At 36.6% G+C, this 115,343-nt stretch carries 100 protein-coding genes and 1 other annotated feature (1 of these 101 running past the window's edge); of the genes, 73 read left to right on the forward strand and 27 right to left on the reverse strand.

Annotated elements, in window-relative coordinates; all coding sequences use genetic code 11:
* Positions 1–102: 102 nt before the first annotated feature.
* The 13 genes from AC3IS5_RS02955 (at position 103) to AC3IS5_RS03015 (ending at position 14,547) form a co-directional block, all read left to right on the forward strand.
* The gene (locus AC3IS5_RS02955) at positions 103–1,113 is read left to right on the forward strand and encodes a proline racemase family protein (RefSeq protein ID WP_489426495.1); all 1,011 of its coding nucleotides are present in this window, start codon (positions 103–105) and stop codon (positions 1,111–1,113) included.
* A gap of 37 nt (positions 1,114–1,150) precedes the next feature.
* Positions 1,151–2,410, forward strand: a complete 1,260-nt coding sequence (locus AC3IS5_RS02960) for a dicarboxylate/amino acid:cation symporter (RefSeq protein WP_489426496.1) — start codon at positions 1,151–1,153, stop codon at positions 2,408–2,410.
* Positions 2,411–2,462: 52 nt separating this feature from the next.
* A complete protein-coding gene (locus tag AC3IS5_RS02965; RefSeq protein ID WP_489426497.1) occupies positions 2,463–3,434 on the forward strand; it encodes an ornithine cyclodeaminase family protein in 972 nt (323 codons plus the stop codon).
* Positions 3,435–3,807: 373 nt separating this feature from the next.
* Positions 3,808–4,728 (forward strand): S66 peptidase family protein, encoded by a 921-nt coding sequence (locus tag AC3IS5_RS02970; RefSeq protein WP_489426498.1) that lies wholly within the window; start codon positions 3,808–3,810, stop codon positions 4,726–4,728.
* 289 nt (positions 4,729–5,017) lie between these two features.
* Positions 5,018–5,842, forward strand: a complete 825-nt coding sequence (locus AC3IS5_RS02975) for a M55 family metallopeptidase (protein ID WP_489426499.1) — start codon at positions 5,018–5,020, stop codon at positions 5,840–5,842.
* A 19-nt stretch (positions 5,843–5,861) separates the two neighbouring features.
* A complete protein-coding gene (locus tag AC3IS5_RS02980; protein WP_489426500.1) occupies positions 5,862–6,800 on the forward strand; it encodes an ABC transporter permease in 939 nt (312 codons plus the stop codon).
* Positions 6,797–7,732, forward strand: coding sequence for an ABC transporter permease (locus AC3IS5_RS02985; RefSeq protein WP_489426501.1), 936 nt, complete (start codon positions 6,797–6,799; stop codon positions 7,730–7,732). Before AC3IS5_RS02980 ends, AC3IS5_RS02985 begins: the two co-directional genes overlap by 4 nt.
* Positions 7,733–7,803: 71 nt before the next feature.
* Positions 7,804–8,796 (forward strand): ABC transporter ATP-binding protein, encoded by a 993-nt coding sequence (locus tag AC3IS5_RS02990; protein ID WP_489427806.1) that lies wholly within the window; start codon positions 7,804–7,806, stop codon positions 8,794–8,796.
* A gap of 61 nt (positions 8,797–8,857) precedes the next feature.
* Positions 8,858–10,483 (forward strand): peptide ABC transporter substrate-binding protein, encoded by a 1,626-nt coding sequence (locus AC3IS5_RS02995; RefSeq protein ID WP_489426502.1) that lies wholly within the window; start codon positions 8,858–8,860, stop codon positions 10,481–10,483.
* Between the two features lie 101 nt (positions 10,484–10,584).
* On the forward strand, positions 10,585–11,508 hold the full coding sequence (locus AC3IS5_RS03000; RefSeq protein WP_489426503.1) for a S66 peptidase family protein: 924 nt from the start codon (positions 10,585–10,587) through the stop codon (positions 11,506–11,508).
* An 18-nt stretch (positions 11,509–11,526) separates the two neighbouring features.
* Positions 11,527–12,633, forward strand: a complete 1,107-nt coding sequence (locus tag AC3IS5_RS03005) for a dipeptide epimerase (RefSeq protein WP_489426504.1) — start codon at positions 11,527–11,529, stop codon at positions 12,631–12,633.
* Positions 12,617–13,546 carry a C40 family peptidase gene (locus AC3IS5_RS03010; protein ID WP_489426505.1) on the forward strand — a complete coding sequence of 310 codons (930 nt, stop codon included), beginning with the start codon at positions 12,617–12,619 and terminating at the stop codon, positions 13,544–13,546. The genes AC3IS5_RS03005 and AC3IS5_RS03010 overlap by 17 nt, the downstream gene beginning before the upstream one ends.
* Positions 13,543–14,547, forward strand: a complete 1,005-nt coding sequence (locus AC3IS5_RS03015) for an ABC transporter ATP-binding protein (protein ID WP_489426506.1) — start codon at positions 13,543–13,545, stop codon at positions 14,545–14,547. The genes AC3IS5_RS03010 and AC3IS5_RS03015 overlap by 4 nt, the downstream gene beginning before the upstream one ends.
* Positions 14,548–14,643: 96 nt before the next feature.
* Here AC3IS5_RS03015 and AC3IS5_RS03020 read toward each other — a convergent pair whose 3' ends face one another.
* A complete protein-coding gene (locus tag AC3IS5_RS03020; RefSeq protein WP_489427807.1) occupies positions 14,644–15,333 on the reverse strand; it encodes a B3/B4 domain-containing protein in 690 nt (229 codons plus the stop codon).
* 62 nt (positions 15,334–15,395) lie between these two features.
* Between AC3IS5_RS03020 and queG the strand changes: the two genes are divergently transcribed.
* The 3 genes from queG to AC3IS5_RS03035 all read left to right on the forward strand — a co-directional run bounded on the left by queG (position 15,396) and on the right by AC3IS5_RS03035 (position 17,534).
* Positions 15,396–16,532: a tRNA epoxyqueuosine(34) reductase QueG gene (queG, locus tag AC3IS5_RS03025; RefSeq protein ID WP_489426507.1), complete on the forward strand. Its 1,137-nt coding sequence runs from the start codon at positions 15,396–15,398 to the stop codon at positions 16,530–16,532.
* Between the two features lie 14 nt (positions 16,533–16,546).
* Positions 16,547–17,020 (forward strand): tRNA (uridine(34)/cytosine(34)/5-carboxymethylaminomethyluridine(34)-2'-O)-methyltransferase TrmL, encoded by a 474-nt coding sequence (trmL, locus tag AC3IS5_RS03030; protein WP_038189061.1) that lies wholly within the window; start codon positions 16,547–16,549, stop codon positions 17,018–17,020.
* 337 nt (positions 17,021–17,357) lie between these two features.
* Positions 17,358–17,534, forward strand: a complete 177-nt coding sequence (locus AC3IS5_RS03035; RefSeq protein WP_489426508.1) for a hypothetical protein — start codon at positions 17,358–17,360, stop codon at positions 17,532–17,534.
* 47 nt (positions 17,535–17,581) lie between these two features.
* On the opposite strand, the gene AC3IS5_RS03040 is transcribed toward AC3IS5_RS03035, so the two are convergent.
* Positions 17,582–18,880: an NCS2 family permease gene (locus AC3IS5_RS03040; protein WP_489426509.1), complete on the reverse strand. Its 1,299-nt coding sequence runs from the start codon at positions 18,878–18,880 to the stop codon at positions 17,582–17,584.
* A 240-nt stretch (positions 18,881–19,120) separates the two neighbouring features.
* On the opposite strand from AC3IS5_RS03040, the gene AC3IS5_RS03045 reads away from it, so the two are divergent.
* Positions 19,121–19,909: an aldo/keto reductase gene (locus AC3IS5_RS03045; protein WP_489427808.1), complete on the forward strand. Its 789-nt coding sequence runs from the start codon at positions 19,121–19,123 to the stop codon at positions 19,907–19,909.
* A 472-nt stretch (positions 19,910–20,381) separates the two neighbouring features.
* Here AC3IS5_RS03045 and AC3IS5_RS03050 read toward each other — a convergent pair whose 3' ends face one another.
* The 3 genes from AC3IS5_RS03050 to AC3IS5_RS03060 form a co-directional block, all read right to left on the reverse strand.
* Entirely contained in the window at positions 20,382–21,227 is an 846-nt protein-coding gene (locus AC3IS5_RS03050; protein WP_038189057.1) for an RluA family pseudouridine synthase, read from the reverse strand.
* Positions 21,228–21,290: 63 nt separating this feature from the next.
* Positions 21,291–21,764, reverse strand: a complete 474-nt coding sequence (locus AC3IS5_RS03055; RefSeq protein ID WP_489426510.1) for a thioredoxin family protein — start codon at positions 21,762–21,764, stop codon at positions 21,291–21,293.
* Complete coding sequence (locus AC3IS5_RS03060) at positions 21,765–22,190, reverse strand: disulfide oxidoreductase (protein WP_489426511.1); 426 nt, start codon at positions 22,188–22,190, stop codon at positions 21,765–21,767.
* 799 nt (positions 22,191–22,989) lie between these two features.
* Here AC3IS5_RS03060 and AC3IS5_RS03065 point away from each other — a divergent pair.
* Together AC3IS5_RS03065 and AC3IS5_RS03070 are read left to right on the forward strand one after the other, a co-directional pair.
* Positions 22,990–24,105 carry a GAF domain-containing sensor histidine kinase gene (locus AC3IS5_RS03065; protein WP_489426512.1) on the forward strand — a complete coding sequence of 372 codons (1,116 nt, stop codon included), beginning with the start codon at positions 22,990–22,992 and terminating at the stop codon, positions 24,103–24,105.
* 11 nt (positions 24,106–24,116) lie between these two features.
* Entirely contained in the window at positions 24,117–24,767 is a 651-nt protein-coding gene (locus AC3IS5_RS03070; protein WP_193737463.1) for a response regulator transcription factor, read from the forward strand.
* A 50-nt stretch (positions 24,768–24,817) separates the two neighbouring features.
* Here AC3IS5_RS03070 and rsgA read toward each other — a convergent pair whose 3' ends face one another.
* The 3 genes from rsgA to AC3IS5_RS03085 form a co-directional block, all read right to left on the reverse strand.
* Complete coding sequence (rsgA, locus tag AC3IS5_RS03075; RefSeq protein WP_489426513.1) at positions 24,818–25,900, reverse strand: ribosome small subunit-dependent GTPase A; 1,083 nt, start codon at positions 25,898–25,900, stop codon at positions 24,818–24,820.
* Positions 25,901–26,580: 680 nt separating this feature from the next.
* Positions 26,581–27,477 (reverse strand): cation diffusion facilitator family transporter, encoded by an 897-nt coding sequence (locus tag AC3IS5_RS03080; protein ID WP_489426514.1) that lies wholly within the window; start codon positions 27,475–27,477, stop codon positions 26,581–26,583.
* An 87-nt stretch (positions 27,478–27,564) separates the two neighbouring features.
* The gene (locus AC3IS5_RS03085; protein WP_489426515.1) at positions 27,565–28,914 is read right to left on the reverse strand and encodes a hemolysin family protein; all 1,350 of its coding nucleotides are present in this window, start codon (positions 28,912–28,914) and stop codon (positions 27,565–27,567) included.
* A gap of 595 nt (positions 28,915–29,509) precedes the next feature.
* On the opposite strand from AC3IS5_RS03085, the gene AC3IS5_RS03090 reads away from it, so the two are divergent.
* The 5 genes from AC3IS5_RS03090 (at position 29,510) to AC3IS5_RS03110 (ending at position 39,430) form a co-directional block, all read left to right on the forward strand.
* Positions 29,510–31,249, forward strand: a complete 1,740-nt coding sequence (locus tag AC3IS5_RS03090; RefSeq protein ID WP_489426516.1) for an ABC transporter ATP-binding protein — start codon at positions 29,510–29,512, stop codon at positions 31,247–31,249.
* Positions 31,249–32,997, forward strand: a complete 1,749-nt coding sequence (locus tag AC3IS5_RS03095) for an ABC transporter ATP-binding protein (RefSeq protein ID WP_489426517.1) — start codon at positions 31,249–31,251, stop codon at positions 32,995–32,997. Before AC3IS5_RS03090 ends, AC3IS5_RS03095 begins: the two co-directional genes overlap by 1 nt.
* A 425-nt stretch (positions 32,998–33,422) precedes the next feature.
* Complete coding sequence (locus tag AC3IS5_RS03100; protein WP_489427809.1) at positions 33,423–34,625, forward strand: MFS transporter; 1,203 nt, start codon at positions 33,423–33,425, stop codon at positions 34,623–34,625.
* 213 nt (positions 34,626–34,838) lie between these two features.
* Positions 34,839–38,648 carry a DEAD/DEAH box helicase gene (locus tag AC3IS5_RS03105; RefSeq protein WP_489426518.1) on the forward strand — a complete coding sequence of 1,270 codons (3,810 nt, stop codon included), beginning with the start codon at positions 34,839–34,841 and terminating at the stop codon, positions 38,646–38,648.
* A gap of 20 nt (positions 38,649–38,668) precedes the next feature.
* Positions 38,669–39,430 carry a hypothetical protein gene (locus AC3IS5_RS03110; protein ID WP_489426519.1) on the forward strand — a complete coding sequence of 254 codons (762 nt, stop codon included), beginning with the start codon at positions 38,669–38,671 and terminating at the stop codon, positions 39,428–39,430.
* A gap of 638 nt (positions 39,431–40,068) precedes the next feature.
* Here AC3IS5_RS03110 and AC3IS5_RS03115 read toward each other — a convergent pair.
* Positions 40,069–40,272 (reverse strand): YheE family protein, encoded by a 204-nt coding sequence (locus tag AC3IS5_RS03115; RefSeq protein WP_038189043.1) that lies wholly within the window; start codon positions 40,270–40,272, stop codon positions 40,069–40,071.
* A gap of 70 nt (positions 40,273–40,342) precedes the next feature.
* On the opposite strand from AC3IS5_RS03115, the gene AC3IS5_RS03120 reads away from it, so the two are divergent.
* The 5 genes from AC3IS5_RS03120 (at position 40,343) to AC3IS5_RS03140 (ending at position 50,183) form a co-directional block, all read left to right on the forward strand.
* Positions 40,343–40,732, forward strand: coding sequence for a ferritin family protein (locus AC3IS5_RS03120; RefSeq protein WP_489426520.1), 390 nt, complete (start codon positions 40,343–40,345; stop codon positions 40,730–40,732).
* A gap of 96 nt (positions 40,733–40,828) precedes the next feature.
* On the forward strand, positions 40,829–41,971 hold the full coding sequence (locus tag AC3IS5_RS03125) for a DUF445 domain-containing protein (RefSeq protein ID WP_489427810.1): 1,143 nt from the start codon (positions 40,829–40,831) through the stop codon (positions 41,969–41,971).
* Positions 41,972–41,992: 21 nt separating this feature from the next.
* Entirely contained in the window at positions 41,993–42,337 is a 345-nt protein-coding gene (locus tag AC3IS5_RS03130) for a YlbF family regulator (protein ID WP_489426521.1), read from the forward strand.
* Positions 42,338–42,991: 654 nt separating this feature from the next.
* Positions 42,992–45,547 carry a bifunctional metallophosphatase/5'-nucleotidase gene (locus AC3IS5_RS03135; protein WP_489426522.1) on the forward strand — a complete coding sequence of 852 codons (2,556 nt, stop codon included), beginning with the start codon at positions 42,992–42,994 and terminating at the stop codon, positions 45,545–45,547.
* A 100-nt stretch (positions 45,548–45,647) separates the two neighbouring features.
* Positions 45,648–50,183, forward strand: a complete 4,536-nt coding sequence (locus AC3IS5_RS03140) for an endonuclease (protein WP_489426523.1) — start codon at positions 45,648–45,650, stop codon at positions 50,181–50,183.
* 397 nt (positions 50,184–50,580) lie between these two features.
* On the opposite strand, the gene AC3IS5_RS03145 is transcribed toward AC3IS5_RS03140, so the two are convergent.
* Entirely contained in the window at positions 50,581–50,871 is a 291-nt protein-coding gene (locus AC3IS5_RS03145) for a protoglobin domain-containing protein (RefSeq protein WP_489427811.1), read from the reverse strand.
* Between the two features lie 259 nt (positions 50,872–51,130).
* On the opposite strand from AC3IS5_RS03145, the gene AC3IS5_RS03150 reads away from it, so the two are divergent.
* Positions 51,131–52,645: a coproporphyrinogen III oxidase gene (locus AC3IS5_RS03150; RefSeq protein ID WP_489426524.1), complete on the forward strand. Its 1,515-nt coding sequence runs from the start codon at positions 51,131–51,133 to the stop codon at positions 52,643–52,645.
* A 42-nt stretch (positions 52,646–52,687) separates the two neighbouring features.
* Here the strand turns inward: AC3IS5_RS03150 and AC3IS5_RS03155 are convergent, their stop codons facing one another.
* Complete coding sequence (locus tag AC3IS5_RS03155; RefSeq protein ID WP_489426525.1) at positions 52,688–53,767, reverse strand: CdaR family transcriptional regulator; 1,080 nt, start codon at positions 53,765–53,767, stop codon at positions 52,688–52,690.
* A 126-nt stretch (positions 53,768–53,893) separates the two neighbouring features.
* On the opposite strand from AC3IS5_RS03155, the gene AC3IS5_RS03160 reads away from it, so the two are divergent.
* From AC3IS5_RS03160 to AC3IS5_RS03175, 4 genes are all read left to right on the forward strand, one after another.
* Positions 53,894–55,027 (forward strand): glycerate kinase, encoded by a 1,134-nt coding sequence (locus tag AC3IS5_RS03160; RefSeq protein WP_489426526.1) that lies wholly within the window; start codon positions 53,894–53,896, stop codon positions 55,025–55,027.
* A gap of 282 nt (positions 55,028–55,309) precedes the next feature.
* Positions 55,310–56,137, forward strand: coding sequence for a DUF2785 domain-containing protein (locus AC3IS5_RS03165; protein ID WP_489426527.1), 828 nt, complete (start codon positions 55,310–55,312; stop codon positions 56,135–56,137).
* A gap of 216 nt (positions 56,138–56,353) precedes the next feature.
* Positions 56,354–56,962: a hypothetical protein gene (locus AC3IS5_RS03170; protein ID WP_489426528.1), complete on the forward strand. Its 609-nt coding sequence runs from the start codon at positions 56,354–56,356 to the stop codon at positions 56,960–56,962.
* 167 nt (positions 56,963–57,129) lie between these two features.
* Positions 57,130–57,918, forward strand: coding sequence for an HAD family hydrolase (locus tag AC3IS5_RS03175; RefSeq protein WP_489426529.1), 789 nt, complete (start codon positions 57,130–57,132; stop codon positions 57,916–57,918).
* Positions 57,919–59,130: 1,212 nt separating this feature from the next.
* Here AC3IS5_RS03175 and serA read toward each other — a convergent pair.
* Both serA and AC3IS5_RS03185 read right to left on the reverse strand, forming a co-directional pair.
* On the reverse strand, positions 59,131–60,717 hold the full coding sequence (gene serA, locus AC3IS5_RS03180; protein ID WP_489426530.1) for a phosphoglycerate dehydrogenase: 1,587 nt from the start codon (positions 60,715–60,717) through the stop codon (positions 59,131–59,133).
* Between the two features lie 2 nt (positions 60,718–60,719).
* A complete protein-coding gene (locus tag AC3IS5_RS03185) occupies positions 60,720–61,877 on the reverse strand; it encodes a pyridoxal-phosphate-dependent aminotransferase family protein (protein ID WP_489426531.1) in 1,158 nt (385 codons plus the stop codon).
* Positions 61,878–61,957: 80 nt separating this feature from the next.
* Positions 61,958–62,191, reverse strand: a binding site (T-box leader).
* A 700-nt stretch (positions 62,192–62,891) separates the two neighbouring features.
* On the opposite strand from AC3IS5_RS03185, the gene AC3IS5_RS03190 reads away from it, so the two are divergent.
* Both AC3IS5_RS03190 and AC3IS5_RS03195 read left to right on the forward strand, forming a co-directional pair.
* Complete coding sequence (locus AC3IS5_RS03190) at positions 62,892–64,583, forward strand: FAD-binding dehydrogenase (RefSeq protein ID WP_489426532.1); 1,692 nt, start codon at positions 62,892–62,894, stop codon at positions 64,581–64,583.
* Between the two features lie 35 nt (positions 64,584–64,618).
* On the forward strand, positions 64,619–65,401 hold the full coding sequence (locus tag AC3IS5_RS03195; RefSeq protein WP_489426533.1) for an enoyl-CoA hydratase: 783 nt from the start codon (positions 64,619–64,621) through the stop codon (positions 65,399–65,401).
* A 43-nt stretch (positions 65,402–65,444) separates the two neighbouring features.
* Here the strand turns inward: AC3IS5_RS03195 and AC3IS5_RS03200 are convergent, their stop codons facing one another.
* On the reverse strand, positions 65,445–65,630 hold the full coding sequence (locus tag AC3IS5_RS03200) for a YhzD family protein (RefSeq protein WP_427734855.1): 186 nt from the start codon (positions 65,628–65,630) through the stop codon (positions 65,445–65,447).
* A 179-nt stretch (positions 65,631–65,809) separates the two neighbouring features.
* Here AC3IS5_RS03200 and AC3IS5_RS03205 point away from each other — a divergent pair, with 179 nt between their 5' ends.
* From AC3IS5_RS03205 to yhaM, 3 genes are read left to right on the forward strand one after another with little or no spacing between them, the layout of a single operon-like run.
* On the forward strand, positions 65,810–67,030 hold the full coding sequence (locus AC3IS5_RS03205) for a metallophosphoesterase family protein (protein ID WP_489426534.1): 1,221 nt from the start codon (positions 65,810–65,812) through the stop codon (positions 67,028–67,030).
* Positions 67,031–67,058: 28 nt separating this feature from the next.
* The gene (locus AC3IS5_RS03210) at positions 67,059–69,953 is read left to right on the forward strand and encodes an ATP-binding protein (RefSeq protein WP_489426535.1); all 2,895 of its coding nucleotides are present in this window, start codon (positions 67,059–67,061) and stop codon (positions 69,951–69,953) included.
* Positions 69,950–70,888 carry a 3'-5' exoribonuclease YhaM gene (gene yhaM / locus AC3IS5_RS03215; RefSeq protein ID WP_489426536.1) on the forward strand — a complete coding sequence of 313 codons (939 nt, stop codon included), beginning with the start codon at positions 69,950–69,952 and terminating at the stop codon, positions 70,886–70,888. The genes AC3IS5_RS03210 and yhaM overlap by 4 nt, the downstream gene beginning before the upstream one ends.
* A gap of 66 nt (positions 70,889–70,954) precedes the next feature.
* Here yhaM and AC3IS5_RS03220 read toward each other — a convergent pair whose 3' ends face one another.
* A complete protein-coding gene (locus tag AC3IS5_RS03220; RefSeq protein ID WP_489426537.1) occupies positions 70,955–71,299 on the reverse strand; it encodes a hypothetical protein in 345 nt (114 codons plus the stop codon).
* Positions 71,300–71,430: 131 nt separating this feature from the next.
* Positions 71,431–72,303 carry a peptidylprolyl isomerase gene (locus AC3IS5_RS03225; RefSeq protein ID WP_489426538.1) on the reverse strand — a complete coding sequence of 291 codons (873 nt, stop codon included), beginning with the start codon at positions 72,301–72,303 and terminating at the stop codon, positions 71,431–71,433.
* 153 nt (positions 72,304–72,456) lie between these two features.
* Here AC3IS5_RS03225 and AC3IS5_RS03230 point away from each other — a divergent pair, with 153 nt between their 5' ends.
* Positions 72,457–72,555, forward strand: coding sequence for a YjcZ family sporulation protein (locus AC3IS5_RS03230; protein ID WP_390393769.1), 99 nt, complete (start codon positions 72,457–72,459; stop codon positions 72,553–72,555).
* A gap of 147 nt (positions 72,556–72,702) precedes the next feature.
* Here AC3IS5_RS03230 and AC3IS5_RS03235 read toward each other — a convergent pair whose 3' ends face one another.
* From AC3IS5_RS03235 to AC3IS5_RS03260, 6 genes are all read right to left on the reverse strand, one after another.
* Entirely contained in the window at positions 72,703–72,885 is a 183-nt protein-coding gene (locus AC3IS5_RS03235; protein WP_370588357.1) for a hypothetical protein, read from the reverse strand.
* A gap of 70 nt (positions 72,886–72,955) precedes the next feature.
* Positions 72,956–73,501 (reverse strand): DUF3267 domain-containing protein, encoded by a 546-nt coding sequence (locus AC3IS5_RS03240; RefSeq protein ID WP_489426539.1) that lies wholly within the window; start codon positions 73,499–73,501, stop codon positions 72,956–72,958.
* 161 nt (positions 73,502–73,662) lie between these two features.
* On the reverse strand, positions 73,663–74,181 hold the full coding sequence (locus tag AC3IS5_RS03245; RefSeq protein WP_051448815.1) for an HTH-type transcriptional regulator Hpr: 519 nt from the start codon (positions 74,179–74,181) through the stop codon (positions 73,663–73,665).
* A gap of 142 nt (positions 74,182–74,323) precedes the next feature.
* Entirely contained in the window at positions 74,324–74,689 is a 366-nt protein-coding gene (locus tag AC3IS5_RS03250) for a YtxH domain-containing protein (RefSeq protein WP_489426540.1), read from the reverse strand.
* A 184-nt stretch (positions 74,690–74,873) separates the two neighbouring features.
* Positions 74,874–75,401 (reverse strand): tryptophan transporter, encoded by a 528-nt coding sequence (locus tag AC3IS5_RS03255; RefSeq protein ID WP_489426541.1) that lies wholly within the window; start codon positions 75,399–75,401, stop codon positions 74,874–74,876.
* 150 nt (positions 75,402–75,551) lie between these two features.
* A complete protein-coding gene (locus AC3IS5_RS03260; protein ID WP_489426542.1) occupies positions 75,552–75,977 on the reverse strand; it encodes an HIT family protein in 426 nt (141 codons plus the stop codon).
* Between the two features lie 104 nt (positions 75,978–76,081).
* Here AC3IS5_RS03260 and AC3IS5_RS03265 point away from each other — a divergent pair, with 104 nt between their 5' ends.
* Together AC3IS5_RS03265 and AC3IS5_RS03270 are read left to right on the forward strand one after the other, a co-directional pair.
* Positions 76,082–76,822: an ABC transporter ATP-binding protein gene (locus AC3IS5_RS03265; RefSeq protein WP_489426543.1), complete on the forward strand. Its 741-nt coding sequence runs from the start codon at positions 76,082–76,084 to the stop codon at positions 76,820–76,822.
* Positions 76,815–77,996 (forward strand): ABC transporter permease, encoded by a 1,182-nt coding sequence (locus AC3IS5_RS03270; protein WP_489426544.1) that lies wholly within the window; start codon positions 76,815–76,817, stop codon positions 77,994–77,996. The genes AC3IS5_RS03265 and AC3IS5_RS03270 overlap by 8 nt, the downstream gene beginning before the upstream one ends.
* Before the next feature lie 40 nt (positions 77,997–78,036).
* On the opposite strand, the gene AC3IS5_RS03275 is transcribed toward AC3IS5_RS03270, so the two are convergent.
* Positions 78,037–79,206 carry a M20 family metallopeptidase gene (locus AC3IS5_RS03275; protein ID WP_489426545.1) on the reverse strand — a complete coding sequence of 390 codons (1,170 nt, stop codon included), beginning with the start codon at positions 79,204–79,206 and terminating at the stop codon, positions 78,037–78,039.
* Between the two features lie 84 nt (positions 79,207–79,290).
* Positions 79,291–79,809, reverse strand: coding sequence for an antibiotic biosynthesis monooxygenase family protein (locus tag AC3IS5_RS03280; protein WP_489426546.1), 519 nt, complete (start codon positions 79,807–79,809; stop codon positions 79,291–79,293).
* 374 nt (positions 79,810–80,183) lie between these two features.
* Between AC3IS5_RS03280 and hemE the strand changes: the two genes are divergently transcribed.
* The 9 genes from hemE to AC3IS5_RS03325 all read left to right on the forward strand — a co-directional run bounded on the left by hemE (position 80,184) and on the right by AC3IS5_RS03325 (position 90,724).
* On the forward strand, positions 80,184–81,233 hold the full coding sequence (gene hemE, locus AC3IS5_RS03285; RefSeq protein WP_489426547.1) for a uroporphyrinogen decarboxylase: 1,050 nt from the start codon (positions 80,184–80,186) through the stop codon (positions 81,231–81,233).
* 34 nt (positions 81,234–81,267) lie between these two features.
* Positions 81,268–82,200: a ferrochelatase gene (hemH, locus tag AC3IS5_RS03290; RefSeq protein ID WP_489426548.1), complete on the forward strand. Its 933-nt coding sequence runs from the start codon at positions 81,268–81,270 to the stop codon at positions 82,198–82,200.
* 9 nt (positions 82,201–82,209) lie between these two features.
* A complete protein-coding gene (gene hemY / locus AC3IS5_RS03295; protein WP_489426549.1) occupies positions 82,210–83,631 on the forward strand; it encodes a protoporphyrinogen oxidase in 1,422 nt (473 codons plus the stop codon).
* A 310-nt stretch (positions 83,632–83,941) separates the two neighbouring features.
* The gene (locus AC3IS5_RS03300) at positions 83,942–84,901 is read left to right on the forward strand and encodes a YncE family protein (RefSeq protein ID WP_489426550.1); all 960 of its coding nucleotides are present in this window, start codon (positions 83,942–83,944) and stop codon (positions 84,899–84,901) included.
* Complete coding sequence (locus AC3IS5_RS03305; RefSeq protein WP_489426551.1) at positions 84,898–85,581, forward strand: response regulator transcription factor; 684 nt, start codon at positions 84,898–84,900, stop codon at positions 85,579–85,581. Before AC3IS5_RS03300 ends, AC3IS5_RS03305 begins: the two co-directional genes overlap by 4 nt.
* Positions 85,578–86,972: a sensor histidine kinase gene (locus AC3IS5_RS03310; protein WP_489426552.1), complete on the forward strand. Its 1,395-nt coding sequence runs from the start codon at positions 85,578–85,580 to the stop codon at positions 86,970–86,972. Before AC3IS5_RS03305 ends, AC3IS5_RS03310 begins: the two co-directional genes overlap by 4 nt.
* Positions 86,972–87,484 (forward strand): FixH family protein, encoded by a 513-nt coding sequence (locus AC3IS5_RS03315; RefSeq protein ID WP_489426553.1) that lies wholly within the window; start codon positions 86,972–86,974, stop codon positions 87,482–87,484. Before AC3IS5_RS03310 ends, AC3IS5_RS03315 begins: the two co-directional genes overlap by 1 nt.
* A 126-nt stretch (positions 87,485–87,610) precedes the next feature.
* Positions 87,611–88,180 carry a TetR/AcrR family transcriptional regulator gene (locus AC3IS5_RS03320; protein WP_489426554.1) on the forward strand — a complete coding sequence of 190 codons (570 nt, stop codon included), beginning with the start codon at positions 87,611–87,613 and terminating at the stop codon, positions 88,178–88,180.
* Positions 88,181–88,249: 69 nt separating this feature from the next.
* On the forward strand, positions 88,250–90,724 hold the full coding sequence (locus AC3IS5_RS03325) for a YhgE/Pip family protein (protein ID WP_489426555.1): 2,475 nt from the start codon (positions 88,250–88,252) through the stop codon (positions 90,722–90,724).
* A 207-nt stretch (positions 90,725–90,931) separates the two neighbouring features.
* Here AC3IS5_RS03325 and yhfH read toward each other — a convergent pair whose 3' ends face one another.
* The gene (gene yhfH, locus AC3IS5_RS03330; protein ID WP_076034471.1) at positions 90,932–91,057 is read right to left on the reverse strand and encodes a protein YhfH; all 126 of its coding nucleotides are present in this window, start codon (positions 91,055–91,057) and stop codon (positions 90,932–90,934) included.
* Between the two features lie 139 nt (positions 91,058–91,196).
* Between yhfH and lplA the strand changes: the two genes are divergently transcribed.
* The 6 genes from lplA (at position 91,197) to AC3IS5_RS03360 (ending at position 98,494) form a co-directional block, all read left to right on the forward strand.
* Positions 91,197–92,189 (forward strand): lipoate--protein ligase, encoded by a 993-nt coding sequence (gene lplA, locus AC3IS5_RS03335; protein WP_489426556.1) that lies wholly within the window; start codon positions 91,197–91,199, stop codon positions 92,187–92,189.
* 55 nt (positions 92,190–92,244) lie between these two features.
* Complete coding sequence (locus AC3IS5_RS03340) at positions 92,245–92,949, forward strand: response regulator transcription factor (RefSeq protein ID WP_053418730.1); 705 nt, start codon at positions 92,245–92,247, stop codon at positions 92,947–92,949.
* 2 nt (positions 92,950–92,951) lie between these two features.
* Positions 92,952–93,947, forward strand: coding sequence for a sensor histidine kinase (locus tag AC3IS5_RS03345; protein ID WP_489426557.1), 996 nt, complete (start codon positions 92,952–92,954; stop codon positions 93,945–93,947).
* Positions 93,948–93,973: 26 nt separating this feature from the next.
* Positions 93,974–94,747: an ABC transporter ATP-binding protein gene (locus AC3IS5_RS03350; protein ID WP_489426558.1), complete on the forward strand. Its 774-nt coding sequence runs from the start codon at positions 93,974–93,976 to the stop codon at positions 94,745–94,747.
* The gene (locus tag AC3IS5_RS03355) at positions 94,719–96,650 is read left to right on the forward strand and encodes an ABC transporter permease (protein ID WP_489426559.1); all 1,932 of its coding nucleotides are present in this window, start codon (positions 94,719–94,721) and stop codon (positions 96,648–96,650) included. Before AC3IS5_RS03350 ends, AC3IS5_RS03355 begins: the two co-directional genes overlap by 29 nt.
* A gap of 284 nt (positions 96,651–96,934) precedes the next feature.
* Positions 96,935–98,494 (forward strand): fatty acid--CoA ligase family protein, encoded by a 1,560-nt coding sequence (locus AC3IS5_RS03360; RefSeq protein ID WP_489426560.1) that lies wholly within the window; start codon positions 96,935–96,937, stop codon positions 98,492–98,494.
* A gap of 34 nt (positions 98,495–98,528) precedes the next feature.
* Here AC3IS5_RS03360 and AC3IS5_RS03365 read toward each other — a convergent pair whose 3' ends face one another.
* Positions 98,529–99,878 carry an amino acid permease gene (locus tag AC3IS5_RS03365; protein ID WP_489426561.1) on the reverse strand — a complete coding sequence of 450 codons (1,350 nt, stop codon included), beginning with the start codon at positions 99,876–99,878 and terminating at the stop codon, positions 98,529–98,531.
* A 215-nt stretch (positions 99,879–100,093) separates the two neighbouring features.
* On the opposite strand from AC3IS5_RS03365, the gene AC3IS5_RS03370 reads away from it, so the two are divergent.
* From AC3IS5_RS03370 to AC3IS5_RS03380, 3 genes are all read left to right on the forward strand, one after another.
* Positions 100,094–102,070 (forward strand): S9 family peptidase, encoded by a 1,977-nt coding sequence (locus tag AC3IS5_RS03370; RefSeq protein WP_489426562.1) that lies wholly within the window; start codon positions 100,094–100,096, stop codon positions 102,068–102,070.
* A 282-nt stretch (positions 102,071–102,352) separates the two neighbouring features.
* Positions 102,353–102,994 carry a DedA family protein gene (locus AC3IS5_RS03375; RefSeq protein ID WP_489427812.1) on the forward strand — a complete coding sequence of 214 codons (642 nt, stop codon included), beginning with the start codon at positions 102,353–102,355 and terminating at the stop codon, positions 102,992–102,994.
* Positions 102,995–103,152: 158 nt separating this feature from the next.
* Complete coding sequence (locus AC3IS5_RS03380) at positions 103,153–103,620, forward strand: S-ribosylhomocysteine lyase (RefSeq protein ID WP_489426563.1); 468 nt, start codon at positions 103,153–103,155, stop codon at positions 103,618–103,620.
* 39 nt (positions 103,621–103,659) lie between these two features.
* On the opposite strand, the gene AC3IS5_RS03385 is transcribed toward AC3IS5_RS03380, so the two are convergent.
* Positions 103,660–104,436 carry an enoyl-CoA hydratase-related protein gene (locus tag AC3IS5_RS03385; RefSeq protein WP_489426564.1) on the reverse strand — a complete coding sequence of 259 codons (777 nt, stop codon included), beginning with the start codon at positions 104,434–104,436 and terminating at the stop codon, positions 103,660–103,662.
* A gap of 268 nt (positions 104,437–104,704) precedes the next feature.
* Between AC3IS5_RS03385 and AC3IS5_RS03390 the strand changes: the two genes are divergently transcribed.
* The 13 genes from AC3IS5_RS03390 to hisF all read left to right on the forward strand — a co-directional run.
* Complete coding sequence (locus AC3IS5_RS03390) at positions 104,705–105,937, forward strand: EAL and HDOD domain-containing protein (protein ID WP_489426565.1); 1,233 nt, start codon at positions 104,705–104,707, stop codon at positions 105,935–105,937.
* A gap of 237 nt (positions 105,938–106,174) precedes the next feature.
* The gene (gene cccB, locus AC3IS5_RS03395) at positions 106,175–106,513 is read left to right on the forward strand and encodes a cytochrome c551 (RefSeq protein WP_489426566.1); all 339 of its coding nucleotides are present in this window, start codon (positions 106,175–106,177) and stop codon (positions 106,511–106,513) included.
* Positions 106,514–106,746: 233 nt separating this feature from the next.
* On the forward strand, positions 106,747–107,673 hold the full coding sequence (gene hprK, locus AC3IS5_RS03400; RefSeq protein ID WP_489426567.1) for an HPr(Ser) kinase/phosphatase: 927 nt from the start codon (positions 106,747–106,749) through the stop codon (positions 107,671–107,673).
* 35 nt (positions 107,674–107,708) lie between these two features.
* Complete coding sequence (gene lgt / locus AC3IS5_RS03405) at positions 107,709–108,518, forward strand: prolipoprotein diacylglyceryl transferase (protein ID WP_489426568.1); 810 nt, start codon at positions 107,709–107,711, stop codon at positions 108,516–108,518.
* A gap of 232 nt (positions 108,519–108,750) precedes the next feature.
* Complete coding sequence (gene ppaX / locus AC3IS5_RS03410) at positions 108,751–109,416, forward strand: pyrophosphatase PpaX (RefSeq protein WP_489426569.1); 666 nt, start codon at positions 108,751–108,753, stop codon at positions 109,414–109,416.
* On the forward strand, positions 109,403–109,927 hold the full coding sequence (locus AC3IS5_RS03415; protein WP_489426570.1) for an acyltransferase: 525 nt from the start codon (positions 109,403–109,405) through the stop codon (positions 109,925–109,927). The genes ppaX and AC3IS5_RS03415 overlap by 14 nt, the downstream gene beginning before the upstream one ends.
* 121 nt (positions 109,928–110,048) lie before the next feature.
* Complete coding sequence (locus AC3IS5_RS03420; RefSeq protein ID WP_489426571.1) at positions 110,049–111,218, forward strand: ATP phosphoribosyltransferase regulatory subunit; 1,170 nt, start codon at positions 110,049–110,051, stop codon at positions 111,216–111,218.
* Positions 111,211–111,834, forward strand: coding sequence for an ATP phosphoribosyltransferase (hisG, locus tag AC3IS5_RS03425; RefSeq protein WP_489426572.1), 624 nt, complete (start codon positions 111,211–111,213; stop codon positions 111,832–111,834). The genes AC3IS5_RS03420 and hisG overlap by 8 nt, the downstream gene beginning before the upstream one ends.
* Before the next feature lie 15 nt (positions 111,835–111,849).
* Positions 111,850–113,145 carry a histidinol dehydrogenase gene (gene hisD / locus AC3IS5_RS03430; protein ID WP_489426573.1) on the forward strand — a complete coding sequence of 432 codons (1,296 nt, stop codon included), beginning with the start codon at positions 111,850–111,852 and terminating at the stop codon, positions 113,143–113,145.
* Entirely contained in the window at positions 113,084–113,734 is a 651-nt protein-coding gene (hisB, locus tag AC3IS5_RS03435; RefSeq protein WP_489426574.1) for an imidazoleglycerol-phosphate dehydratase HisB, read from the forward strand. Before hisD ends, hisB begins: the two co-directional genes overlap by 62 nt.
* Positions 113,731–114,381, forward strand: a complete 651-nt coding sequence (gene hisH, locus AC3IS5_RS03440) for an imidazole glycerol phosphate synthase subunit HisH (RefSeq protein ID WP_489426575.1) — start codon at positions 113,731–113,733, stop codon at positions 114,379–114,381. Before hisB ends, hisH begins: the two co-directional genes overlap by 4 nt.
* Positions 114,381–115,118: a 1-(5-phosphoribosyl)-5-[(5-phosphoribosylamino)methylideneamino]imidazole-4-carboxamide isomerase gene (gene hisA, locus AC3IS5_RS03445; RefSeq protein WP_489426576.1), complete on the forward strand. Its 738-nt coding sequence runs from the start codon at positions 114,381–114,383 to the stop codon at positions 115,116–115,118. The genes hisH and hisA overlap by 1 nt, the downstream gene beginning before the upstream one ends.
* Positions 115,118–115,343 carry the beginning of an imidazole glycerol phosphate synthase subunit HisF gene (gene hisF, locus AC3IS5_RS03450; RefSeq protein ID WP_489426577.1) on the forward strand. 533 nt of this gene lie beyond the right edge of the window, so 226 of the gene's 759 nt are visible here — the first part of the coding sequence; it begins with the start codon at positions 115,118–115,120; the stop codon falls past the right edge of the window. Before hisA ends, hisF begins: the two co-directional genes overlap by 1 nt.

The following is a 115,343-nucleotide window of genomic DNA, read 5'->3' on the forward strand; positions in this document are numbered from 1 at the left end:
ACTTTCACTTAAATTATAAAACATATGTTAATAAATAACTAGAGACTCTTTTTATAAGTAATTTTGAAACAGTATATTAAAAATTGGATTGGAGAGATTTAAATGATTATTAAAAAAGTATATACAACAGTTGATGTACATGTTGCAGGCGAACCATTACGAATTATTACGGACGGGCTACCCGAGATAAAAGGAGATACTCAATTGGAAAGACGTGCTTACTGCATGGAACATCTTGATTACATAAGAGAAGTGCTGATGCTTGAACCAAGAGGGCATCACGGTATGTATGGATGTATTATTACGCCTCCTGCAAGCCCTCATGCAGATTTTGGAGTTCTGTTTATGCACAATGAAGGTTGGAGCACGATGTGTGGACATGGAATTGTTGGTGTGATCACGATGGGGATAGAAACAGGTCGTTTCACCGTGACAGAAGAAAATCAGAAATTTATTATCGATAGTCCTGCAGGTGAAATAGTAGCTTATGCAAAATGCAATGGCTCTATTGTGGAAGCGGTTTCTTTTGAAAATGTCCCGTCATTTGTATTGGAAAAAGATATGCCTGTAAGTATTGATGGTTATGAATTCAATGTTGATATCTCATTTGGAGGTGCTTTCTACGCAGTTGTTAAAAGCAAAGAGATGAGCTTGAAAGTAAATACTAAAGATTTACCAGCAATTCAAAAATGGGGAACAAAAATCAAACGATATATAGAAGATAAAATAGATGTAGTTCATCCACTTGAAAGTGGTCTTCGTGGCATTTATGGTGTTATTTTCTCAGATGATCCAGTAGGAGAGAATGCAGATTTGCGCAATGTGACAATATTTGCAGATGAACAAATCGACCGCTCACCTTGTGGTACAGGGACGTGCGCAAGATTAGCGAGCCTTTATGCACATGGTGAATTGGAAGACCAGGGAAGCTTTGTTCATGAAAGCATCACAGATGGCCAATTCATTGGAGAGATTTTATCGATTAGCAATGTAGCGGGGTATGAAGCGGTCATTCCAAAAGTTACAGGAGAAGCTTATTTGACAGGTTTCCACCAATTTTTAGTTGATCCACGCGACACTTTACCAAGAGGATTTTTACTGGAAGAGATCTGATATTTTCGAGCTTTAAAGAAAGAAGGGGTGGTGTAAGTTGTTAAAGTGGTGGAAAAAGAAAAATCTTTTTATTCAAGTCGCAATCGGGGCAGTAATTGGAATAATTATTGGATTGGTATTTGGACAGCAAGCAGGTTATCTTAAACCAATTGGTGATATATTTATCAGATTCCTTCAAATGCTAATTGTACCGTTAACTTTCTTTGTTCTAATTGATGGTATTACAAATTTACCAGGAATGAAATCATTAAAATCAATTGGGGGTATGACTTTTTTATACTATTCACTAACAACTATACTTGCAGCCTCAATTGGTATAGGAGTCGCCCTTATAATGAATCCTGGTAAGAACGCACAAGGATTATTAACTGGTGGTAAAGAAATTGCACCACAAGAGTTCAGCTTCATTGATAATATAGTTGAATGGGTGCCTAACAATATTATTGCGGGGATGGCTGAAACGAATATGCTACAAATAATAATTGTAGCGGTCATCATAGGAGTCGCATTACTCAGCTTGGGTGAAAAAGTAAGCGGTATGAAAAAGTTGATTAATGAAGGTGCAATATTGATGTTGAAAATAACGGATATCATTATGATGCTTGCTCCAATTGGAATTCTTGCATTACTTGCGAATTTAGTCGGAACAACAGACACAAAAATATTGTATGAATCATTGCACTATGTTTTAACGGCACTTATCGGTTTGGCAATTTTGTTGTTTATTGTGTATCCGACAATGATTAAGATATTCACTAAATTTAAGCCTTTAGGTTTTTTTAAGACAATAAGCCCAGCACTCCTTGTAGCTGCAGCAACATCTTCTAGCAATTCCACTTTACCAGCGTCCATGAGGGTGTCTAAACAACTTGGAATTTCAGATAAAATATACGGTTTTACATTGCCTTTAGGTGCAACAATTAATATGGATGGGTTGGCAGTCACTTTTGGTGTGACAGGAGTTTTTGCGGCTAATCTATATAATATACCAATTACGTTTTCTTTAATTATGCAATTTGTTTTTTTAGGATTGGCTTTATCGATGGGGACTGCAGGAGCAAGGGGAGCAGATATTGTCATGATGGCAATATTAATGTCCACATTAGGATTACCACTTGAAATAGTAGCAATTTATGCTGCTGTATCACCACTTATTGATACTGGAAACACAGTGAATAATATCGCTGGTGATTTAACGGGAACCGCAATTGTGCACACACGTTTTGGCGATGAAATAGAATCTCTTGAAGAAGCTAAGGATGTTCCCTTGGCAGAATCAAAAATGGTGGTCCAATAATCTCGTAGAGTAACTTGTATTTGTTGGGGATTTTAGTACTGGAGGAAAAGATATGTTGATTTTAAGTGCACGTGAACAAAAGAATTTGATGGATATGAATGAGGTAATGGACTGTGTTGCGCAAGCATTAAATGAATTTTCCGCATCGAGAACAGAGACACCAATTCGGTTGTCACTTCCTTTTGGCCAATCAAATACAGGACTTGTCATGCCTTCCGTTGCAAAAGAGTTGCAAACAATGGGTGTGAAATATGTAACGGTAGTTCCCGATAATAAGAAAACTGGCAAAACTATTCAGGGAGTCGTTTTATTGTCTGATATTGAAACTGGTGAACCGTTAGCTTTGCTTGAAGGCTCTTTTTTAACTCTTATTCGAACAGGTGCATTATCAGGTGTTGCGACAAAGTACTTTGCACGTGAAAATGCGAAAGTACTAGGTGTTATTGGAACTGGTGAACAGGCAAAAGGTCTTTGTGAAGCAGTTATGGCTGCAAGATCTATTGAAGAAATCCATTTATTTAATCGTAGTGATGCAAAAGCTAAAGAGTTCGCTCAGTTCTTAGAAGAAAACTTTAATGTGAAAACAGTTCTTTATGATAATCCAAATGAAGTAGTGCGTAAAGCAGATATTCTAGTGACTGCAACGAGCTCGACAATTCCGGTCTTCACCGAAGCATTGAAACCAGGTACGCACGTAAACGCGGTGGGCTCATTCCGTCCAACGATGCAGGAATTACCGTCAAGTGCAATTGCTTCAGCACATAAAGTTATTGTAGAAGCAAAAGACGCAGCTCTGGAAGAAACAGGCGATTTGCATGTGCCGATTCAAGAAGGAGTGTTCTCTGAAACTGGTATTCATGCAGAACTTGGAAAAGTGGTAAGTGGGGAGCGGCCAGGTAGAGAAAATGATGAGGAAATTACCGTTTTTAAATCTGTGGGTCTTGCGATTGCAGATATAGTTGTCGCGAAATATTTGTATGATAAGGCCATTGCGAATAAAGCAGGGGTGCATGTGGAATTATAAGCAAGTTGACTAAATAACTAGGCATATTGGTGTCGTAATTACCGACTTTGAGAAGGTTTCTGTAACATTTAAAGAAGCTGAAGGAGACAAATAGATGTTTAGAAAAGAGAGGGGCTGAAAGAGTGCTCCTCTCTTTTTTTTATTTTCTACATATAGATCCCTTAACAATTTACTAGATGGTAGAGGTTCTGATATTAACAGTTCACAATGTAATAAAAGTTTCATATTGTAACCTATTTTAATGTGTTTTTACAGCAGACTAATAATACAGCGGGAATAAGTAAATCATGAACGCTTCTTTATTCGCTTTTCATATATAGAGTTTGTTAAAGTAGAGATAAGGAACAGAATATATTATTAGGGGTTTTAAGAAATGAAAATACGTCCAAAGAGATTGCAGGTTGGAGATACGGTTGGGATTATCGCACCTGCTAGTCCACCAAATTTAGAGAAGTTAACAAAGTCATTCGCTTTTCTAGAAGAGCTTGGCTTGAAATATGTTATTGGAAAGTCTGTACAACTGAAGAATGGTTATTTAGCAGGAACTGATGAGGAGCGTTTATCAGATTTACATGAAATGATTGAAGATCCTAATATTGCTGCTATTTTCTGTGCTAGTGGTGGGTATGGTGCTGCGCGTATTGCAGAACGCATTGATTATCAATTACTAGAGGAGAATCCTAAAATCTTCTGGGGTTTTTCAGATATTACGTATTTACATACCGCTTTTGGTTTATATTCTGATATTGTGACTTTCCACGGTCCAACTTTATCAAGTATCGGGCGAGAAGATGTAGCAGAACGTTCTAAGCATATGTTTAAGCAGTTGTTTGAACCTGCTGAGATTCACTATGAAGAAGGTATCTCTCCGCTTACAGCAGTGTCTGGTGGAGCTGCAAGAGGAGAACTAGTAGGTGGAAATCTAACGCTAATTGTCAGCAGTATTGGTACTAAGTATGAAATCGATACTAAAGGAAAGATATTGCTTATTGAAGATATTGGTTTAGAGCCAGCACAAATTGATGGCTTACTCAATCAGTTAAAACTAACACGTAAGCTAGATGAAGTAGCAGGTGTTATTATCGGAGAGTTTACAAACGCAGAGCCTAGAGAATATGTAGATTCACTCACAATAGATGAAGTGTTTGCTCATTATTTTAGTAATTTAGGTAAACCCGTAGTGAAGGGATTCAAAATTGGACATTGTGAACCAAATGTAGCAATTCCATTAGGTGTGGACGCAATTTTAGATGCAGATCGTAAGCATTTAGCTATTTTACCTGGTGTTCAGTGATACCATACAATTAGATAAATTCAATGCTTTTAGCCATAATTCTTCCATCGTTATCTTATAATACAATAACTTCTTGTTAATAAATTTTGTTTTAAACAAAAAAACATTTACTATGTAACTCATCTCTCTTAGAGGTGAGTTTTTTATTTTTTTCTATTAGTATATCCAGGTAATGATGGAATGAAAAAGTAAATATACTAATTTATAAATAATTGATATTAAAATAAAATTCTGTTAATGTATTTTTATAATATTATCAGAATATTATAAAAAGTATAGGGGTGATAGAGTGAAGTATTTTTTATCAGTAGACATGGAAGGGATTACGGGTTTACCAGATTACACGTTTGTATCGCAATCAGAAAATAATTATGAGCACTCTAGAAAAATTATGACAGATGAGGCCAATGCGATAATAGGTGCTGCTTTTAAAAGTGGAGCGAAAGAAGTGCTAGTAAACGATAGCCATTCCAAAATGAATAATTTGTTAGTTGAGGAATTACATGAAGATGCAGATTTGATCACGGGGGATTTAAAGCCGCTCTCAATGGTTCAAAACGTAGATGAAACTTTTGATGGTGTAATGTTTGCAGGATATCATGCGAGAGCAGGGCAACCTGGAGTAATGAGCCATTCAATGACATTTAGCATAAGAACAATTTTCATTGATGATGTGGAAATTGGTGAAATTGGCTTTAATTCATATGTGGCTGGTTATTTTGGGGTGCCAGTTATTTTCCTAGCTGGTGATGATTGTGCTTGTCGTGAGATTGAGGCACTTATTCCTGGTGTTGTAACTGCAGCAGTAAAAGAATCAATTTCGAGATCGGCTGTGAAGACATTACATCCTAAAAAAGCACAAGCGTTGTTAGCTGAAAAAACGGCTGAAGCGATTGCGAAAAAAGATTCAATTAAGCCACTTATACCACCAGCTACACCAACGTTACGTATTGAATTCACAAATTATGGGCAAGCCGAGTGGGCTGCATTAATGCCAGGGACGAGAATTATTGAAGGCACAACAATGGTGGAATTTAAGGCAAAAGATATTCTAGAAGCATATAGAGCAATGCTTGTAATGGCAGAGTTGGCATACCAAACACGATATTGCTGACAAGGAGGAGGAGGGTTGAATGATTCAATATATTATTAAGCGCTTCTTCATGATGGTTTTAACAGTGTTGCTTATTGCGACATTGACCTTTTTTTTAATGCATGCAATACCAGGATCACCATTTGATGATGATCGTACTTCAAATCCTACAATTCAAGAAAATCTAGAAAAATACTATAAGCTTGATCAGCCATTGCCAGTGCAATATATGAACTATTTAAAGGCGATTGTTACGTTCGATTTTGGTCCTTCTATTAAGAAACCAAATGACTCTGTTAATAGCTTATTGGCCAGGGGATTCCCTATTTCATTTGAGCTAGGGATCATAACGATACTAGTTGCGGTTTTATCAGGGGTAACGTTAGGCACTATAGCAGCACTCCGGCATAACGGAATAATTGATTATTTTGCGATGACTTTTGCGGTTATAGGTATTTCCATTCCTAACTTTATTTTAGCAACTTTACTTATTCAAATTTTTGCAGGTGAGCTGAAGTGGTTACCCGCGGCAACTTGGCAAAGCCCGCTTCATATGATTTTGCCTACTTTAGCATTAGCAACAGGACCTATGGCGATTATAGCAAGGCTTACTCGCTCTAGCATGTTAGAGGTACTGACACAGGATTATATAAAGATGGCTAGAGCAAAAGGTTTGAAACCATCTAGAATAATAATCCGGCATGCACTACGAAATGCCATGATGCCGATCGTGACAATTATGGGGACGATGCTAGCTGGAATTTTAACGGGTACCTTCGTTATTGAACGCATTTTTGCAATTCCAGGTATGGGAAAATACTTCGTTGAAAGTATTAATAATCGTGACTATCCCGTAATCATGGGCTCAACTGTTTTTTATAGTGCATTTTTAGTATTTATGCTATTCCTAGTCGATATCGTATATGGCATATTAGATCCGCGTATTAAATTGCACAAAAAAGAAGGTGAATCATCATGACCAATATAAAAGACGTTGAAATAAAAGACGAGTGGTTTAAGCCTAAAGCGAAGAATTTGGAGAAGGCTGAATTGGTTGTAAGGCCGTCATTATCGTATTGGGCAGATGCTTGGCGTAAGTTAAAAAAGAATAAGCTAGCAATGTTAGGGATGTTTTTTTTAATATTCCTTGCCATTATGGCTATATTTGTTCCGATATTTTCTCCGTATTTAGTTACAGCAACTGATTACCCTAATCAAAATAAAGCGCCTTCTATGACGCATTGGTTTGGAACGGATGATGCAGGGCGAGATGTGTTTACAAGAACATGGTACGGAGCACGAATTTCTTTGTTTGTAGGTTTGATGGCAGCACTTATAGATTTTTTTATAGGTATTATTTATGGCGGTATTAGTGGGTATAAGGGTGGTAAAGTGGATTTAATCATGATGCGTATCATTGAAGTTTTATATGGTCTTCCACATTTACTTGTAGTTATTTTGTTAATGGTCGTAATGGGATCTAGCTTAACAACAATCATTGTTGCCTTAACAATTACAGGATGGGTAGGAATGGCACGTATTGTACGTGGCCAAGTGTTGCAATTAAAAAATTATGAATTCGTAACAGCTTCTAAGTCTTTTGGGGCTAAGACTTCACGCATCATACGAAAAAATTTGTTACCAAATACTATGGGCCCAATTATTGTACAGATGACACTGACAGTGCCGAGTGCAATTTTTGCAGAAGCCTTTCTAAGTTTTTTAGGCTTAGGTATTAGTGCGCCATTTGCCAGCTGGGGTGTAATGGCAAACGATGCATTGCCTGTTATTTTATCGGGACATTGGTGGAGATTGTTTTTCCCAGCATTATTTATATCATTAACGATGTTTGCATTTAATGTTCTTGGTGATGGGCTACAAGATGCACTTGATCCAAAGCTAAGGGGGTGAGTGGGATGGTACGTGAACAAGCGCTACACAATAATTCTACGGGGCAGCCAACATTCGAGGGAAAAGAGAGAATGGAAGAAAAAATCTTACAAGTGGAAGATTTACAAGTGACTTTTACTACATTTGGCGGCGTAGTTCAAGCTGTAAGGGGCGTCACATTTGATTTGCATAAAGGTGAGACACTTGCCATTGTAGGAGAATCTGGTTGTGGTAAAAGCGTTACATCAAATGCGATTATGGGATTAATCCCACAACCTCCCGGGAAAATTACAAATGGCAAGGTAATCTTTAAAGGAAAAGATTTAACTTCTTTTAAAAAATCTGATCTTCGTAAAATACAAGGGCTAGATGTGTCGATGATTTTTCAGGATCCAATGACTGCATTAAATCCAACGATGACAATTGGAGAACAATTGACTGAGGGACTACGTACGCATCATAAGATAAGTAAGGCGGAAGCTAAAACCAAGGCTATTGAAATGCTGCTACTTGTAGGAATATCAAATCCTAGTGAACGATTAAATCAGTACCCCCATCAGTTTTCTGGTGGTATGAGGCAGAGAATTGTTATCGCAATCGCATTAATATGTGAACCTACCTTATTAATAGCGGATGAACCAACAACAGCTTTAGATGTAACCATTCAAGCACAAATTTTGGAACTGTTTGAAGAGATTCAAAAGAAAACAGGCGTCTCCATTATCTTAATAACACATGATTTGGGTGTGGTTGCGAAAATAGCTGATCGGATTGCAGTTATGTACGCAGGCAAGATTATTGAAATAGGTACGAAGCGAGAAATTTTTTATGTACCTACACACCCTTATACAAAAGGATTATTAAATTCAGTTCCTAGACTAGATTTAGTAGAGGAAGAATTAGAGCCTATTGAAGGAACACCTCCTGATCTATTTGCACCACCAGAAGGCTGTGCTTTTACAGCGAGATGTCCATATGCGATGGAAGTATGTAATCATGTATATCCAGTTGCAACATCGCTATCTGAGAAGCATAAGGTAGATTGTTGGTTACAAGATGAACGTGCTAAAGGCATATTTAACTAATAATGGTGAGAGGCACATTGTGCTTAATATATTTCACAAAAGAGTTAAAGGGGGATTATTGATGAAAAAGTGGTTAACAGTTTTATTCGTAGCAGTATTCGCAATTGTTTTATCCGCTTGTACGGCAAACAAAGATGCAGGCAAAGAACCGTCATCCGCTGATAGTGGAGGAGATGCCAAGGGAAAAGTACTTTACTTAAATAACGGTAGTGAACCAACTTCTTTCGATCCATCTGTCGGTTTTAATGCAGTATCTTGGAATGCATTAAATAACTTGATGGAAGGTTTAGTTCGCTTTAATGACAAAGATCAACCTGTAGAAGCAACAGCTGAAAAGATTGCTGTTTCTGATGATGGATTAACTTATACTTTTACAATTCGAGATGGAGCTAAATGGTCAAATGGCGATGCAGTAACGGCGGGAGATTTTGTTTTTGGATGGCTACATATGCTTGATCCAGAAACAGCTTCGCCAGCAGCATTCTTAGCTTATTCAATCGATGGCGCTGAAGCTTATAACACTGGAGAAGGTAAAGCGGAGGAAGTAGCTATCAAAGCGACTGATGATAAGACATTTGAAGTGAAGCTGAATGCACCAACTGATGCGTTCTTGAGCATAATTACTAATCCAAGCTTCTTCCCGGTGAATGAGAAAGTTGCTAAGGAAAATCCAAAATGGTTTACAGAAGCAGATTCATTTGTCGGTAATGGACCATTCAATTTATCAGAATGGGAGCATGATGTAAAATTCGTATTCAAAAAGAATGATCAGTATTGGGATAAAGATACTGTAAAGCTTGATAAAGTTGATTGGGCAATGGTGAATGATCCGAATACTGAATATCAAATGTACAAATCAGATGAGCTAGATGTATCGAGTGTTCCTGCTGAGCTAGCTGAACAGTTAAAGAACGATAAAGAGTTACATGTAGAAGACCAAGCAGGCATATACTTCTATCGATTTAATGTAGAGAAAAAGCCATTTACAAACAAAAAAATTCGCCAAGCTTTTGCTAAAGCAGTAGACCAAGAAAATATCGTGCAATATGTAACGAAAAATGGTGAGAAAGCAGCGCATGGTTTCGTAACATATGGCTTCACTGGTCCAGACGGTAAAGAATTCCGAGAATCAGTTGGAGATTTGGTTTCTTTAGATAAAGAAGAGGCAAAGAAATTATTAAAAGAAGGTATGAAAGAAGAAGGCTGGACTAAGCTTCCTAAAGTGACATTAACTTATTCAACAAGCCCTGAACACCAAAATATTGCAGTAGCGTTACAAAGTCAATTTAAAGAAGCGCTAGATGTAGATGCAAAACTTCAAAACGTAGAAGCTAGTGTATTCTTAGCTGAACAAAAAGAATTGAAGCATCAAACATCTCGTTCATCATTCTTATATGATTATGCAGATCCAATCAATGCACTTGAAAGTTTTATCACAGGTTCTCCTATGAACCGTACAGCATGGTCAAACAAAAAGTTTGATAGCTTAATTAAATCTGCTAAACAAGAAACAGATGCAGCAAAACGATGGGAAACTCTACAAGATGCAGAGCGTGTGTTAATAGACGAAGCACCTATTGTACCACTATATTTCTATAACCAAGTGTCATTAGAGAAATCTAATGTATCTGGTATTGTTCGTCACCCAGTTGGTTATACGGAACTGAAATGGGCAGACAAAAATTAAAAAAGTAGCGGTGCCTATTATAGGCACTGCACTTTCTTTAATAAATGAAAGAATGTATATGTTACGTTCCTTGATTTATTTTAGAAAGGGAGGAAATGATGATGAAAAATAGACCTATGAGACTTCAAAAAGGTGACACGATTGGGATTATAGCTCCATCAAGTCCGCCAAACCTGGAAAATCTACAACACTCACTCGCATTTCTTGAAGGGCTGGGGTTGCAATATAAATTTGGTGCATCTGTAGAGAATATTTATGGTTATTTAGCAGGGACAGATGAAGAACGGCTAAATGATCTACATACTATGTTCGCAGACCCTACAATTGCTGGCATCATTTGTGCTGGTGGTGGTTACGGCTCAGCACGTTTTACAGATAAAATTGATTTTCAGCTCCTTGCTAATAATCCTAAAATCTTCTGGGGCTATTCTGATATTACATTTCTACATATAGCGATAGGAAAGTACTCTAATTTCATTACCTTTCATGGTCCAATGTTAGCTTCTGATATTGGTAGACCTACATTCCGAGAAAAATCAGGTCAGATGTTTAAACAACTTTTTCAACCAATGGAGTTACAGTATACAGAGGATTACTCACCATTAGAAACAATGGTTGCAGGAGTGGCAAAAGGAGAAATTACAGGTGGTAATTTAAGTCTTTTATCAAACGGACTAGGAACAGAATTTGATGTCGATACGAGAGGGAAAATTCTATTAATCGAGGATGTAGATGAAGAGCCTTATAGAATCGATTGTATGCTAAATCAATTGCGACAAGCTGGTAAATTACAAGATGCAGCAGGCTTTATTGTAGGTGATTTTAGTAATACTGAGCCGAAAAAGAGAAAAGTATCATTGTCGCTGGAAGAAGTGTTAACTCACTATTTAGGTGCTTTAAATGTACCAGTAGTGAAGGGCTTTAAAATTGGGCATTGTGAGCCTCATTTTGCCATACCTTTAGGTGCAGAAGCTATTTTAAATGCGAATGATAAAATCTTGACCATTTTACCAGGGGTCCAATAAGTGAAGGGGTGACACGCCATGATTATCCAATCTATTGAGGCATTTCAAGTTGCGGTACCGTTAAAAAAACCATTTAAAACTGCGTTAAGAACAGTAACAGTCGCAGAATCCATTTATGTACGTGTAACAGTAGAAGATGGGCGAGTAGGTTGGGGTGAGGCACCACCAACATTTGTCATCACAGGTGAAACTTTAGGTAGTATTCAATATGCAATAGAAAAAGTATTTACACCCTTATTAAACGGGCAAGATCTCCGATTTTATGAGCAGGTTTTTCAAAAGCTGCACACTGCTTTGGTGGGGAATACAAGTGCCAAAGCGGCAATAGATATGGCATTGTATGATTTAATTTCACAACGAGCAGATCAGCCCCTTTATCAGTTCTTGGGTGGACATAGTAAGGAAATAGAAACGGATTATACAGTAAGTGTAAATGCTCCTGAGGAAATGTCGGCTGATGCAGCAAATTATATTACTAATGGATTTCATGTATTGAAAATAAAAGTGGGTATTGGTGAAATTACTGAAGATATCGCTAGGATAAAAGCAATTCGGGATGAAATTGGCTATACAACGAAACTTCGACTAGATGCCAATCAAGGTTGGAATGCAAAGGAAGCTGTATACGCCATATCTAAAATGGAAGACTTAGGTCTAGCTATAGAATTTATTGAACAACCCGTATTAGCACATGATGTCCATGGTTTAAAATTTGTAACAGATCATACATTAACGCCAATAATGGCTGATGAAAGTGTCTTTTCAGTTCATGATGCAAAAACCATTTTAGAAATGCGAGCAGCGGATTTGATTAATATTAAATTGATGAAAGCAGGAGGAATTTATCAAGCCTTGAAAATCAATGCACTAGCCGAAAGCTATGGGGTGCAATGTATGACAGGGAGTATGATAGAAACCAAAATTGGTATTACCGCTGCAGCACATTTTGCGGCTAGTCAACCAAATATACAATATTATGATTTCGATGCTCCTCTAATGTTGAAATTTGAAACAATCAAGGGCGGCGTAACATATAAAGAAAGAAAAATTACCTTCTCAGGACGTAGTGGATTGGGCATTGAAGATGTTTATAAAGGGGGAGAACTAGATGACAGCATTACATAATATTTGGCATTGCTCTGTTGCAGTAGCATCTATTTGGACGGAGCCAGAATCAGCTCGAGATATTGATCAACCAGCTATTAAAAATCCCGTACAGCTTGTCAAATGGTTAGAAGCTCTCCCTTATAAAGAACGTTTAGATTTATGTGATAGTAATAGAGTTCAAACACAGCTATTGTTTGGAGAACCTGTAATTGTAGAAGAAATTCAAGGAGAATGGGCGAAAGTCATTGCCATCTTACAACCTACTCATAAGGATGAAAGAGGCTATCCGGGTTGGGTACCTTTAGTACAATTATCTAAACAACAACTTTCAGATTCAATGGAAAGTATCATTGTGAATGTGGACAAAACACAATTATGGTCTGAAGATGGTACACCACAAATTGTCTTAACTTTTAATACAATTTTGCCTGTATTAGGCGACGAAGCACAGTATTATATCGTTGATACACCTATAGGGAGAGGGAAAGTATTAAAATCAAGTGCAGCAAAATATACAGGAGATATTGTACAGTCGATGGATAAGGCTGTGCAGTTTGGTCTGAACTATCTAGATTTGCCGTACATTTGGAGTGGCATGTCTTCGTATGGTTATGACTGCTCCGGCTTTACTTATAATATGGCAAAGGCCTGCGGTCTACGAATTCCGAGGGATGCAGGTGACCAAGCTATATATGGTGTGGCTATATCAAAGGAAAATACAGAGGAATGGCAAGTTGGAGATTTATTATTCTTTGCAAATGAAAAGGGTACGAAGCCTGTGAGGCATGTAGGTTTTTACTACGGTGAAGGGCAAATGCTTCATTCCCCACAAACTGGTAAATCAGTTGAGCTAATAAGACTTGCAGGTACAATATTCGAAGAAGAGATTTGTGCTGTTAGGCGCTATGGACCGGGAGTGAAAACGACATGACAGAAAAAGTGGTTTTATCGGTACAAAATTTGAAAAAACATTTTGATTTAGGCAAAGGTACCACATTAAAAGCAGTAAATGGCATAAGTTTTGACGTGATGGAAGGAGAGACGTTTGGATTAGTAGGCGAGTCTGGTTGTGGCAAATCTACAGCAGGAAGAACAATTTTAGGGCTGTATAATCGTACAGATGGCAAAGTCTTATTCGAAGATCAAGATGTCCATTCAATGACAGAGAAGGAGCGTAACAACTTCTTGAAAAAGATGCAAATGATTTTCCAAGATCCATATGCATCATTAAATCCGCGTTCTACTGTCTTTGAAATAATTGCAGAACCTATAGAAATTCATCATTTAAATAAATCAAAAGAAGAACTAAAAGAGAGAGTATATGAGTTACTAGAGGATGTTGGTCTGAATCGTGATCATGCCAATCGTTATCCTCATGAATTCTCAGGTGGTCAACGTCAAAGGATAGGAATTGCCAGGGCATTAGCACTTGAACCGAAGTTTATAATTGCCGATGAACCGATTTCAGCTTTGGATGTTTCTGTCCAAGCTTCAGTAGTAAAACTATTGCAGAAGCTCCAAAAGGAAAAAGGTTTAACGTATTTATTTATTGCACACGATTTATCGATGGTAAAATATATTTCAAAACGAATTGGCGTTATGTATTTAGGGCAAATGGTAGAATTGACAACAAGTAAACAATTGTACAATGAGCCCCTACATCCATACACACAAGCTTTATTATCAGCTATTCCTATCCCTGATCCGGATATAGAAGAGAAAAGGGAACGTATTATTCTTGAAGGGGAATTACCAAGTCCTATCAATCCACCAACAGGATGTGTTTTCCATACCCGCTGTCCAATGGCAAAAGCAGTTTGTGGACAACTACAACCAAAATGGTTAGAAAAAAGTGAAGGGCATTATGTTGCTTGCCATTTATATGATGAAGAAGTACTTGCCATGGAGCAATTTGAAACTGTTGCCCACTAAATAACATATAAAAAACGCGCTCTCCAAGAAGGAAGAGCGCGTTTTTTTCGTAACGGCAGATCGGGTGATGCTAATAGTACCCACTGTAGAACCTCCTTAAATTTCAAATGATTGTTGATCTTTGAATAATAGACCAGTCGTGAAGTAGCCACCATGCACTTGTGAGAACATTTTGCCTGCAGCCGCTAACAATGCATTACTATTTTCTATAGACAAAGATGGACGTAAATAGAATACTTGAAGTGCTTCAATCGTATTCTCCGTTACAGCTGTCCTTTTCGAATCAACAAAGGGGCTACCAAAAGGTCCTTTTGCATCTGAAGTGACGATAATATTATTTAGCGAATTGGAGCGGCCGTTTAATCCTTCATAGCCCGTTTCCTCATTACCAAGTGATACGGTCACATTCCCATCTAAATTTTCAACATCATATATTCCAACTGGCATTTCGTATTGTAATGAGAAGAAATTATTTAAATCTACTGCTGAGTGAAATGGCGTTATGTAGTTTTGCTTGGCAATACGACGCATCAAACTTTCAGCTGAGTGACGATATCGGTTTGGGTCAGCACCAAGTGATTTCCAAAGCTTACGCCATTCAGAAATGCCCTCTCTCTCAGTAACAGGAGTGTCCTGTAATTCTAGAAATAAGTTCTCTTGATATAACTGTGTACGTCCTTTAATCATTTGAGGAGATTCAGACACGACAATTTTGGTATAATGGATAATGCCGATTTTAAAGTCTGGTACTTTGTTTAATAAAGTAGAATCTAATGCAACTTTTATCATGAACATCACCTATTTCTTGTATTTTCACAAGTTTAACATATAGAAAGGAGTAGAACCAAGTGATTGTCAACGACTTGCAAGAAGAGCTGATTGAGTACGCAAAAACCATTGGCATAGATAAAATTGGTTTTACATCCGCTGCACCATTTATTGAGTTAAAGAACGTATTGCGTCGCCAGCAGGAACTCAATTTTCAATCGGGCTTTGAAGAATCTGATATTGAAAAACGTACTGAACCAACCCTTTTACTAGAAGAGGCACAGAGTATTATTGCTATCGCAATTGCTTATCCATCACGAATGGAAAATGCACCTAAAGGAAAGCGGGGGGAGCGCAGAGGTATTTTCTGCCGAGCATCATGGGGAATGGACTATCATACAGTGCTTCGCGAAAAATTATCGTTACTTGAAGCATTTCTACAGGAAAAAGTACCTCAAGCTAAAATGCGTTCAATGGTTGATACTGGAGAGTTATCTGACAGGGCTGTAGCCGAACGAGCTGGCATTGGATGGAGTGCGAAAAACTGCTCAATCATAACTCCGGAATTTGGATCTTACGTGTATTTAGGAGAAATGATTACGAATATCCCATTCGCGCCAGATGAACCAATGGCTGACCAATGTGGGGATTGTACGCTTTGTATAGATGTATGTCCTACTGGTGCTATTGTACAAGCAGGTCAATTGAACTCAAACCGCTGTGTAGCATTTTTAACGCAAACAAAAGGGTTTTTACCCGACGAGTTTCGTGCGAAAATCGGTAATCGAATTTATGGCTGCGATACTTGCCAAACTGTTTGTCCAAAAAATAAAGGCAAACTAAATTGGCTTCACGATGCCTTTAAGCCAGATCCTGAAATTGCGAAACCTCTGCTTGAACCGTTATTAACGATTTCAAATAAGGAATTTAAAGCGAAATTCGGCTATATTTCTGGTTCTTGGAGAGGGAAGAAGCCAATTCAGCGTAATGCGATTATTGCTCTCGCTCATTTCAAAGAAGAATCTGCCATGCCAAAATTGATTGAAGTTTTACAGAAGGACGAACGTCCAGTAATTCGTGGAACAGCTGCTTGGGCTATTGGTAAAATGGGTGTAATAGAAGCAAAAGAAATTTTACAAGTAGCACTACAAAAAGAACAGGATCCTGAGGTTATAATAGAAATAGAAAAAGGATTAGCTTTTTTAGCACAAAAATAAAGGAAGTGTCAAAGTTGTCTTTGCATATCGTTTTATATCAACCTGAAATCCCAGCCAACACTGGTAATATCGCCAGAACTTGCGCAGGTACAAATACAAGCTTACATTTAATTCGTCCATTAGGGTTTTCAACGGACGACAAAATGTTAAAAAGAGCTGGATTAGATTATTGGCATAGCGTAAATATTACGTATTATGATTCAGCAGATGAATTTTTTGAAAAGAATGATGGTGGGTCATTTTATTATATTGAAACATATGGTGATAAAGCCTATTCAGATTTTAATTTTAGTAACCAAGATGAAGAGATTTTCTTTATTTTTGGAAAGGAAACAACAGGAATTCCAATGGAGTTAATAGAAGGAAACCAAGATCGTTGCTTGCGTATTCCACAAAGTGATAATATACGCTCATTAAATCTTTCAAATACTGCAGCTATTTTAATCTATGAAGCAATGCGCCAACAAAATTTCCCTGGCTTAAAATAAAAAAAAGACAGCCTGTAAGTAGGTTGTCCTTTTTTATACGATGGATTACTTTTCAGAAGTGCCTTGTTTGTCTTCATATCCACCAGTGAAGATTGCAGTTAAAAATGCTACACAAACACCAAGAATTAAAATTAATTTCATGGAAGTACCCTCCTCATGGTTATAAAAAGTTCTTATCAAGTATAGCCTACTTTGTATAAAAATGAAATATTCGCAGTTATAAAATTATGGCAGAAATAGTTCTTTATTATTTGCAATGTGCATATTAATCGAATAGGATGACTGAAAGGTGCTAATAATTCCTAAGTAATGCATTTTTGATAAAGGAGCGGATAATATGGATAACAATGAAAAGCAACCAGAAAACGGCTCAATGGCAACTTCTATGGAGGAGCTTAAACAATTAGGCAAGCAAATGGATAAAATGCGTGATGGTGAGGAACTTGAGCGTGATGGTCGCATACAGGATCCCGTTCAGTCAGATAGAGCACCATCAATTCATCCACGTGATTAAAAAATGCCCATTGCATCTAAATATGCAGTGGGCATTTTTGTGTATGATTAAGATAAGAAAGTTAATTGGAATGCAAACAAAATAGCAAATACATAAAGTAACGGATGTACTTTTTTTGCCTCGCCTTTCGCTATTTTTAAAATAGGATAAGAGATAAATCCGAAGGCAATTCCTGTCGCAATACTTGAAGTAAGTGGCATAATCAAAATGATTAAAAATGCAGGGAAAGCCTCTTCGAACTTTTCCCATTCTATTTCTTTAATAGAACCAATCATCAACGTACCCACGATGATTAATATTGGTGAAGTAATAGCAGAAACTCCTGAAATAGCACTAACTAAAGGTCCAAAGAATGAAGCAGCGACGAATAGAATAGCGACTGTTAAACTCGTTAAACCTGTACGGCCACCAGCAGCAACCCCAGCGGAAGATTCAATAAATGCTGTAGTTGGACTTGTCCCAAACATAGCACCAAAAGTTGTAGCAACTGAATCGGCTAACAATGCTTTGCGAGCGCGTGGTAATTTACCCTCTTTCATTAAACCCGCTTGCTTCGCAACCCCAATCATAGTACCAGTCGTATCAAATAGTGTAACTAAAATGAACGAAAATACAACGCCATATAATCCATAAGAAATAACCTGGCCGATTGCTTCAATCGGATTCCAGACTAATATGCCTTCAGGAAGATGAGGAACTGCAACCATCTTTTCAATATGCAATTGATTTGTTAAAGTTGCAACAATACCTGTAATAAACATACCGATAAATAGGGCACCACTGACATTCCGTACCATTAAAATAACAGTAACAAATAAACCGAATAATGTTAGTAGCACACCGGGAGAAGTTAAATCGCCTAGCATCACTAAGTTACTTTCACTATCGACAATAATATTCCCCATACGCAAGCCTAGGAAAGCAATAAATAAACCAATACCTGCAGCAATTGCTCGTTTTAAATTTTCAGGAATGGCTAAAATCAATTTTTCACGTAGCGGTGTTAGTGATAATAGAACGAAAATAATACCTGATACAAAAACAGCAGCAAATCCGGTTAAATAATCAATGGTGCCTTCTGATGATACAACGATTGAATAAGTAAAATATGCATTTAACCCAATACTTGGCCCGATAACGAGTGGATAGTTCGCAAATAGCGACATCCATAAAGTACCTATAACGATAGCAATAATTGTCGCTATGAAAACTTGATCAAGTGGAACCCCAGAAGCAGATAACATACTTGGATTCACAACAACAATGTATATCATAGTAAAGAATGTAGTTATTCCTGCTATAAGTTCAGTCTTAACATTCGTTCCATTTTCTTTTAAACGAAACATTTTAATACCCTCTTTCTTGAAGATGAATAATTTTTATTCCATGAAATACAATATTCGTGCATATTTGAAAAACAACATGAATATATTAATGATTTCTATATGAGAAATCAACTGTTTCCCCAAAAGTCATTATTCTCGAAATAATTTGATTACATTTGTATAATGAAATTAATCAATTAGAAGGAGTTGTGCGATGTGTTAAATATTACATCTACAAAAACACTACATAACGGCGTGGAAATGCCACGTTTTGGACTTGGCGTGTACAAAATGACTGATCGTGAAGAAGCGATTCAAGCGATGACCACTGCAATTGATACAGGGTATATTGCAATTGACACAGCTTCACTATATAACAATGAAGTAGAGGTGGGGGAAGCAGTCAAAGCTTCTGACGTGAAACGTGAAGATTTATTCATTACATCAAAAGTTTGGAACACAGATCAGGGCTATGATGAAACTCTACGTGCTTTTGAAACTTCATTAAAGAAATTAGATATGGATTACTTAGATTTATATTTAACTCACTGGGCAGTTCCTGATAAATACAAAGACACATATCGTGCGATTGAACGCTTATATGATGAAAAACTTCTTCGCGCAACAGGTGTTTCTAACCATCAAATTCACCATCTAGAAGCAATCTTTGCTACAGCGAATGTCAAACCAATGGTCAACCAAATCGAAGTACACCCTTACTTAACCCAAGTAGAAGTACGAGACTTCTGTACAGCAAATGACATCGCTGTTACAGCATGGTCACCGTTAGCTAGAGGTAAAATCGTAGATGATTCAACTATCACTAGTATTGGCCAAAAATACGGAAAATCTGCAGCACAAGTAGTAATTCGTTGGCATTTACAGCTGGGTAATATTGTTATTCCAAAATCAGTAACACCAAGTCGTATAAAAGCAAACGCTCAAGTATTCGATTTCGAACTTACAAACGAAGACATGCAACTAATTAGCGCACTAAACAAAGACGAAAGAACAGGCGCAGATCCGGATAACTTTAGTTTTAAATTTTAATGTTGAAGGCTTTCGCCAAATTGTAACGTGGTAACGCTTGAATCGTATATTTAGTATAAATTCTAAAGAGGTACGTTTTAGGAAATGGACTAGAAGAATAAAAAAACGCGAGAAGAAAATGTTGTGTTTTCTTCTTGCGTTTTTTTATTTTATTGCTTGAGTTGGATCAAAGCTAGAGCGAGTAGCGCTAAAGCTGGAGTGAGAAGCGCCAAAGAGGGAGCGAGTAGCGCTAAAGCCAGTGAGAAGCGCTAAAGCCGGAGCGAGTAGCGCCAAAGAGGGAGTGAGAAGCGCTAAAGCCAGAGCAAGTAGCGCCAAAGAGGGAGTGAGAAGCGCTAAAGCCAGAGCGAGTAGCGCTAAAGCCGGAGTGAGAAGCGCCAAATTCCAAAGCGACTAACACCAATCTCACCCCAAACTCTCCCAATAAAAAAAGTACCTCCAAGCAATAAACTGCTCGAAGATACCTTGTTAATATTTATTGATCAATAATCTCCATTTTCTTATCTGTGAATGGATGAGTAAATTGGAGTTTTCTAGCGTGTAGAGAATAATCGCCAGATGCTGTTTCTCTTGCATCATATAAAGTATCTCCGACAATTGGGTGACCGATATGTGAAAGGTGTACACGAATTTGATGTGTACGTCCTGTTTCTAATACAAGATTGACAATTGTTGAATATTGCAGATGACGTACAACTTCAAAGTTTGTAATAGCCATTTGACCTTCGGGTGCAACGCGACGGCGGGTACCGTGGTGGCGGTCTTTAGCAATGGCTTCGCGGATTGTACCTTTGCGCTCTTTCATATGACCTTGAACTTCTGCTTCATATACGCGAAGGATTTTCTTCTCTTCTAGTAAGCGGTCGAAAATGGATTTTGCGATTGGGTGTTTTGCAACAAGTAAAAGTCCAGCTGTACCTTGGTCTAGTCGATGCACATGCTCTGCGTATACTCCACCTTGTTCTTGTATATATTTCATAACATGATTCATACAAGTAAAGCGATCCCAAACGTCATTTGGATGTGTAGCCATACCTTTTGGTTTAGAAACGATTAAGCAATGTGGGTCTTCATAAACCACTTTAACTTCGCATTCACGAGTTGCTTCATATGAAGATTCTGGTACATCCATAGTTATGACAATTTCCATACCTTTTGGACGAGGGTCTTTCCATTGTAGAAGTTCGCCGTTTGTATCTGAGATAGCTTTTGTCATACGTAATTCGTGTACAGTTTTTTTGCCTAGCTTCCATTGTTCACGTAGTAGTTCTTCGATAGTTTGGTTATCTTGTAGAATAGTGAATGTCCAAGATTGTTTCATTATTATTCCTCCATTAAAAAGAAGGATTATGTTGGTTGTACAACATAATCCTTTCTAGTTGTATTATTTCACGAGATCAGTTTGTTTTAGGAATGCTTCGAAAGTAGCTTCGTCTGCGTCGCCTTCCATACCTTGAACCTTTTCACCATCTTTAAAGTAAGAAAGTGTTGGTGTTCCTTGAAGGTTGTATTTGTCCCACATATCTTTGTATTCAAGTACATTTACTTGATCAATGTGTACACCTAATTTTTTTGCTACTGTCATTAATTTAGGTGTTGCAATTTTACAGAATTCACACTCTGGACTGAAGAAGTATACCACTGTTGGGTCGCCTTTAGATAGCTTTTTCTCAAGTTCTGTCGGTGTAATGATGTTTTGATAGTTTTTATCACTAAGTAGATCGATTGTAGATTGATTTAAATCGTTAGTGCCGTAAGGATTATCTTTTAATTTTGCTTCATTTCCTTGGTTGTTTAAGACGATGATTAGTCCAAATATGACAACAATTACACCAGCAATGATGAGTAGCTTTTTCAATTATTTTTCCTCCTTAGATGCTTTTAACATGTAAAAGCTTGCTCCTGCGATTAAGACGAATGCTGTTAATGCAAGGAATGGGATGGTGATGAAGCCAAACCAGTTGATGTATTGTCCTGTACAAGGTACACGACCACATGTTATTGCAGAGCTAGATAAAAATTCGAATTTTTGAATACCATAATGGTAGATGGAAATACAGCCACCGATTATAGAGAAAACAGCTAAAGTTACAGCAATACGTGCATTTTTTTGGATATAAGCTACAGTTGTAATGATGACAATCGGGTACATTAAAATACGTTGATACCAACAAAGCTTACAAGGTTCGTATTGTTGAATTTCTGAAAAAAATAGGGAGCCTAGCATTGCGACCAATGAGACAATCCAGATGAATAGTAAACTATTCTCAACTTTTTTTGACATACAAATATCTCCTAGTATTAGAGTATTTCCCTTTGAATTATAGAGGGAATGCATATATATGTAAAATATAATATCCTGGATAAAAACTTCTCTATTATACAAATAAGGCGATCTTGTGAAGGCGATATTTCAATGCTTGAGCAAAGCATGATCATGCTACAGATGGTTCAGTATGACCACATTTAAAGAGCAATTCAAAAAGAATCATCTCCTAGCATGAATAACTAAATACTAACTTCGCCAATTTTCCTAACGTTAAAACGTTTTGGAATTAGAGGTAAACATAATGAGCTATTGTTCCAACCTAAAATTTAGCCGTAATTAAAATGAGGAACTTCAGACAGTGATAATGGTTATATTAATAATGATAATCCAGTTGACTATAATTTATACTGAAATGAGGTTATAGTCGATTCTAATTTCACCATATAAAAATAGTACAACTCCTTAATGATGCACGAAAAGGTGTGACTCGTCAATTTAATTGGAAACCCATCAATAAAGGACGGGACAATTATCATTATCCGGTTAAGTGTTCATTAGTGATATCGATTTAGATATGTTACGTCGCTAAAAAGAAGATGCTAGTGTCGCTTATTTAAAAGAACTACATCATATATCGTTTAAAATATTCAAAAGAATAATAAGTTTTCACCACTTTATTTTATGAGTAGAAATGGTGGTTTTTTTATTTTCTCAGTCAAAAGAATGAGAGCTATTTCATGCGAATGTATGACAGGCAGTGGTATCATAGTAGGTACAATATATTTATAGCTGGAAAAAGGAAGGAGGCAATTACATGCAGCAAAATGATCATTCGAACATTAGTTTACTCAAGGAAATTGCCGAACTTCTAAATGAAGAAACTGAAATTCAAGCAATGTTGCAAGGTGCTCTTAGAAAGTTTTTAGCAGGTACGAATTTTGAAACAGGTTGGGTATTTTTTATTAATAAAAAAGGTAGACATGAGCTCATAGCGCATGAAAATTTGCCACAAGCTTTAAAGTATAATAACTGTCACTTTTTGGAAAAGGGTGGTTGTTGGTGTGTATCACGTTATCGAAATAATGAATTAAAAAAAGCTTCGAATATTATTGAATGTCAGCGCATTGAAAGCGCCAATGCTGCTGAACTAGAGGGAGATGGGGGAATTACCCATCATGCCACAGTGCCCTTGCAATCTGGACAAGAGCGTTTTGGGCTATTAAATGTAGCTAGTCCAAATACCGTCAGTTTTTCTGATGACGAACTAGCTCTTTTAGAATCAGTTGCCTTCCAAATGGGATCCGCAATAAAACGGATTTTACTAACAAAACAAGAACAGCAAATGGCACTAGTTGAAGAGAGAAACCGATTAGCGAGAGATTTGCATGATTCAGTGAATCAATTATTATTCTCTGTTACGTTAACATCTCGTGCTGGAATTGAAATGGCTGAGCAACCAGAAATGAAGGAAACGTTTAAGGAAATTCAGAATTTAACACAAGAAGCCTTAACAGAAATGCGTGCTTTAATTTGGCAATTACGCCCTAAAGGTTTAGAAAGTGGCTTAATGGAGGCGATTAAAGGTTATGCCGAAATGTTAGGTCTAAATCTATCTGTGAATGTATCAGGTGTTTTACAATTGCCTTCTCGTGTGGAAGAAACGTTATTTCGTATTACACAAGAAGCACTAAATAACGTACGTAAGCATTCTGGTGTTAAGGATGCAGAAATTTTCGTCATTATTACACAGACAGATGTGTTATTAGTTATTAAAGATGAAGGTAGAGGATTTCAAGTTGACTCTCTTGTGAAATTACCATCAATCGGTCTGCAAAGCATGCGAGATCGTGCAAAAGCTCTTGGCGGTAAGGTTGATTGGGTGAGTAATATTGGAAGAGGAACGGAAATTTTAATCCGTCTACCATATTAAGGGGGATTTCGATGATTAGAGTATTAATCGCAGACGATCACCATGTTGTAAGAAGAGGATTATTGTTTTTCTTGAAAACGCAAAAGGACATAGAAGTTATTGGTGAAGCTCAAAATGGTAAGGAAGCAGTAGCGTTAACGTCGGAATTAAAGCCGGATATCGTTTTAATGGATTTAGTTATGCCTGAATTAGATGGTATCCAAGCTACAAAACGAATTAAAGCAAAATTTCCTGACACGCAGGTACTAATGCTGACAAGTTTTTCGGATAGTGACCATGTCATTCCTGCAATTGAAGCAGGAGCTGCAGGTTATCAGTTGAAGGATATCGAACCAGATGAATTGGTGACATCAATCCGCAGAATAATGGCAGGAGAAAATACATTGCATCCACAAGCGACAACTCAACTTATTAAAAGTCGAGAGATGCAAGAAGATTTGCCACATATGAAACATACTTTAACACCTCGAGAACGTGATGTTCTAGCTGAACTAACAAAAGGTAAGAGCAATAGAGAAATTGCATCCTCACTTTTTGTTACAGAAAAAACTGTGAAGACGCATATTTCGAATATTTTTTCAAAATTAGAAGTACAAGATCGTACACAAGCTGCACTTTATGCTGTTAAACATGGGTTAACTGAACCGAGTGAGCAACAATAAAAGAAAAAGCTGTCCCTTAGTCATCGAAATGACTGATAGGACAGCTTTTTTTAACGTTTTTTCAGTGGTTTTTGGCGTAAGGTTTTTGAAACCTGTTTCCATTTATTGCGTTCAGCAATTTGTGCTTGAGCGTTAGTTTTTCTTTCAATATAAGCCAATTCGCGCTTTAACTTTATATAGCTATTGTATCGTTCGTTTGTTAGTGTACCCTCATGAATTGCATTTTGTACTGCGCATCCAGGTTCACGCTTGTGCTCACAATCTCTAAAGCGGCACTGAGATGAAAGTTCTTCTATATCTTTAAAACTGCTATCTAAGCTTTCACCTTGATCCCATAACTGGAATTCCCGCATTCCCGGGGTATCAATTAATAATCCACCACCTGGAATCTTGAATAATTCTCTATGTGTTGTTGTATGGCGACCTTTATCATCATCCTCACGAACTTCTTGGACGAACATTACTTCAGTGCCACATAGTGCATTGGTTAAAGATGATTTACCAACACCAGATGATCCTAAAAGTGCAGCTGTCTTACCATCAACTAATAATTGTTGAAGCTCGTTAATGCCTTCACCAGTAAAACTACTTACTGTATAAATGGGCACACCAAATGCAACAGATTCTGCTTCCTGAATAAAAGGTGTGACATCTTCACATAGATCTTTTTTCGTCAATACGATGATTGGTGTGGCACCTGAATCCCAAGCGGCGATTAAATAGCGCTCTAATCGTCGAAGATTAAAATCTAAGTTCAAACTCATGATTAAAAAAACGATGTCAACATTGACTGCGATTAATTGTTCAGCAGTAGTTAATCCAGCGACTTTACGAGAGAACAGAGAGGTACGCGGTAATACGGCATGAATAATCGCTTTTTCTTCACCAGGCATCTGTTCAACTAATACCCAATCACCGACTGCAGGGAAGTCGCGACGTTCAAAAGCAGTATGTTGGAAGCTGCCTGATGGACTAGAAAGCCATTCGCCTTGTTCCGTGATAACACGGTAGGAGTGCTTATGCTCTAGCAATACGCGTCCGGGAATTGTTTTTGCTAATTTATTTGAAGCTTGGGCAATTTTATATTTTTCTTCCCAAGTTGTATTCCAGCCGAAATCTTGTAATTTTGTCATTTGTAAATCCTCCTATTGTGTGTGTAGAGATATTGAGCTGAGGCGACTTTTTTTGAAAGGGTCCTTAGCACATTAAGATATCCAGCTTCAGGCGCTAACAGCTCGGGTCGTTTCAGTCGGGCACTCAAAGTCAAAGAGCGACTTTGGTATCCGCCTTCCAACGACCTCGCCGCTAAACGAGCGCCTTCAGCATTTAATCTAGATATCCAGCTTCACACGCCAGCTACTTGGGTCACTTCGGTCTCTCGTCACAAGACAAAAAGCGTCTTGTGTTCGAGCCCTCCAGTGCCAGTCGTAGCTAAACGGGCGTGTTCAGCATTAAAATTAGATATCCAGCTTCAGGCGCTAACGGCTCGGGTCGTTTCAGTCGGGCACTCAAAGTCAAAGAGCGACTTTGGTATCCGCCTTCCAACGACCTCGCCGCTAAACGAGCGCCTTCAGCATTTAAGATAAAAAAAACTGTAGCTGCAAATCGGCAGCTACAGTTTATACACGCACAATAAAAGAAAGTATCCTTAAAAAGCATACGGATGGCGAGTATTTTGTAACAAACCGATTTGCGTTGATGCAATGCTCATTAAATTTGTCATAAAACCTCACCTGCTTTCCTTAAAGTTGTTTTTAGATTAACAAAACGGAAAAATAAAGTCAACATAAATATTCAATTATTATCAAAAAAATTACATTAAACCAGTATTATGTTCATGTACTAAGCCATCTGGTTCAATATGCACAAGTACTACTGTCAATGGTTTTGCTAGACGAATTGTATTTTCAATATCTTCGGTAATTTGATGACTTTTCCAAACATTTAGTTCAGGATTAACAGTGACTGTTAAATCTACAAACACCATATTTCCATGATTACGTCCTTTAAAATCTATGAGATGAATAACACCATCTACATTACGGACAAGAGTAGATAACGTTTCAACCTCTTCTTCGTCAAAGCCGTCAGTTAATGTATGAACAGCTTCAAAAAATATTTCGTAGGCTGTTTTAATTATGATAATACCAACGATAATGGCGGTAATGGAATCAATTATCGGAAAACCAACAATAGCGCCTAAAATACCAATTGCAGTACCAAAACTGACAAGTGCATCTGAACGATTATCAAGAGCAGCAGCTTTTACCGCTGAACTTTTAGTGCGTTCAGATAACTTTAAATTGTAACGATAAACACCGTACATAATAATACCACTAATAATAGCGACAACAGCTGTTAGCAGGGAAGGGGATGAGTGGTTGTTATCGATAAAACTTTTGCCTGAATTGAATAACACTTGTAGTCCAACTACTGCCATAATGAATGATGCTATAAGGGAAGCAACCGTTTCAGCTCTTAAATGTCCATAGTGGTGATCTCCATCTGGTGGCTTTTGTGAAATACGTAATCCAATCAGAACTGCAACAGAAGCGATAATATCTGTTGTATTATTTAAACCATCAGCCTTTAATGCAGTAGATGCACCTATAAAACCAATTATAAGCTTTACGGTGCTGAGTATGAGATAAGTGGCAATGCTTAGCCAAGCGCCTCTTTCCCCTTGTCTTAAATTTGTGTATAAATCCACAATGTTTCCCCCCTGCAAAATTTCTGAGCAATACAAAACGACGCACACTAATATTAGTGTGCGTCGTTTCTTGTTAAATTTTCATAATTATTCTTCAGAAGATGAGTTTGCATCTTCTAGTGATTCATTGTTAGATTCATCTGGTAACTTAATAACTTCTAAGTATAAGATATGATGACCTTCTACTTCTTTTACGATAAATTCATAGCCTTGTTCAATAATTGCTTCGCCTTTAACGGCATCGAAGTTTTTGGTCATAAACCAACCGCCGATAGTATCGATATCATCTTCATTGATGTCAATTTTAAGGAAATCATTTACGTTTTCAATTAACATTTTGGCATCAAAGATAAAATGGTTCTCATCTACTTTACGAACTTCGGGAATCTCGTCTGCATCAAACTCGTCTCGAATATCACCGACAATTTCCTCGATAATATCTTCGATTGTTACAAGTCCAGATGTACCACCGTATTCATCCATTAAAATGGCCATATGAATACGTTCTCGTTGAATTTTCAACAATAAGTCACTGACTGGGATTGTTTCGATGACGCGAATGATCGGTTGCATATATTCCGTTACTGATTTTGAACCATTAGTTGGGTCTTTAATGTAAGCAGTTAAAAGATGCTTCATATTGACGAGACCTATAATATGGTCTTTGTCTCCATCAATAATAGGGTATCGTGTATACTGCTCAACACCCATCACTTCGAAAACTTCTTTAAGAGTCATTTCTTTTTCAATACCAATGATTTCTGTACGAGGTACCATAATTTCTTTGGCAATACGATCGTCGAATTCAAAAATGCTATTCACATATTTATATTCAGACTGATTTATTTCACCGCTTTTCAAACTATCCGATAAAATCATACGCAATTCTTCTTCTGTCATTGCCACTTCTGATTCAGAAACATCCTTTAAACCGAAAAGTGATGACAATGAACGAGCAGAGAAGTTTAATGCTTTAATAAATGGATACATGATGGTGTGGAACGTAATTAAAGGACCTGCTGTTGCTAATGCTACAGATTCTGCCTTCTGAATGGCTAGTGTTTTCGGTGCTAATTCACCAACTACAACGTGAACAAATGTCACGATGGAGAATGACAACACGAAGGATAGAACAGATGTCACACTTCCTTCAAGTGCGAACAAATCAAATATCGGTCTCAATAAGATCGATACTGTCTCTTCACCGAGCCAACCAAGTCCTAAAGAAGTAATCGTAATTCCCAACTGACAAGCGGATAAATATTCATCCAAATTAGATACTACTTTTTTTGCTTTCAATGCTTTTTTGTTACCCTCAGCTATAAGCTGATCAATTCGAGTTGTTCTGACTTTAACGATAGAAAATTCAGTTGCTACGAAAAATGCCGAACATGCGATCAAGACAGCAAATGCTGTCAACCGTATGGCTATGTCCAAAGACTTCCTTTGTTCCAGACCCAAATGAGGGGAGAGAACAAAGTGTACACCTCCTGTGATATAAAAAATAGTTAAGTAATACAATGATATGACAACTAAGGTGAAAAAACAAATCATCTACATGATTTTATTTGACTATTAATAATAATTGTTTATTGAAGTAAGAAATATCGTCAAAAGTAAGAATATAATTAAATTATCCAATTTATTCTAAAAGTATTGACAATTCAAAATTCGGAGTGCTAATATTGAGAGGCACTAAATAATTTATGGAAAAGGAGGTATGGATTATGAAAAAGTTAAGAAGTTTATTTAGACAATTAAATAATGAATCCACACCTACCTATTCAGCGATTAATTCTGTAATTTAACTTTTATAACTAATTGGTATGGGTGTAGATACCTGTATCTTTTTTCAAAAGCGTATGCTCTGAAAGGGGTGTACGCTTTTTTGTTGCCTTTTTAAGTAAATTACGAGTGCAAAATTAAAAAAGGAGAGCTGAATATGTTTATTCAAAAGCGGAAAAAGAAATTTAACAAGGATTCGATTGAAGACGGTTAGTGTAAAAATAGAATAGGAAAGTAGGAATAATAAATGTTTGAGGTCTTATTTAAATTAAAATGGTTTTTTAAAGAAAATCGAAAGCGTTACACAATAGCTATCGCATTGTTACTAGTGGCTAATGTAATTGAAGTGACGCCACCGTGGATTATTGGTCAATCGATTGATGCAATCCATTCAGAAACATTAACAAGTCATTCTCTTATGTTTTATATTGCTGCAATGCTAGTTATTTTGGTGTTGTCGTATGTAGTTAACTTTATATGGCAATATCAATTATTTGGTGGAGCAAATGTAATTGAACGTAAACTGAGATCAAAGCTCATGACAAAGTTTTTGAAAATGTCTCCGCCTTTTTATGAACGAAATCGTACAGGAGATTTGATGGCGAGAGCGACAAATGATTTACGTGCTGTCTCTGAAACAGCTGGTTTTGGTATTATGACGTTAATTGATTCGACATTATATTTATTAACAATATTACTAACAATGGGATTCCTAGTTTCGTGGAAGCTAACGATAGCGGCAATATTACCATTACCGATATTAGCAATCGTTATGCAAATTCTTGGTAAGAGAATTCATGAGCGCTACATGAAAGCTCAAGAAGTATTTGGTGAAATGAATGATAGCGTACTTGAAGCTGTAGAGGGTGTGCGTGTTGTTCGTGCATACGTTCAAGAACGTGCTACAGAGCAGCAATTTAGTGAAATGACAGAAGACGTTTACAAAAAAAATATGCATGTCGAGAAAATCGATGCATTATTTAATCCAATTACAAAGATATTAACTGGTCTTAGCTATATGATTGGTCTTGGTTTTGGTGCTTATTTAGTGTCTAAGCAAGAAATGACTTTAGGTGAGCTAGTTACATTTAATGTGTATCTAGGGATGATCGTATGGCCAATGTTTGCGATTGGAGAACTCATCAATGTTATGCAACGTGGGAATGCATCACTTGATCGTGTACAGGAAACATTAGACGAAAAAGAAGATGTTGTTGATCCAAAAATGCCAACAATCATTCAAAATCCAGAGTCTATTGTTTTCAAAGATGTGACATTCCAATATCCACAATCATCTTCTATTAACCTTGCAAACCTTGAAGTTTCTTTGAAAAAGGGCCAAACGCTAGGGATTGTTGGGAAAACAGGTAGTGGAAAGACGACGGTCGTTAAACAGCTATTACGTGAATATCCAAACGGTGAAGGTGATCTATTTGTCTCAAATAGTCCTATTCATGATCAAACAAAAGAACAGGTTCGTAACTGGATTGGTTATGTACCTCAAGACCACGTACTATTTTCTAGAACAGTGAAAGAGAATATTTTGTTTGGTAAATCAGATGCGACAGAGGACGAATTACAAGAAGCAATCCGTTTAGCAAACTTCGAGCGTGATTTAGAAATGCTACCACTTGGTTTGCAAACATTAGTTGGAGAAAAAGGAGTTTCATTATCGGGAGGGCAAAAGCAGCGTATTTCAATTGCCCGTGCATTAATTCGTGATCCAGAAATATTAATATTAGATGATTCCTTGTCAGCGGTGGATGCTAAAACAGAAGCAACAATTATTCAAAATATCCAAACAGCTAGAAGTGACAAAACGACCATAATTGTGACACACCGCTTATCGGCAATTCAACATGCGGATTGGGTCATTGTATTAGAGGATGGTCGTATCGTTGAAGAAGGTACACATCAAACATTGCTTGAAGAAGAGGGCTGGTACAAAGAACAGCATGACCGCCAGCAAGTTGAGGGGGTGAAATAATGGGTACTGGTAAACGATTATTTCAATATGCTTTAATGTACAAAAAGCTACTAATTTCAGGCCTGTTATTATTAGCTGTTGCAGTTGCCGCAGACTTAGCGGGACCATTAGTAGCAAAGAAAATTATTGATGATCATATTGCGAAAGCAGAAGTCGCAGGTATTGATTTTCAGCCGATTGCAATTTTATTGGCTGTATTCTTCGGATTAGCAGTTGTTGCCGCTATTTTTAGATACGGTCAGTATCTTTTACTTCAAATGGGTGCAAATCGTATAATTCAAAAAATGCGCAATGAAGTCTATGAACATATCCAAACATTGCCGATTCGTTATTTCGATAATTTGCCTGCTGGAAAAGTGGTTGCGCGTGTTACAAATGATACGGAAGCTATTCGTGATTTATATGTAACGGTTGTCTCACAGTTTGCAGCGAGCTTTATGACGATCTTCGGGATTTATATCGCGTTATTCTTCCTTGATTGGAAGATGACATTAATCGCATTATTTGTTATTCCAATTTTGATTATTTGGACGGTTGTGTATCGGAAATATGCTTCTAAGTACAATCATATCGTACGAGGAAAAGTATCTGATATGAACGGTATGATCAACGAATCGATTAATGGGATGACTATCATTCAAGCTTTTAGTCGCGAAAAACAAATTGAAGATGAATTTGCGGCACTCAATGAAGAGCATTATCGTTATCAAAATAAGCTGCTTATATTAGATGCAGCTACATCTCACAATTTAGTAGGCGTTATTCGTTCGCTTACATTTGTCCTTTTTATCTGGTATTTTGGCAGTGCTGAAATGAATGGTGCAGCTGCTATTTCAGTCGGTATGCTCTACGCTTTTGTTGATTATATTACACGTTTATTTAATCCTGTAACTGGTATTGTCAATCAATTGGCTCGCTTAGAAAGAGCGAACGTTGCAGCTGAGCGTGTCTTTGAATTATTAGATCAACCAGGGGAGCCTGTAGTCGATAAACGCATACCACGATATAAAGGAAATGTTCGCTTCGAGCATGTATGGTTTGCTTATAAGGAGCAAGAATATGTGCTGAAGGATATTGATTTTGAAGCGAAGCAAGGAGAGACAGTCGCGCTTGTTGGTCATACGGGCTCTGGGAAAAGTTCTATCATGAATTTACTTTTCAGTTTTTATGACGTTTCAAAAGGTGCGATTACAATTGACGGTATCAATATTAAAGAGCATTCACGTCAAACCATTCGAGAGCATATGGGAATTGTATTGCAAGATCCGTATCTATTTACGGGTACGATTGAATCGAATGTTAGTTTAGGAGATCCTAGAATTACGCGTGACACAGTACAGAAAGCATTGGATGCAGTTGGTGGTGAACGCGTCTTAAAAAATTTACCGAAGGGTTTAGATGAACCTGTGATTGAGAAAGGAAGTACATTATCTTCCGGACAACGTCAGTTAATTTCATTCGCCAGAGCGCTTGCCTTTGACCCGGCGATATTAATCCTTGATGAAGCGACTTCCAATATAGATACGGAAACTGAGGAAATCATTCAGCATGCAATGGATGTATTGAAAAAAGGACGTACGACATTTATCATCGCACATAGACTTTCTACTATTAAGAATGCAGATCGTATTTTAGTATTAGACCGTGGTGAAATTGTAGAACAGGGTACTCATGATGAGCTACTGAATCAAGGTGGGCGTTATGAACAAATGTATAAACTGCAATCAGGTGAAAAAAATATTAGTTAATATGAAGATCCTTCAATTGCTCTAGCAATTGAAGGGTCTCTTTTAATGGGAAAATCAGTTCATTATAGTGGTGATGAAAATAGAAAGAACGGCACAAAAGGTAATAGAGGTAAGCCAGTTCAATTTTGAAGTGGTCTCCAAAAAGACATTTAATATGCCACTAATAAGTAGTGACACGAAAAAAGAGAAGAATAAATAATAAACTACTTCTGGCATACAAACGTTTCCTCCGAATCAAAAAATGTAATGAGTTTATTTAGTAAGAATAGTGTATTTGAAGCATGTAGCTATTGCAAATCTTTGCCGATACTCGTATATTTAGGGAGACGAATTAATTAGCTATGTGAAAGTAGGTGTCAATCCTGAGCTGGTGGCAAGATTGGTTACATAGTATCAAGTCTTTTAATCGAAATATAAAGTTGTTCATGGTTGGAAATATACTAATACAAATTGGCATGGGCATATTCAGTGTAATGTACAATTTATATATTAAGGAATTAGGTATGAAGGAAGCTGTTAATGGAAATGTTATAGCGATGACAGCTTTAGCAACAGCTATTATGCTAATTCCAGCCGGTCTTCTAAGTGATCGATTTGGACGTAAGTGGGCACTTATTATCGGAACAGGATTAACAGCAATTACATTTTTCTATAGAAGTATTGTCACTATTGAACAACCGATGCTTTGGTCAGCATTCGCAACAGGTATTGTATGGGCAGTAGCTCAAGTTTCAGGGGTACCATTTTTAGCTGAAAACTCCAAGGCTTCTGAAAGAATGAAATTATTTAGTATTCACTTTTCAATCATGACAATTGCCGGCTTTATTGGGAATTTACTTGGTGGAGTTGTGGCTGACTGCGCAAGCTTTCTTTTGAATTTGTCAGCTGTTGAAGGTATTCGAGTATCACTATATAGTGGGGTCGCATTCTTCGTCATTGGATTATTTCCATTGTTCCGCTTGAAGATGGAAAAGAAAGTTGCCATGGAAACAGTAGCTTCAATTAAAGATGTCGTAAAAGTATCTGAAAAAAATGCAAGCTTCAAAGAAAATATAAGAATCATTGTACTATTTGGGGTAGCTCAATTGATTATTGGTATAGGATCAGGGCTAGTCATTCCATATTTAAATTTGTATTTCGCTAATCGTTTTAATGCATCAAATACATATATAGGACTTATTTTAGCACTAGGATCAGCAATGACAGCTGTTGCAATGTTGATAGGCCCTGCATTAGTTAAACGTGTAGGTGAAGTTAGAGCTATTATCATATTTCAGTTTTTATCCATTCCGTTTTTATTTTTAACCGCATTTACGAATTCTTTATTTATAGCATCGATTGGTTTTTTATTCCGGCAAGCATTGATGAATGCAGCGAACCCGATCCAATCGGCTATTGCTATGGAAATTGTGCATGATAAATATAAAGGGTTAGGGAATTCAGTCAATCAGATGGTATTCCAAGTCGGCTGGGCATCAATGGGATTGCCGGCTGCCTTTTTTGTTACGAAGTATGGGCACTACTGGGGATACGCTTATACCTTTACAATAACAGGAATATTATATTTAATTGCTTCTACTTATTTTTATTTGGTGTTTGGACGGAATAAAAAACTCGAAGTGGCATAAGGAAAACTTAAGAAAAAAGAACATCTACTTGTTGTGCTTGATATTAAAGCGACATGTAGGTGTTTTTTATAGTTCTTTCAATAATTATTGCGTAATACATCAATTACCATTGCCTTTCAAACATTCGAAAATTCAAATACGATGGCAAAACTGCTATTATAGAAATTAGTGTTTTTAAAAGTGAACCAATTTCAAAGAGAGGAAGATATGTTCATGGGACAAGTAGTAGCTAAAATTGAAACGGTGCGTACAAACCTAATCATGACAAACAAAGCACGTGAAGGAATTTTAGCATGGTCAAAAGATGAGCATGCTTTTTTTCATATTCAAAAATCGTTTTTAGTACATATTGAAAGAATGAGTAATTCTGCACAAGGAGAAACAGCAATTACAATTTATTTTGACAATGTAGCCAACAAAAACCTCACTGAAAAGCTAGATAGTCAAGTTGCAGTGATGAATTGTATTGTGAAATATGAAGGACTACTGGCAACTAATTTCCGTGTTATCAGTTCAAGGGTCCCTGTTCGTACAAATAGAAGATTTGCTACACAGTTAGAGTTTGTGACCGCCCCTAAGAATACCGTAGGGTTGCCAATTGAACTCCATTCTAAAATCCGCCAGTTGCCAATAGCTGAAGAACGTTCAGAATATGTTAGAAAACGTATTTCTAGCTGGGAAGGTTATTTGAAAATTCAAGAGCGCGATGCCACGATTGAGGATATGGCAGCATCATTCTCAAAGCTTTCGGTCAATGAAGACTTCAGTCGTATGACGCTAAATTGTAGTGGTTTAAAGGATAATGAATGGAATAAAGCTAAGGGATTAAGTGCGAAATTTAAAGGCTCTCGAGATGAACTTGGTGAAGTTTTAAAAGTGAATCGCGCGAATAGAACAGTAGAAATTGAGCTACGTCCATATATAAGGGAGCAACTTCGCAAAAATCAGCTAAAACCAAAAACAAAGGAAGTCATCTTTAGTAATTTTGCTACTTTAAGTCAGATTCGAAGACTACGTAGAGGTTTTGCAGATTTAGAAAAAGGCTTAGCTGCAAATGCTAATTTGGAAAAGATATTATTTGAAGATCGACCTCGAATTCAAGCACCTAAAAAGCAAGCTAAACTTGAGTTTCATAACCGATTAAATGAATTTCAGCAAGAAGCTGTGATTGGTGCAATGTCAGCTGAAGATTTATTTGTTATTCAAGGTCCACCAGGTACTGGTAAAACAACAGTTATCTCAGAAATTTGTCAGCAAAATGCGAAGGCAGGTTTACGTACATTAGTAGCTTCTCAGTCTAACTTAGCTGTTGATAATGCATTAAGTCGACTGCTTTCAAATAAAGACATTCGCATTTTACGCTTTGGTCGAACAGAAAGTATTGAAGAAGAAGGCAAGAAATTCATTGAAGAAAATGTAGCTGAGTATTGGAGAGAGCAAACGTTACAAGATATCAAGCAAGAGCTAACGTTGCATGCTAGTCAAGAATCGGAGCTTACTGAAACATTAGCGAAATGTGAGGAAGAACTTCAAAAATTAGAAGCCCAGCTAGTGGTTATAAAAGAAAAAATAGTAGATCAACAACAGGCAAAACTCGATTATGAAGTAATAACAGAAGAAATTCAAAAACTAAAAAAAATGTTAGGTACTTATAGAAGAGAGCTTCGGGACCTTGAAGAACATTTCGGAGAAGTAGCAAATAAATACGAACAAGTCTTATCGAAGGTAGAAGAGTTAGAGCGTTTTCTTGAAAAGAATGAATCCAGTGAAAAATTACTTGAGCGGACTAATCGATTAGCCAATGAAATTGAAAAAACTAGAAATCAATTGCTGTATCGTCAAACAGAAGAAGAATTGGGTGCTGTTAACGAAGAGCTAAACAATTCTCGTAATGAATACATGACTTGGCAAAAAAATATTTTAGAACTACATCAATTGCAACATGAGTTGAAAGACTTTACTAAAGTTGATGAGCTCACTGATTTTATGCAACAGTACGACATTCCAATGGGTTTCATCATTGAACGCCAGATTAATGCATTAGAGAAAATTAAAAACCAAATGGTGAGTTATCATGATTGGATGGCTGTAAATAATAAGTTGAAAGCAGCAATTGACTATGTAGAAAAGCAAATGGGGCATGCTGCTCAAATTATTTTACAACAAGTTAATGCACGTCCAGAAGATAGCTATTCATCTTATTCGATCCGTGAAGTGCATGAAGCGATAGACCATATGAAGCAGTTTTTAATAACACAAAAAGTTGTAAACCCTGTACAGTTAAAACCACATTTAGAAAGACTTTATTTAAGAAGAAAATTTGTGTGGGAACAAGGTACAATTCTACAACAACTAAAACAAGAGGCTGTTAGATTATTTGAGATGATCAAACGAGAAGTGATTAAACAAACAACTGAAGTATTAGCTAACGCACAACAAAAGAAAAGTACTTTAACGAATAAAGGGATGTTATTAAAGGATAAGCAAGCCCAGCTTCAAAAACGATATGACCAATTAAAATTGAATTTGTCTGACGTACCTATCTCTAGCAATTCAGAGCAACTAACCGCAATATTACACAAATTAGAAGAAGAATTGCAGCGTGTAAAATCAACGCACCAAGTAGTTTTACAAACCATCCCTCAGTTAGATCAAATGCAGCAGCAGCACCAAAAGTTAATGGAAGAAAGAACTACTATAGCTAGTGACCTTGAGGAAAAGAAACTAGCAATTCAAGAGATTAATTCACAAGGCTTACAGCAGGAAAAGGATTTAAAAGCTCTGGAAGAAATCCTTAATCAAGATTATGAAGACCAACAATTACAAGCAGATTATGCTATTAAAAAGCTTACAGAAAAAATAACAAAACTCCAGCATAACAAAGCACAGCTACCTATTAAACAAGCACTACAAAAACAATGGTATACATTACTACAAGAAGCTAATGAACATGATTTAGATGAAATTCGTAAAATGTATGTACGACATGCCAATGTTATTGGGACAACATGTGTAGCTTCAGCCCGAAAAGAATTTATGGATAATTATCCAACATTTGATGTCGTTATTATTGATGAGGTGTCTAAAGCAACACCACCAGAATTGTTGCTGCCAATGTTAAAAGGGAAAAAAATTATTCTCGTAGGAGACCATCATCAGCTACCACCATTAGTTGGAGACGATACATTAGAGGAAACGTTAAAGGCGATTATCGAAGAAAGTGACGCACTAGAGGAAAGTGCTGAGTTAAAAAAATTACTAAAAGAATCTTTATTCGAACGCCTTTTCAAAAACCTTCCTCGAGATAATAAACAAATGCTAGCGATTCAATATCGTATGCATGAGGATATTATGAAGACAATTACCCCTTTTTATGAAAATGAAGATGATCAACTGCAATGTGGTTTAATCGATTCAGATAACGTTCGAGACCATTTCCTAGAGGGGCATTATGTAAAACGGTCTGATCACTTATTATGGCTAGATATGCCAAATGAAAAGCCATATTTTGAAGAACAAATGAAAAATGGTAAAAGTCGGTTCAATCAAGGTGAATTAGATACAATTCGCCATATGCTGCTCGATTTAGACCATGCAACTGAAATGGCTAAAGCGGCAGGGAAAATAAAACAAGAGGAACGTAAAAGCATTGGTGTTATAAGTTTTTACGGGGAGCAAGTTAAGAAAATCGACCGCCTTATTCAGCAAGAACTAAATCTACAACATTTACATCTACGCACGGGTACTGTTGATAAGTTCCAAGGGATGGAAATGGACGTTATTATCGTGAGTATGGTTCGTAATACACAACATAAAGGCGGAGATATCGGTTTCGCCAATGATTATCGTAGATTAAATGTAGCGTTATCACGTGCTAGGGAGCTACTAATTCTTGTAGGTAGTACAGAAATGTTTACACAAAGAGCAAAGCAGAAACATGCGCGAGATATGTATAGTCAACTATTAAAAACAGTGAAAGAACAAAATGGCCTCCGTGACCAAGATGGCAATGTAAAACAGTAAAATGGAAAGGAGAGCCAAGTATGCAAGCATTAGAAAAACGATTGAAAAGAGAAGTTTTACAAAATGGCAAAGTAGAGATTTTAAATTCCTCAAGCTGGTGCGTGCCAGTGCAATCAATTGATGTCACTTATCAACCAGTAAAGCGATTGAAGATGGATATATTGATGAAAATGATGCTACTGACTTTCCAACAAGCTGAAATTTCAAATGCTAACGAATTGGGTGAATTACTGTTAGTAGAGGATCTCTTCATTCAAGACCTCCTCATAAATTTAACGAAAACAGGGCTAATTGAAAGAGGAGAGAAATACTATTATTTAACATCTAAAGGCAAAATCCAACTTGAAAATGGCGTGTTTGAAGAAGAGCAGGAGATAGAAACACAGCAGTTGCTTTACAGTGCTTGCCACGAAGCATTCTTGCCAGCGGAAATTGATCAGATGGATGAGTATGACGAGTTACCAGATCTGTTTCGATATGCTTTAGAGGGACCTGAGGAGACATTAAAATTTGTAGAGGATGAGTTAATAGAAGTTCTGCAAAATAGCCGTACATCTGAAGACGAAGGTGAAGAACAAACAGTCATTACTGATATCATATCAAAAGAAGCACGTCAGATTAATGATGTACCTTGTCTTGAATTTATCTTATATAACCGTGAACAGGACCTTCTTTTCGTTCGAGTATGGAATACATTGTTATCTCAATGGGATGATAAGTTGGAGAAGCTACTACTTGAAAAAGAAGTTGTTATGTGGCGAGAAGAGTATTTGAAGATTTAGCTACAAGTTAACATTTTTGAGGCATTATTATTAGGAGATAGCGGCTCGGGTCGTTGCGGGCGCTCAAAGTCAAAGGGCGACTTTAGCTTCCGCCTTCCAACGACCTCGCATCTGAACGAGCGCCTTCAGCATTAAGATGAGATATCCAGCTTCAGGCGCTAGCGGCTCGGGTCGTTTCAGTCGGGCGCTCAAAGTCAAAGGGCGACTTTAGCTTCCGCCTTCCAACGACCTCGCATCTGAACGAGCGCCTTCAGCATTAAGATGAGATATCCAGCTTCAGGCGCTAGCGGCTCGGGTCGTTTCAGTCGGGCGCTTAAAGTCAAAGGGCGACTTTGGCTTCCACCTTCCAACGACCTCGCAGCTGAACGAGCGCCTTCAGCATTAAGATGAGATATCCAGCTTCAGGCGCTAGACTCTCGGGACGTTTCGGTCTCTCGGCACAAGACAAAAAGCGTCTTGTGTTCGAGCCCTCCAACGCCTGTAGAGTCTGGACGAGCGCCTTCAGCATTTAATAAGATATCCAGCTTCAGCGGCCAGCCCTTCGAGGTCACTTCAGTCTCTCGGTCAAAGGCAAAAAGCGCCTTTGATTCGAGCCTTCCAGTGCTTGTCAGGGCTAAACGGGCCGCTTCAGCATTTAATTAGTCATACACATGATAAAGCATTAGTTCGTGTATCATTTTTTTTACGGTTTCTTCATTTGGTGGTATTGACCCTGACCATATGATGGAGCCGTCTTTTTTATATTCGCCTTCGTATCGTTGATGCTTGTAGAAAAAGGCGATTTGCCAGCCTGGTAATTTTGTATTTTCGAATAATGGTTTGAAACTAAAATGTTGAATCATATGTATACCCCTTTTCATAGTGCCGGTCCCGTTCGCATATAGTGTGAAAAAGCGTATAGGAGATGGCGGTATGTTTGAAGAACAGCTAAAGAAAGCGATTCAAGATGAATATCAGACGTATTATTGGTACAAATCGATGCTTGAGCTGACGAACGATCCTACATGGAAATCTTATATCGAGCATGCAATAACAGATGAGAAGTGTCATTATGAGATGTTCCAACAACTTCATTATATGATGACTGGAGAATATGTACAAAATTTAACGAAAAGACCACCATGCAAAAATCTTAAAGCTTGTGCAAAAGAGGCAATAGGTGAAGAGCTTGAAGCGACAGATTTATATAAAGAAATGTTCTTAAATACTCCACTTGAACAAGGCCAATACCCATTCTTTATCGCAATGCAAGATGAGATGGAGCATGCGATTCGCTTTTCAACAATTTACAATGCTCTATAAATAGTATGAAATCCCTAACTTCAATAGCTATTAATTCTCACCTACTTGACTGTCTGTTATAATGTAGGAGAGTTTTTGAAGAAATGGGTGAAGAATATGGGTGTGTTCGTAACAATACTATTCATGGCGGCCATAGGAGCAGTCATTGGTGGTTTTACGAATCATTTAGCGATTAAAATGCTCTTTAGGCCTTATAAAGCAATTTATATTGGATCTTGGCGTGTCCCTTTTACACCGGGTTTAATTCCAAAACGCCGAGATGATCTAGCAAGACAACTAGGAAAAACAGTAGTGAATTATTTACTCACACCTGAGACTTTCCGTAAAAAGTTCTTTTCAAATGATATTCGATTGAAAATTGAACAATGGTTAAATGAAAAAATAGAAACAACTTTATTTACAGATGATAAAACAATCAATGATTGGTTGAAGCAAGCGGGTGTTGAAAATTTCCACTTAGCGATTGAAGAAAAAGTTGACGCTTTAATCATTGACCAAGTAGATAAAGTACAAAATGTCCTATCCACAAAAACGGTTCGCGAGCTTTTACCTGAAAGATGGCAAGAGAAGGCGAATTCGAAAATTCCGGATATCGCTCGTTATATTTTAAATAAAGGCGATGTTTATTTTGAATCAGAAGAAGGCTATCAAACGATTAAACGATTAATTGATGATTTCCTTGATACAAAAGGAACGCTTGGTGGCATGATTCAAATGTTTTTAGGCGATTCTTCATCAATAGTTAACAAAGCTCAAAAGGAAATTAAGAAATTTCTAAATGCAGATGGCACATTTGTGCTCGTTTCGAATATGTTAACGAATGAATGGGTTAAATTACAAGATCAAACGGTTACTCAACTAGTTGGCGATTTAGATTTTAATTCAACAACAAAAGCGGTTCAAAGTTATGTGAAGAATGAATTGAAAATTGAAAATCGTTTAGACCAGCCAATTGTACATTATTGGACAAATGGTGCCGAGTGGATGCAACAAAATGTTGTACCACAGGTAGTTGACAATGCTTTTGTACAAGCAGAAGCGAAATTGGAAGATGTTTTAAAACGATTGAATTTAGAAGAAGTGGTACGTGAACAAGTTGACACATTCCCTGTTGAAGTACTTGAGGATTTAGTACTGGGCATTTCAAAAAGAGAATTTAAAATGATTACAGTATTAGGTTTCGTACTTGGTGGTATTATTGGGGTTGTTCAAGGTATTATCGTGACGCTGATTAAATAAAATTGAAAGTAGGGTATCAAAATGATTAATATTTATAATGACATTAACAAGTTAGAAGCAACATTCCGTCAAACGGCAGAATTTGAAGCATTAAAAGCTGCTGTTGAGGAAGTGAAAAATGATTCAGAGGCACTAACATTGTTCCAAAACTTCCGTAAAGTTCAATTGAATTTACAAGAAAAACAAGCAAAGGGCGAACAAATCCAAGAAGATGAATTAACTTACGCTGGAAAAACTGCTCAACTTGCTCAACAAAATAGTAAGATAGAAAAAATGCTTCAATCCGAAATGGCTCTAAGTGGTTTAATTGAAGAAGTAAATCGTATTCTGATTAAACCAGTTCAAGAACTATACACAGAAATCTAATTACGGATATAATTTGTGAGAAATATACAAATAGATTAGGCTAAGCAAAATAAAGAGGAGATACTACATAATTGTAGTATCTCCTCTTTGTTTTTTAGTAAATTTAATTGAGCTAACTATTTAATCTTTCACGCATAAAAACGACGAAATTTACTTAAGTTCATCATAATATGCAAACATTCTTTGTACGCATTCGATTACAATCCATTTACATATTCAATTTTACTATTCCATCTCAATATTTGTAAACTCCAAACAATACTGCAAAACATTAATGATCAAGGCTTTTCTTTATGGATGATACAAGTAAAATACTTGAATTTTAGTTCTAAATTGAAAGGTTTACATCTGGATCGTGTTTAAAAAATATATAAATTCAAATTTTAATAGGCCTAAGTTATTAGGTGTAATTGTATGGATTTATTTAGTGCTTAATTTATAAATTAAATAATAGAATGATAATCCTTAATTATTGAGATATTATGCATTATATGTAAATTCATTAGTTTTATTGTATTGCATTTGTAAAAAAATGTAAACATTACCAAGGTAATGTAGAATCTATGGTGAGCATACCATATAATCGGAATTGTAGAACTTAATAGACTTTCTATTAGGTAGATACAATCAAAAAGTTTAGAGAGGTGTGAGAGAGTGAGTAATTTCAACTATAAATTTGTTAAACCGTTAACATCATTAGTGTTAGGGGCAACTTTATTAACAAGTGCTATCATAGCTCCAGTAAACAATGCGGAGGCAGCAGGGTCTTCTAGCTACAAAATTACTAAAGGGAAGCTAGTTTCAAAATCAACTGGCAAAATAGTAAAAGGTATTAAGACTTACAAACGTAAAGTTTACAAAGATGGAAAGTTACTAACAGGATTAAAATCAGGGTTTTATTACAAAAAAGGTATTAAATCGACTGGTTGGTATAAAGGCAAATGGTACGAAAAAGGTAAAGCATTAACAGGGTACGGTAAAAACACTAGTAAATTATATATTAATGGACAGCTTGCAATGGGTAATTGGTATAAAGGTAAATGGTATGAAAACGGGAAAGCTTTAACTGGACTAGGAAAAAATACAGGGAAATTATACATTAACGGTGTATTAAACACTGGAAAGTATCTATTTAAAAATAAGTTATACAATGGTGCAGTTTTAAATAAAGGTCTAACGCTATATAGTGACAAACTATATAATGGTGCAGCATTAAATGTAGGCATTATACAGTATGGAGGTAAATGGTATAGCGGCTCTAGCTTAGCTTCGGGCAAAATTACAACCCCGGATGGAAAAACAATACAGGTTGAGAATGGTATTGAAATTTCATCAGGTAATAATGGCGGAGGAGATAGCGAAGAAAACTTTACTTTATCATTAATGCATACAAACGACACGCATGCACATTTAGATAATATAGCGAAAAGAACAACTGCCATCAAAGATGTCAGAGCTAAAAAGCCAAATTCATTATTACTAGATGCAGGTGATGTTTTTAGTGGCACGCTATACTTCAATGAATTCCAAGGAAAAGCAGATTTGGAATTCATGAATTTATTACGTTATGATGCAATGACCTTTGGTAATCATGAATTCGACTTAGGTTCAAGTAAAGAAGGGCATAAGGCTTTAGCTGATTTTATCGAAGGTGCAAATTTCCCATTTGTTAGTGCTAATGTAAACTTTTCTGCAGATGATCGATTTAAGGGTCTATTTTCAGATTTAATCTCGAGTAATCCTGAAAAAGGTAAAATTTATAATGGGATTATTAAAGAAATCAATGGCGAAAAAGTAGGGATTTTTGGTTTAACAACGGAAGAAACGAAGGGTATTTCAAGCCCTGGCAGTATAGTATTTGAAAATTATATTAAAGAGGCTGAAAAAGCAGTTAAAGCGTTTGAAGGGCAAGGCGTCGATAAAATCATTGCTTTGACACATATTGGTTATGATGACAATGCGGCAATCGATAATGACTTAACTTTAGCTACAGCTGTTGAAGGTATTGACATAATTGTTGGTGGGCATAGTCATACACAGCTTGATAAGCCAGTTATTATAAATAAAGATAACAAAGAAAAAGATCCAACAATCATTGTCCAAGCTTATCAATATAGTGATTTTTTAGGCACTTTAGATGTTGAGTTTGATGGTAGAGGTAAAGTTACTAAGGCAAATGGAGAACTGATTGACCTTAGCAAATTAAAAGAGGATCCAGAAGCGGCTAATATTCTAAAGACATATTCTGAACAGATTAAAGATGTATCTAGTAAACCAATCGGGGCAACAGCGATAAGTGAATTGATTAATCCGAGAATAACAGATCAAGGAAATGATGGTACAAGTGTCCGTAATAGTGAAACAGCACTTGGTAATATCATTACAGATGGTATGCTAGCAAAAGCAAAAACTTTTGATGAAAAAGTCATCATGGCGCTACAAAATGGTGGAGGTATTCGATCAGGCATTAATGCAGGTGAAATCACTGTTGGAGAAGTTATAACAGTACTACCATTTGGAAACACATTAGCAACAATGACTCTTACAGGAGCTGAATTAAAGCAAGCATTTGAAACAAGCTTCAAGGAATCTCCAAAAGAAAACGGAGGGTTCCTTCACGTATCTGGTGCCAAAGTAGAATATGACTCAAGCAAACCAAAAGACCAACGTGTCGTTTCTATTAAGTATCAAGATGCAAAGGGCAAATACATTGACATCAAAGACAACGAAAATTATACAGTAGCAACAAATGCCTTTACTGCAAAAGGTGGAGATGGTTATGACGTATTTAAAAAAGCCTATGGAGAAGGGCGCGTAACAGACCTAGGGCTGTCAGACTGGGAAAACTTGGCCGAGCATTTAACATCTCTTAAAGAAATCGAACCTAAAATAGAAGGACGTATTGTAGACGTTAGTAAAGAAGAAAATCCAAATACTGAACTTCCCGGTGGTAACGTCGCAGGTGCAGATTTCTCTGGAACAATTTCAAAACCAAAAGTTTACAAAGAGAGTGTAACTGTAGATATAACAGATATTTCTTCTTTATCCAATGCAGTCATTAAAGGAGACTTAATTATCACTGGCAAATTATCTGGAAATATTAGCATTTCTAATATTAAAGTTGAAGGTAATTTAGATTTATCGGCAGTTGAGGGTGATATTACGAATAAATTAGAGAATATCGATGTGACTGGTGAAACAATCTTCTAATTATTTAATGAAGCCTTAAGTGAATGAACGATTGGTTTCCCCATTTAATATCATATTAGCGCTACAAATAATCCTATAAGTATAGAAGGAGACTGACTCTATGAGTAAAGGGAACTGGAAAAAGGCGTTAAATGCTTTGTTATCGGTAAGTTTAGCGACAAGCTTAATATTGCCTACGCTGGCAACACCTGTGGAAGCTTCTGTTACTTCGACAGATTTAATTATTTCTGAATATATTGAGGGAAGTAGTTTTAACAAGGCAATTGAAATTTATAATGGAACTGGTGCTACTGTTAATTTAACAGATTATACGGTGGAGCTTCATACGAATGGGGCCGCAACAGCTAATCAAAAAGTCTCTTTAACAGGAACATTAGAAAATAATGATACGTATGTTTTATATCATAAAGATGCAAATACTGCTATTAAAAGTAAAGGGGATCTTGAAAACTCAAGTGTCATTAACTTCAATGGTGATGACCCTATTGTTCTAAAAAAATCTGGTATAGTCGTTGATTCGATTGGACAAGTTGGTCAATCAATTAAATTTGCTGAGAACGTGACCCTCGTACGGAAGAGCTCCGTGACGACGGGAGACAAGGTGATCAATGATACATTCGATAGTAAAACAGAGTGGGTAACTTATCCAGTTGATACGACTGAATATTTAGGTGCTCATACAATGAATGGCACGCTTGTTGAACCAGAAAACCCGGGGGACAATACAGTCATTTCAATTGCTGATGCACATGCTAAAGCAATAGGGGAAACTATAACAATTAAAGGTGTCGTTGCTGCAAATTTAAAGAATACAATTTCAGTTCAAGATGCGACAGGTGGTATTGCAGTTCGTCCAACAAGTTTAAGTGCTAAAGTTGGCGACGAAGTAACTTTAACAGGTACTTTAGTAGACTATCGTGGATTGCTTCAGTTAGACGGAGCAACTATTGTAGAAAAAAAGGAAAATGTAGGCGAACCTCAACCAAAAGTAATTACAGGTGCAGGTGTTAAGGAAGTAAACGAATCGCAGCTTGTAACAGTAAAGAACGTTACACTTACGACAGTACAAGATGGTGGTAGTTGGGCAAACTTTACTGGGAATAATGGAACAGAATTCATCGTCCGTGACGAAACAAATGCTCTAGGTTTAACAGTTAATACGAAATATGAGTCTATTACAGGGATTGTTCAACAATTTGATAATGACTATCAAATCATCCCTCGTTCAACAACAGATATCGTTGTTGATAGTACAACATTAGCACCTGCTGTCGCTACTCCAGGAAGTGGGACATACGTTAAAGATACAGCTGTCACTTTATCTACAACTAGTGCAAATGCAGAGATGTATTACACGCTAGATGGTACTGATCCAACTATGGCTAGTACTAAATATGAAAAGCCAATCCAAATTATTAAAACTACAACACTCAAGGCCATCGTTAAAACTCAAGATGGTAAATTAAGTGAAGTGTCGACTTTCAATTATACAATCGCAGATCGATTTGAAATTCATGATATTCAAGGAGATAAACATGTTACTCCATTTAATAATCAAACTGTGGAGGGGATTGAAGGTGTTGTAACTTATTCATTTAAACTAGGCACTGCAAATTACTATACGATTCAAACTCCAGATGACTTGACAGATAAAAACCCCAATACATCTGAAGCTATTTTACTTTATAGCGGAAACAAAGCTTGGCCGATTAGAGTGGGAGATTTAGTATCTGTCACTGGTAAAGTAAGTGAATACGCGTACGATGGCTATGATGATCGCCAACAAACAGATTTGAAAACGACTCAAGTCAATGTTCGTGATGATCAAGGAGGAAATGTAAAAGTCATTGAAAGTGGCGTTGAATTACCTACACCAATTATTATTGATGAGGAAAAAATGTCATTAAAGAAAATTGATAGTGATTATTTATCTGTTTTTAATCCAACAGTAGACGCTATTGATTTCTGGGAAAGCATTGAAGGTATGCGAGTTCAAGTAGGAAACGTGAAAGCAGTAGCACCACAAGATCACGGAGATTTAATAACAGTCCTAGAAAATGCAGCAACAAATTCACTGCATGGCGGTGTATTGTATGAAAAGGATAACCAAAATCCAAACCGCATCCAATTCCGCTTAGAGCCAAATGGACCTGCTCGCGATTTTGAAGTTGCTACGGGCGATAAATTTAATGGGCCAATTACAGGTGTGGTAGGTTATTCATTCCAAAACTTTAAAATCTATGCGTCTTTAGATGACATGAAGAAAGCTCATAAAAAGGGAGATGCAACACCAGAAAAAACAACAATTGTTAAAGCAAATGACAAATTAACAGTTGCTTCGTATAACTTGGAAAATTTCTCAAATAATAGTACATCAACTTCAAATGACAAAGCACAAAAATTAGCCAGAGCTATTGCAAAAGACATGCAAAGTCCTGATATTGTTGGTGTGACTGAAGTACAAGATAATAATGGTGAAAGTACAGGGGATAGCAAGGCAAACCAAAGTTATGAAAGATTGATTACTGCTATTAAAGCGGCAGGTGGTGTGGAATATAAATATGTAAACATTGACCCAGTAAACAATCAAGATGGTGGAGCACCAAATGCGAATATACGTGTCGGATTCTTATATAATCCAGATCGTGTGACATTATCTGAAGGTAAACCACATGGTGATGCAACGACTGCAGTGAGCTATGAAGATGGGAAACTTACGATGAATCCAGGACGAATTGATCCAACAAATGAGGCATTTAATAGTAGCCGTAAACCATTAGCAGCACAATTTAACTTCAAAGGTGAGAGTGTTGTAGTCATTGCAAACCATTGGAACTCTAAATCAGGTGATACACCATTATTTGGTTCTGTTCAACCACCTGTTTATAAAAGCGAAGCTCAACGTAAAAAAATTGCACAAATTGTGGCAGATTTTATAAAAGATATAAAGAAAGATAATCCAAAAGAAAATATTATTTCTCTTGGGGATTTCAATGATTATCAATTTACTGATGCTCTAAAAATTCACGAAGGTGATCATATGACCAATATGATAAATAAAGTAGAACAATCAGATCGCTACACATATCTTTACCAAGGGAATTCGCAAGTGCTAGACCATATTCTAGTTTCTAATAACTTAGCGAACAAAACAGCAATTGATATTCTTCACATTAATGCTGATTTTACAGATATGGCTGGCCGGGCAAGTGATCATGACCCTGTCTTAGTACAAGTTGATTTCGATGAAGATACAGAAGTTGAACCAATTAAGCCAGAAAAAACGTACGATTTGGTTAATTTTAAAACTAAGAAATTAACTATTACGAAACCAAGTGTTGCCATAAAATTAGATGGGGCATCTATCATCACTGAAGGTATCTTATTAAAAAGTAATTATGCAGAACTGTATGGTGAAGGATTTAAAAACACAAAAGTTACAATAGACCCTAAACAAGAAGGGGCTATCATCGATTTGAAAGGTACCGAAATGAAGGAAGTAATTATTGATGGGCAAAATGTAAGTGAAATAAGAGGTGCAGAAAATATTCGAAGCATTGAATTTATTAACGGTGCCAATGCAAAACAAATTAAATTTACGAATACGAAAGGGGAACCCCTTGAGGTTCCTTCTTTCCCTTCTGAAAATAAAGCACCAGTTGTAACGAGTGAAATTCCAAACAAAACTTTAAAGGCTGGGGAAACTGTTTCGTTGTTACTTACAAACCACTTCTCTGATCCTGATGGTGACAAACTAACATTCACTGCAACAAAAGGTACTGTCAACCAAGCGGCTGCTACGCTGACACTTTCACTCGAAGAAGGAAGCCATATTATCGGTGTTACGGCTACTGATGGTAAAAAGGAAGTGACGACTAGTTTCTCTGTAACTGTTACGGAATCCGACGTTCCAGCTGATGATTATTATAAAGATGCGGTAGGAAAAACGGGTCAGGCCTTAAAAAATGCATTACATGAAATTATAGATGATCATAAACAACTAACTTATGATGAAGCATGGGAAGCACTGCGTGAAACAGATGAAGATCCAAATAACTCAAATAATGTGATTTTGTTTTATTCTGGGGAATCACGATCTAAAACACGTAATGGTGGGAATGTAGGTGACTGGAACCGTGAACATACATGGGCAAAATCACATGGCAACTTCGGTACAAGTAAAGGTCCAGGTACAGATATCCACCATTTGCGACCAACCGATGTTCAAGTGAACAGTAGTCGAGGTAATTTAGATTTTGACAATGGCGGTAGTCCGGTTACAGGTTGTAAAGGTTGTTTTAAGACCGCGAATTCATTTGAGCCACCTAATAGAGTAAAAGGTGATGTTGCAAGAATTCTCCTATACATGGCAACGCGCTATGAAGAAGGTGATAAAGTAGATCTTGAATTGAACGAAAAATTGAATAATGGATCTGCTCCTTACCATGGCAAGCTTTCAGTTCTATTGCAATGGCATTTACAAGATCCAGTCGATGAGTTCGAGAAAAACCGAAATAATGTCATTCAAAAATTGCAAGGCAACCGTAATCCATTCATCGATCATCCAGAATGGGTAAATCTCATATGGGGTACGCAAAACAACAGCAAAATAAGCGCCGTCAACTTAGCATCTTAAGCACTATGGCTAGTCAAAAGAATAAATAATAAGCGAAGTATCCTGTGAATGAAATTTTAGATGTATTTCTTAAAGGGGAAAATATATATAAAACTAAAACCTTGTACTGACAATTGTCGGTGCAGGGTTTTAATTTTACATAGCGGTTAAATTTTTAGTAGCTTTATGGATGCGTTCAGAATTCTGCTGAATAGAATTTAAGTTTCCGTATATATTTCAGACCCTTGCAAATAATTTATTATTTCGAATTTTTAATGTATTTATAAGCCCAAAAATTTTCTCGAAGGGAGAATCTGTTGCTAAGACTTGAGTACAAGATTCAGTAACTAGATGCTGTAGTTCTTGTGAAGTCATTGAAATTGTATTTGTTTTGTTATTCGTTTCTGCTAAAATAAAATCAATTTCTTTTTTGATGTACAAAATTAATAATTTTGCCTATAGCATTAATAATTTTAAGTTGTTCCTCATGATTAAAATGAGTCTGTTGTACAAAAGCGATTTTATATTGTTTCTTCATAAATTCTTCATCAATGTGTCCATTGAACATTTCTGAAATATGTCCCTGCAAAGCAGTTCTTAAAGAGTTAATCGAACTGTTTTGATTCATAATTTTACCTAATGAATTTTCTTTTTCGAGATTTTCATAAAACTTTGCTACAATGGATTCAATGTTTTTAATAGAGTAGATTTCATAATACGTAAAGTAGCTAAGTCGTTTTTAGTTAGCTGGATCATATCCATCTGTATATAAATGGACCGGTTGAGAGAATTAGATATAACAATATTATTTAGTTCTTGAGCAACTAATATTTCTAAAGATGTATTTATAGGCTTTGACTTTCTTGAGAGAAAAGACAATTTACTCGCTCCTTTAACATTGTAGTAAGAATAGTGTAAAGTTTTCCTATTTTATATGAAAGTAAAAACGAAAGAAGTGAATAGATGATATGAAAGTCCTTGGAATAAATGGAGATTACCCTCAGGATTGGGTGAGAGTCTTCAATCATATTACAAATTTGTTTTTTGAGGATTCGAAAGTTTCGAAAACGGATAAAGACACTGATTTAAATGTTTATTTTGAATGGCATATAGATGCCGTTCATACAGTAACAACAACCGCTGAATTACATTCAGAAGGTGAAACGTATAAGAGTAAATTTGTTCAAGAGTACGCTGATGAAGCTAATGAAAAGGAACAAAATATTCGACTGAAGAGAGCGTTATCTCATGTGCTATTAGACACACTTGAAAAACTGACGGGTATTCACCAGAAATGGGGTATCTTAACGGGTATACGTCCTACAAAGCTGTATCATAAATTTAGAAAAAGTGGATTAACTGATTTAGAAATTCATACTAAGTTAAAAGAAGAATATAGACTATCAGATGAAAAAATTACTCTAATGAAAAAAATCGTAGATCGTCAGCTCACGACTATTCCAGATTTAGATACAATAGGTAATGAAGTGAGTATTTATATTGGGATTCCATTTTGTCCTACAAAATGTGCTTACTGTACATTCCCCGCGTATGCTATCCATCGTAAAAATGGGCGAGTAGAGTCGTTTTTAGATGGGCTTCATATTGAGATTCGTGAGATGGGTAAATGGTTAAAGAAACGTGATATGAAAATTACATCTATTTATTGGGGTGGAGGAACACCTACATCTATAGAGGCTGATGAGATGGATGCATTATATCAAACGATGTATGAATCATTTCCACATGCTGAATCGATTCGTGAAGTGACTGTGGAGGCTGGACGCCCAGATACAATTACGCCTGCAAAATTAGAAGTCTTAAAAAAATGGGGAATTGACCGTATTAGTGTTAATCCACAATCCTATACAGATGAAACATTAAAGGCGATTGGACGTCACCATTCAGTCCAGGAGACTATTGATAAGTTCTGGCTTTCTCGTGATATGGGAATGAATAATATTAATATGGATTTAATTATCGGCTTACCAAATGAAGGTCTCGAAGAATTTGAGCACTCATTAACTGAAACAGAAAAAATGCAACCGGAATCACTAACCGTGCATACATTATCATTTAAACGTGCTTCAGAAATGACGCATAACAAACAGAAATATAAAGTTGCAGACCGTGAAACAGCTGAGAAAATGATGCATCGTGCACATGAATGGACTGCAGATAATAACTACGAGCCGTATTACTTATATCGCCAAAAAAATATTTTAGGGAATCTTGAAAACGTTGGATATTCTAAAAAAGGCGAAGAAAGTATATATAACATCGTGATTATGGAAGAAGTTCAAACGATTATAGGACTTGGTTGTGGGGCGTCAAGTAAATTCGTTAATGCAGACACGGGCAAGATTACACAATTCCATAACCCTAAAGATCCAGCGGCTTATATTATGACATTTGAAGATGCTATTGATAAAAAGCTAGAAATTCTTGATGAACTTTATAAAGAAGAGACCGAATTAATATAAAAAATAGGTGAGCATCTCAATCCAAGAGATGTTCACCTATTTTTATTTATTTCTTAGCCAAAGGGCGATTTGAAGAATGATTGCCTCTTGGAATATGGCAGGATTATAACCGGTCAATTCATGTATTTGATTCAAGCGATATGTCAGTGTATGTCGGTGAACCCCTAGTTCTTCAGCGCAAATTGTGAGCTGTTGATTATTTGAAAAATAGACAACCAATGTATGTATAAGTTTATTATTTAAATCTTTTAATGTACGGTTCGTGAATAGCAAAGCTTCTTGAGAGTCGCCTTTTTTTAGTAAGGAGAAAACTTCAACTTCTTCAAAAAAGTTAATCGCTTTTGTCTTATCACCGTACTCAATGGCGTTTTTCGCCGTTTCATAAGAGTTAAATGCTTTTTCTAAAGTTTGAACTGGTTGTCCTATGCCAATTTTGACATTAAAATATTTTTTTACTTGAGTTAACAATAGCGTTAATTTGTCTACAATCGCTTTAGCATCCATACCAGATACTAAAATGAAATGCTCATTTACTTGATATTTGCCAAAGATGACAGATTCATGAATAAAAAAATCTTCCATATGTTCGACAAAAGATTGGTATGCCGTTAAATTTGGCTCGGCATTCAATGTAATCGCATAAAAGGGCGGCGCATGGAAGAAGCCAATTTTAGATAAACGTTCATTCATTACTTTTTTCAACGGCTGTTGAGTCATCAAATCTTCGAAAATCGTTTCACGCAATTTACGTTTCCAATCAGTTTGAGATGCTATAAGTGCTTGATGTACCATCATTTCAGTAGTTAGCAGAACGAGCGGGGCCCATTCTGCAATATCATCTGGGTTACCAGTAATACCAATTACACCTACAAGCTCATTTTGAAAGAAGATAGGTAAGTTAATACCAGGCTTTGCATTTTGGAAAAGATGATTATTTTCCTTCGTAATAATGAGCGTTTTTTCTGTTTCTGTAACAATTTTAGCCCCTCCATGTATACTTTCCACACGTAATCGATCTCCTGAAGCCAAAATTCTTCCATTTGTATGTACAACGTTAATATTGCGGTGCAAACGAAGCATAGTCTGTTCTACTATTTGGTTCGCTAACTGTTTAGATATCATAATTTTCCTCCGAAGTGTATAAAAACTAGTTGTTATATTACAGGGAATTTATACGTTAAGTATAATGTAAAATATTGAATTTATCACTATAATTAGTGTAAGTGTTTTACTTTAGGGGGAATTGTTGTGAAAATCATTGTTAGTCCTGATTCTTTTAAGGGTTCACTTACAGCTACCGAAGCCGCAAAGGCAATGGTAGATGCTATTCATGAAATAAATCCAAAAATTGAAACTGTACTATTACCTGTAGCAGATGGGGGGGAGGGAACATTAGAACCATTAGTGAAAGCTACAAATGGTCAAATTATTAGTGTAAAGGTACAAGATCCAATAGGTCGACTTATAAAAGCTGAATACGGCATTTTAGGGCATGGAGAGACTTGTGTCATTGAAATGGCAAAGGCGTCTGGTTTAACACTTTTAACGAATGACGAAAGAAATCCACTTATCGCTTCAACTTATGGAACTGGACAGTTAATCCGTCATGCATTAGATGCTGGGTTCCGTAAATTCATTATAGGTATTGGGGGAAGTGCTACGAACGATGGAGGTACTGGTATGCTCAATGCACTTGGTATGAGGTTTTTAAATATTGACGGAAAAGAATTAGAACTTGGTGCAGAAGCACTTAGTACGCTTCATCAAATTGACGATTCATTTTTCGATGAACGCATAAAAGTATCGGAGTTTATTATTGCATGTGACGTTGATAATCCATTTGTTGGGACGAATGGGGCGACTACTATTTTTGGTCCACAAAAAGGGGTAACACTAGAAATGGTGCAACGAATTGATGATAATTTAACGATATTAGCTAATAAAATAGAAGCTATGACAGGTGTTGCAGTGCATAATGAACCTGGTGCAGGCGCTGCGGGCGGATTAGGTGGAGCATTTTTAGCATTTTTTCCAGTAGAATTAAAACCAGGGATAGAAGTCGTTATGAAAGCAATTGATTTTCAAGGTCAAATTCTAGGAGCATCTTTGATTATAACTGGAGAGGGAAAATCAGATTTTCAAACACTTTCAGGGAAAGCACCCATCGGCGTTGCAAATGTTGCAAAAGAATTACAAATCCCAGTAGCCTTAATTTCTGGTTATGTAGACGATGATAGTCGTGCATCGCTATCTGAACATTTCTTGGCAATCGCAAGCGTAGCAAATGAGTCAATTACACAGCAAGAATCAATTCAAAATGCAGCGATACATTTAAGAAGGAGGACGTTTGAAACGGTACAACAAATCATAAAAGAAATATAAAGGGGTAATACAAATTATTTCTAGTGATATTCTTAGGCGTACTCTTTATCTTACTAGATGCTAGAAGTTGTAATTATAGTATGTTTGAATGCGCTAATGAAGTAATAATTAAAATAGTTCTTAAGTAAATGCCGATTTATTTCAATAGGCATAGCTTAAGTGCTTTTTTGTCTAATTAAAATTTTATGGTATATAAGTATTGGAATAATAAAGATTAATCATGAATAGCGTCGCCAGTGAATATGTTAACTAAAGAGAATTATCACTAAAGGTGGTGTAGCTATGAATGAGAAAGAGGTAAAGAGTCTACTATTAGAGTTGCAAAGTGGTCAAAGGAGTTTGGCAAATATAGCTGAACATCATTTTGTCTTTTCTATGATGGAGCATATTGGATCAAGTGATGCTGAACTTCGAGATGAATTGATTTATCAAGTATTTTGGAAACTTATTCACAACGGGCATCTATCAAATGAACTAATGATAGATATGCTAAATACGGCTCTGAGCGATATTTATTTATTTGATGAAATTGGTGAAAATGGTGTCGATAGCGTCTTCAAACGCTCCAATACAGCTTTATTAATTGCTTTACTATTAAATCAAGATTTACAGCATCCATTTTTATCAGAAGAAATGATTGGAAAAGTGAAGGACAAGTTAGTTACATATTTAGATTTGGAAGAAGATATAAGAGGTTATGTTACAAATAAGGGGTGGGCTCATAGTGTTGCAAATACTGCGTATGCAGTGGATGAACTAGTAAAGAACCCAAAATTAAAAGTAGCTGATTATGATGAAATCTTTCAATCATTAGTGAATAAAATTTTCACTTCGAAAGCAGTGTATCTTTCGGATGAGGATGAGAGAGTAATCATGCCTATACTTACGATGCTTGAAAATGGATTATCTATTGACATAGCAAAAGGACTTTTCGAGCGGATTCCGCCTTTTTTAGCCAAACAAAAAGAGAAAGCATCTACCAAGAAGTTTGTTATTCTACAAGCGAACTGCAAGATGTTTTTAAAAAGTTTCTATTATATAGCATCTACTGATAAAAAGTATGCTTTTATCGAAAGAAAGATTGAACGCTGTTTGACAGAAATTAATTGAGTAATTTTTCATGGAGTAGTTTGTATCGCATTTTAAGTAGAATAAAAAATGCAGAAATAGATTAAACAGGAAACTGCTTCCTGCATTAGCATTTTGCATATTTAAGATAAAATGCCCATAAGTAAGCGAATACTATCAAAATTAATATAATTAACCAAATGCCTACCTGTAATATGGTACAATATTGAGTAATATATGTTCGGAAGGTAGGGAGTTATGGAGTTCAAAGTTTTACTAGCAGGCGGAATAATCGCTAGTACATTAGTGATTTCAGGCTGCTCATCTGGTGAGATAGCAGAGAATAAACAGCAAGATAAAAGTGACGTTGCAGTAAGTCGAGACTTAATGAATATCGAAATAAAAGTCCCAGCTTCATTTTATGAAGGTGAAGATATAGATTCAATTATTGCAGATGCCAAGGATAAAAAGAAATATATAAAAGTTGAAAAGAACAGTGATGGTTCTGTGACCTACATTATGTCACGTGAGCAGCACGATACTCTGATAAAGGAAATGAAGGAGAGTACAGCTTCGAATGTAAAAGAAATTGAAGCTGATTCGGAAATACCTTCAGTTCTTAAGATTAGCTATAACAGTAATTTCTCCGAGTTTATACTAACAGTAGATAAAAAAGAGTTTGAAAATAGCTTCGATAGTTTCGCGGTATTCTCTTTAGGTATTGCAGGTATGTTCTATCAAGTCTTTGACGGAACAGCCGAGGAAGATTTAAAGGTTACCGTCAAAATGAAAGATGTCAAAAATGGTAAAGTATTCAATGAAATAATTTATCCAGATGCATTGGATGATATTGGTGAAGAAAATTGAAACCCTTTATAGTAGGTCATTAGCAAAGAATTTCAAGCTAATGATCTTTTTGTATTATTGGAATGGAATGTGGACTGATTTTGAAGAATTCTTATTATATGTAGCTTGAAATATGCTAGGATAGTGATAATACATAAACTTTTATTGTGATGAGGGAGACGATTATTTTGACGATTCGAACGGTAATATTTGACTTAGATGATACTTTACTTTGGGATAAGAAAAGTATTGCGACTGCATTTGAACTTACTTGTAAAAAGGCAGCAGAGCAGGTGACAGTAAACCCTTTTGAGCTTGAAGAAACAGTCAGAGAAGCAGCACGCAATTTCTATGCATCGTACCCTACATATGAATATACACAAATGATTGGCATTAACCCATTTGAAGGTCTTTGGGGGACATTTGATGATCCAACAGATGAATTTCAACAATTAAAAAGAGTAGTTCCAACTTATCGTAAAGATTCTTGGACAGTAGGTTTGGCTAAATTAGGAATAGATAACGAGGAACTTGGTGCAGAACTAGGGGATTATTTTATCGAGGCGCGTAAGCAAAGTCCTTTTGTTTATGAAGAAACATTTGAAGTACTGGATACATTAAAAGGGAACTTTAAGTTAATTTTATTAACAAACGGTTCACCAAGTTTACAGCACACAAAATTGGAGATTACACCTGAAATCGCTCCTTACTTTGATCATATCGTTATTTCTGGTGATTTTGGTCGTGGCAAACCGGATGCTTCTATTTTCGAACATGTTTTAAAAATTTCTGACATTCAAGCGGAAGAAGCTATTATGGTTGGCGATAATTTGATGACCGACATTTTAGGGTCATCGCGTGTTAACATGCGTTCAGCTTGGATTAATCGTGAAGAAAAAGCACCAATCAAAGATGTTACACCAACCTATGAGATTAAATCATTACGTGAATTAATACCGCTACTTAAAACAATCTAATACTTTGAAAAGCTGTCTATATGTTATATTAGGTTTTTTGAAGCTTCTTTTAAATAAACGAGTTAAAACACCCCTATCCTTTAAAGGATAGGGGTGTTTTTTGAGATACATGTGAAGTGATTGCCTGTCAGGCCAATAGGATGTTGGTCAGGTAACCGTTGCCACAGGACGTGGCGAATTTAGGCTATCTTCCACTGGACGAGCGCCTTGGGCATTAAGAAAGATATCCAGCTTCAGGCGCTAGACTCTCGGGTCGTTTCGGTCTCTCGGCACAAGACAAAAAGCGTCTTGTGTTCGAGCCCTCCAACGCCTGTCGAGTCTGGACGAGCGCCATCAGCATTAAGAAAGATATCCAGCTTCAGGCGCTAGCGGCTCGGGTCGTTTCAGCCGGGCGCTCAAAGTCAAAGAGCGACTTTGGCTTCCGTCTTCCAACGACCTCGCAGCTGGACGAGCGCCATCAGCATTAAGAAAGATATCCAGCTTCAGGCGCTAGACTCTCGGGTCGTTTCGGTCTCTCGGCACAAGACAAAAAGCGTCTTGTGTTCGAGCCCTCCAACGCCTGTCGAGTCTGGACGAGCGCCATCAGCATTAAGAAAGATATCCAGCTTCAGGCGCTAGACTCTCGGGACGTTTCGGTCTCTCGGCACAAGACAAAAAGCGTCTTGTGTTCGAGCCCTCCAACGCCTGTCGAGTCTGGACGAGCGCCATCAGCATTAAGAAAGATATCCAGCTTCAGGCGCTAGACTCTCGGGACGTTTCGGTCTCTCGGCACAAGACAAAAAGCGTCTTGTGTTCGAGCCCTCCAACGCCTGTCGAGTCTGGACGAGCGCCATCAGCATTAAGAAAGATATCCAGCTTCAGGCGCTAGCGGCTCGGGTCGTTTCAGCCGGGCGCTCAAAGTCAAAGAGCGACTTTGGCTTCCGTCTTCCAACGACCTCGCAGCTGGACGAGCGCCATCAGCATTAAGAAAGATATCCAGCTTCAGGCGCTAGACTCTCGGGTCGTTTCGGTCTCTCGGCACAAGACAAAAAGCGTCTTGTGTTCGAGCCCTCCAACGCCTGTCGAGTCTGGACGAGCGCCATCAGCATTAAGAATATCCAGCTTCAGGCGCTAGCGGCTCGGGTCGTTTCAGTCGGGCGCACAAAGTCAAAGAGCGACTTTGGCTTCCGTCTTCCAACGACCTCGCAGCTGGACGAGCGCCATCAGCATTTATTATAAATTAATAGTTTTCGCATCAAAGATGTTGTCTTGTGCTTTTAGGAAGTCGACGTTTTCGATGTGGTTATCAACTGATAACATCATGATGGCATCTCCGCCTTGGTTTGAACGACCAACTTGCATTGTTGCGATGTTGATATCTTTCTCTGCTAATAGTGTTCCGACACGGCCGATTGCACCTGGTTTATCAGTATGTTTGATAAATAGTAAGTGGCCTTCTGGTACAACATCAATTACATAGTCATCTACCTTAACGATACGAGCACCAAGACCGTTTAATAGAGTTCCTGTTACTTTATGTGTTTCAGTAGCAGTAACTAATTCAACAGTGATTGAGTTTAAGAAACCTTTTGCTGTAGTAGTTTTATGTTCGTTAATTTTAATTGTGTTACGTTCAGCTAAGTAACGTGCATTTACGTTGTTTACGTGGTTACCTAAATTACGTTTTAATAATCCTTTAACAGTGTTGTTTGTTAGTGGACGAACATCGAAGTTAGCTAACTCACCAGCGAAGTATAGATTGATTTCTTCAACTGCCGCATCTGATAGGCGAGACACGAAAGCACCTAATTTTTCACCAAGATCGAAGAAGGGTTCGATTTTCGCGATTATGTCTTTAGGGATAGATGGCATGTTTACTGGATTTCGAACAGTACCAATGTTGAAGTAGCTTAGGATATCATGACTTACATCAACAGCAACTGATTCTTGTGCTTCAATAGTAGAGGCACCTAAGTGTGGTGTTGCAATGACTTGAGGTAATTCTAAAAGGCGGTTTCCTACAAATGGTTCTTCCTCCATTACGTCAAGAGCAGCACCAACTACTTTACCTTCAACGATTGCATCATAGAGTGCTTCTTCATCAATGATTCCACCACGAGCACAGTTGATGATACGAACGCCGTCTTTCATCAATGCAAAGATTTCTTTGTTAATCATATGCTTTGTTTCTTTTAATAGAGGTGTATGCACTGTGATAAAGTCAGCTACTTTAACTACATCTTCAACTGAACCGAAGTCTACGCCAAGTTTTTCAGCTTTTTCAGCAGTTAAGAACGGATCGTAAGCAATAACGTCCATGCGATTACCTTTTGCACGGTGTGCCACTTCTTGCCCGATACGACCAAAACCGATAACACCTAATGTTTTATTTTTTAATTCAACACCTACGAATTTTTTACGATCCCAGCGACCTTCTTGTAATGACATATGTGCATGTGGAATATGACGAGCAAGAGCCATAATCATTGCAGTTGTATGTTCAGCCGCAGAGTTAGTATTACCATCTGGTGCATTTACTACGATAATCCCTTTTTCTGTAGCAGCATCAAGGTCGATGTTATCTACGCCAACACCAGCACGGCCGATTAATTTTAAATTATCAGCAGCTTCTATGATGTCACGAGTAACTTTTGTTTGGCTACGGACTAATAATACATCGAAGTCTTTAATTTTAGCTTTTAATTCATCTGGAGTTAAGCCAGTATCAATAACGATATTTAAATCTAATTTTTTTTCTTGGCGAAGAGGGTAAATACCGTCTTCGCTTAATGGATCACTGATTAAAATGTTAATAGCCATAATTAGTTGTTCGCTCCTTCAAGATAAACTTTTTGTGCTGCTGCTATACCTTTTCCAAGCTCAATATCTTTACCAATTTTAACAAGCGCAATTTCGATTGCTGCCAATGTTTGTAGCACATCTGTTGGTGCGCAGTAGCCCATATGACCAACACGGAAGATTTGTCCTTTTAAGTGTTGTTGACCACCTGCTACAGATAGATTGAAATCAGTTTTTAGTACTTTACGGAATGCTTCAGCATCAAAATCAACTGGTTTAACAGCGGTTACTGTTGGAGAAGCATCAGCATCTGTTGTAAATAATGGAATATCTAGTGCTTTAAATGCTGCACGTGTCATATCACGCATTAATGCATGACGTTTATATACTTCTTCAAATCCTTCAGCTTCAAGATTTTTAAGTACTTGTTCAAGTCCAAATAGTAAAGATAAAGCTGGTGTGAATGGTGTTGTATCTTTTTCTATGTTATCGCGGTATTTTGTTAAATCTAAGTAGAAGCCTTTTTTAGGGTTAGCTTCGATGACTTTCCAAGCACGATCACTCACACCGATAAAGTTTAAGCCTGCAGGAAGCATAAAGGCTTTTTGTGAACCGGTTACTAGAACATCGATACCCCATTCGTCCATTTTTGTTTCAATGCCGCCCATGCAAGATACACCATCAACAATTACAAGTGCTTCAGATACTTCATGGACTGCTTTTGCTAACTCGCCAACTGGGTTGATAACACCTGTTGATGTTTCACAATAAGTAGAGAATACAGCAGTAATATCTTGGTGTTCTTTTAAGTAATCTTTTACCGCTGTTGGATTTAACGATGTACCCCATTCAACTGCAAATTCTTCAACGTCAATTTGATATGCTTGGCAAATTTTTGTGAAACGTTGACCGAATACACCAGTTGCTACAACTAACACCTTATCGCCAGGTTTTACAACATTAACGATTGCAGCTTCTAAACCAGATGTACCGCTACCTGTAATCATAAGAACATCTTGTTTTGTACCGAATACTTTTTTCAAACCCGGTTTAATGTTTTGGATCATTTTAGTTGTTTCTGAACCTCGGTGACCAATCATAGGTTGTACCATAGCGCGCTCTACGCTTGGTGGAATTGGAGTTGGACCTGGAATTCTTAATAATTGATAATCTTGTAACATGTTAAATCTCCTCTCTTATTTGAAAAACAATTAAAGTATTTGAAAATATAAAAAGCCTTCCGTCCCTTACATAAGATTATGTAAGGGGCGAAAGGCTAAATTAACAGACGCGGTACCACCCTTGGGTTACTGTCCACTCAAAAAGGACAGTCTTTGCTATATGCGTAACGTGCATGATTCGTATAGGCATACTTTGGAATGTTCAACCTATCTATTCGGGAGTGGAACTTGCCGCTGAAACCGCTAATTTTCACCAACCATTAGCTCTCTAAAGATTTCAAAATCGGGAAGCATGTCTCCGTCATCATATTTTTTCTGTGTTTTAAATTTAAATCAATATTAATGCTATATTCGGGTAATGTCAACATTGTTTTCGAAAATTAATATAAATTAGGTTTAAATGAGGTGTGAATCAACTTAAAACCGAATAAAATATGAAAGTTTTATAAATATAGTTCGTGTTATTGGAGAGGACAGTTAGAAGGGGGATTTTGTGTTTTTGAAACTGGTTATAATGAGAATTGCATTTTAATATGCCGAAGACATTTTTTTATAAGTCTATATAGAATGCTTATTCTAGAAGATTTATGATATTAGTTTAATAAAGTGAAGCGTTTGCATGAAAAGGCAAGTCTTTTCAAATTATTGTTCGAAAATAGTGAACTTTAGTTTGAAATTTTATTGTTAAAACAGTCAATCGTTCGGAATATAGGTAATTCAGATTTACTTAGTGAAAATTAAAGATGTATCCCAATATGAATTATTACTAAGAATAAAGACTTATTTTCTTGAGTAGCTACTTACAACTAATATAAAAGAAGTCATTCTGAATAAAAAACTGTTCAAAATGGCTTCTTTTTTTATTTGGAAATTTAAGTATTCATTACACATGTTTTTTAAAAAATTCTAATTTTTAAGATACATTTATTGTGAATAGAGGTGTTTAAACATAAGGTGAAGAAATATAATGGAACGAAATATTATTCACTTTATCAGTAGGGGAGGGTGAGAGTTATGGATTATGATGTAATAGTCATTGGAGCAGGACTGGCTGGGCTCGTAGCTACAGCAGGATTATCAGATCAGGGAAAGAAAGTATTATTACTGGATCAAGAGCCAGAAGCTTCTCTTGGCGGACAAGCTTGGTGGTCTTTTGGTGGATTATTTCTTGTTGATTCACCAGAACAAAGGCGTCTTGGTGTAAAGGATTCAAAAGATTTAGCCTGGAGAGATTGGCTAGGCTTTGCAAAGTTTGACAGAGAGATAGACGAAGATTACTGGGCTATAAAATGGGCAAAAGCGTATGTTGATTTTGCATCAGGGGAGAAACGCGAATGGTTGCATAGTTTAGGTATTAGATTCTTTCCTGTTGTAGGATGGGCAGAACGTCAAGGTAACTCAGTTCCTCGCTTTCATATAACATGGGGAACTGGCCCCGGATTAGTGAAGCCATTTGAAGTGAAATTAAGGGCCGCTATTAAAACGGGGCTCGTAGACTATAAACCACGTCATCAAGTAGATGAATTGATAACTTCTATAAATGCTGTAACGGGGGTAAGGGGAAAGATTTTAGTGCCTAGTAATGCTAAACGTGGAGAAGAAAGTGAACGCGATTCAATAGGCGATTTTGAATATAAAGCGAGGGCAATTATTGTCACGAGTGGTGGAATTGGGGCTAATATCGAGTTGGTCCGCAAAAATTGGCCACAAAGTTTAGGAAGGGCTCCAGAACGAATGATTTCTGGAGTACCTGCACATGTAGATGGGCGAATGCTAAACATTACTGAACGTGTGAGAGGTCGTATCGTCAACAAAGATAGAATGTGGCATTATACAGAAGGGATTCAAAATTGGAATCCCGTTTGGCAAAATCATGGTATTCGCATCTTACCTGGACCGTCTTCACTTTGGTTAGATGCTGAAGGAAATCGTTTTAAAGCTCCTAATTTTCCTGGTTTTGATACCCTGGGTACGTTGGAGGCTATTCAAAAAACTGGCTATGATTATTCTTGGTTTATATTGACGGAGAAGATTATTGAAAAGGAATTTGCATTGTCAGGTTCAGAACAAAATCCAGATTTAACTGAGAAAAGTGTTAGGAAAGTGTTGCAACGTATTTTACCTGGGCCGACAAAACCTGTTAAAGCATTCATGGAAAATGGAGCAGATTTTGTGGTGGCTAATAATTTAAGAGAATTAGTGAATGGTATGAACAAAATTGCAGGAAATGAATTAATTCATATCGAACATATTGAAGAACAAATGAAAGAACGAGATGACGAGATAAATAAGAAATTTACGATGGATTTACAAGCAAAAGCAATTCACAGAGCTAGAAATTATATAGGGGATAAAGTCGTTCGTGTGGCTAAACCACATAAACTATTAGATGCCAGTAAGGGACCGTTGATAGCGGTTCGACTAAATATTCTAACACGTAAAACATTAGGCGGTTTACAGACAGATTTAGATGGCCGAGTGTTAGATGAATCGATGAAGCCGATTGAAGGGTTGTATGCCGCTGGGGAAGTTGCTGGATTCGGTGGCGGAGGCGTTCATGGCTATAGAGCATTAGAAGGAACTTTTTTAGGAGGTTGTTTATTTAGCGGTAGACAGGCAGGGCGTGGAGTTTTGAAAGATATAAAAGATAATAATCTTTCGAAAAATAAAGGTGTTCTGGAGAGAATAGAGAATATTAATATATGAATAATTGTTCATTTTTAAACAAAGGGGTGTTTTTAATGACATTTGAAACATTAAAACTAGAGAAGAATGGTAGATTGGCTACGTTGACTTTGAACAGGCCAGCTGCGATGAATTCTATGAATGAAGTGATGATGAGAGAATTAGCTGATTGCTTTGAAGCGTTAAATGATGATGGGGAGATACAGGTACTCATTATTAAAGGGGAAGGGAAAGTATTTTCAGCTGGTGGAGATATTAAAGCGATGCTGAATGAGGACAGCCCGATGGATATTGACGAAGTAATGGTTGATATTACACGCTTTGTTAAGGCCATGTATATGTTGCCAATGATAACAATTGCAGCAGTTCACGGGGCATCAGCAGGTTTAGGCTTTAGTTTAACGTTAGCTAGTGACATTATCATTGCTGAAGAAACTAGTAAACTAGCGATGAATTTCATTGGAATCGGTCTTATACCAGATGGTGCAGGTCATTTCTTCATGAAGGAGCGTTTAGGCACACCGCTTGCAAAACAGATGATTTGGTCTGGTGACGTATTGCCGGGTCCTGAAGCAAAAAAACTAGGCTTGGTAGATGAAGTAGTGCCTGAAGGGAAAGCTTCTGAACAGGCAGATTTATTAGCTCAAAAATTGTTACAATCACCAGTTGCTGCAATGATCGCTTCAAAGGAAATCTTGCATACACAAAAGTGTGCAGAGCTATCGAATGTTCTCAAAATGGAAGCAGTTGCGCAATCAAAAATGCGTAAAACTGTGGATCATTTAGAAGGTATTCAAGCATTCGTACAGAAACGTATACCGGTTTTCAACGGACAGTAAAAAAATGCCTTTCACAATGTAACTTTTGTGAAAGGTATTTTCATTATGAATGGAACAATATTAATTTGCCAGCAGAGTTTACTAAGCGATGTGTTTGATCCGCCAAACCTTTTTCTTCAACTTGTTGTTGCCCTTGAGTTTTGGCAGTTACATCATCAGCAAACTCCCAAGCTTCGTCAAAAAGTGTTTTACCTGATTTTTCGAACGCTGTAAATCGATACGTTTTCATATTCATCACCCTTTTTTATGAATGTTTATTCATTATACTAGAAAAGTCAGAAAAAACATACAAATCAGTAATGGGATTTTAATAGTAGTCTATCAGCTATACTAGAGCTTTTGCTATAAATTACCGGAATTTTGTGATAAAATAAGAACAAATATTCGTATCTGTTAAAGGAGGAAATCATGTCTACTATTCGATTTTTTCATACTGCTGATTTACATCTAGATAGCCCATTTAAAGGAATGTCGGCACTCCCAAAGGAGCGTTTACAGGAACTTCGTAATAGCACATTTGCAGCATTTGATCGATTCATCCAATATGCTGTAAAAGAACGGCCAGATTTTATTGTCATTGTTGGCGATATATATGATGGAGAAGATCGTAGTTTACGTGCACAAGCTCATTTCCAAAAAGGTATGGAACAACTTTGGGACAAGAATATACCAGTCATTTTGAGTTATGGAAATCACGATCATCTGAATGGGAAGTGGACACGCTTCGAATTGCCTCCAAATGTCCATGTACTACCAAAGCAAACAAAGCAAGTGACCTTGCAAATTCGCGAAACTACGGTTCATATATATGGCTTTAGTTATCCTGATCGGCATGTGACGGAGCCTATGATAAATACATATCCAGTTGCTACAAATAAGGAGGCATTTCATATTGGTATGCTCCATGGAAGCTTAATGGGAAATACAACACATGATGTCTATGCACCGTTTACAAAAGAAGCTTTACTTTCGAAACAATATGATTATTGGGCACTAGGGCATATTCACTTACGTCAAATAATAAATGAATATCCACCGATTGTTTATTCAGGTAATATTCAAAGCCGGCATCGTAAAGAGCAGGGGATAAAAGGGTTTTATGATGTAGAGATGGACCAGCATCGCACAAACCTGGATTTTATACCGACATCAGTGATTGTTTACGATGAATTTGAAGTTAATTGTGATGGCCTTATTCATGCCAATGAAATTTTACAAGCATGTGAAAAGTCGTTGCAACAATTTCGTGATATTAATGGTGCAGGTGTCGTAGAACTAAAGCTTGTGCAACTAGAACCTAGCGCTAAGATGTTATTTGAAGAAAGTACTATAGAAGAATGGCTTGAATTGATACGAGAGAGAGAAGAGATGAAGTCTCCTGCTATCTGGGTACAGTCTGTTCACGTCAATTGGCAAGACTTCATAGAATATGATCCCACTGTAGCAACAGAAGCAGTACTTCATGTTATTGATAGTTGGGACGACAGGCAATGGAAGGAAAAGCTGAAAGATCTCTATCAGCATCCTAGAGGAGGCCGCTATTTAGAACCTCTATCTGAATTAGATTTAGAGCAAATCTCAGCACAAACAAAAGACTTATTTAAAAACTTAGTATCAAAGAAACTTTAACTTTGAAGTTAAGAAGGGAGTGAACAATATGTATATCCGCAAATTGGTTATTTTTGGATTCGGTCAACATGAGAATGTAACGATTAATTTGAAACAAGGTATCAATGTATTCTATGGACTTAATGAAGCGGGAAAAACGACGATTCAGCAATTTATACTTCATATATTATTTGGTTTTCCTCAAAAGAATGCGCAACAGCTCCGCTACGAACCGAAAGCAGGCGGTAAATATGGAGGCCAAGTGCATTTGATAGACGATGAATTCGGAAATTGTATTATTGAGCGAGTGAAGGGGAAAGCGATAGGGGATGTTACGGTCTATTTTGAAGATGGTACAAGAGGGTACGAAGAGGCGTTAGCGAAAATAGTGCATGGCTATAATCGTGAAGGCTTTGAGGCCATTTTTTCGTTTTCTGTTCACCAATTGCAACAGCTAGAGCATATGTCTGAGGACGAACTAAGTAAAGTATTATTAGCTTCTGGTACAACAGGCATTGATCAGTTAACTAAACTTGAAAAGGATCTTGATAAGAAAATTGGAGAACTCTTTAAGAAATCTGGTAAAAATCCAACGATAAATAAGCAGATTGAAGAACTTCGTGAAAGTGATCAGATTTTAAAAGAAGAGCGTAAAAAACTTGAAGAATATGAACCTACTATTTTAAGGTTACAGCAAATTACAGCAGAATTAGATGATATTAAATCAACTGAATCTATGCAATTGCAGGAACAGCAGAAGTTACATATATTCCGTCAACTCTATCCGCTATTACAAAAGAAGGAACAGATAGAACAAGAGCTCCGATCAATTCTACAAAGAGGATTCCCGACAAATGGAGTGCATCGTTATGAGCTGTACAAAGATAAAAAACTCGAAGTACAAGCTATATTAAACCAAGTTCAGCAAGAAAAAGAAGTAATCCAAAAGCAGCTCCAAGCAGATTTTAATGATGAACGGTACCAACTATTAAAGAATCTTAATGACCAAGATAGTGAATGGCGCGAGTGGAACTCTAAGGTGAAAAGTGTAGAAAATGATATTGAAATACTACAACAAGAGAAAATTGCCCAATATCGTTTGTTGGGCATTACTGATGATGAACAGCAACAAGCTTTAGAGCAAACGGAAGTTTCTCTAGAACAGGAAGAATATTTTCGTCAATTAGTAAAGCAATTGGAAGAAAATGAAGAGCAATATCGATTTGGTCAACGTACTGTAGGCCAGCTTCAACAGGAGTTAGCAACAGTTGAACAAAAATTAGATAATCTTTTTGAACAGCAACCGTCTGACTATGAGATAGAACGAGCAGCCAATTGGTCAGCAAAAATACAAAGAGTAGCTGAAGCGAGGGCGACCTTAAATCAAGATGTAAAAGGATTTAGAAGTACGAAATCAGTAAAATTCTTAAGTGTAGCGATTGCGATAATAGCTATTTTAATTGGCATTAGTCAATCTAATTGGCTTGTAATCGCAATAGGTATCATTATAGCTGCTGCACTATGGTTTATTTTGGACAATGGATCAAATGATAATGATTCTGTAAATACAGAAGCTCTTCAACGTGAAATTCGCGAATTTGAATCACAGCAAACTGACATGGAACAGCTACTGACAAAAATTCGCCAATTTGAAGATCGTATTACTCTGTTACAAGAACAGTATGATGATAAAAAAGTACAAATGAAAGAGGCCCAACAAAACGTATCTAAATTTAATATGTATATCGAACAAAGTGAAGAGCAACTTCAACTTTTTTTAAAACGTTTTCAAATAAGCGGCTCATTACAGCCTGAACTTCTAACAGAGCTTTTTAGGCAAGTACGTGAGCTCCAGCAAAAAAGCACAAGTATAATGATGAAAGAACATCAAATAGAGCGACTTTCTGCACTAGTAAATGAGCGTATAAAGGATGCCACAGCAGCTTGCGAAATAATTTGTACGAGAGAAAATTTATCCGCTACTGTTCAATCTGCCTTTTTCAAAATGACTGAGCAACAGCAGCTTGTTGTAACGGCTAAAGAAAAACTACAACAATTAGAAAATATTATTGATGAGAAGACGAATTTGCATAAATCATATACAACTGAAATCTTAAATTTATTTGAAGAAGCTGATGTTGAAACAGCCGAGGATTTCTATAAGGCTAACGAGCAATTTCAGCTTTATAAAGATAATTCCCTAGCATTAAAACAAGTAGAGGAACAATTGTCAATGTTCGATCAGTCAGCTGTCAATGTTCAATTAAATGATATAGAATCTCAAAGTCTACTTGAGCACATATCAGCTACGCTGCTATCTTTACAAGAGAAAAAAGATAAGTTACTCAGCGAACATGCGGAGCTACAAGCGAAAACAATAGGTCTATTATCAGATCAGAAATATGGTATTCAGATTCAAAAGTTTGAAGAGCAAAAAGCCGCTTTAGCAGAGCAAGCACGTGAATGGGCTATTAATCAAGCAATTGCAACAGCAATCCAGGAAACTATGCGTAACTTAAAAGAAAAAAGACTTCCAGCCGTTTTGCAAGGCGCAGAACGATATTTTAAACAGTTAACAGGTGGCCGCTATGAGACATTAGAGATAAACTCGGAAAGTGTTTTCGAAGCAGTTGCTGAAGATGGTATGCGCTATACAATAGCTGAATTGAGCCAAGCGACGAAGGAGCAAGCCTATATAGCATTACGATTTGCATTGGCGGATTCATTACAACAATCTGCACCATTTCCGATTATTATGGATGACCCTTTTGTCCATTTTGATCGTTTGCGCATTGGGAACATGGTACAATTAGTTAATAGTATTCAAACGAAACACCAGATACTCTATTTTACATGTCATGAAAATATGATAGATCAATGGTCAAAATCATTCGTCATTCATGTTTCAAATTTAAAAGGTGAAAGGAGATTGACTTCCATATGAATGGTATAGCATTACTTCAAGTCGGAGAGCCAGTCGATCATTATTTATTAATTAAGCAAGCTACAAAAGGCGTTACAACAATGGGGAAGCCATTTATGACGTTAATTTTACAAGACAAGAGCGGCAGTATTGAAGCGAAATTGTGGGATACAGGCGAAGAGCATGAAAAACTATATCAATCTGAGGGCATTGTACGTGTCGGTGGTGAGATACATGATTACCGTGGTAAAGCTCAACTACGTATAAAAGCAATCCGTCCAGTAGCGAATGATGAGGGAGTTTCAGTAGTGGATTTAGTTCCATCTGCAGAAACACCAAAAGAGGAATTATTTGAGCAATTGATGCAGTTCTTCTTCGAAATTAAAAATCCACAAATTTCACGCATTACTAGACATATATTAAAAGAAAACCAAGATGAAGTTATGACGTTTCCAGCAGCGACAAAAAATCACCATGATTATGCATCTGGTTTACTAGATCACGTTGTATCGATGCTGAATTTAGGTCGAGCAATTGCTGATTTATATCCGACTTTAAATAAGGACTTATTATATGCAGGTATTATTTTACATGATATCGGTAAGGTAGTTGAGTTATCTGGACCAGTTGCAACATCATACACTGTCACAGGTAATATGCTAGGGCATATTTCGATTATGGTAACAGAAATTGCGAAAGCCGCAGATACACTTCAAATCGAAGGTGAAGAAGTCATGTTATTGCAACATATGGTGTTATCTCATCACGGTAAAGAAGAGTGGGGAAGTCCTAAAAAGCCAATGTTGCAAGAAGCGGAGATGCTTCACTACATTGATAATATCGATGCTAAAATGAATATGCTAAAACGTGCTCTAGGTAAAACGGCTCCAGGAGAATTTACAGAAAGACTATTCCCATTGGATAATCGTTCATTCTATAAACCAACAATAGACTAATAAAATAAAAAAGGACCTTTCAGCGATGCTGAGAGGTCCTTTTTACGTACTAAAAGAGTATTACTGTTAACAGTTACGGAACAGTCCATGGAATGGTTTATGACATGGCATATTCGTATTGCAGTGAACTGGATTACCTGGATCAACTACTACGTTTTCAGTAGATTGTGTGTAGTAATGACGCGGTACATTTACAATGTGTTTTCTGTTTACAGTAACTACTGGGTGGATAACTGGAACTTCTCTTTCAACATAGCAATCATTGAACTGATATTGAGTAGGGCATACGACCGGGTGTTGACCGTGGTGTTGACCGTGGTGTTGACCATGGCAATGACCGTGACCGTGACCGTGACCGTGACCGTGACCGTGACCGAAACCATGGCAGTGGTGATGGTTGTGACATTTCAAAGGAATCACCTCCGTTCTAACTTGTTAACTCTATAACATGCGACAAAGTAAAACATTAAGAGGACAGAGGCCCGTAAAAATAAAAAAATACCTGATCCATCGTAATGGATCAGGCACTTTTATAAGGCTAACTATTTTTCAGTAGTATTTTCTTTTAAAAATTGGCTTAGTGCGTCTTTTAGATCTTTGTCTTTAATCTTCACGTCAGCTTCTTTAATTAATTTAGTAGTTGTTTCAATGAATTTATTTTGAGCTGCTTCAGTTGCAGCAATTTTTTGTTTAATTGCATTTTTGCTTTCTTCTAAAGAAGGAAGGTCTTTAACATCACGCTTGTCCTCTAATTTAATGATGTGATAGCCGTGAGCAGATTTAACTGGCTCACTAATCTCACCTTTTTTAAGAGCGTATGAAGCGTCTGTAAATTCAGCAACCATTTTATCTGGACCGAACCAACCTAGTTCACCGCCAGCTTCTTTAGAACCTGGATCTGTAGAGTACTTTTTAGCAAGTTTAGCGAAATCTTCACCTTTATCTAGTTTAGATTTGACTTCTTTAGCTGTTTCTTCATCAGCAACTAAGATATGGCTTGCTTTCACTTCTGTTTTCATACGATCGTAGTATGCTTCGATATCTTTTTCGGAAATATCCATAGCTTTTTCTTGTAATAAAAGAATACGGATGTAATCTTCTTTGAAATCTTTTTCCGTTAAACCTTGAGCAGCTAGAGTTTGTTCGAAGCTGTCACCCATTGCTTCTTTTTGCTTTTTGAATTCTGCTTCTACTTCTTTATCAGTTATTTTGTATTTATCTTCTAAAACACTTTTAATAACTAATGTTTGAAGTGTTTGTGTACCAGCTACGTTCTTCATTTCTTGGTACAGTTGTTCTTTTGTAATATTTCCTACTTTTGATTCTGCTACTACTTCGTCACCTGAATTATTTCCACATGCAGCAAGAGCAAGAACAGATGCTGCTAGTGTAAGTGATAATACTGTTTTCTTCATCTTTAAAATCTCTCCCAACTTTAGTCACTTCTAACTAATGTATTTGTAACTATAACACAAAACGAAAAAAAAAGAAAAAGGTTCCATATTCATTTAGCCTAAAACCCAAAAACATATTTGCATAAGATAGCAAAGAGAAAGGAGGTGCGGATAATGGGCAATGGCGGTGGATATTCTAATGGTTCAGGCTTTGCTTTAATTGTCGTGTTATTTATTTTGTTAATTATTGTTGGCGCAGCATTTATGTGCTAATTTTTAGGCAATAAGAAAGTCCATTTGCAGTGATGCGAATGGACTTTCTTATTTATTATGTTCACTAATTTGAGGACAGAGGAACTAACTTAATGTTGATAGAACTTATCCAACAAGCTATTTTCAATGCTATAAAATGAATATTGTTTACACAGTAAACAGAATCTCCAAGTAAAAGGAGATTAACAAAATAGTAATCAATACATTTATAGTTCGGTATATTTTTGGTTGTTTTTCTTCAGGAATTTCTTTTTGCGCACAAAGTGCATACGTCATCCGGTTGATTTGAAATAAATAAAACACCGAGAATAGGACGACAATGGCAATCATCAAGTCTTTTCCTCCCCTCTATCTACATCATAAGCATAACAAACAAAGAACAGAAATGACAAGTTAATCATCATTGGTTAGATGATGGAACTAAAATTTCAAACCCCTTATCTGTTTCTTCAATCAATGCCGTTTTAGGCGAATGTATAAGATGTTTGACATACAATAGATCAATTAAGCAAAGTCCACAGTGATAAGCCAACAAAATCGAAAAGTAATGTCTAAAGGGTGGAAACATTATCGCGCCAATTACTAAAACTAAGTTCAGTAGAATAAATGGTACGAGCAATGCAAAAACATAACGACTTTTTAAAATGGGCTCATGGATACGCATCGACAATACAGGTAAAAAACTATATTGTTTCTCAATGGAAAAGCGCAAACTTTTACGATAACTAAATAATGGTATAAAATGTAGCAGTTTATGAGCAGGGTAAATCATAAAAAAGACCATTAAAAAGAGCGGAAATAAGTGATCAGATAACGGATCTTCTTTAAATATATTTAAAACTATATAAAAAACAGAAAATACGCTAATGACGATTATAGTAGATAATAAAAAAATACGATCGTGGCCGTATTGTTTCTGTACATTAATTGTTTTCCAGCAATGCAATGTTTAGCATCTCCAATTTCAATATATGATAATCTTCGAAACCTAACATTAATGCTTTTCATAAGGAAAATCAAGTCATTTTATATTAAAAAAAAGATAGCGTTTTCATACCTGAGTATTGAACGATTGGAGCAATACTCAGGTTGAAGTCGTTTTGAATATTATTCAATTTTGCGTAATGAACCTTCAAAAATATCCATGAAATCATCCCCGTAGATATTACGAATAATAGCCATAAGGTCTAATAATTCAGGGAATTTACCATACATTTCTTTTAAAGGAAGTGAGCCTTCAAGAACACTATGCTTTGATTGGTTGTAATTTTCTGTCAATTCGACGAGTAATGACTTACCTTTTTCGGTGAGCTCAACATATGTATTTCGCTTATCGTCATTACGTTTAGAAAATGCAAGCAATCCACGCTCCTCTAAATTTTTGGAGAAATTAAATGCGGTCGATACGTGCATTACACCAAATTTTGCTATATCAGAAATCGATGCGCCTTCAAGATTAGAAGCAATCCATAATACATGGTGCTCATTGATATTTAAATCATATGGTTTAATCCATGCTTGCCAATCTTTTTCAGCAGCTTTCCAAAGGGCCTTCGATAGCTGGGCGATTCTTTGGCTGTAAAGCATAGCTTCACGAACCGTATACAAGTCTTCAGACATAGCTATCACCAACTTTCGCAATTTTCTAACATTATAACATTATTTGTAAATAATAAACAATCGTTTTTCAATATAAAATAGTACAAAAAATATATTTTTATATTAGTTTAATTATTTTTCTCAAAAAATATACTTTTATCGTATAATTTTATTCATTATTTTTTTGGTTTTTACGATTTTGGAATTCTGCTAGATGTTTTTCAATTTCTTCCACAGAGCTTTGTAAGGAAGCAATTTCTTGTTGTAGATTTTCTTGAATAGGCGCTGTCTCAGCTTGCCAAGAAGCAAAAGATTCTTTTGATTCTTCAATCACCTTAGGAATGGTTTGTTGAGCTTCATTTTTTATGTTCTCAATAGAACCTTTAATATCAGCAAGTCTATTTTGAAGATCCTCTTTAGTAGTTTGCAATGATGTTCTAAATTCTTTACCTGTTTGTGGTGTAGATAAAAGAACAGCTACCATACCACCAATTGCTCCAGTTGTTAAGCCGAGTAAAAATGTAGATGTTTTCATATAATCGTTTCTCCTTCCTACTTTAAACTATGTATATCCTTCTTTTACTATAATAAAACATGATATTCAATAAAAGAAATTAAAACACAAATTATTTATTATTTGTAGCTATTAAAAAGAAGGTCATTATCTATAGTATTGTAGATAGTGACCTTCTGAATTATATTATCTTTTATTTTGGTATTTAGGCATGTGTTAAAGATGTATTAAATTTCGAACGTTTAACCAAATTAATGATGATTGGGTAAATAATAATAAATGCTACGACGTTAATGGCAACAGCAGGTAGTACAACTGTTATGAATAATGCTGTAAATGGAATTTTCGCGCCAACAACTAGTATTGCAGAACCTAAGAAAACACTTCCTGAAATAATCGTACCTACACCGGCAAGAACAGCCGATACTGCAATTTTCTGAGCAAACTTTTGTAATAATACAACTGCTGCATAGAAAATAAATGCTGTTACTAATTTGTCGATAATGTTCGGTACAAAACCAGCTGGGAATGTTGAAAATAAGCCTGAAATCACGCCTGTTGTTATCGCTAGTAAGAAAACTTCCTTAAGACCAGGGAATAATAAGATGCCGATAAACATCATCGTTAGCATGAAGTCTGGCTTCATACCACCATTAATTCCTGGAATCACGACATATAATGCCGCACCTACACCAACTAAAAGTGCCATTAAAACTAAATTCTTCGTATTCATTTCTCATCTCTCCTATAGCTACACTGAGCTCAACTTTTGTTATTTCCTTCCGTATCCTCGTGATCGGAAGCGAAACTTATACATGATATTACAGGTAAATTATCGGGAAATCAATACTATTATATAATAGTATTAATAAGAAAGTTAATCCTATTTATTTAGATTGGCAATAATTTGTTCAGCTAAATCAGCTAAAATTACTGGTGTATATTCATCTGGTTTTGTAGTCCAAGTAGGTTTAAATCCATCTGTTTCATCATATCTTGGTATGAAGTGTAAATGAAAGTGGAATACAGTTTGTCCTGCCGCTTCACCGTTATTATTTACTAAGTTCATGCCAGCTGGGTTGAAGGTATCTTTGATAGCATTAGCAATTTTAGGTGCAGCGGCAAAGAGATTCGAAGCTACTTCAGAAGACATTTCGAAAATGTTTGCCACATGCTCTTTAGGAATTAATAATGTATGACCTTTTGATAAGGGGCCAATATCCATAAAGGCATAGACAAATTCGTCTTCATATACTTTCGTACTAGGAATTGAACCATCGATAATTTTACAAAATAAACAATCGCTCATAAAAAAACACACCTTTCATCATTTTGCTTTTTATTTTACCATATTGGTAACTGCTAGATTGCGAAAATTTTGATAAACTGTAAGAAGAATAGGAGTGACGAGGAATGACAGTATTAGAATTACAATCCGTAACAGGTGGCTATACGAGAAAACCTGTTATTCATGATTTATCCTTTACAATTCAACCTGGAGAACTAGTCGGACTAATTGGACTGAATGGAGCAGGGAAAAGTACTACAATTAAACACATCATCGGATTAATGACTCAAAAAAGTGGAGACATTCTTCTAAATGGGATCACAATAAAGGAAAATATGGATCAATATCGTTCCTCATTTTCATATATTCCAGAGACGCCTGTATTATATGATGAGTTAACTTTGAAAGAACACTTAGAATTAACTGCAATGGCATATGGTTTAGATGAACAAACATTAAAAGAACGCTCTGAACCATTATTAAAAGAATTCCGTATGGAAAAGCGATTAAACTGGTTCCCGTCTCATTTCTCAAAAGGGATGCGTCAAAAAGTGATGATTATGTGTGCATTCTTAGTTAATCCATCATTATATATAATTGATGAGCCATTTTTAGGGCTAGATCCTCTAGGTATTCAATCATTATTAGATCATATGGATGGAAAGAAAAAAGACGGGGCATCTATTTTGATGTCTACACATATTTTATCGACGGCTGAAAAACATTGTGACCGTATTTTATTGTTACATAATGGCCGACTTCGCGCACAAGGGACGATGAATGACTTACGCCAAGCATTCAATATGCCAGGTGCAACTTTGGACGACTTATACATCGCAATGACGAAGGAGCAAGAACATGAATAACTTGCATGATGTGTGGCGTACACGCTTCTTTCATTATATAAATGAAGTGCAAAAGTATATGAAGTATGTCTTTACGGGGCATATGGCAATCGTACTTGTATTCATCATCGGTGCAGGTGGTTATCAATATAGTGAATGGCTGAAAACCAATCCAGTCGATTTTCCTTCTATATTACTAACTGCAATCGTATTAGGTTTTCTATTAGCATTTAGTAGTCCTACAACTTTAATCCGTGAGCCTGACCAAGTGTACTTATTGCCACTTGAGACAAAGCTTCCAATTTATTTTAAAAAGGCTTTGAATTGGACATTTTGGTCACAGATTCTTGTCGTTGTTATACCGTTTATCATAGCCCTACCTATGCTAAAGCAAATAGGACAACTATCTAATGAAACAATCGGGTTAGCATTTGTAGTTGTTGTGTTCATGAAGTGGTGGAATGTACAAGTTGATTTTGCATTTCGTTGGGCTAATAGAGGACAAGCGGTATGGGGAGATCGCGTTGTAAGAGTACTGATTTCCATTACTGTTCTAGCATCAGTGTTATTAATGAATGTATGGATGATGATTATTGTTGCTATTCCAGTAATCTATTATGGTTTTACTTGGATGAAACAAAAGGCTATGCATCCCTGCCCTTATGAGCATTTCGTAAAACTTGAGCAAAATCGTATGTTGCGTCTTTATCGCTTTGCTAATTATTTTACGGATGTACCGCACATACACGGTAGCATTAAAAGACGTCAGTGGTTGGATGCGCTATATAAAATGGTGCCGTTTAAAAAAGAAAATACACAAGCTTATTTGGTGTTCCGCACTTTCGTTCGTACAGATGATCATTTCTATTTATGGGTACGCTTAACGGCGATAGCGGGAATAGGGGCTTTTATCATTAATATGCCTGTTGCGGTTGGTGTCTTTTTAGCAGCGCTTGCATTTGCGACGACAATTCAGTTGAAGCAAGCATTAATTTCGTCAACAGATTTCAGTATGTATATGTTATATCCATTACCTGCAGTTTATCGTAAACTAGCAGTTCATAAAATTGTTCGAGTAGTAAATATTGTACAAGTAATTATCGTATTAATTTGTGGCATAGGTAACCCATTATTTTATGTTGGACCTGTGATAATGTTAATCGTTGGCGAGCTTACATTACGAATGACAAAATAAAGAAAATCCTGGGACAGTAAAATGTCTCAGGATTTTTTTGTTATATATTTTGATAATCAAGTACTGCTGCACCTAACGTTTTAGCAGCAATCAACATTGCTTCTTCACGGAAATCGAATTTTGCATGATGATGAGCATATGCAGTTCCTTCAGGCATTGCACCTGTAAAGAAGAATACACCAGGTACCTTTTCTAGATAGTACGAAAAATCTTCCCCAACCATAAGTGGAGCACATTCAACAACTTCATTAACACCAGGAATATCCTTCGCGATGTCAAAAAGGAAAGCAGACTCTTTTTCATGATTGACAACAGCTGGATAGCCTCTAATGTATTCGAATGTGTAAGCACAATCAGCTGCAAGGCATGTACCTTTAATAATACGTTCAATTTCAGCTTCCACTAGATCACGGACTTCAGGTAAAAATGTTCGTACAGTACCTGACATTTTAGCTTCGCCTGCAATAACGTTAAAAGTATCTCCAGCGTGGAAAGAACCGATTGTTACTACTGCCGATTTAATAGGGTCTACTCGACGAGAGACGATTTGCTGTAAATTTGTAACAAGTTGTGCACCAATTGTTACTGTATCAATCGTATCTTGTGGCATTGCACCATGTCCACCACGGCCTTGTATAGAAATTTCGAAGCGATCTGCAGAAGCCATCATAGGACCTGAACGATGTTCAATAGTGCCGAATGGTGTTTGTGACCATAAATGTGTGCCGAATACAGCGTCAACTCCATCCAAGCATCCCGCTTCCACCATAGGCTTTGCTCCACCAGGCGCTATTTCTTCAGCATGTTGATGAATGATGACATATTCACCAGCTAGCTGATCGCGCATTTCATGAAGTGCTTTTGCAAGTTGTAATAATGTGGCTGTATGGCCATCATGACCACAAGCATGCATAACACCAGCGACAGTTGATTTATAGGGAACATCGTTTAATTCTTGAATAGGAAGTGCATCAAAATCTGCTCGTAATGCAATTGTTTTACCAGGTTTTGCCCCTTTAATGCGAGCTACAACCCCGTTGCCACCAACATTCGCTTCATAAACAACGCCGAGCTGATCGTAAAATTTTTGTATATATTTAGCTGTTTCAGTCTCATTAAAAGAAACTTCAGGATACATATGTAAATGGCGGCGAATTTGCACCATGTCTTTATAAGAAGCATCTAATTTATCAAAAAGTTGTAGTTTCATCTGCTATACCCCACTCATAATTAGTATTCTTGATTTGCTTTTATTATAACAAAAAAAGCCGAGCGCTTGACTCGACTTTAGAAATTAATCTTCAGTTTCTTCATTTTTTGCAGTGGTAAAAGTTGTTACATACGCTTTACTTGTGAATATGTTGCGATTTTCAATACCTACTGTAGCAACTTGCTTTTCAAAAGCGTCTTTATATGCTTTTGACACTTTCCAAGCTTCAAAGGAAGTTGGACCTGACCATTCCGTTAAGACAATATAAGTTTCGGAATTGAGGGGTTTAAGTAAACGGTATGCTTTGAAACCAGGATCTGATTCAATTACATGCGAACGACTTAAAAAGCGATGTTCGAATAGAGGACGGCCTTCATCAGAAACAGGTAGGTGATTCATTACAAAGAAACCTTTGTCTTTTAATTCATTAATTGAATCGATTACTTCGTAGCTTCTAGGGGTTTGGAATACAGATTTCCCCTCAGACTCATGTAGCAACATAGAGTTGCCAGAGCCATGTAATACAATCATTTTTTCGTTTGAGTATTTTTTTCGTAAGCTCTCCATAAATTCTGGAGTTCCAGATGTTAAATAAATATTCAATAATAACGCCTCCTATTTAATTTGAGTATTCTTAAATATATTCAGTTTCAGGTTTCAGTGGCTAGTTGCTCGAGCAGGGCGATTTAGCGTGCCTTTGTATATAATATTTAGCCATAGTTTATATTAATTAGACATTATAATGTGCACAATTAATAATTATATGTTTGATATATCGATAATAAGTAAAATATATTAAAAGAATTTGAGGTTTTTTAGATTGTCAGACATCTTTGTCGAAAAGATGTCATCATTACAAACATTTTCATGACATTTTGGGCGGAAAACTATACAATAACATGGGAAACGACTATAGTGAAAACGGATACGAAAGTCGAAACGAATAACTTTTACATATGAAGGGATTGAATCTATTCATGAGAAAGATTAATGATACGCTTTTACGCGCAGCACGTGGAGAGAGGACAGCCTATACTCCTGTTTGGTATATGCGTCAAGCGGGACGATCACAGCCTGAATACCGTAAGATTAAAGAAAAATACTCATTAGAGGAAATTACTCATCAACCAGAATTGTGTGCTTATGTGACACATTTACCGGTACAAAATTATAATGTTGATGCAGCCATTTTATATAAAGATATCGTAACACCACTACCAGGCATGGGTGTTGATGTAAAGATTAAAGCAGGTATTGGTCCAGTAATTTCAAACCCAATTCGCTCTGTAAAGGATGTAGAAGCTTTACGCGAATTTAATCCTGAAGAACATGTACCATTCGTGCTTGATACAATAAAACTTTTAACTGAAGAACAATTAGATGTACCGTTAATCGGTTTTGCGGGCGCTCCATTTACACTTGCAAGCTATATGATTGAAGGCGGTCCCTCTAAAAGTTACAGTTTAACAAAATCATTCATGGTCTCTGAGCCACAAGCTTGGTTCATGTTAATGGACAAGTTAGCGGATATGATTATTGTGGATATTAAAGCGCAAGTTGGAGCAGGGGCTAAAGCATTCCAAATTTTCGACTCATGGGTTGGAGCACTAAGCAAAGAAGATTACCGTATCTTCATTAAACCAGTTATGACAAGAATTTTTAGTGAGCTAAAAGAGTTAGATGTTCCGATGATCACATTCGGCGTAGGCGCAAGCCATTTAGCAATGGAGTGGCATGATTTACCGGTAGATGTTGTCGGCTTAGATTGGCGTTTACCGATTAAAGAAGCGCGCGCTATGGGTATGACTAAACCAGTTCAAGGTAACTTAGATCCAACGTTATTATTAGCTGATTGGTCTATTATTGAAGAACGCACAAAAGCAATTATTGACCAGGGCTTAGAAGTACCGGGTCATATTTTTAACCTAGGACACGGCGTTTTCCCTTCAGTAGATCCAGATGTTTTAAAACGTTTAACAACACTTATTCATGAGTACAGTGCAGAGCAAGTTAAAGTACGTTCTTAATAAGTAGTAAATAACTTTTTGAGGTGAAATTAGAATGAAAAAAACAATGGGCTTGTTAGTTATGGCTTATGGTACACCAAACAACGAAGATGAAATTGAAGCATACTATACACATATTCGCCATGGTCGTAAACCTAGTGAAGAGTTAATCGAAGACTTACGTAGTCGTTATCAAGCTATCGGTGGTATTTCCCCTCTTGCTGAAACAACTCGTAAACAAGCAGCAGCATTATGTGCTCGTTTAAATGAAGTTCAAGATGAAGTAGAGTACAAATTATATATTGGTCTAAAACATATTGCACCATTTGTAGAAGATGCAGTTGAAGCCATGCATAAAGACGGAATCACTGAAGCTGTTTCCATTGTACTTGCACCTCACTTCTCAACATTCTCTATTAAATCGTACAATGGCCGTGCGAAAGAAAAAGCAGAAGAATTAGGTGGTTTAACAATCACTTCAGTTGAAAGCTGGTACAAAGAGCCGAAATTCATCCAATATTGGACAGAAAAAATCAATGAAGCGTTTGCTGACATGTCAGAAGAAGAACGTAAAACAGCTTGCCTAATTGTTTCTAATCACTCATTACCTGAAAAGATTGTTAAATTAGGTGACCCGTATGCGGACCAACTTCATGAGACAGCTGAAATTCTTCAAAAAGAAACAGGAGTAGAACATATGGAAGTAGGCTGGCAAAGTGCTGGTCAAACACCAGAGCCTTGGCTAGGGCCAGATGTTCAAGATTTAACTCGTGAACTATACAATGAAAAAGGCTTCCGTTCATTTGTTTATACACCAGTAGGCTTTACTGCGGAACATTTAGAAGTTTTGTATGACAATGACTATGAATGCCGTGTTGTTTGTGAAGAATTAGGCGCTAACTATCGTCGTCCAGCTATGCCAAACGATGATCCATTATTCATCGATGCTATGGTTGATGTTATTAATAAAACGTTATCTCAAGCCTAATAGAAAGTGATGATTGATGTGACTGAACAAAAGCAAAGAGTAGCCGTTATCGGTGGTGGGATTACAGGCTTAGCTGCTGCGTTCTATTTGCAAAAAGAGGCTAAAGAGAAAAAACTACCATTAGAAATAGTACTGATTGAATCTTCTCATCGTTTAGGTGGCAAGATTCAAACTGTACGCAAGGAAAATTTTATCATTGAACGCGGTCCAAACTCATTTATTGATAACAATAATAATATGGCCAAATTAGCAAAAGACTTAGGTATCGAAGACCAGCTCATTCGAAGTGAAGCAGGTCAAACGTACATTACTGTCAATGAAAAACTATATCCGGTACCAGCGGGTTCAGTTTTAGGGATTCCCACAAAGTTATCTTCATTTTTAGCTTCTGATATTGTGTCATGGAGTGGTAAAGTACGTGCTACATGTGACCTATGGTTTCCTCGTTCTCGAATACAAGAAGATCAGCCATTAGGAAAATTTATACGTAGAAGATTTGGTAAGGAAACAGTTGAGAATATTATAGAGCCACTTTTATTAGGTATTTCTGCTGGAGATATAGAACAGCTTAGTTTACAAGCGACTTTTCCAGAACTAATTGAAATGGAAAAAGAATATAGAAGTTTAATGACAGGTATGAAAAAGGCACTTACTGAGATCTCTCATGATGACTCGAAGGGCATTGAAGATCGTCCATTCCAAACTTTTAAAAATGGTCTTGAAACATTGATAGAGGCATTAGAGGGAAAACTTACAGATACAACTATTTTAAAAAGTGTCAAAGTTGAATCGATTGCAAAATCAGCGCATCAAGTCACATTATCTTTGAATAATAAGTCCTCAATTGCCGCAGACGCAGTAATTTTAGCTACACCACATCTTATAACTCAAAAAATGTTTGCCAAACAAGGTTTGTTACAAGAATTGCAAGATATTCCACTAACAACTGTTGCTACCGTATCGATGGCATTTCCCATTGAAGCAATGGATGAAAGTTTTACTGGCTCTGGATTCACTGTTGCGCGTAATAGCGATTTTTCGATTACATCTTGTTCGTGGGCACATCGAAAATGGCCATCATCTGTTCCAGAGGGCTATGCTTTATTGGAAGTCTATATAGGACGGTCTGGCGATGAAGCGGTTGTTGATTTATCGGATGGTGAGATTGAAAAGATTGTCTTACAAGATTTAAATAGAGTGACCCCGCTAAAAGGGAGTCCAATATTTACTATTGTTTCAAGATGGAAAGAAGCTATGCCTCAGTATAAAGTTGGTCACGCTCAGCGTGTAGAATTAGCTAAACAAGAATTAAATGAACATTTTCCTGCAATGAAGTTGGTAGGGAGTTCGTATGAAGGAACAAGCTTACCTAATTGTGTTGACCAGGCTCGAAGCGCAGTGGATGAGTTATTAATGAAGTTATTCGAATAATGGAGTCGTTCTTTTCGTTGGTTTAAAGATACCTACAGAAGAGCGATTTTTTTGTGGATTTTTTCATTAAATACACAGGACGTGGGTCACATAACCGTTGCGACAGGACGTCGCGAACTAAGGTTATGTTCCTTTAGACGAGCGCTTTCGGCATTTCAGAGTGTCCAGTTTCAAGCGCCAGTCCCTCGAAGTCATACAACTGTTGCTGCAGGACACCGTGAACATTTCTAATTTGTTCACAATTTGCTTTGCTTTCTTTCATTATTATTTCACATTTATGCAGTATGATGAAAAGGGGAGGGGGATAGAGTTGAAAAAGCGTGTTACGGTCATCATATTATTTGCCTTATTACTCCTTTTTGGATGTGGAAAGGATGCGTACCCAGCGATTCCAGCAGATACTTCCTTTATCGCAGCAGTCAATATACAGCAGCCTTCAATAACTTTTGTAAATAAAGATCTTAAGGTTTTTGCTACTTGGCAATTAGAGAAAGCATACACAGGTGCTACTTTGATTGGTCAGCAATATTTACTGCTTTATGGTAATCAGCTAGAGAGTGCGGACGTTTATAATTTAAGTACCGGTGAAGTGGCGTATTCCATTGAAACGGGTGCTGGAGTAACGAATGCCATCTATGCACCAAATAAGAAAATGCTCTACATATCAAATGGCAAAACGAATCGTGTTACGGCTTATACTAGTCAAGGCGAGCAAATCGCTGAGCAGAAGGTAGGTAATTATCCGATGTCGATGGTTACCCATGGACAAAATTTATATGTAGTTAATTATAAGGATACAAAACTTTCTGTTCTTGATGCAGAGTCTCTTGAAGTGAAAGAAAAGTGGCAAATTCCAAAATCCTCTCACGGGATGATTATTTTAGAAAAAAGAAAAGAACTATGGCTTGGTGGACACGGTGCAGGTATGAAACCGAATACGACTGTCGATATTTTTGATATAAATAAGGGTCAGAAGAATCGTGAACTTTCACTACCTATGATGCCAATTGATTTTGCGATTGACGATGACCGAATATATGTTGTCAGCCATGGGCAAAGTCAATTATATGAAGTAAATGATGAAGGTCATGTATTGAGTGCACATGAAATTGGTGCTAATCCATTTGCGGTGCAACTTTTTGCACAATATGTTGTAGTGGCAGGGTACGATGATCAAACGTTATACTTTATGAAAAAGAATGATGTTACAAAGAAAGTTAAAGTTGATAAAGGACCATTTCAATTGATTGTAAGGGAGATGAGCGAATGACATCGATTCTAATTGTAGATGATGAACAAGATATGAGGAATTTAATCCATATGATGTTAAAAAAGTCAGGATTTCAAACACTACAAGCTGAAAATGGCACCGTTGCTATAACAACCCTTGCTCAAGCGAAAGTCGATTTAATATTGCTCGATGTTATGATGCCAGGTATAAATGGCTTTCAAGTATGCGAAGAAATTCGTAAAACTTCGAATGTACCAATCATTTTCCTAACTGCAAAGGATGCAAATGAGGACAAGGTAAAAGGTTTAACGATTGGTGCGGATGATTACATTGTAAAACCATTTACATCAACAGAACTGGTGGCACGAATAATAGCCGTGTTACGTCGCACGGGAAATGCTCCAGTGGAGATGCAAGTAAAGCATTTATGTAAAGGAACAATTGATTTGGACGAGGTATCAAGAAAAGTATTTGTATCCGGAAATGCGATACCCCTGACGTTAAAAGAATTTGACTTACTACATTTATTTATGACAAATGAAAATACGGTTTATACTCGTGAACAATTATTAGTGAGTTTATGGGGTTTAGATTATGCTGGGGGAACAAGAACAGTAGATACGCATATTAAAACACTTCGATTAAAACTAGGGAAAGAAGCTGGTCAATTTATACACACAGTATGGGGGCTAGGCTATCGTTTCGAGGTAAGAATATGAAAAAACTGTCCACGCGTATTTGGGCAATGATTTTAATCTTCTTAACGCTAACGGTTTTTTTTATGTACATACTAACCCATTTTTTATATGAACGATTGTATGTTAAGGATGCTGAACAGTCGATGATTGAAGTTGGGGAGAAATTGACGACGATTTATGAAGGTGGTAAAGTAACCGATGATTTAATCACGCAAATTGATAATTACAACAACTACTCAGATGTCTCTGTATTTGCAGTTAAGAATCCACGTGAACTAAGTGCTTGTGTACCATTTGATATTGATTATAAAACATTGATTGGTGCAGAAGAGCGACAGCAACTTTTACAAGAACAAACTATCACCAAGATGGGATATGAGGAGCGCTTCGATCGCCAAATTATTTCTGTTATTATTCCGCTGACAGATCATAATCGTTTAGAAGGTATTATTTATATATATTTCCCGTTAGCGAAAATATCAGAATTGGCATCTAAAGAAGTTATTTTTTTATTAGGAAGTGCAGCAGTATTTTTAATAATTGTAGGTTTTGGTATTTATAAGGGAATAGGTCATATTATGAAACCTCTTAATGCATTGCAAAATGCTGCAGAGAAAATGGCTGAAGGAAATTATGAAATGAGAGTCCAAGTTACATCAAAGGACGAAATAGGCCAGTTATCAAAAACCTTTAACAAAATGGCGACTGCAATTCAACAAAATGATGAGTTGCAAAAGAGTTTTTTAGCTACCGTATCACATGAATTACGAACTCCTATAAGTTATGTGAAAGGATACGGAGAAGCTATTCAAGAAGGTTTAATTCCCGAACAAGAACAGCATGAGACGATTTCCTTAATCGTCCGAGAAGCTAATCGTATGGAAAAGCTGACTAATGAATTGTTACAATTATCACGAGTAACCAACTTATATGAACCGATTGCGTTATTTCCGTTACCACTCGCAGAAACAATTCGTGAGGTAGTGTTATTAACAGAGCAACAAGCGCTTAAAAAGGACATGAAAGTGAATATAGATGTTAGTGAGGATATCATTGTTAATGCAGATGAAGAGAAATTAAAGCAAATTCTCATTAACTTAATTGAAAATGCAATACGTTATTCTAATAAGAAGACATCAATAGAAATAACTGCAAAAACAAATGGACGTTTTGTAAGCATTCAAATAGAAGATCATGGTATCGGGATTCCAGTGGAGGATCTACCTCATGTAACAGAGAGGTTTTATAGAGTAAATAAAGCGAGAAGCCGTAGTGATGGCGGTAGTGGATTAGGTCTTTCAATCGTTGACCAACTTGTTAAATTGCATGAAGGTACTTGGCAAATTGACAGTGAGTTTGGAAAAGGAACTACAATTACAATACAAATACCAATGGTAGAGGAGTATGAATGATGAAGAAATGGATGATGGGTTTATTAGTGATTATAGGTTTACTTTCAGGGTGTAATAATGATGACAAGCAAGAAGACCATGTGTCAAATAATGAAGGAACATCTGTCGAAGTAAAAGTTGATATTTTAACACCGGAAAAAGTGGAGGCAAGTAAAGAGATTGAATTAGCTGCACATGTAACACAAGGTGGAGAAGATGTTGATGATGCAGATGACGTGAAATTTGAAGTATGGGAATCTGGTATGCGTGAAGATGGACAAATGATCGAAGGTAAATTAGATGAAAAGGGTCAGTACAAAGCAGCTATTACTTTTGACCATGATGGAGTTTACTACATGCATGCTCACACAAACGCAAGAGGTTTACATGTCATGCCGAAACAAAAAATAGTTGTGGGTAATCCAGATATGAGTAAAGTGAAAGAAGAATCAAATGACAGTTCAAAAGGTATGGATCACATGAAAAAGGATGATAATGAAGGTGAAGAATCATCTGATCATTCATCAAAATAAAATAGCTTGTTACTATGATTGGAAAACACTTGCAACTTTCCATTGTTACGTGTAGAATAAATGACCAGATGACTAAAATAGTTTTCTGGTCATTTTTATTCAAAGCGAAAGTTGGTGAGAAACAAAATGGACCGCAGACAAGAAATACTTGAAGCGGCTTCGAAGTCATTTGCTCTTTTTGGGTATAAAGCTACAACGATGGATCAAGTAGCGAAAATCGCGAACGTCGGGAAAGGAACAATTTATACTTTTTTTAGTAATAAAGAAATCCTTTTTCAAGAGATTGTCGTGAAAATGATTCAAGAAATGAAAACGGCAGCGGACGAAGTAATCTCAGCAGAACAACCATTCCAGCAAAATGCACACGCGGTGTTGATGAAAATATTAGAGTTTCGAGAAGTACATCTTCTGTATGCAAAATTGATAGAAGAAGAAAAGGAACTTAGAACACCTGCTGTGAAACATGTGCTCATTCGAATTGAACAAGAAATTGTTGATTTTGTGGGTGACAAAATTAAAACAGCCATTAGCAAAGGTGAAATTCGGGAATGTGAACCAGATCTAGTTGCATACTTATTATTAAAAGCGTATTTTGGTTTTGTTGCAGACTGGGGAGAAACGCATGATTTTGAACTGTCAGAAGAGAAAATAGCTTCACTGTTTCGAGATACCATTTTTCGGGGTCTCTTACCGTGAGACTCTTTTTTTGAATGAAAATGACCGATTGAGAGATTTGGTCACATAGTTTTGTAGGAGGAATGAAGAATGATTAAGGCAGAGTTTGCGAAAATTCTCCGCACGAAAAAAATGCTGATTGCTATTATTGCAGTTCTTTTCGTTCCTGTACTATATGCAGGTATGTTCCTATGGGCTTTCTGGGATCCATACGCACATTTACAGGATTTGCCGGTCGCTCTTGTCAACAATGATAAAGGCGCTGAAATAGAAGGAAAAGAAATGCAATTAGGTACTGATTTGGTAGATAATTTACGAGATAGTAAAGAATTTAAATTTGTTGAAGTATCTAAGGCAAAAGGGGAGGAAGGATTAAAGAATCGCGATTATTATATTTTAATTGAAATTCCCGAAAACTTCTCAGAAAATGCTGGTACTTTATTAGAAGATAATCCTGAACAAATGAAAATTATTTATCGACCAAATGAAGGATACAACTTCTTAGGTGGACAAATCGGTAATACAGCTATGGAGCTTGTGCGTGCTGAAGTAAATAAAAAAGTTTCTGCTACTTATGCTGAAACGCTATTTGATAATATTGCAAAATTAGGAGACGGTTTCGGTGATGCAGCAGATGGTGCTGTAAAACTTGAAAAGGGCTCTAACAAATTAAAAGACGGTGCTAGTCAATTAAAAGACGGTATTGGCAGTGCAGCAGATGGTGCTACTCAATTAAATGATGGTGCTAAAACAGCAGCAAAAGGATCAACAGATTTAAAAAATGGTATTGATTCAGCAGCAGATGGTGCAGGTACGTTAAACCAAGGTGCTTTATCATTAGCAAAAGGATCTGCAGATTTGAATGCAGGTATTCTATCTGCTAAAGACGGTTCAAGCCAATTACAATCTGGTTCAACAGAATTGAAAAAAGGTACTGAAACTTTAGTGCAAGGTTTAGAAGGAAATACAGCAAATATTAATGCACTAAACGACGGTGCACAAAAAGTAAATACAGGTGTAGGCACTTTAAGTGCAGGATTAGGTCAATTAGCACCAGGTGCACAAAATGTTTCTGCAGGAGTTACGCAACTTGTAGATAGTCTAGGTGCTATGACTGCAAAAGTTCCAGCTTTGCAAAAGGGCGTTAAAGATACAAATGATGGAGCCGCTGGATTAAGTGCAGTTTCACAAAATTTAGCAACGGATACAAAAAAGCTAGTTGAACAAATTAAGGCCATGAATATTTCTGAAGAACAAAAAAGTGCTTTACTTCAATCAGCAGGAAAGATTGATGAAACTGCTGAACAAGTAAAAGCAGGCTTGGGTAATCTCAGCTCAGGTACAAAAGAATTAAACAATCAAGTTGTTACTATTGAAATACCAACGTCTGATAAGGCCGTAGAATTAAAACAAGGTGCAGCAACAGTTGCAGCTGGTTTAGATAAAATGAATAAAACAGTTAGTGGAGAATTAGCTCCTGGTACAAAACAATTAGCAGCAGGCACTGATCAATTAGCTTCTAATTGGAGTACATCAATTGCTGGCGCTAAAAAACTAGATGCTGGAGCAGGCCAATTACAAGTTGGCTTAACTGATCTATCTGGTGGTTTCAATAAATTACAATCAGGTTCATCACAATTAGCTGATGGTTCATCACAACTTGCAAATGGTACACAATCATTAACAAGTGGTATGGGTCAATTACAAGATGGTTCTAGTAAACTATCAACAGGTTTAGTAACATTAAGCGGTGGTACTACATCACTTATAACGGGCCTAGAAAAGCTACAAGATGGTTCAAATCAATTAAAAGACGGAACATCTGAACTAAAAGATGGTTCTAACACATTACAAGGAAAATTAAAAGAAGCGAATGAAAAAGCCGCTGAAGTAAGAGCAACGCAAAAAACTTATGACATGGTCGGTGAACCGGTAGCGGTTGAGAAACAAGAAATTAACGCAGTTCCTAACTACGGTACAGGTTTCGCGCCATACTTCTTAGCGCTTGGTCTATTTGTAGGTGCGCTATTAATCACAATTGTCTTCCCATTAGTTGAACCAGCGATAAAACCGATTAACGGTGTTTCATGGTTTACTAGTAAAGTAGCTGTTTTGGCAGTTGTTGGTTTAATTCAATCATTGACTGCAGTAGCGATAGTCGTTTGGGGTCTAAAACTTGAACCGGCTAATATGGGTGCCTTCATATTAATGGCGATAGTTACAAGTTATACATTCCTATCATTAACTCAACTGTTAGTATCAATTTTCTCGGATCCAGGTCGTTTTGTAGCTATTCTAATCTTGATACTACAATTGACAACTAGTGCGGGTACATTCCCATTAGAATTAGTACCGAAACCATTACACATTTTTAATACGTTATTACCAATGACATACTCTGTTCAAGGATTTAAAGCTGCAATTTCTACTGGAGATATGAGCTTCTTCTGGACAAATGGAGGTATTCTATTAGGATTCATGGTTGTTTGCTTAGCCATTACTTTTGGATACTTTGCATTAATGTTTAAAAAACGTCATTCAAATACTGAAGCAGTAACTGAATAATATTGAAAAAGGTTAAAGAGCGAAATATGCTCTTTAACCTTTTTTGTGAATTGTTTTATGTAAAAAGAAAAAGCGAAGAGAGTGGTTCAGGCTCTCTTCGCTTTTTCAAAAGTAAGCGATTTAATATAGGTTCATCTCTAAGGTTCAATTAGTGATGAATGTGAGCTATCAATCGAATGGGGAATTCGGTTGATCAATAATTAACGATTAAAGAGAATTGCAATGTTCACAAGTGTTTGAATAGCACTCGCTTTGTTCTTCGATTTTCTCACCGCATACAGTGCATTGTTTTGCGGGTAAATTTTTGAAAAATTCAACGACATTTTCTAACATTGTGTTTCGCCTCCTAAGTAATCTGTTATATTACTGATTTGTTATTATGTATTGTATTATAACACAGACATTTATGTCAATACAAAAACCTAATTTTAAGTTAAAATAATTGTTGAGACACGAAAGAGGAGTGAAATGAATGTTTTTTATAGATAATAAAGGTATTACAGATCCGCGCATTAACTTAGCAATTGAGGAGTATGCGTTAAAAACGATGGATGTAGAGAAAGATTCTTTTTTACTGTTCTATATCAATCAACCCTCAATCATTATTGGTCGAAATCAAAATACTGTAGAAGAGATAAATACTGATTATGTTGAAGATAATGGTATCATCGTTGTACGTCGATTATCTGGTGGTGGTGCTGTGTATCATGATCTAGGAAATTTAAACTTCAGTTTCTTAACAAAAGATGATGGAGATAGCTTCCAAAACTTTAAAAAATTCACGCAACCTGTAGTGGATGCGTTACAAAAAATGGGTATAAACTCTGAGTTATCAGGTCGTAATGATATTATGGCTGAAGGTCGTAAAATATCAGGTAACGCTCAATTCTCAACAAAAGGTCGTATGTTCAGCCATGGTACATTATTATTTGATACAGAAATTGATGCCGTTGTTTCAGCTTTAAAAGTGAAAAAAGAGAAAATCGAATCAAAAGGAATCAAATCGATTCGATCACGTGTAGCGAATATTACAGAATTTATGCATGAACCAATGACAATAGAAGAATTCCGTTTGGAAATCTTAAAATCAATTTTCGGTGGCGAAGAGAATATACAATATTATGAACTAACAGATGAAGACTGGGCTAATATCTACAAATTATCTGAAGAACGTTATCAAAAATGGGATTGGAATTATGGTCAATCTCCAAAATTTAACGTACAACGTTCTCAACGTTTCCCTTCAGGAAGTGTTGATGTGCGTTTGGAAGTGAAAAAAGGCGTTATGGAGGAAGTACATATTTTCGGCGATTTCTTCGGCGTTGGTGATATGGCAGATGTAGAACAAGCATTAGTAGGGAAAAATTACGAACGCAATGTTATTGATGAAGCACTAAATGCTATCGATGTACCAACGTACTTTGGTGGTGTTACGAAAGAACAATTTATACAATTGATATATTAATTAAATTTGACAGCATAATGTTTGAAATTGCGGTCAAGATGAAGGGGAGAGTGGAATGAATACTCATCGTATATTAATCGTAGAGGATGATTTAAAAATTGCTTCGTTACTTGCTGATACTTTGCGCAAATATCATTATGAAGTAAAAACTGTAGAATCTTTTGATAGCATCCTTGAAGAATTTACGGCGTTCAATCCTCATCTTGTTTTACTTGATATTAATTTACCTTCTTATGATGGATATTATTGGTGTCGTCAGCTTAGACAGTTAACGACTTGTCCAATTATTTTTATATCAGCTCGTTCAGGTGAAATGGATCAAATTTTTGCGCTGGAAAATGGTGGAGATGATTTCATTACGAAACCGTTCCATTACGAAATCGTCCTAGCAAAAATAAAGAGTCATTTACGTCGATCATATGGGGAATACGCCACTAAGCAAGAAGAGAGAACTGTAAAACAAGGTCAGCTGCATTTGTTCTTGGAACGTATGGAATTGCATACGAAACAAGCTCAAATTCCGTTGCAGAAAAAAGAATGTGTAATTTTAGAATTGTTGATGGGACAAGCTCCTAAAGTTGTATCTCGAGAGCAATTACTAGAAGAGCTGTGGGATGATCAAGCATTTGTAGATGAGAATACGTTGAATGTGAACATGACACGTGTACGAAAGAAGCTGTCAGATTATGATGTGCAGTCGACGATTGAAACCGTTAGAGGCGCTGGTTATCGGTTTGTATTACACTCAGAGGAGTCTTAATGATGCCGAATGTCAGATTATTTCTGAAGGATAATATTACATTAGTCTTTTTTGAAGTGTTATTAGTGCTATTTATTTTAGTGTTATTTTGGTTAGATGGCTTAAGAAATGTGGATACGGCAGTGTATTCCATTGTGATTACTTTAATATTAACGTTCACATATTTAGCGACACGTTATATTATGCGGCAATCTTTTTATAAAAAGATATCTGTTAAGCCAAAATCAATGGAAGATGCATTACAAAAAAATGCAAAAACACCAGAGCATTTGCAAACAGAGATTTTCATCCATACACTTTATAAAATATATCAACTAGAAGTACAGGCTTTATATGCGAAGCAAAATCGACATTTACAATTCATGAATCAATGGGTACATCAAATGAAAACACCTCTTGCTGTATTAGAATTACTCTTACAAGAAGAGGGTGAATTAGATAAGAAGAGTGTCCAAGAAGAAGTCGATCGTATGAAACGGAGTCTTGAGACTGTATTGATGAATGCAAGAATCGATACATTTGAAGAGGACATGAAAATTGAACAGGTTGAAATTCGTCAAATGGTTGTTGAGGCAGTTAATGAGCATAAACGGTTATTTATTGCACATCGTGTTTATCCTGATATTGCGATAGATGAAAATCTTATGGTTCCAACGGATTCGAAATGGATGAAATTTATTATTGGTCAATTTATTACAAATGCAGTTAAATATACGTTTGAAGAGGGTAAAAAAATATATTTATCCACGGAAGTTACGGAGAACCATATTGAACTGACAATTAGAGATGAAGGTATAGGTATACCTTCATCAGATTTGAAACGTGTAACACGTCCCTTTTTCACAGGTGAGAATGGACGTAAAACAGGTGAATCGACGGGAATGGGTTTATATTTAGCACAAGAGGTTTGTGATAAATTAGGACACCAGTTATTAATTGAATCTGAGGTTGGGAAAGGGACGAAGATGAAGGTTTTGTTTAATCGTTCATCGAGCTAGCATTTCATAGAAAGTGAGGTGGACTTGTGTCTATCTTGAAAATTGATGAAGTTACAAAAGTTTATGAAGGAAAAGTTACACATCGAGCGCTTAATCAACTGAGTTTTGAAGTAGAGAAGGGCGAATTTTTGGCTGTTATGGGTCCTTCGGGTAGCGGCAAAACGACGTTGTTAAATGTTGTCTCAACGATAGATACACCTACTTCTGGTGAAATCACCGTAGATGGCATTAAGCCTCATGAGTTGAAAAAGAATGAACTGGCTTATTTTCGACGTCGTCAACTTGGCTTCGTATTTCAAGATTTCAACTTATTACAGATGCTAACGGTTGAGGAAAATATGGTATTACCTTTGACTTTAGATAATATGGATGTTGAGGTAATGGAAGAGCGGGTACAGAATGTATCCAAGCAGTTAGGCATACAGTCTATTTTAGAAAAGCGTCCAAATGAAATCTCTGGTGGGCAAGCCCAAAAGACGGCAATTGGACGAGCTCTTATTCATAAACCATCTCTAATTTTAGCAGATGAACCAACTGGAAATTTAGATTCTAATTCCTCAAGAGATGTGTTAGAGCTGTTAGGACGCATTAATAAAAATGAGGGTACGACAATCGTAATGGTGACGCATGATCCGATTGCGGCAAGTTATTGTGACCGGGTGTTATTTATCAAAGATGGTGAGTATTTCAATGAAATCTATAAAGATGATCACCGTCAGACATTTTTCCAAGGAATTTTGAATGTGCTCAGTCTATTGGGAGGTCATGTCGGTGACTTTTCGACAGTTCGCCTACCGTAATGTTATAAGAAATTATCGAGTTTATGCAGCATTTTTTATGTCGAGCGTATCATCCGTGATGGTGTTTTTTATTTACTCGATGCTCATGTTTCATCCTAAGGTAGAGGATGAGTTTCTAAGGGAAATTGCGTTCCAAGGAATGTTTGTCGCAGAAGTTATATTAGTGTTATTTATGATGTTCTTCTTATTCTACTCAATGCGTGCGTTTCTTCAGGCCCGTTCCAAGGAATTTGGTTTGCTCATGCATCTAGGAATGGAAAAACGACAGTTAAATAAGCTGGTATTACTAGAGACGATAATTATTGGAGTAACTTCGATTATCTTGGGGATTGTATTCGGTTATGCCTTTGCGAAATTCTTTTTTATGATTGTTCGCGAAATTTTACAAATAGATAGCTTACCGTTGTATTTTTCTTGGGAGCCATTTGCATTAACAATTGGAACATTTACAAGTTTATTTGTAATTATTTCGTTTGTTAGTGTGATGTTCATACGAGATCGTGATGTTATCGATTTGTTAAAGGGTTACTGGCGCAATGAACAGACAGCCTCTTATTCGAAATGGCGAGCTATTTTAGGGTTGTTGATATTAATTCTTTCTTATGTGCTAGCCTCATTCACGACACAAGAACGTTTAATGGTTTTATTAGCAATATTACCCCCTTTAGCAAGTTTGGGAACATATTTGTTTTTCACGGATACACTACAGTGGCTGATGTCTTTTGTACGTGCTCGAAAGAAAATGTATTGGCATAAGTATCGTTTAATAACTGTTTCGGAAGTGTCTATTATTATGCGAGAAAATGCACGTATGTTTTTTATCTCTTGCATGGTTTCCACCTTGGCTTTTTTAGCTATGGGTACTCTTATCTCTATGTCGACATTTACGCATCAGTTTCATAGTCTAAATCCATTGGGCCTCGTCTATTCGAGTAAAATAGACAACCCTTATGAAGAAGCACATATTAATAGTTTGACGAAAGAATTAGAAGCAAATGGACTGTCTTATCATTTAAATAAGTTTACGGTAAAACGTCAAACATCTTCTAATACTCAACAGCCGGTAAAGATTATTCGGCAATCAGATATAAATCGACTGGCCCTAGTATTTGGTTATCCTGTTGTCAATTTGGATCAAGGGGAGGCCATCTTTTTAGCCTACTCAGAGAAGTCTTTGGAGGAATTAAGAAACAAGAAGGTCAGGACCGTTTTACAAGAAAATAGTATTCCACTTTACATCAATTCAGTTTATCCACGTGTTCTTTTTTCTCCTACTGAGCTTGGAACGAATGTCATTGTCATAAATGACGATGATTTCAATTTAATCGATGAGGCAATGGTTGGAGCAAATGCCGAACAGTCCACGAATCACTTGTATGTATTTCATGTACCACAGTGGACAGCTACTAAGAATATTGGAGTAGAGTTAGATGCGATGGTGACAGATGCATATCTGAATAATCATCAAGGTGAATTGCCATTTTACTTTGAGAATTCCGGCTTAGATTATTCATTTATACGTTCGACTTTTGCGTTGTTGCTATTTATTGGATTATTAGCAGCTTCTGTGTTTTTCTTAGCATCTGGTAGTTTTATCTACTTTAAATTATATACGGGTCTAGAGCGAGATAAGCAGCAATTTAATGCACTCAGGAGAATGGGAATTACGGAAAAGGAACTAAGGAAAATTGTGAATAGACAGTTGATACCACAGTTCTTTTTACCTTGGGGTCTAGCAATGTTGCACAGTACATTTGCATTTATGTCATTACAGGCATTTTGGACAGGTATTGCAGAGCTTTCGATATTGAGGGAAATATTAATCGTTTTAGCAGCTATCACTTGTGTTCAATTTTTCTATTTCTATTTAATTCGCTGGCGTTATTTATCCCATATTAGCTAATGCTAATTGGCTCTGATGTTAAGGATAAGGATTTAAGCAAGTCTATCAATTACCTCTGGTGATTGATAGGCTTTTTTTTATGGAAAAAAATCTAATTATTACACTCTCCTAACAAATAAGTAATTGAGCTATGAAAATAATTAAAGTAGTAGAACTAAATAAAAAATAGTGGAACTACTTAACGCTATAAATAGCTGTCTGTTGTTTTATTTTGTAAATTTTAATATAATATAGTCAGAAATGAATGAATATTCATTCTGTTTTGACAAAGGGGAGATAAGTATATGAATTTAGTTTCGGCAGTTCATAAAACATCAAAAGAACAACCGGAAAAGATTGCGTATCATTTTATGGGGAAAGATACGAATTATGGTGAATTTGAAGAATCGGTTGCACGCTTTGCTTCAGCTTTAAAGGGATTAGGGGTAGGAAATGGGGACCATATTGCGTTATTACTTGGCAATACACCTCATTTTTTAATTTCTTTATATGCAACAATGCGCGTAGGCGCAACTGTAATTCCGATTAATCCAATTTACACACCAGATGAGATTACGTATATTGTACGTAATGGAGATGCTAAAGTAGTTATTGCATTAGATGCTTTATTGCCATTAGTGAAAGTAGGAGTAACTGCCTTTCCGAATGTAGAAGCATTCATTGTATGTGAAACTGCTCCTGAAACAGCAGCTAAGTTGGCCGAGTTAGAGAGTCCTGTGAAAGAAAAAGTAAGATCATTTTCAATGTTGCTGGCATCATCTTCAGCGGATTTTGAACCTACAGAATTAGATCCAGAAGATACAGCTATTATTTTGTATACTTCGGGAACGACAGGACAACCGAAGGGTGCAATGTTAACGCATAAAAACCTTTATTCAAATGCGCGGGATGTAGCGGAGTATTTGACTATTTCTCCTGAAGATCGTGTGGTTACGGCTTTACCGGTCTTTCATGTGTTTGCCCTTACGGTAGTAGTGAATGCACCACTATTAAATGCGGCAACATTATTAATTGTACCTAGATTCAGTCCTAAAGATGTATTTGAAATTGCAAGAGAGAAAAAGGCTACAGTTTTTGCGGGAGTACCTACAATGTACAATTTCTTATATCAATTCCCTGATGGTAATCCAGAAGATTTCTCATCAATTCGTATAGCTATTTCTGGTGGTTCTTCTTTACCAGTAGCATTGCTACATAATTTTGAAGACAAGTTTAAAGTGAGTATTTCTGAAGGCTATGGCTTATCTGAGGCATCACCAGTAACAAGCTTTAACCCGCTAGGGCGTGAGCGAAAGCCTGGTTCAATTGGTACGAACATCGTCAATGTGGAAAATAAAGTATTCAACCAATTAGGAGAGGAAGTACCTGTTGGTGAAGTAGGCGAACTTGTTGTCAAAGGTCCTAATGTGATGAAAGGCTATTATAAAATGCCTGAAGAAACAGCCGCAACCATTCGTGATGGTTGGTTATATACAGGAGACCTTGCGAAAATGGACGAGCAAGGTTACTTCTATATTGTCGATCGAAAGAAAGATATGATTATAGTTGGAGGCTATAATGTCTATCCACGTGAGGTGGAAGAAGTATTATATGCACACCCAGGTATCGTGGAAGCTGCAGTAATTGGTTTACCTGATCTCAATTTTGGTGAAGAAGTCTTTGCGTATGTGGTTTTAAAAGACCCGAATCTAACTACTGAAGATATCTATGAATATTGCCAAGAAAAGCTAGTAAAATATAAAATACCTAAGCAAATTGAAATTATTGAAGAGCTACCTAAAAATACAACGGGAAAAATTTTGCGTCGTTCTTTGAAAGAACATGCTCATGCTCTAAATAAATAATAAAAAGGAGGTGCCTAGACGGCATCTCCTTTTTTTACTTTTTATAAATTAATTGGTACATAATATAGACAAATAAAATCCATATCGGACCGACAATAAGCGCGATTCGAGTATCTGGGAAGTATGCCATTAAAATCATAACGAGTGATAAAAAGGCAAGAGCAAAATATGGTCCGACCGGATACATAAATGCTTTATATTTTAGTTTAGATACTTGAGCTTTTGATAATGATTTCCGGAACTTTAATTGGGTAATTAAAATAATTGCCCATGTCCAAATGGCTCCGAAAGTAGATATACTAGTCACCCATACGAATACTTTTTCAGCTACAAAATAGTTCAGTGCTACACCGATTAGTAATACAAATGCAGATGCCATAATGGCTGCAGCTGGTACGCCGCCTTTACTAATTTTCGCAAATACTTTTGGTGCTTGTTTTTGTTCAGCCAAGTTAAAGAGCATTCGACCAGTACTGAAAATACCGCCATTACAGCTAGATAATGCGGCTGTTAAAACAACAAAATTAATAATCCCTGCAGCATAACGTAAACCAATTTTATCAAACATTAAAACGAACGGACTACCTGTAGAGCCAACTTCGTTCCAAGGATAAATCGACATGATTACAAGTAATGCACCTACGTAGAATAATAAAATACGCCAAAGTACAGTATCAATCGCTTTAGGAATTACTTTTTCAGGGTTTTTAGCTTCACCAGCAGTAATCCCGATCATTTCGATACCTAGATAAGCGAACATTACTATTGGTAAGGACATGAAAACACCTTGTATTCCATTCGGGAAAAATCCACCATGGCTCCATAAATTACTAAAGCCAACAGCAATACCGCCATTGCCAATACCAAATAAAATAACACCTAAGCCTAGTACAATCATCGAAATAATTGCAAGGATTTTAATAAGTGCGAACCAAAATTCAAACTCACCATAAGCTTTTACAGCAATTAAATTAACCATAACCATGACAACTAACGCTGCTAATGCCCATAACCATTTCGGGGAATCAGGGAACCAAAGTTGCATATACACGCCAACAGCTGTAATTTCGGCCATACAAGTAACAATCCACAAAAACCAATAGTTCCAGCCTGTTATAAATCCAGCTAATGGTCCTAAATAATCTCTAGCATAGCGACTAAATGAACCGGCAACTGGATTGTTTACTGCCATTTCGCCAAGTGAACGCATAATAATGAAAATAACAGCACCACCAAGTGCATAAGCAATTAAAATAGCTGGTCCAGCTAATTTTATTGCTCCTGCAGAACCTAAAAATAGACCGACTCCTATGGCGGCACCGAGCGACATCAACGTAATGTGTCGTTGCTCCAACCCGCGTTGAAGCTCTGGTTTCTTGTTCATAATGTTAGACTCCTTCGAAGCTAATGATAACTCCCCTATATTACCATAAAATTTAATGAATAAAAATCCACACGCCAGGGCAATAAGAAAAATTATGTAAACTCTTTGTCTTTATAAGTAATTTATGGTTACAATACATACATATATATGTTTGATTAATTCAAATATATTGATAATTTAAGAGTTTTCCATTTATAGGGAAGGGGAGTTTTTTCATGTCTAAACGTTTATTAAAAGCAGAGGATTTATATGCCTTGCACTCTATTACAAATCCACAATTATCTCCAAGTGGAGAAGAGGCAGTTTTTGTTCGTACGAGTATTGATGAAGAAAAAAATAAATATATAGCGCACTTATTCCACTTAGATCTTACAAGTGGAGCAGTAACTCAGTGGTCATATGGGAAAGATCGTATCTCGTCTCCGACTTGGTCAGCAGATGGGCGAAATGTTGCGTTTTTGTCAAATCGTAATGAAAAAAATCAAATATATATTATTGCGAAAAATGGTGGAGAGGCACGTCAACTTACAACATTAGCAAATGGTGTTTCACAATTTCAATGGTCACCATGCGGTCAGAGTATTTGGTTTAGTGGCCGACTTAAGGAAGGTAAAAACTTCGCAGATGTAGCTGAAAAAGAAGAAAAGAAAAAGCCAACTGCTTATATAGTAGAAGGTATGAAATATAAAGCTGACAGTATAGGGTTATTACCTCAAGATAGTTATAATCATATTGGGAAAATTGATGTAGCATCTGGTGATATTGAATTGTTTTCAGAAGGCAATCATAATTACAGTTTAGAAGCAGTATCACATGATGGTAAAAAGTTAGTTTTATCAGGGAATCGTGCAGAAAATAAAGACTTTGATTTCAGTCAGCAACTGCTATTAGTTGATATCGAAACAAAGAAAGAAACGACCATTCTTAATGAAGAAGGTACTTATGGGGATGCATATTTTTCATATGATGATCGTTACATAGCGTTTTATGGCGGTAAGCATTCATATAAAAACGCGACACACGGTGGAGTTTATATTTACGATACAGAAGAGCAAAATTATAGAAATCTAACAGAGGGCTTTGATGCACCAATAGGAGATCTTGCTGTAGCAGATCATCAGCAAGGAGCTACTGCACCAACTGTTGTATGGACGAAAGCGAACGACCTGTATTTCCAAGTGTCTACAATGGGAGATATACGATTATATTATGCAACATTGGATGGAGCAATTTATCCAGCAAGTCCAGAAAATGAACATGTCTATGGCTACGATGTTGAGCGTGATGGTTTGTTCGCGCTGTTAGCAATTAGTAATCCTATAATGCCAGGTGAACTTTTTAAATACGATGTAACAACAGGTGAAAGTCAACAAATGACTCATTTCAATGATGCCTTTGTGAACGAGGTTGAACTTGTTCAACCTGAAGCAATTACTTATAAAAGTTCAGATGGATTTGATGTGTATGGTTGGTTGATGAAGCCAGCTCAGTATGAAGAAGGTAGAAAGTATCCACTAATCGTTGAAATTCATGGTGGACCGCATGCAATGTATGCAAATTCATTTTTCCATGAGATGCAGTTGATTGCAGCGCAAGGTTATGGTGTCCTTTATGTCAATCCAAGAGGAAGCCATGGATATAGCCAAGAATTTGTAGATGCAGTACGTGGTGATTATGGTGGTGGTGATTATGCAGACATCATGGCTGGATTAGATGCGACGATTGCGGATCAGGATTGGATTGATACAGATCGACTTGGAGTAACTGGAGGCAGTTACGGTGGTTTTATGACAAACTGGATTGTAGGTCATACAAATCGCTTTAAGGCAGCTGTAACGCAACGTTCAATCTCTAACTGGATTAGTTTCTTTGGTGTATCAGATATTGGTTACTATTTCAGCGATTGGCAAATCGGTACGGATATGAAAGATGTAGAAAAGTTATGGCAACATTCACCTCTTAAATATGCCGAAAATGTGGAAACGCCATTATTAATCTTGCATAGTGAAAAGGATTTCCGTTGTCCAATAGAACAAGCAGAGCAACTATATATTACGTTAAAATCTATGGGCAAGGAAACTCAATTTGTGAGATTCCCAGATGCAGATCATAACTTATCTCGAACAGGCTTACCAAATTTACGTATAGAAAGACTTAATCAAATTACAGGTTGGTTTGAGAAATATTTGTAATTTAAAAGTTCTAAGGTTTTATTCTATTTGGTGACAAGTCTACAATGCAAAAATTAGGACGTAGTAAATTTTTTAAACTAAGTTGTTGTGAGTACAATATTTAAAGTATATAAATAATCTCATGATGAGTGCATAATAAATATAAAAAGTTCCGCACGATGCGGAACTTTTTATATTTCACAACGTTTATTAAAAGCGTACATATTTATAAATCCGTGACAGTATAGTGAGAAAACAGTATGATGAACAAGTGAAAAAAAAAGATTGCGAGTGAATTGAATGATTGAACTAATACAGAACTTATTTAGCTTTATAATGCATATTGATCAACATCTCGTTGAAATAATTCAACAATTTGGTGTTTGGTCATATGGTATTATCTTTTCCATTGTTTTTGTCGAAACGGGTCTTGTAATATTCCCGTTTTTACCAGGTGATTCATTACTTTTTGCCAGCGGAGCATTTGCAGCACTTGGAGCATTTAATTTACCGATACTTCTTTTAGTGTTTTTCGTAGCAGCTGTGTTTGGAGATTCAGTAAACTATGAAATTGGACAAAAAGTTGGAACGGCTATTTCACCAAAGAGCTTTTTAGGCCGTGTTATTAATCAAGATCGTATGCAAAAAGCACAGGACTTCTTTAATAAGCATGGTGGGAAAACGATTATCTTCGCCCGCTTTATGCCATTTATTCGAACGTTTATCCCATTTGTAGCCGGTGCTAGTAGAATGCATTATCGTCAATTTTTAATGTATAACATTATAGGTGCATTCTTATGGGTTGCTATTTGTACATTAGCAGGATACTTCTTTGGTAATATTCCAATAATTAAAGACAACTTCTCAAAAGTAATATTAATTATTATTTTCGTTTCAGTTTTGCCAGCGATCATTGGTTTTTTGAAATCGAGAGTAAAGAAATAAATAATAGCAGTAAAACACTTTAGTTAATTGGCTAAAGTGTTTTTTTATGAAAACCAATTAAAATAGTAAGAATTGTTGGAATGTTTAGTGAAAAAGTATTTAGAAAATGGTAATATTGATTTTATATAGAAGACTAATAGTAAAGGGAGTTTGATATCATGGGGAAAATGAATGTTGAAAGCTTTAATTTAGACCATACAAAAGTCGTCGCACCATTTGTTCGATTAGCGGGACTTAAAAAAGGTGTAAATGGTGATGAAGTTTATAAATATGATATTCGATTTAAACAACCTAACAAAGAGCATATGGAAATGCCTGCGTTACATTCAATAGAGCATTTAATGGCTGAGAACATTCGTAATCATACGGACCATGTTGTCGACCTTAGTCCAATGGGATGCCAAACGGGCTTCTATTTATCAATGATTAATCATGATAACTTTGATGAAGTACTAGATATTTTAGATAAAACTTTTAATGATGTCTTGGTAGCAACGGAAGTACCAGCATGCAACGAAGTCCAATGTGGTTGGGCTGCGAGCCATAGTTTAGAAGGTGCGAAGGAGCTTGCAAAAGAAATGCTAGCGAAACGCGGTGAGTGGAAACAAATTTTCATAGAAGAATAAACAGATAAGAGGCTGCGTATACTAGCAGCCTCTTTATTATTATCTTCCTGTAAAATTTGGTTTTCGCTTTTCAGAAAATGCATTGAGTGCTTCAATACGATCTTCAGTAGGAATGGTAATTTCATATGATTTTCGCTCAATATGAAGACCTGTTTGTAAATCGGTATTCATACCATGCTTGATAGCAAATTTTGCTTGTTGTAATGCAATGGGACCGTTAGCTAGCATCAACTCTGCGAATGCCACTGTTTTTGTAAGAAGATCTTCACGCTTTTCGACTTTAGTCAAAAGACCGTATGCTAGTGCTTCTTCAGCCTTTAATCTTTTTGCAGTTAAAATTAGTTCTAGTGCTTTTGCTTCTCCTATGAGTCTAGGAAGTCGTTGAGTTCCGCCAGCTCCGGGAATTATACCAAGGCTCGTTTCTGTTAGGCCGAGTAATACATCATCTGCAGCAAAACGGAAGTCACATGCTAATGCTAATTCGGTACCCCCACCGAAAGCATAGCCATTAATCATTGCAATAGTCGGTTGAGGTAAATTTTCAATAGCTGAAAAAACCTCACCTATCTTATAAAGGTTGCGTTTTACGCGTTGTTCAGTTAATGTTTTTCTTTCTTTCAAGTCAGCACCAACACTAAAAGCTTTATCACCTGCGCCTGTAAAGATGACCACACGAATATCGGGATTAATCCGAATAGATTCAACAATTTGACCTAATTCAACTAGTAAATCATAATTGAATGCATTCATCGCTAGTGGTCTATTCAATGTAACAAATGCCAAATGCTCCTGTTGTTTATAAATTAGTGTTTCCAATGAAATTTCCCCCTTATTGTGAAAAAATTACTCCCAATTAAACGATAGCATGTCTATGGTTTTTCGTCATCTTTGAATAAATATTTCCAGTTATTAAGTGTTTAATATTATCCTTATATTTTCGGTTAAAGGATAATTTTATTGTAAAATGTATATCTACATGAAATTAAAGGTAAAATGAAAGGTTTAAAGTAACGGGGTAAACTAAATACTTTAAGCAATATTGCTGATATAATGAAATGGAAATAGATTTTAAAGGAGAAACCATATGGAAGTATTTATTGGTCGTCAACCTATATTTAATAAACAAAAGCAAGTTTTCGCATATGAATTATTATATCGAGACGGAGCAGTCATGAACGAGTTTCCATCTATTGATTCGGATAAGGCAACCGTTGAAGTTTTGATCAATTCATTATTTTCAATTGGTTTTGATGAACTTACAAATGGTAAACCATGCTTTATAAACTTTACTGAAAACCTTTTAATGAGTAACATATTTGATCACTTACAACCTGATCAAGTAGTAATTGAAATTTTAGAAGATGTCCCCATCACAGCAAAACTGGTTAAGAGAATCAAAAAATTAAAAAGCCAAGGTTATAAAATTGCTCTTGATGATTTTGAGTTGCAAAAAGATGTAACACTTTATAATGAATTATTTACATATACAGATTTTATTAAAGTAGATTTTCTTCTTACTTCAGAAGAGGAACGAAAAGAGATTGAGAATCGTGTTAGAAAAGACTTCCCTAAAATTGTTTTGTTAGCTGAAAAGGTAGAGACACGCTCTCAATGTCACATAGCAAATGAAAATGGATATCAACTTTTTCAAGGTTATTTCTTCAAACAACCTCAAATTATCCGAGGTAATGATATCCCAACCAATATATTACAATATTATCGTGTAATTTCTTTATTACGCGGGAAAGATCCCGATATTGATGATATTTCTAAGCAAATTGAACATGACGTTGCGATGTCATTCAAATTGTTAAAATTGATCAATTCATCTTCGAAACGTAGAAAATCTAAAATTCGTTCAATTAAACAAGCTATTTTATTATTGGGCTTAGCAGATTTACGTAAATGGATATATATTTTAGCGTATCGTGAATCGCAAAAGGATGCACAAGCTGATATGTATGATGAGCTGATGAAGGCATCCTTATGTAGAGCTAAAATCTGTGAAATGTTAGCACGTTATAATTATAAAGAAAATTATTCCGAATACTTTTTAGTAGGCATGTTTTCATTAATCGATGCAATTTTGCAAAGACCTATGAACAGTATATTATTACAACTTCCTTTGTCAGATATTATTATTGAAACCATTTTAGAAGGAGAGACAGAGATGACGCCATATCTACAAGTGGCTATTGCTTTAGATAAGCTAAATTGGGATAAAGTTGCAGAGTTAGCTGTTGAAATAGGGATTAATGGAAAAGATTTATACGCAATATACCAAGAAGCAAATAAATGGTCAGATAATATTCTTTAATGTCTACTACTGATAATGCAATGATAAAAATGAAGACTAAAACAGTTGAATAAGCTTTTTATTCTGGGGAATGCTTAAATAGTGAAATTCACAAATATGAAACAACTTGTTGATACATTGATGTATATGTGTTTACAGAGCTTTTTAGTAGGCTTACCTGTTAGTGTAAGGTTTTAAAAACGTTTATATACGGTATAATTATTCTGTAAGTAATACAATGATTGAGGAGGTCTTTAAATGAAAAAAACTCTACTTGCTATTCTATTCGGTTCAGCCCTTGTGCTTGGTGCATGTGGTGGTGGTAATAAAGCAAAAGAAGAAACTACAAATGAAAAAACTGGTTCAGAAACAGCAGCTGTTGACACACAACAAATTATTCAACAAAAGTGTATCACTTGTCACGGTGAAAATCTTGAAGGACGAGGTAACTTCCCTAATCTCTCAAAAATCGGTGCCACTCGTTCAAAAAAAGAAATCTTAGATGTTATTAATAATGGTAAAAATGGAATGCCTGGTGGTATCATTTCTGGTGACGATGCTGAGGCAGTAGCTAAATGGTTATCTGAACAAAAATAAGCTCTGTATTAAAAACTAGATTTCTGAGGGGGAAGCTAGTTTTTTGTAGGTGGATTATACAGCAAGGATAAGAGCAACCCATAGGGCATATGGATTGCTTTTTTCTATTTGTAAATTTGGTTTATGGAAGAGGGTCGTAGCTGGACGAACGCGCTCAGCAATTAAATTTATGTTAAAATATATTCCAAGTGTTGTTATTTTAAAGGGTAGTTTTATGGAAGGAAGTGTTAGTCTTGGATCAAGTATGTACGAAAGATGTTATTAAGATGTTTGACTTGAAGCTTATCAGTGGCCATGAGGGAATTGGTCGACATATATTAACAAGTGATATTTCTAGACCAGGCCTTGAGATGGCAGGCTATTTTACGCATTATCCAGCTCAACGTGTTCAGCTATTAGGAAAAACAGAGCTGTCATTTTTTGATATGTTACCAAGGGATGTGCAGTTTGATCGAATGAACAAACTATGTTCACAAGATACACCTGCTATTATTATTTCGCATGATATGGAAGTACCTGAAGCGTTATTTGTTGCTTCTAATGAGCACCATGTACCGGTATTATCAACAAAAATGGCAACAACTCGTTTCTCTAGTATGTTAACGAATTATCTTGAAAGTCAATTGGCTCCAACAACAGCTGTTCATGGTGTATTGGCTGATATATATGGTATTGGAGTTTTGATTACTGGGAAAAGCGGCGTAGGTAAAAGTGAGACTGCACTTGAACTTGTGAAAAAAGGACACCGTCTTGTAGCGGATGACTGTGTAGAAATTCGTCAAGAAGGTGAAAATACATTAATAGGGAATGCACCTGCTTTAATACAGCATTTACTTGAAATTCGTGGCATAGGTATTATTGATATTATGACATTATTTGGAGCTAGTGCTGTTAGAAGTCATAAACGCATTTCACTTGTTATTGATTTAGAAGTATGGGATTCTGATAAAACCTATGATCGTTTAGGTTTAGAAGAAGAGACGATGAAAATTATTGATACAGAATTGACGAAGTTAACAATCCCAGTTAAACCAGGACGAAATCTATCTGTTATCATCGAAGTAGCAGCAATGAATTATCGATTGAAAAAACTTGGTGTCAACGCAGCAGAAGAGTTTTCTAGAAGGCTTGATAGTGTGATTGAGTCTAAAGAAAATTGATGTAGGCAAACTTCGTAATTTGGAAGGAGAAAAGTATGGATTCAATATTATTACAAATTAACCCAGTAGCACTTGAGCTAGGACCAATTTCAATTAGATGGTACGGGGTCATTATCGCAATGGGCATTATTATTGCCTTTTTGATTGGGCAAAGAGAAATGGTGAAACGTGGATTTCATAATGATTTTTTAACAGATTTATTGATTTGGGCAGTACCAATTTCTATTATTTGTGCCCGAATTTACTATGTAATATTTAAATGGGATTTCTATAGTGCAAATCCTGGTGAGATTATTCAAATTTGGCATGGTGGGATTGCCATACACGGTGCACTAATTGGTGCATTTATTACTACATATATTTTTGCTAAAAAGCGTGGGGTTAGTTTTTGGAAGATTGCAGATGTATTAGCGCCAAGCTTATTAGTAGGTCAAATTATTGGCCGTTGGGGTAACTTTATGAACCAAGAGGCTTATGGTGGTGCTGTGACACGCGATTTCTTAGAAGGATTGCATTTGCCAAATTGGATCATTGAGCAGATGAATGTAAACGGTATTTACCATCACCCTACCTTCTTATATGAATCCCTATGGAATGTAGTTGGCCTCGTATTGTTACTAGCCTTACGAAAAGTGAATTTACGACGTGGTGAAATATTTTTAACTTATATTATTTGGTATTCATTTGGTCGCTTCTTCGTAGAAGGATTACGTACTGATAGTTTATTAATAGGTGATTTGCGCATGGCACAAATTGTGTCGTTAATCGGTTTAGTGATAGGTGTTGTACTTTTCATCTATAGAAGAATGAAAGTAAAACCAGTTGTAAAGTATTTAGATAAGTAATATTGAAGAGTAGCGAAGGAAATGCTAAAAGAGTGTTAATGGCCAGGCTGAATACAGCTTGGTCATTAATGCTTATCATGTAGTTGTTGAAACTATATACATTTTTGGACTTTAGGAATCCCTATGTTGTCGTTATTTTTAATCGTATTACGACAGCATTCGTTTTTCTCGTAGTTGTCACAACACTTTGACGAAGAGCTGAAGAAAAGAAAGAAAAAGGAGCCGCATTCGTATGACAAATAGAAAAATTAAAGCACTATTATTCGACTTTGACGGTACTTTATTAGATACAAATGAGCTTATCATACAAACTTTTTTACATGTATTAGAGACTAAATTCCCCGGGAAATATAGCAGAGAAGATGTTTTACCATTTTTAGGGCCTTCTTTAAAAGATACATTTTCAACTGTCGATTTAGGGCGTGTAGATGAGCTAGTACAAGATTATCGAAAATGGAATATTGCTCATCATGATGAGCTTGTAACAGAATTTGACGGTGTTTTAGAAACATTACTAGCATTGAAAGAAGCAGGAATTCGACTTGCGATTGTTTCAACAAAACGACAAGATATGCTAGCAAGAGGACTTCGTATTTTAAACGCAGAAGGATTATTTGAAGTCATCATTGGTTTAGATGATGTGAAAAATGTGAAGCCAGATCCAGAACCAATTCTATTAGCACTTGAGAAGATGGGTCTACAAAAAGATGAAGTTATAATGATAGGCGATAATTCTCACGATATTGAAGGTGGTAAAAACGCTGGAGTAAAAACAGCGGGCGTTGCATGGTCCTTGAAGGGTGAAGCATTCTTGGCGCAATTCAAACCTGATTATATGTTACATCATTTGAGTGACTTACTAGAGATTGTTGGAGAAGTTTCCTATGAGGAGAACTGAGAGATATCGTGTTGAAGGTGCAAGTTCTCTTTGGCAAATTTATAAAACAGTTTCCTTTTGGAAGGTAGCAAAAACATTCATCGTTATACAAATGGCGCGTTATACGCCGTTTTTATCGATGAAAAACTGGCTATATCGTACATTTTTGAAAATGAAAATAGGAGATAAGACGGCTTTTGCTTTAATGGTAATGCCCGATACGATGTTTCCTGAACGCATTCAAGTAGGAAGTAATACGATCATTGGCTATAATACGACGATTTTAGCGCATGAATATTTAATAGAAGAATATAGATTAGGCGATGTCATTATTGGAGATCGTGTAATGATTGGTGCAAATTCAACAATATTGCCTGGCGTTAGCATTGGAGATGATGCAATTGTCTCTGCTGCAACATTAGTGAATAGAGATGTTCCAGCTGGCGCTTTTGTTGGAGGTAATCCTATGCAAATTATTTACACGAAGGAACAAATGGATATTAAAAAGTCGCTCAATTCTAAAAACTCATAAAGTTTATATGCTTTATGAGTTTTTTCTATTGACGGTATGTAAGAATTGAGATAAAATACTTTCATATATCATCACTCTATCACTCTAGCGAACTAAAGTAAATAGATTAGGAAGTGTCACTATGTCACCAATTCGAAAGTTTGAAAAACCACTTGGAATGCGCGATACGTTTCCAAAGATTTTTGAAAAAAAAGAAGTTGTTAGACAGACCGGTCGAGACTTTCTACAAATGAGAGGCTTTGACTTTATAAAAACACCAACGCTTGAATATTACGATACAGTTGGTAAAGCCTCTGCAATCGTTGAGTCTTCTTTATTTAAGCTAGTAGATAGTCAAGGTAATACATTAGTGCTTCGTCCAGATATGACAACACCAATCGCACGTGTTGCATCATCGAAGTTATTAAAAGAAAAGATTCCATTACGTTTAGCTTATTTTGCAAATGTGTTCCGTGCTCAAGAAACAGAAGGGGGACGCCCAGCAGAATTTGAACAAATGGGTGTTGAAATTATTGGCGATTCTTCTGTTTATGCTGATGCTGAAATTTTATTGACGGTGATTGAACTGTTAAAGGCATTAGAAGTAAAACAATTTAAGTTAACAATCGGAAATGCAGGGATTCTAAATGCTATTCTAACTCAAAATGTCAGAACAGAAGAGCAATTCAAAGAATTGCATAAACTACTTGTGGAAAAGAATATTGTAGGTTTTGAAGAAGCGGTTAAGCTTTTTGAGTTGCCTCAGAAAAACAAACAAACATTATTAACTTTTATTGAAGAAGCGACAGATCTAAATAACATTAACCAAATTGATAAGTATTTAATAGAAAAAGATGATTTTATATATATGGAAAGACTGCAGAAGATTTTAGCTGTTTCTGAAGTAGAAAAGTACATTTATTTTGATTTTACATTAGCGAGTCATATGAATTACTACACGGGCATGCTATTTGAAGTATTTGCAACTGGAGCAGGTTTCCCGTTAGGAAATGGTGGCCGCTACGATGGATTACTTGATGAATTTGGATCACAGGTTGGAGCAATTGGTTTTGGATTACGTGTCGATCAACTGTTAGAAGTCATGCCTTCATTTCAAAAGGAACAAGAAGAGGTGCTCGTATTATTTGCACAGAATGAATTCCCAAGAGCAGTAGCAAAGGCAGCTACCCTTCGTAAAGAAGGTAAACGTACTACATTGCAATCGATTGAAGGTTTAGAGAATATAGCAGCGTTTGAGCAACTCTTTTCAAAAGTTGTACGTATTGGGCAAGGAGGAATTGAACATGGCTGAATTGACAATCGCAATGCCTAAAGGGCGCATTTTCGAAGAAGCATATGAAATGCTCATTCAAGCAGGTTTTGACTTGCCAGAAGATGTTGAAATATCACGTAAATTAATGATTGAAATTCCATCTGAGAAAATTCGATTCATACTAGCAAAGCCAATGGACGTACCTACATATGTTGAACACGGTGTAGCTGATATTGGTATAGCAGGAAAAGATGTTCTGCTAGAACAAGGAAGAGCGGTACATGAATTACTTGATTTGAAAATTAGTAAATGTTATATCGCTTCTGCGGGGTTACCAAATACAAAGCTAAATGATATTGCACCACGTATTGCGACGAAATATCCTACAGTTGCCTCTCACTATTACCGTGAAAAAGGGGAACAAGTTGAAATAATTGGTCTAAACGGTTCGATTGAATTAGCTCCAATGATAGGACTTGCTGACCGTATTGTGGATATTGTTTCAACTGGTCAAACATTAAAAGAAAATGGGCTAGTTGAATATGAGCACATTACAGATGTATCATCTCGATTAATCGCCAACCCGGTAAGTTATCGTATGAAGAATGAGCGTATTCAAGATCTCGTAAAACGTTTAAAAAAATGTGTGAAATGAGAGAAGGTTTAAACGATGAAGATTCAAGACTTAACAAATAATATATCCTTACAACGCCCATTGGAGAACGGCAACGAGGAGCAATTACAAACAGTTAGGGAAGTGCTTGCCAATGTTCGTCGAAATGGTGATGCTGCTGTCAAAGGATATGGTGCTAAATGGGACGGTGTTTTTCTTAAAGAATTACGTGTGTCACCAGAGGAAATGGCAGAAGCAGTTAGCAGTATGGATGCACAATTAATAGAAGATTTAAAAGAAGCTGCATTGAATATACGCGCATACCATGACAAGCAAAAGCGCCAAGGTTATCGACTAAATCTAGAAAATAATTCTTGGTTAGGGCAACGTATTACAGCGTTAGCGGCTGTTGGTCTTTATGTGCCAGGAGGCTCAGCTGCTTACCCATCATCTGTTTTAATGAATGTTATTCCAGCACAAGTAGCTGGTGTTGAGCGCATCGTTTTAGTATCACCTCCAGGAAAAGACGGTAAGCTACCAGCAGCCGTTTTAACTGCTGCATCCATATTAGGGATTACAGAGATTTATAAAATGGGTGGCGCACAGGCAATTGGTGCTCTTGCTTACGGTACAGAATCGATTCAAGCAGTTGATAAAATTACAGGACCAGGTAATATTTTTGTTGCATTAGCAAAGCGTGAAGTGTTTGGTGAAGTAGCCATTGATATGATTGCGGGGCCAAGCGAAATTGCTATTATTGCAGATGAGAATGCATATGCAGATGAGATTGCAGCAGACTTATTATCTCAAGCCGAGCATGACCCTATGGCATGTGCGATTTTAGTTACAACGAGTGAAAGACTAGCTGAAGAAGTAGCGGAGGAAGTTGAAAATCAACTAACATTATTACCGCGAGAAGCAATTGCACGTAAGGCAATCGAAAACTTTGGCAGTATTTATATAGCTGAAACGCTCGCTGAAGCAGTGCAAGCAATCAATCAATTAGCACCAGAGCATTTAGAAATTGTTACGGACAATGCAGAAGCGGTTGCTGAGCAAATTCGTAATGCAGGCGCTATATTTATCGGACGCTATAGTTCAGAACCAGTAGGAGATTATTTTGCAGGTACAAATCACGTGTTACCAACAAATAGTACAGCTCGATTTGCTAGTGGCTTGAATGTTGATGACTTTATAAAAAAAACAAGCGTTGTTTATTATACAAAAGAAACTTGGGCACAAAATTCGCCGAAAATAGCTAGACTTGCCAGATTAGAAGGGTTAGAAGCTCATGCCAGAGCAGTGGAGTCTAGAGGGTGGGAAAAAGGAGACGAATCAAGTGGAAGCAACTAAAAAGCGTTTTGCCAAAATAGAACGAAAAACAAATGAAACTCAGATTGCAGTAGAAATTAATTTAGATGGTGAAGGGAAGTCTACTATTTCAACGGGTGTTCCTTTTATGGACCATATGTTAGACCTATTTATGAAACATGGTTTATTTGACGGTTCTATTACTGCAAATGGTGATACATATATTGATGATCACCATACAACAGAGGATTTAGGGATTGTGTTAGGTCAAGCAATTAAAGAAGCGTTAGGTGATAAAAAAGGTATTAAGCGCTATGGTAACGCATTTGTGCCAATGGATGATGCATTAGCACAAGTGGTTATTGATTGTTCAAATCGTCCACACTTAGAATTTAAAGTAGATATTCCAACAGAAAAAGTTGGTACATTTGATACGGAACTAGTGCATGAATTTTTATGGAAATTTGCATTAGAGGCTCGTATGAATGTTCATGTCATTGTTCCTTATGGACACAATGCTCATCATATTATCGAAGCAATCTTTAAAGCGTTGGCTAGAGCGATCGATGATGCTGTATCGATTGATCCACGTGTGAAAGGTGTACCTTCAACTAAGGGGCTGCTAACATGAAAATTGGCATAATCGATTATGGTATGGGAAATTTATTTAGCGTTGAACAGGCTATTAAACGCCTAGGCTATGAAGTTTTAGTATCTGCTGATAAAGAAGAGCTATTAGCAACAGATGCCCTAATTTTACCTGGGGTCGGTGCTTTTAAAGATGCTATGAAACGATTACAAGAAACGAATTTAGATTCACTAATAAAAGAGGTAGAGAAAAGCAATAAACCTTTACTAGGTATTTGCTTAGGTATGCAGTTATTATTTCAAGAAAGCGCAGAGAATGGCAGTGGCAAAGGACTAGGCATTTTCAAAGGGAAAATTGAGCGCTTTCCTGGGATTGATGATGATGGTGGTACCTATCGAGTACCACATATGGGGTGGAACGAACTACAATTTGCTCAACGTCCAGAATGGTTACAAGAAAATGAAGTGACTGGTGATCATTTCGTTTATTTTGTTCATTCATACTTCGCAACTAATATAGATCAAGCTGAGTTAGTTGCTTTTGCTCATTATGGCAATGAACAAGTGCCAGGTATTGTACAAAGAGGTTCTATTACAGGTATGCAATTTCACCCTGAAAAATCAAGCGAATTCGGTGTACTACTATTGAAACAATGGTTAGATGGTGTAAAAAAAGGAGTTGTCGCGTAATGAGTTCAATTCAAGTTTTCCCAGCAATCGATATGAGAGGTGGCAAATGTGTACGCTTATTTAAAGGCGATTACGCACAAGAAACAGTGTATGCAGACTCTCCTTTTGAAATGGCAAAAAGCTTTGCAGAAGCAGGTGCAAGCTTTATACATATGGTCGATTTAGATGGTGCTAAAGACGGTGAACGTACACATGCAACTGAAGTTATACGCGTTGCGAATGAATTAGAGGTAAAAGTGCAAATAGGTGGCGGTATTCGTTCTGAGGAGGATGTACGCTTCTATCTTGAAAATGGGGTTCATCGTGTGATTATTGGTAGTCTAGCCATTCGTGAACCAGAGCTTGTTGCCAGTTTTCTAGAGGAATTTGGTGCAGAACGAATAGTAATTGGACTAGATGCAAAGGATGGCATGGTAGCTACACATGGTTGGCTTGAGACGTCTAATAAGTCTGCAATTGAAGTAGGAAAATATTTTGCTAAGGCAGGCGCAAAATATTTTGTTTTCACTGATATTGCAACTGATGGTACTTTAGCTGGTCCGAATATTCCAGCGAATGTGAAATTAGCTGAGGCAACAAATGCCGAGATTATCGTATCTGGTGGTATCAGCTCACTTGTAGATATTCAGCGAATAAAAGAAGCTGCACAAAACTCGTCTGTTGCAGGTGTGATTATTGGGAAAGCCCTTTACGCAGGTCGATTTACATTGCCAGAGGCACTTAAGGAGGCGGAATAATGCTTGCGAAACGAATTATTCCATGTCTTGATGTGAAGGAAGGACGCGTTGTAAAAGGTATTCAATTTGTCTCATTACGAGATGCTGGTGATCCTGTAGAGCTTGCTAAGTTCTATAATGAACAAGGCGCAGATGAGCTTGTTTTTTTAGATATTTCTGCCTCGCATGAAGGCCGTGAAACGATGGTTGATGTTGTACGAAAAACAGCTTCTACTTTAGCGATTC

The sequence above is a fragment of the Viridibacillus sp. KH_047 genome, from assembly GCF_057838945.1.

What these genes read in the sequence shown, in the direction of transcription:
- AC3IS5_RS02955 (WP_489426495.1), top strand. Translation starts at nt 103, where the DNA reads ATGATTATTAAAAAAGTATATACAACAGTTGATGTACATGTTGCAGGC.
- AC3IS5_RS02965 (WP_489426497.1), top strand. Translation starts at nt 2,463, where the DNA reads ATGTTGATTTTAAGTGCACGTGAACAAAAGAATTTGATGGATATGAAT.
- AC3IS5_RS02970 (WP_489426498.1), top strand. Translation starts at nt 3,808, where the DNA reads ATGAAAATACGTCCAAAGAGATTGCAGGTTGGAGATACGGTTGGGATT.
- AC3IS5_RS02980 (WP_489426500.1), top strand. Translation starts at nt 5,862, where the DNA reads ATGATTCAATATATTATTAAGCGCTTCTTCATGATGGTTTTAACAGTG.
- AC3IS5_RS02985 (WP_489426501.1), top strand. Translation starts at nt 6,797, where the DNA reads ATGACCAATATAAAAGACGTTGAAATAAAAGACGAGTGGTTTAAGCCT.
- AC3IS5_RS02990 (WP_489427806.1), top strand. Translation starts at nt 7,804, where the DNA reads ATGGAAGAAAAAATCTTACAAGTGGAAGATTTACAAGTGACTTTTACT.
- AC3IS5_RS02995 (WP_489426502.1), top strand. Translation starts at nt 8,858, where the DNA reads ATGAAAAAGTGGTTAACAGTTTTATTCGTAGCAGTATTCGCAATTGTT.
- AC3IS5_RS03000 (WP_489426503.1), top strand. Translation starts at nt 10,585, where the DNA reads ATGAAAAATAGACCTATGAGACTTCAAAAAGGTGACACGATTGGGATT.
- AC3IS5_RS03005 (WP_489426504.1), top strand. Translation starts at nt 11,527, where the DNA reads ATGATTATCCAATCTATTGAGGCATTTCAAGTTGCGGTACCGTTAAAA.
- AC3IS5_RS03010 (WP_489426505.1), top strand. Translation starts at nt 12,617, where the DNA reads ATGACAGCATTACATAATATTTGGCATTGCTCTGTTGCAGTAGCATCT.
- AC3IS5_RS03015 (WP_489426506.1), top strand. Translation starts at nt 13,543, where the DNA reads ATGACAGAAAAAGTGGTTTTATCGGTACAAAATTTGAAAAAACATTTT.
- AC3IS5_RS03035 (WP_489426508.1), top strand. Translation starts at nt 17,358, where the DNA reads ATGGATAACAATGAAAAGCAACCAGAAAACGGCTCAATGGCAACTTCT.
- AC3IS5_RS03040 (WP_489426509.1), bottom strand. Translation starts at nt 18,880, where the DNA reads ATGTTTCGTTTAAAAGAAAATGGAACGAATGTTAAGACTGAACTTATA.
- AC3IS5_RS03045 (WP_489427808.1), top strand. Translation starts at nt 19,121, where the DNA reads ATGCCACGTTTTGGACTTGGCGTGTACAAAATGACTGATCGTGAAGAA.
- AC3IS5_RS03050 (WP_038189057.1), bottom strand. Translation starts at nt 21,227, where the DNA reads ATGAAACAATCTTGGACATTCACTATTCTACAAGATAACCAAACTATC.
- AC3IS5_RS03060 (WP_489426511.1), bottom strand. Translation starts at nt 22,190, where the DNA reads ATGTCAAAAAAAGTTGAGAATAGTTTACTATTCATCTGGATTGTCTCA.
- AC3IS5_RS03065 (WP_489426512.1), top strand. Translation starts at nt 22,990, where the DNA reads ATGCAGCAAAATGATCATTCGAACATTAGTTTACTCAAGGAAATTGCC.
- AC3IS5_RS03070 (WP_193737463.1), top strand. Translation starts at nt 24,117, where the DNA reads ATGATTAGAGTATTAATCGCAGACGATCACCATGTTGTAAGAAGAGGA.
- rsgA (WP_489426513.1), bottom strand. Translation starts at nt 25,900, where the DNA reads ATGACAAAATTACAAGATTTCGGCTGGAATACAACTTGGGAAGAAAAA.
- AC3IS5_RS03090 (WP_489426516.1), top strand. Translation starts at nt 29,510, where the DNA reads ATGTTTGAGGTCTTATTTAAATTAAAATGGTTTTTTAAAGAAAATCGA.
- AC3IS5_RS03095 (WP_489426517.1), top strand. Translation starts at nt 31,249, where the DNA reads ATGGGTACTGGTAAACGATTATTTCAATATGCTTTAATGTACAAAAAG.
- AC3IS5_RS03100 (WP_489427809.1), top strand. Translation starts at nt 33,423, where the DNA reads ATGGTTGGAAATATACTAATACAAATTGGCATGGGCATATTCAGTGTA.
- AC3IS5_RS03105 (WP_489426518.1), top strand. Translation starts at nt 34,839, where the DNA reads ATGGGACAAGTAGTAGCTAAAATTGAAACGGTGCGTACAAACCTAATC.
- AC3IS5_RS03110 (WP_489426519.1), top strand. Translation starts at nt 38,669, where the DNA reads ATGCAAGCATTAGAAAAACGATTGAAAAGAGAAGTTTTACAAAATGGC.
- AC3IS5_RS03115 (WP_038189043.1), bottom strand. Translation starts at nt 40,272, where the DNA reads ATGATTCAACATTTTAGTTTCAAACCATTATTCGAAAATACAAAATTA.
- AC3IS5_RS03120 (WP_489426520.1), top strand. Translation starts at nt 40,343, where the DNA reads ATGTTTGAAGAACAGCTAAAGAAAGCGATTCAAGATGAATATCAGACG.
- AC3IS5_RS03125 (WP_489427810.1), top strand. Translation starts at nt 40,829, where the DNA reads ATGGGTGTGTTCGTAACAATACTATTCATGGCGGCCATAGGAGCAGTC.
- AC3IS5_RS03130 (WP_489426521.1), top strand. Translation starts at nt 41,993, where the DNA reads ATGATTAATATTTATAATGACATTAACAAGTTAGAAGCAACATTCCGT.
- AC3IS5_RS03140 (WP_489426523.1), top strand. Translation starts at nt 45,648, where the DNA reads ATGAGTAAAGGGAACTGGAAAAAGGCGTTAAATGCTTTGTTATCGGTA.
- AC3IS5_RS03150 (WP_489426524.1), top strand. Translation starts at nt 51,131, where the DNA reads ATGAAAGTCCTTGGAATAAATGGAGATTACCCTCAGGATTGGGTGAGA.
- AC3IS5_RS03155 (WP_489426525.1), bottom strand. Translation starts at nt 53,767, where the DNA reads ATGATATCTAAACAGTTAGCGAACCAAATAGTAGAACAGACTATGCTT.
- AC3IS5_RS03165 (WP_489426527.1), top strand. Translation starts at nt 55,310, where the DNA reads ATGAATGAGAAAGAGGTAAAGAGTCTACTATTAGAGTTGCAAAGTGGT.
- AC3IS5_RS03170 (WP_489426528.1), top strand. Translation starts at nt 56,354, where the DNA reads ATGGAGTTCAAAGTTTTACTAGCAGGCGGAATAATCGCTAGTACATTA.
- serA (WP_489426530.1), bottom strand. Translation starts at nt 60,717, where the DNA reads ATGGCTATTAACATTTTAATCAGTGATCCATTAAGCGAAGACGGTATT.
- AC3IS5_RS03185 (WP_489426531.1), bottom strand. Translation starts at nt 61,877, where the DNA reads ATGTTACAAGATTATCAATTATTAAGAATTCCAGGTCCAACTCCAATT.
- AC3IS5_RS03190 (WP_489426532.1), top strand. Translation starts at nt 62,892, where the DNA reads ATGGATTATGATGTAATAGTCATTGGAGCAGGACTGGCTGGGCTCGTA.
- AC3IS5_RS03195 (WP_489426533.1), top strand. Translation starts at nt 64,619, where the DNA reads ATGACATTTGAAACATTAAAACTAGAGAAGAATGGTAGATTGGCTACG.
- AC3IS5_RS03200 (WP_427734855.1), bottom strand. Translation starts at nt 65,630, where the DNA reads ATGAAAACGTATCGATTTACAGCGTTCGAAAAATCAGGTAAAACACTT.
- AC3IS5_RS03205 (WP_489426534.1), top strand. Translation starts at nt 65,810, where the DNA reads ATGTCTACTATTCGATTTTTTCATACTGCTGATTTACATCTAGATAGC.
- AC3IS5_RS03210 (WP_489426535.1), top strand. Translation starts at nt 67,059, where the DNA reads ATGTATATCCGCAAATTGGTTATTTTTGGATTCGGTCAACATGAGAAT.
- yhaM (WP_489426536.1), top strand. Translation starts at nt 69,950, where the DNA reads ATGAATGGTATAGCATTACTTCAAGTCGGAGAGCCAGTCGATCATTAT.
- AC3IS5_RS03225 (WP_489426538.1), bottom strand. Translation starts at nt 72,303, where the DNA reads ATGAAGAAAACAGTATTATCACTTACACTAGCAGCATCTGTTCTTGCT.
- AC3IS5_RS03230 (WP_390393769.1), top strand. Translation starts at nt 72,457, where the DNA reads ATGGGCAATGGCGGTGGATATTCTAATGGTTCAGGCTTTGCTTTAATT.
- AC3IS5_RS03235 (WP_370588357.1), bottom strand. Translation starts at nt 72,885, where the DNA reads ATGATTGCCATTGTCGTCCTATTCTCGGTGTTTTATTTATTTCAAATC.
- AC3IS5_RS03250 (WP_489426540.1), bottom strand. Translation starts at nt 74,689, where the DNA reads ATGAAAACATCTACATTTTTACTCGGCTTAACAACTGGAGCAATTGGT.
- AC3IS5_RS03255 (WP_489426541.1), bottom strand. Translation starts at nt 75,401, where the DNA reads ATGAATACGAAGAATTTAGTTTTAATGGCACTTTTAGTTGGTGTAGGT.
- AC3IS5_RS03260 (WP_489426542.1), bottom strand. Translation starts at nt 75,977, where the DNA reads ATGAGCGATTGTTTATTTTGTAAAATTATCGATGGTTCAATTCCTAGT.
- AC3IS5_RS03265 (WP_489426543.1), top strand. Translation starts at nt 76,082, where the DNA reads ATGACAGTATTAGAATTACAATCCGTAACAGGTGGCTATACGAGAAAA.
- AC3IS5_RS03270 (WP_489426544.1), top strand. Translation starts at nt 76,815, where the DNA reads ATGAATAACTTGCATGATGTGTGGCGTACACGCTTCTTTCATTATATA.
- AC3IS5_RS03275 (WP_489426545.1), bottom strand. Translation starts at nt 79,206, where the DNA reads ATGAAACTACAACTTTTTGATAAATTAGATGCTTCTTATAAAGACATG.
- hemE (WP_489426547.1), top strand. Translation starts at nt 80,184, where the DNA reads ATGAGAAAGATTAATGATACGCTTTTACGCGCAGCACGTGGAGAGAGG.
- hemH (WP_489426548.1), top strand. Translation starts at nt 81,268, where the DNA reads ATGAAAAAAACAATGGGCTTGTTAGTTATGGCTTATGGTACACCAAAC.
- hemY (WP_489426549.1), top strand. Translation starts at nt 82,210, where the DNA reads ATGATTGATGTGACTGAACAAAAGCAAAGAGTAGCCGTTATCGGTGGT.
- AC3IS5_RS03305 (WP_489426551.1), top strand. Translation starts at nt 84,898, where the DNA reads ATGACATCGATTCTAATTGTAGATGATGAACAAGATATGAGGAATTTA.
- AC3IS5_RS03310 (WP_489426552.1), top strand. Translation starts at nt 85,578, where the DNA reads ATGAAAAAACTGTCCACGCGTATTTGGGCAATGATTTTAATCTTCTTA.
- AC3IS5_RS03315 (WP_489426553.1), top strand. Translation starts at nt 86,972, where the DNA reads ATGAAGAAATGGATGATGGGTTTATTAGTGATTATAGGTTTACTTTCA.
- AC3IS5_RS03320 (WP_489426554.1), top strand. Translation starts at nt 87,611, where the DNA reads ATGGACCGCAGACAAGAAATACTTGAAGCGGCTTCGAAGTCATTTGCT.
- AC3IS5_RS03325 (WP_489426555.1), top strand. Translation starts at nt 88,250, where the DNA reads ATGATTAAGGCAGAGTTTGCGAAAATTCTCCGCACGAAAAAAATGCTG.
- yhfH (WP_076034471.1), bottom strand. Translation starts at nt 91,057, where the DNA reads ATGTTAGAAAATGTCGTTGAATTTTTCAAAAATTTACCCGCAAAACAA.
- lplA (WP_489426556.1), top strand. Translation starts at nt 91,197, where the DNA reads ATGTTTTTTATAGATAATAAAGGTATTACAGATCCGCGCATTAACTTA.
- AC3IS5_RS03340 (WP_053418730.1), top strand. Translation starts at nt 92,245, where the DNA reads ATGAATACTCATCGTATATTAATCGTAGAGGATGATTTAAAAATTGCT.
- AC3IS5_RS03345 (WP_489426557.1), top strand. Translation starts at nt 92,952, where the DNA reads ATGCCGAATGTCAGATTATTTCTGAAGGATAATATTACATTAGTCTTT.
- AC3IS5_RS03360 (WP_489426560.1), top strand. Translation starts at nt 96,935, where the DNA reads ATGAATTTAGTTTCGGCAGTTCATAAAACATCAAAAGAACAACCGGAA.
- AC3IS5_RS03365 (WP_489426561.1), bottom strand. Translation starts at nt 99,878, where the DNA reads ATGAACAAGAAACCAGAGCTTCAACGCGGGTTGGAGCAACGACACATT.
- AC3IS5_RS03370 (WP_489426562.1), top strand. Translation starts at nt 100,094, where the DNA reads ATGTCTAAACGTTTATTAAAAGCAGAGGATTTATATGCCTTGCACTCT.
- AC3IS5_RS03380 (WP_489426563.1), top strand. Translation starts at nt 103,153, where the DNA reads ATGGGGAAAATGAATGTTGAAAGCTTTAATTTAGACCATACAAAAGTC.
- AC3IS5_RS03390 (WP_489426565.1), top strand. Translation starts at nt 104,705, where the DNA reads ATGGAAGTATTTATTGGTCGTCAACCTATATTTAATAAACAAAAGCAA.
- cccB (WP_489426566.1), top strand. Translation starts at nt 106,175, where the DNA reads ATGAAAAAAACTCTACTTGCTATTCTATTCGGTTCAGCCCTTGTGCTT.
- lgt (WP_489426568.1), top strand. Translation starts at nt 107,709, where the DNA reads ATGGATTCAATATTATTACAAATTAACCCAGTAGCACTTGAGCTAGGA.
- ppaX (WP_489426569.1), top strand. Translation starts at nt 108,751, where the DNA reads ATGACAAATAGAAAAATTAAAGCACTATTATTCGACTTTGACGGTACT.
- AC3IS5_RS03415 (WP_489426570.1), top strand. Translation starts at nt 109,403, where the DNA reads ATGAGGAGAACTGAGAGATATCGTGTTGAAGGTGCAAGTTCTCTTTGG.
- AC3IS5_RS03420 (WP_489426571.1), top strand. Translation starts at nt 110,049, where the DNA reads ATGTCACCAATTCGAAAGTTTGAAAAACCACTTGGAATGCGCGATACG.
- hisG (WP_489426572.1), top strand. Translation starts at nt 111,211, where the DNA reads ATGGCTGAATTGACAATCGCAATGCCTAAAGGGCGCATTTTCGAAGAA.
- hisD (WP_489426573.1), top strand. Translation starts at nt 111,850, where the DNA reads ATGAAGATTCAAGACTTAACAAATAATATATCCTTACAACGCCCATTG.
- hisB (WP_489426574.1), top strand. Translation starts at nt 113,084, where the DNA reads ATGCCAGAGCAGTGGAGTCTAGAGGGTGGGAAAAAGGAGACGAATCAA.
- hisH (WP_489426575.1), top strand. Translation starts at nt 113,731, where the DNA reads ATGAAAATTGGCATAATCGATTATGGTATGGGAAATTTATTTAGCGTT.
- hisA (WP_489426576.1), top strand. Translation starts at nt 114,381, where the DNA reads ATGAGTTCAATTCAAGTTTTCCCAGCAATCGATATGAGAGGTGGCAAA.